The following is a 112525-nucleotide window of genomic DNA, read 5'->3' as shown; positions in this document are numbered from 1 at the left end:
AGAGCCTGGATGCGTTGCCGGATGAATGTCCGGTGAACGTCTCCGGGCTTCACCGTTTCAAGCACAGGAGGGCTGAGATGCCCGCAATCGTGCTCGTCGGCGCCCAGTGGGGCGATGAGGGCAAAGGCAAGGCGACCGATCTGCTCGGCAACACGGGCGAGGTCATCGACTACGTGGTGAAGTTCAACGGCGGTAACAACGCCGGCCACACGGTGGTGATCGGCTCCGAGAAGTACGCGCTGCACCTGCTCCCGAGCGGCATCCTCACACCGGGTGTGACGCCGGTGATCGGCAACGGGGTCGTGGTCGACCTCAGTGTGCTGTTCGAAGAGCTCGACGCGCTGCAGGCGCGCGGGGTGGACACGTCGCGCCTCGTGATCAGCGCGAGCGCGCACGTCATCCCGCCGTACAACCGGACGCTCGACAAGGTCACCGAGCGGTTCCTCGGCAGCCGGAAGATCGGGACCACGGGACGCGGCATCGGTCCGACGTACGCCGACAAGATGAACCGCGTCGGTATCCGGATTCAGGACCTGTACGACGAGAAGATCCTCGAGCAGAAGGTCACCGGCGCGCTGGAGCAGAAGAACCAGCTGCTGGTGAAGGTGTACAACCGGCGCGCGGTCGAGATCCGCGAAGTGCTGGACGAACTGCTGGCGTACGCCGACCGCCTGCGGCCGATGGTCGCGGACACCAGCCTCCTGCTGAACAAGGCACTCGACGAGGGCAAGACCGTGCTGATGGAGGCCGGCCAGGCCACGCTGCTCGACGTCGACCACGGCACGTACCCGTTCGTCACCTCGTCGAACGCGATCTCCGCGGGCGCCTGCACCGGCACCGGCATCCCGCCGACGCGCATCGACCGCGTGATGGCCGTCGTGAAGGCGTACACGACCCGTGTCGGCGAGGGCCCGTTCCCGACCGAGCTGCTGGACGCCGACGGTGAGTGGCTGCGCCAGCAGGGCGCCGAGTTCGGTACGACGACCGGCCGCCCGCGGCGCTGCGGCTGGTACGACTCGGTCATCGCCCGGTACGCCGCCCGCGTGAACGGCGTCTCGGACTTCGTGCTCACCAAGCTCGACACCCTGACCGGCCGCGAGAAGATCCCGGTCTGCGTCGCGTACGAGGTGAACGGCGTCCGGTACGACGAGATGCCGATGACCCAGACCGACTTCCACCACTCGGTCCCGGTCTACGAGGAGTTCGACGGCTGGTCCGACGACATCACCGGCTGCCGCACGTTCGAGGACCTGCCGAAGGAAGCGCAGTCCTACGTCCGCGCGGTCGAATCGCTCAGCGGCGCGCGGATCTCCGCCATCGGCGTCGGCCCCGAGCGCAGCCAGATCGTCCAGCTGTAAAGCCGAACGGCCTCCCCGTCGTCAGTTACCGATGATGGGGAGGTCCCGGATGAACGGCGCGTTGCGCAGGTCGCCGAGGGTCGGACGCTCGATGTTCGGCGTCTCGATAGGAGTCCGCGCCCAGTCCGCGCCGGCTCCCTGGGTGGCCTGGTAGAACGTGATGCCGCCGATCGCCAGCAGCACGACGGCCATCAGCGCGGAGAGCCAGTGCGCGCGGAACGTGTTGCGCGCCGCGATGTGGGCGCCTCGACGCAGCGAGCTGCCACCAGGGCCCCACCAGCTGGTGAAGAGCGCAGTCAGTGCGGCGCTGCCGAAACCGACCGCTGACAGCGGCTGCCAGTTCAGGTCGTACGTCGTGGCTGCTACGGCGGTGACGATGCCGCCGATGACGACCGCCATGATCAGCGGAAGGATCAGACAGGGCAGCGTGATCAGCGCGGCCATCGCCAGCTGCAGCGGGCTGGCAGCAGCTGCGATGACGCCGTCGGACTTGCCGGAGCGTCCGCGGACCTGGCGGCGACGCATCAACGCCGTACTCGATCGATCGACGGTACGTGCGAGCACCAGGAGCACCACGGCGACTGCTGAGCCGATCAGCGGAGTCAGCGCGATCAGTCCGGACAGCGCGACCATGAAGCCGACAATGACCGCGGTACGCCGACCGGTCGGTGGGGCCTTAGCGGGCTGAGCGGGCTGGGCGGGTTGCACCGGAGCCGGCCGCACCGAAGCTGGCGGCCCGGCCTGCTGGTACGGCTGCGGGTAGGGCTGCGCATACGGCTGCGAGTAGGGCGCCGGCGGACCGCTCTGGTACGGCAGGGGCATCCCAGCCGGAGCAGCTGCGTTGGGCGCCGGGCTGTAGGTCGCCGGATGCGGTGGCACCTCGGCAACCGGCTTCTTCGCCGCAGCGTCCCGGATCTTGTCCCGGATCGGCGTGAAGGCCGATAGCGGTGGGATCACCGGCGGCACGAGCAGTGCCACCTCGGTCGGAGTCGGGCCGGCCGGGGGCTCTTCTTCCGTCGGCATGAGCTTCGTCACGAGCCGGGTCGGCGGCACGGCGGCGACAGTAGGCGTCTCACGCGGCGGCAGGGCATCACGGCCCTCGGAGTACCGGGTGAGTCCGTCCATGATCTCGGCCTGCGTCGGGCGGTCGGCCTTGGTCGGTGAGAGCGCTGCGGCGAGCAGTGGCTTCAGCCGCGGGTCCAGCCCCTCCAAGTCAGCCTGGCCGGAGTGCACGCGTGCCAGCACCGCCTCGAACGGTCCCTTGCCGAACGGCCGACGTCCCGTCGCGGCGAACGCCACAGTGGCGGCCCAGCCCCACCAGTCCGCGGACTGCGACACCATCTCGCCCTCGATGAGTTCGGGCGCCAGATACCCCGGCGTACCGATCACGAGGCCGGTCTGCGTGAGCCGCAGGTCGTCGGCGGCCTGGGCGATGCCGAAGTCGATCATTACCGGCTTGCCATTGAACATCATCACGTTGCCGGGCTTCAGGTCGCGGTGGATCACGCCGACGGCGTGGATCGCCTGCAGCGACTCGGCCAGGCAACCGGCCAGCGGCAGCCACTTGCGCGGAGTCAGCGGACCGCGGTCGTCCACCTGCTCGTCCAGCGGCCGACCCGGGACGAAACGCGTCACCAGGTAGGGCCGCTCCGCCTCCAGGTCGTGGTCGAGGATGCCGGCCACGCCGGGGTGGTCCACCTTCTGCAGCGTGGTCGCCTCGCGCTGCAACCGGGCCCGTGCGATCGGGTCGTGCGCGACGTGCGGCCGCAGTACCTTGACCGCGACCTCCTGGCGCTCAGGGCCTTCGGCGAGGTAGACGACCCCCATGCCGCCCTGGCCGAGCCGCCGGATCAACCGGTACGGTCCGAGCCGCTCGTCCTCCACCTCCTCCGCATGGGTGGAAGGCGGTCCCCCTGTGACTGACATGGCATCTACGGTACGTCGGGAGCAGATCAAGCCGTCACGATGACGTCAGAGGTAATCGCCTGAATTCTCCCCGTGGTCAAGGCTGGAGCCATGACACAGAGAATGAAGGCTTACGCGATCGCCTATCTGCGCAACGTCCGGATGGGCGCGGACATCGTCGAGTACCTCGAGCGGATCGACGAGACGCTCGCGCCGTACGACGGTCACTTCCTCGTCCACGGCGCGACGCCCGAGCAGATCGAGGGAGAGTGGGACGGGGCGCCGATCGTGATCGAGTTCCCGGACTTCGACCACCTGCGGGACTGGTACGAGTCGCCCGACTACCGCGAGATCCTGCCGCTGCGGACCGAGAACTCCGACGGCGTGGTGATCTTCGTCGAGGGCGTCGACCGCAAGCACAAGGCCACCGACGTACTGGTCTGAGGGCGCTGGCCAGATCCTTGCGAACATGGGCGTCGTGGCCACTGGCTGCCTCCGAGCCGTCCCGGTTGGGTGGAGGTATGCGAATCGAGATCCTGGTGTTCGACGGTGTGGACGAGATGGACGTGATGGGGCCGTTCGAGGTCTGGAGTCACGCGGCCCGCCGGCCCCAGTTCGACCTGGCGCTCGTCGGGCTGGACGGGCCGGCCGAGGTGACCGGGCTGCACGGCCTGCAGTTCAAGGCGCCTGAGGGCCTCGGGCAGCCGGATGCGCTCTTCGTCCCGGGCGGCGGATGGATGAACCGCGCGGAGAAGGGTTCGTGGGCCGAGGCGCGGCGAGGCGTGATGACGGCGCGGATCGCCGAGCTCGCGCCCTCGCTGCAGTGGATCGGCTCGGTGTGCACCGGCTCGATGCTGCTCGCCGAGGCCGGGTTGGTGAAGGGGCGTCCGGCCACCACCAACCGCGGCGCGTGGGCCGAGCTGGAGGCATTCGGCGCCGACCTGAAGACCAACCGGATCGTCGACGACGGCACGCTGGTCACCGCCGGCGGCATCACCTGCGGGATCGATCTCGCGCTGCACGTCGTGGAGCGCGAGCTCGGCCCGGACGTCGCCGACGGGATCGCCGGAGCGATGGAGTACGCCCGGGACCGGGACGTGTGGACCTCCAGCACTCACCAACTGGTCTGAGGGCGGTCGCCGACGGGTCCCGGGAGCGTGCGACCCGTGGGCGACCGCCGGCTGGTCAGTGGCTCACGTCCGCCAGCTCGGGGTATACGGCGGTGAGGTCGCCGGACATGGCGGCCTTCGCGCCGCGGGCGGTGTCGTCGGCGAGGACCTCGTGAGCACCGGACTCGATACCGTCGAGGGCCTGCTTGGCGATGTCCTCCGGGCGGGACTTCGGGGCGGTGACCGCGGAGGTCATGTCGGTGTCGACGTACCCCATGTGCAGGCCGGTGACGCCGATGCCGCGGTCGAGCAGCTCGACGCGGATCGCGTTGCTCTGCAGCCAGAACGCCGCCTTGGTCGCGGAGTACGCGCCGTGCCGGGCGACCCAGGACAGGGCCGAGTGGGCGTTGAGGATGTGGCCGCCGCCGTTGCGCTCGATGATCGGTACGAACGCCTTGGTGAGCTGCAGCGGGCCGAAGAAGTTCGCGTCGAAGACCTCGCGGATGTCGTCGATCGAGCTGTCCAGGTAGGTGTCCGGCGAGCTCGCGCCGGCGTTGTTGACCAGGATCGTGACGTCCGGAGCGGCGGCGGCCAGCGCGTCGATCGAGGCCTGGTCGGTGATCTCGAGCGGCAGCGGTACGACGCGCGGGTCGGTGCTGGGCTTCGGTGCCCGGGCGGTCGCGTAGACCTTCGCCGCGCCACGGTTCAGCAGGTCGTCGACGATCGCCTTGCCGATGCCGCGCTGCCCGCCGGTGACGAGCACGACGGCGCCTTCGAGTGTGGTCATCTGAAACTCCCTAGGAGGAAACTGATCTGTTTCCAACACAGTAAACCGATCGGTTTCCGTTTTCAAATCCAACCGGTACCCTCGTTCCATGAGCACTTCGGCGACACCCCGTGAACGACTGCTGGACGCCGCGGGGGAACTCTTCTACCGCGACGGCGTGAACATCGGGGTGGACGCGCTCTGCAAGGCGGCCGGGGTGTCGAAGAAGTCGATGTACCAGCTGTTCCGGTCGAAGGACGAGCTGATCGCGGAGAGCCTCGCCAGCCGCGGACCGGCGTACCAGCTGTTGCTGCAGCCCGGGCCGGAGGACGAGCGGTCCCCGCGGGAGCGGATCCTGACCGTGTTCGAGCGCCAGGACGAGCTGGTTGCTTCAGGCAACTACCTGGGCTGTCCCTACGTGAGCACCGCGGTCGAGCTGAAGAATCCTGAGCACCCGGGGTCCGTGGTGGCCCGGCATTTCAAGCAGCAGCTCACCGACTTCTTCCACCGTGAGCTGGTCAAGGCCGGGGCCGATGACGCGTCGACGCTGGCGATCCAGCTCACGATGGTGTTCGACGGCGCGAGCGCGCGAGCCGTTGTCCGCGCCCAGCCGCTCGGCGGCATCGGCGCCGTCACGGCCGGTGCGCTGATGGACGCGGCCGGCGTGCCCGCCGGCGAGTTCGCGCTCCGCTGAGCCACCGTGCAGATTCCGAGCGAGTTTCATGACCTGCTGGCGTCGAAGGCGATCGCGATGGTCGGCACGATCGGCCGGCGCGGCGAGCCGCAGGTGACGCCGCTGTGGTTCCTCTGGGACGGCGAGCGGGTGCGGATCAGCCTGGTGGACGGGCGGCAGAAGCTGCGCAACCTGCAGCGCAATCCGGCGATCTCGCTGGTTGTCGTCGACCCGGCCCGGCCGACGTACTACGTCGAGCTGCGGGGCCGGATCGACGACCTGGTGCCGGATCCGGACTTGGCGCTGGAGCAGGCGGTCGCGCGGAAGTACACCGGCGACTGGACCGACGTCGAGCCGCCAGGTACCACGCGTTACGCGACGAGCGTTGTCGTCGAGCGGATCACCAGCCAGCTCGGTCACTGAGGGCCGCCAGCTCGGAGCCGGCGAGCAGGAAGGCGCCGACGCCGAAGTCGGCGGTGGTGTTGTAGGTGATGGGCTGGCTGGACTCGGGGCGATCGCCGACGCCCTGGACGTAGCCGAGGAAGCCGTCCGGGTGGACGGCGGTGGCGACCATGCCGTTCCAGGCGCGGGCGGCCAGCGGGAGGTAGGTTGCGCTGGGCAACAGTCCCGTGCTGACCGCGTACGCGGCGGCGTACGCGAAGAGCGCCGTACCGCTGGTCTCCGGGCCGGGGAGGTGCTGGGGGTCGGTGAGGTTGACGTTCCAGAAGCCGTCGGTGCGCTGGATCGGGCGGAGCGCGGTGACGAGCTGCTTGAGGGTGTCGGCGTACTCCTGGTTTGCAAGGGTTTTCAGGGTCTTGACGTGGGCGGCGGCGACCCAGCCGTTGCCGCGGGACCAGACGACGGGCTTGCCGTTCGGCGAGGTGATGCCGCCGGGCCGGAAGCGCTCGTCGCGGTACCAGAGTCCGCTCGACGGGATCCACAGCTGCCGGGTCCGCTTCGTGTGGTTGTAGAGCTGGTAGAGCTTCGTCGCGTACGCCGGATCGCCGCGGAGCTGCCCGAGCCGGGCGAACGACGGCATCGCCATGTGCAGCGCGTCGCACCACCACCAGTCGTCGATCTTCGTGCTGTTGACCATCCGCTGGATCGTGTCGGTCGCGGCGGTCAACTTGTTCGCGGACGGCTCGAGCTCGTACAGGTCGAGGTACGTCTGGATGCAGTTGTGGTTGTCGGCGTGCCGGGTGCTGACGCTGCCGGGGATGCCGTACGCGTGCTTCTCGGCCCACGCGCGGGTGTAGTTCAGGTACTGCGTTTCGCCGGTCAGCCGGTATGCGGCCATCAGACCGCTGAACAAGGTCGACCGGGCCCAGCCGTTGTCACCGGAGTCCGGGTGGGAGGCGATCCACTGGTCGGCGACGCGACGGACGGTGGCGACGATCGCGGCCCGGGACGGGAGCGTGGCAGGCGGTGGGGCGGCGGTAGCGGTGACGGAGGGTAATGCCGGGGCGGCCATGACTGCGGTTCCGAACGCTAGGAACTGGCGTCGTTTCATGGGACAGATCCTCACTTTGTTCCACTGAGCTGGGAAAGTCTCCTGTTTTGTTCCGATGTGAACTTTCTTCTGGCTGAGATGTTGACGCCCTTACGGTCCGTCGTCAAACTTTCGCAAAGACCCTGCGCTAGTGGGGGAAGCGCAAGTGTCCACCGCCCCGAAAGACAGGACACCGCCCATGAGAAAGAAACCTCTGGTCCTGGCCGCAGCCTGTGCTGCGCTGGTTGCCGGGACCCTCAGCAGCCCCGCGGTCGCGTCCTCGAACGCTCCCGCGACAGAGGACGCACCCGCCACGTTCACCCATCCCGGTGTGGGTGTGAGCGTGGCTCAACTCGACTTCGTCCGGGCCAAGGTGCAGGCCGGCGCGCAGCCGTGGACGAACGCGTTCAACCAGGCCAAGAGCAGCACGTACGCATCCCTGTCCCGGACGCCGAAACCGCGCGCGGTGGTCGAGTGCGGCCCGTACTCGAACCCGAACCTCGGCTGCACCGACGAGCGCGAGGACGCGATCGCGGCGTACACGGACGCACTGCTGTGGTACCTGACCCGTGACGACCGCTACGCGCAGAAGTCGATCCAGTTGATGGACGCGTGGTCGGCGACGATCCAGGACCACACCAACAGCAACGCACCGCTGCAGACGGCCTGGTCCGCCTCGTCGTGGCCGAAGGCTGCGGAGATCATCAAGCACGTCTACGGCAACTGGCCGAACTCGGGCCGGTTCGCGACCATGCTGCGCAACGTCTACGTGCCGGAGATGATCAACGGCTCGAACTCCAACGGGAACTGGGAGTTGAGCATGACCGAGGCCCTCCAGGGCATCGGCGTGTTCCTCGAGGACAAGACCATCTACGACAAGGCGATCTCGCTGTACCGGCTGCGGGTTCCGGCGTACGTCTACCTGGAGTCCGACGGCGTCCTGCCCAAGACGGTACCGAGCCAGAACCTCAACACCCGCGACAAGATCGTCAGCTACTGGCAGGGCCAAGGGACGTTCGTGACAGGCTTGACTCAGGAGACCTGCCGCGACTTCACCCACACCGGCTACGGCATCTCGTCGATCTCCCACGTGCTCGAGACCGCGCGGATCCAGGGCATCGACATGTACCCGGAGTTCGGTGAGCGGCTGCGTCAGGCGCTCGGGTTCCAGTCCCGCTGGGAGCGCAACCTCGAGCCGGTGCCGTCCTGGCTCTGCAAGGGCACGGTGAACCGCGGTCTCGGCCCGATCACCGAGGTCGGCTACAACGCTCTGCACACCCGGCTTGGGATCGCGATGGCGAACACCCAGGCGCTGACCGAGTCCCGCCGTCCGGCCGGTTCGAACAACCTGTTCGTCGCGTGGGAGACCCTGACCCACGCGGAGAACCCGTCCTAGGAGAAGACCTCCGGGAGGGCTGGACCTCTGCCCTCCAGCTCTCCCGGATTGCTCAGCAGTGGGCCTCGCCGCGCTTCCAGTAGCCCTGGAAGGAGATCGACGCCTTTGGCATCCCGACGACGTTGACCAGGTGCCGGCGTACCGACTTGATCATCGAGGACTCGCCGGCGACCCAGGCGTAGTCCGCTTCGAACGGCAGCTCCGCCGATTTGAGTGCCTCAAGCAACGACCCGTCCGTGACCCAGGTGACCTCACCAGGCAGCGGCCGCACGTCGGCAACATCCGGTACGGCGATGAACACGGTGGCATGTACGCCGGTCGGCAGCTCCTCGAGGATGCCGGCCACCGCCGGAAGCGCGGTCTCGTCCGCGACCAGGATCCGGCGCACGCTGCTTGCCGGGGGCACGTAGTCGACGCCGGAGTGCAGCAGGCCCTTGGTGCTCGTGGTGTCGACCGCGAACGGCAGCAGCAGGCCGACCTCGTCACCCGGCTGTGCCTCGCTGACCCACGCCGACGCCGGCCCGTTGACCCCGTGCAGGACGAACTCGACGTCGAGCTCGGCGACCTCCGGGCGGAGTGCGCGGATGGTGTACGTCCGCATGATGAAACGGTCGTCGACCGGCTGCGCGCACCATTCGGCGTACCACTCGGGTCCGGACGGCAGCTTGATCGCGGTGCCGTTCGGCGGGGCGAGCAGGACCTTGATCCGCTGGTCCGGGCCGGCCGTCACCGCCTCCGCGATCCGCGGTGCGACGAACGTCACGCGGCGCAGGTGCGGGCTCAGGTCCTCGACGGCCGCCACGGTGGCCAGGAGCGAGTCGAACTCGATCGGTCGCTCGAGCACAGTCGTCATACTGTGGTTTCTCCATAAACATCGCAGGGGGAGACGCAGGGTGCGTACCCGACGGCGGCCGGGTTATGGTGAAGCATCTAGAGGTTAGCCTTACCTAAGAGGATCCCGAAAGTCCAATGCCTCCGCCTACCGCTGTCACCTCCGTCGACCCCGATCTGGCAGCCGCTCCCGCGCGTCCCCGGCGCCGGGCCCGGCGGACCACGCTCGTCCTCGGACTGGTCGGCTGTGTCGTCCTGCTGCTCCTGGTGTGCCTGCTGAGCATCGCGATCGGGTCGAAGCAGATCCCGCTCTCCACGGTGATCGATGCCCTGCGCCACTACGACGAGTCGAACACCGACCACGTGATCGTCCACTCGTTGCGGATCCCGCGGACGCTGATCGGGTTGATGGTCGGCGCCGCGCTCGGGCTGTCCGGGGCGTTGATGCAGGGCGTGACCCGGAACCCGTTGGCCGATCCCGGCATCCTCGGGGTGAACGGCGGGGCGGCGTTGTTCGTTGTCGGGGGCATCTACTGGTTCGGGTTGTCGACGTTGACGGCGTACGTGTGGCTCGCGTTCGCCGGCGCGGCGGCGGCGTCCGTGGCGGTCTACTTCCTCGGGTCGCTGGGGCGGGAGGGCGCGACGCCGGTGAAGCTCGCGCTTGCCGGAGCGGCGCTGACGGCGATGCTCGGATCGTTGACGACGGCCCTGCTGATCGGTGACGTGGACACGTTCGACCAGTTCCGGTTCTGGTCGGTCGGGTCGTTCGCCGGTCGCGGCTCGGACGTGGCGGCGCAGGTGGCGCCGTTCATCCTCGCCGGGATCGTGCTGTCGCTGTTCTGCGGGCGGGTGCTGAACGCGATGTCGCTCGGTGACGATGTGGCGAAGTCGCTCGGTCAGCGGGTCGGACTGGCTCGGTTGTTCGTCGCGGTGGTGGTCGTACTGCTGTGTGGCGCGGCGACCGCGGCGGCGGGGCCGATCGGGTTCGTCGGGTTGACCATTCCGCACGTGGCGCGGCTGGTGACCGGTCCGGACTACCGATGGATCCTGCCGTACTCGATGCTGCTCGCGCCGATCCTGCTGCTCGGTTCGGACGTGATCGGCCGGGTCGTCGCGCTGCCCGGTGAGCTGCAGGTCGGGATCGTCACCGCGGTCCTCGGTGCGCCCTTCTTCATCATCCTGGTACGCCGACGGAAGCTGGCGGACCTGTGACGGCCGAGGCAGTTCAGGTCATCGCCCGGGCGCGCGCCGCCCGGCAGACCCGTTCGCTGGTCGTCATCGTCGCGTTGGCGGTCGTGGTGTTCGCGACGTTCTGCGTCTCGTTGTCGCTGGGTGATTTCAAGATTCCGGTGCTCGATGTCGTGAAGACGCTGTTCGGCGGCGGCGATCATGCGACCGAGTTCATCGTCAACACGCTCCGGTTGCCCAGGGCACTGACCGGCCTCCTCGTCGGTGCGGCGCTGGGCCTTTCCGGCGCGATATTCCAGAGCATCGCCCGCAACCCGCTGGCCAGCCCGGACATCATCGGTGTGACGTACGGCGCCAGCGCGTTCGCGGTGTTCGCGATCGTGACACTCGGCGTCACCGGGGTCGCGGTATCGGCGTTCGCGATCGCCGGCGCGGTGCTGACCGCGTTCCTCATGTACGTGCTCGCCTGGCGGCACGGGGTGTCGAGCTACCGGTTGATCCTGATCGGCATCGGGATCGGTGCGATCGCGACCAGCATCACGTCGTACCTGCTGACGAAGGCGCGGGTGGAGATCGCTCAGCAGGCGCTGATCTGGCTGACCGGGAGCCTGAACGGGCGGGACTGGTCGAACGTACGGTCGCTGGCGATCACGTTCGTCGTACTGCTGCCGTTCATGGTGTTTCTCGTCCAGCAGTTGCGGATCCTGCAGCTCGGCGACGAGACGGCGTACGGGCTGGGGTTGCGGGTGGAGGTGTCGCGGCTCGGGCTGATCGTGATCGCCGTACTGCTCGCCGCGGTGGCTACTGCGGCGGCGGGGCCGATCGGGTTCGTGGCGTTCGTCGCGCCGCCGATCGCGCGGCGGCTGACCCGGTCGCCGGGGCCGGCGATGATCGCGTCCGGGCTGCTCGGGGCGTTGGTGGTGGCGTTGTCGGACCTTGTTGCCCAGCACGCGTTCGGGGACACGCAGTTGCCGGTGGGTGTGGTGACCGGCGTGGTGGGTGCGCCGTACCTGATGTTCCTGCTGGCCCGGGCCAACCGTGTCGGAAGTGGTGGCTGAGGATGGAGAACGTTGTGGAACACAGCTTGGCTGCCGACGGTCTTGCGGTCGGGTACGACCAGCGCGAGATCATCCACGACCTGTCGGTGCGGATCCCGACCGGGAAGATCACGGTCATCGTCGGCGCCAACGCGTGCGGCAAGTCGACGCTGCTGAAGACGCTGGCGCGGTTGCTGAAGCCGTCGCGCGGGACCGCGCTGCTGGACGGCAAGAGCATCCAGCAGATCCCGACACGCGAGGTGGCAACCAAGCTCGGTCTGCTGCCGCAGTCGCCGACCGCGCCGGAGGGGATCACGGTCGCGGATCTGGTCGGCCGCGGGCGGTACCCGCGGACGCGGTGGATCCGGCAGTGGTCGAAGTCCGACGACGAAGCGGTCGCGGAGGCGATGACGTCGACCGACGTACTGTCGATCGCGGACCGGCCGATCGACGAGCTGTCCGGCGGTCAGCGGCAGCGGGTGTGGATCGCGATGGCGCTGGCGCAGGAGACCGACATCCTGCTGCTGGACGAGCCGACGACGTTCCTCGACCTGACCCACCAGTTCGAAGTCCTCGATCTGCTGGTCGACCTGAACAAGTCCGACGACCGGACGATCGTGCTCGTGCTGCACGACCTCAACCAGGCCTGCCGCTTCGGCGACCACCTGATCGCGATGAAGGACGGCGACATTGTTGCCGAGGGCAACCCGGCCGAGGTGATCACCGAGGACGTGGTGCAAGACGTGTTCGGCCTGGCCGTGAAGGTCGTCCCGGACCCGGTCGCCGGCACCCCGATGGTCGTGCCGATCGGCCGCCACACCACTCGGGACGACACTCCCGTTGCAAACGGCCAGTCCAACCCGGCAGCTGCGGCGTTGGCCGCGAGCGCTGCAGCCAACGGGATCTGCCGCCCGTCAGCCAGCTGATCGGGTCGTAAGGACAGGAAGTGGTGGGTCATCGCGCCTGCTGATCACGCGGCTCAGGCGTGCCGGCCGGCGGCTGGGAGGACTACCTCCTGTCGTTAGCGCGGCTTTTCGTCGGTCAGGGTGGTTATGGTTGCCGGCATGTTGTCCGTGCTTGGGTATCACCGGGCTGTCCTGGCGGTTGTTCGCCGGGCAGATGAGCGTGCCTGGACGGCGTTGCTCGGTGGGCCGGAGGGGGACCTCGGCGACGTACTGTTGCGGAACGCGTACCGTCTGGAAGAGGACGCACATCCCGTCGTCCACCGGGCGGGGCGGCGCGCAGCTGACGCGCTCGGGGTGACTGCGGACGTCGAGTACTTCCAGGTCAGTGGTGAGCCCAACGCGGCGTACATCCACCAGGTCAGGCCGGTCATTCTGTTCCAGGGGCCCTTGCTCGATCGGCTGGATGAGGACGAGCTGACGGCGGTGATCGGGCATGAGCTCGCGCACCGGCTGTTGTGGGAGGCCGAGGACGGCGGGTACCTCGCCGTCGACCGGCTGCTCGACGCGGCAGCTGCTGACGCGCGGACGCCGTCGCAGTACCTCGAGACCCATCGCCGGTGGTCGCTGGCGACCGAGCTGTTCGCGGACCGGGGTGCGCTGACTGCGTGTGGCGACCTGAGTACGACGGTCCGCGCGTTGCTGAAGCTGGAGACCGGCCTGAGTACTGCGGACCCCGCGGCGTACCTGCGCCAGGCGGAGTCGCTCGATCTGCGCTCGGGAAGTCGTGGGACGACGCATCCGGAGGCTGTCGGACGGGCCTGGGCGTTGAAGAACTGGGTCGACGGTGAGTACGTCGAGGAGCTGGTGACTGGGCCGCTCGACGTGGATGCGCCGGATCTGCTCGACGCGGTGGTGCTGCGCGAGCTCAGCCGTGACTTCGCAGCCGTGATCGCGCAGACCGAAGGCTTACGGACCGACGCGGTTGCGACGGCGGCTGCCGGATTCGCGGACGGTCCGGGCGAACCGGCGGGAACTGTGCGGTTCGATGAGCCGTTGACAGTGCGTCCGGTCGATGGGGCGCCGATGCCGCGACCGAGACCGCTGGCGGCGGCGACCAAGCGGTACCTGTGTTACCTGCTGCTCGATCTCGCGACCGCCGATCCGGACGCCGGCGACGCCGGACTCGTCGCGTCGCTGGCCCTCGCGCGGCGCTCGGGGCTGCCGGGGTACGTCGACGTCGCGGACGACGAGCTGGGATGGAGCGACAAGCAACGCGCAAGGTTCGTGCAGGCCTCGGAGGTGGTCGGATGAGCGCTGAGGATCTCGTCGCGCTGGCCGTCTCCCAAGGCGGGCTGGGTAACGATGCGTTGCTGGCTGCGGTGCTGCCGTTGTTCCACGAGACGGCCGCCGTGCATGAGCGTGGGCTGGTCGCCCCGTTGCGTGGTCTGGATCGGATCGTCGTCGACGAGCAGAACCGGCTCGGCTTCGCGCCTGCGGACGCGGGCCGGCCGACGCTCGCGGTGCGCGAGCTGGACGCCCGGCAGGGGTCGCGGCCGACGGCTGTCGAGGTCGTGACGCACCGGCAGTCCGACTTCGACCTGGGTGAGAGCGGCGGCGGGCAGGAGAAGACCGTCGTGCCCGAGCCGGTGCCGGATGCGATCACGGCGCCGACGCTGGTGGCGGGCTGGCAGAGTTGGGAACACGTGCTCGGTCACCACGATCAGCTCACCGACATCTTCAGCCTCGGGCAGTTGCTGCTCGGGCTCGGCTGCGGTCTCGACCTGTCCCGGACCGCGGACGTCGCCACTCTGATCGATGCCCGAGGCAACTTGTACCGGCTGGATCCGGATCTGCACCCGGTGATCGTCTCGGTCGCGGCGCAGATGGTCGAGCCGGACCGGCACCGGCGCGCGCAGGACCTGCCTTCGCTGATCGAGCAGCTGGAGAACTACCGCGATCAGCCGCTGGACTTCGACGTCGAGGCGATCGTGCGGGGCGCGGCGGACCGGCGTACGGCGGTGTTGGGCGCGTTGCGGGACCGGCTGTTCGACCTGTCGCGACGCAACCGGCTGATCAACTTCCGCCCGACCGCCCAGACGCTGAACCTCACCGAGGTGTCGGTGCCGTTGATGCTCGACGTCCGGACGATCCGCTCGGAGCAGCTCTTCACGTGGCGGGACGAGCTCGCGGGCGAGCTGCTGAAGAAGGCGCAGCCACTGGGGAAGTGGATCCGGTACGACGAGGCGCCGTACGCCGCGAACACCTTGGACAAGCTGATCTCGACGGCTCGTCGCGATCGGGCCGACTACGGGCAGGACCAGCTGAGGCTGGTGCCGGCGTTCCTGCGGTGGCATGACCTGAAGAACGACCGGGACACGCGGATCGCGTCGCCGCTGGTGCTGGCGAAGGTGGAGCTGACGCGGAAGCGCGGCGTACGGGATTCGTACACGTTGCGGGTCACCGATCCGATCGCCGAGGTCAATCCGACGCTGCGGCACAGTTTGCGGGTCTTGTACGGGATCACGTTGCCGGAGACCGTCGACCTGTCGTCGCCGGGTGCGCTGCGGCAGTTGCACGAGCGGTTGGCGAAGGAGATCCAGGCGACCGAGCCGGGGCTGCAGCTGCATCTGCGGGAGAAGCTGCGGATCGATCTGGTGCGGCAGCGGGCGATGACCCGGCTGCGCACGTACAACCGGCGGCGGCGCGGGAACGTGGCGACGGGGTTCGGCGGGAAGCAGTACCCGTACTCGTATCGACGTACGGACTATCAGCCGCTGGGTGTGCAGATCTATCGGACGCAGATCGCTGAGCAGACGCTGCCGCTGGGGATCGCGCTGGGTGAGGCGCCGCGGCCTGCGCGGGCTCTCGAGACTGATGTGTATTCGATGGACACCGAGGGCGGGCCGTACTCGTGGGACGTCGATCTGTGCGCGGTCTCGCTGGCGAACTTCAACTACCGGACGCTGGGGTTGGTCCGCGATTACGACGATCTGCTGACGAGCGGGGAGTCGGCGGCGTCGTTCGAGCAGCTGTTCTCGGACCGTCCGCGACCGATCGGGAGTACGCCGCCGGAGTTGGCGCCGGCTGATCGGCATCTCGTCGTACCGGCCGATGGTTCGCAGGTGGCGGCGATTGCTCGTGCGCGGCGGGGCGAGAGCTTCGTGATCCAGGGGCCGCCCGGAACGGGCAAGTCGCAGACGATCACGAACCTGATCGCCGACTTCGTTGCGCGGGGGAAGCGTGTGCTGTTCGTCTGTCAGAAGCGGGCGGCGCTCGATGTGGTGCATGCGCGGTTGGCGAGTCGGCGGTTGGACGGGTTGTGTGCGCTCATCCACGACTCCCAGGGCGACAAGAAAGCGTTCGTCCACGGGCTGCGCGAAACCTACGAGTCCTGGCTGTCTGCCGAGGACGACCTGGACACGCTCACCACCCGCCGAGCCGACCTAACTGCCCGCGTAGACCGCTTGCTGTCCACAGTCGCCGCCTTCGAACACCAGCTGTCTGCCGGAGACCCGCCCCTCCGCGACCTAGTCAACCGCCTCGCCGAACTCCACACCCACGCCTGGACTCCAGAGTCTGTGGTGCCTGAGGTTGGGGAGTGGTGGCAGGCGCGGGACGCCGTGCGCGAGGTGGCCCGGGAGCTGGCCTCGGCGGCTCCGGCGACTGGCGGCGTGCTCGCACGAAGCTCGCTCGCGTTCGTCGCGAGCAAGCACTGGGACGACACCGACGTCACTGTCGCCGCACGCGATCTCCGCGCACGATGGGACGCGGTAGCGACCGCGTTGGTGGCGCTCGACGCGCCGGGTGCCGTCGCCGCTGCGGCGCCACCTCCCCACCAGGCCGCGGCCGTGGGCGGCGGCGGTGTGCAGGAAGTGCGTGGGTTGGCTCGGTTGGGGCGGGTGGTGGAGCCGTTGGTGGGGGTGGATCGGGTGGGCGCGATTGTGCCTCGGTCTGATGTGGCTCGGGAGTTGGCGGCTGCTGGGGTTGAGCGGCAGCAGTTGGTGGTGGCTGCGGAGGCGGCCTGGAGGGAGGCCGCGGGGTGGAGCGAACCGCTGGCGCCGGCGGACGCGCGATCGGCGTTGAAGGTTGCTCAGGGCAAGGAAGGTGGGATCTTCTCGTTCTTGAGCGGTGATTGGCGACGGGTGAAGAGCCTCGTCCGCGCCCGCTTCGACGCGACCGGCCGCGCCGTGCAGCCATCGATCACCGACACCCTCACCGACCTGGTTGCCGCGCAGTCCGCCTCGGCAGCCGTCGAGCAGCACACCGAGCAGACCCGCCGCGACTGGGCGGTCGACGACCCGCGCGAACTGATCGACCAACTCGCAGCTGCCCGCAAGGCCGTCCCCGACTGGCAGCTCGTACTCCGCGACGGCGCGCCCGCCGAGCTCTCCCGCCTGGCCGACGCGCTCGACCAGGCCGAAGAACCAACCCAGGACCTCCTCGCCGACCACTGGGACACGCTGACGGTCGACGGCCTCCGCGACCTGGCCGACCGGCTCGTCGCCGAGGGTCCCGTCGTACGTGCGGTCGGCCCCAAACTGCGCGACCTCGCGACCGCCCCGCCCGCGGTCCTCACCGCCCTCCGGCGACTCGACGCCACACCCGACCAGCTCGAGTACGCCGTCTGTGCCGCCGAGTGGGAACGCGCCCGCGCGGCCGCACCCCTGCAACTCTCCTCGGCCCGAGTCGACGCGATCGTCGGCGAACTGAGCATGGTGTACGACGACCTGACCGAGCTCAACGCCCAGGTCGTCACCGCCCAGGTCCGCCGCCGCTTCCTCGCCGAGGTTGCGCACTCCGAGCAGAGCGTCACCGGGATGTCGCCTGCGGACCGCGAACGCAAGAAGACCTTCGCGACCGGCCGGCGCGAGCTGGAACACGAGTTCGGCAAGGTCATGCGGTACCGCTCGATCCGCGACCTCGCCTCCGGCGCGCCCGGCGAGGTGGTCTCGGTCCTCCGGCCGGTCTGGCTGATGAGCCCGTCCTCGGTCTCCGAAACGTTGCCCTTGACAACTTCGTTCGATGTTGTCGTCTACGACGAAGCCAGCCAGATCCCTGTGGAGGAGGCGATCCCGGCACTGCACCGCGCACCGCAGGTGATCGTCGTCGGCGACCAGATGCAGCTCCCGCCGACGCAGTACTTCCGCGTGCGGACCGCCGACGAGGAGCTGGACGTCGAGGACGAGGCGGCCGAGCAGGTCGGGATAGCGCTGACGGAGGACAGCTTCCTCTCGATCAGTGCGCTGCGGCTGGCGTCGACGATGCTGACCTGGCACTACCGGAGCCGGTCCGAGGCGCTGATCTCTTTCAGCAACTCCGCGTTCTACCAGGGCAAGCTCGCGACCGTGCCGGATCGGCTGCCACCGCATCCGGCGCCGCCGTGGACGGTGCGGTCGGATTCGCCGATGGTGTCCGAGGTCTGCGACAGCATGCTGGCCGGCAGCATCACCGCGGTCCGGCTCGTCGACGGCGTGTACGTCCGGCGTACCAATCCGGCCGAGGCGCGGTGGATCGCGGCGTTGGTGCGGGAGACGTTGCTCCGGCAGACCGGGAAGAGCCTGGGGATCGTCGCGTTCTCCGAGGCCCAGCAGGGCGAGATCGAGCGGGCGCTGGACGAGTTGGCAGAGGCGGACCCGGAGTTCGCCACGCTGTACGAGGCGGAGCAGGTGCGGACGCACGGCGAGCAGGACGCCGGCCTGTTCGTGAAGAACCTCGAGAACGTCCAGGGCGACGAGCGAGACATCATCCTGATGAGCGTCTGCTACGGCGCCGGTCCGGACGGCCGGATGCTGATGAACTTCGGCCCGATCAACACCTCCGGCGGCGAGAAGCGCCTGAACGTCATCTTCAGCCGCGCCCGTGAGCACATGGTGATCGTCAGCAGCATCGAGCCCGAGGCGATCACCAACACCTACAACGACGGCGCCAACACCCTGCGGCGGTTCCTCGCGTACGCCACCGCAGTCTCCCGAGGGGACAACCTGGCCGCGAAGGCCGCGCTGACGCCGTACGCCGTGAAGGCTCCGGCGTCAGCACGACCGAGTGCTGTGATCGAGCAGCTCGCGGCGGCGCTCGAAGCACGTGGCGTCGACGTGGACACGGCCGTTGGGGAGTCGGTGTTCCGTTGCGATCTCGCGCTCAAGTTGCCCGGCGAAGCCGGCCATCGCCTTGCGGTACTCGTGGATACGCCTGACCGCGTTGCCTCGGACACCCTGCTGGAACGGCTGACCACTCACCCCAGCGCCCTGACCACCACGGGCTGGCGAGTCCGCCACGTCCTGACCACCGACTGGACCCGCTCGCCGGAGACGGTCACCTCGCAGCTGATCGACGCCCTTCACCGTCCGGCAGACTGATGCGGACTTGGTAGACGATCAGTCCGGCCAGCAGTGCGCCCATCGTGCCGAGGGCGAGATCGCCGAGAGTGTCGGTGTACGCCGTCTGTAGCTCGGGGGAGTTGCGGACGAAGGCGACGTACTCGCCCAGCTCCCACACGACCGCCGCGGTGGCGCCGAAGCCGAGAGCCACGAACGCGGTGAGCCCCCGGGACAGTCCGCGGGGCGCGAAGGCGAGCAGGACACCCACGGTGAGGAAACCCCAGAGGATGAAGTGCATCGCGTCGTCCCACCAGTCGACGGTGTCGAACAGGTTGAGCCGGTTGCCGATCAGGTCGATCAGCCACGGCAGCGTCATCAACAGATCCGCAGGCCACGGGAACGTGCTGTGGAGTTTGCTGCGCGTCCGGCCGTAGGCCCACCACCACAGCGGAAGCACCATTGCGCCGATCGGGTACACGACCAGGCGGGCGGTCGAGGCCTTGCCCTTGATCCCGCTCAGGTCCGGCCAGATCAGGGCCGAGAGCAACAATGCGAACAGCAGCACCTTGGCGGCCAGGGCGGCGTACCGCAGCCAGCCGGCCCGGGCACTCCGAACCGTGGTCACAGTCATCGTCGTCATGCCTCCCAGTCAATCGGGCCGCTGGGCGAGGCGGATGAGTACAACTACGCGAGAACCCCCGCGACTCCGTCATTGTGACGGAGTCGCGGGGGTTCCGAACAGCGTTTGATTCAGCTGACGCTGATGAGGTCCACCACGAAGATCAGGGTCTCGCCCGGCTTGATCGCGTTGCCGGCGCCGCGGTCGCCGTACCCCAGGTGCGGCGGGATGACCAGCTTGCGGCGGCCGCCCACCTTCATGCCCTGGACGCCGGTGTCCCAGCCCTGGATGACCTGGCCGACGCCGAGCTGGAACGCCAGCGGGGCGCCCCGGTTGTACGACGCGTCGAACTCCTCGCCGGTCGAGTGGGCCACGCCCACGTAGTGCACGTTGACCCGCGAACCGGCCTTCGCCTCGTCGCCGTCGCCAACGGTGATGTCGGTGATCTCGAGATCCGCCGGCGGCGGCCCGTCCGGAAAGTCGATCTCTGGCTTCTCAGTCATACCTTCCAGCTAACCAGATGGTCAGCCGAGGACCTGGCGCAGGGTGGCGGCGAACTCCTCCGGCTTGCCCGGCTGGCCGTACTCGTTGCCGAGGAAGCCGCCGTGGCCGCTGGGGAACGTGACCGGATCCAGGCCGAGCCGTGCCGCCGCAGCCTTGCCGCCGCGCGCAGCCATCTGGTTCGCCGACTCCTCGCCGACACCGATGACGATCCGCTCCTTCGCCTTGCCCAGCGCGTCGAAGTCGGGCTGGTACGACGTGCAGCCGCGAAGGTTCTGGCCGAGGAGGGCGTCGTTGCGGGAACCGTCGTCCTGCGTCGGGAGGCCGAACATCGCCGGGTCCGGAGCGGGCTGCTGTGTGTAGTCGGCGGGAACCTCTCCGTCGTACCCGACGAAGGCGATGAACTTCGCCATCCCGGCGCCCATGCCGTCGCGCTGGTACGTCGCGTACATATCGGCGACCGCGGCCAGGGCTGCCTCGCTGTCGGGGAGGATCGCGGCCAGCGGCGGCTCGTGGGCGACCAGGGTGTTGATGAGGTCAGGACGCTTCGCGGTCAGGGCCAATGCGTTCACCGCACCGCCGCTGCTGGCGAAGATGTCGACCGGGCCGGCGTCGAGGTGCTCGATGAGCGCTGCGAGGTCCGCGGCGTGGTCGTCGGGGGACAGCTCGGTGATCTCACCGGTGCGGACGCTCCGCTCGACGCCGCGCGGGTCGTACGTCACGACGGTGCGGTCGGCGAAGTGCGAGGCCAGGGTCGGGAATCCGCTCGCGCCCATCGGTGAGCCGATCATCAGCAGCACCGGGCGGTTCGCGAGGTCGCCGCGAACGTCGTACGTCAGCGTGGCTCCGGGCACGTCGAGCGTCTGGGTCACAGGCTCTGGCATCACAGCTCCTCTGGTCGGTCTCGTGATCGTGAGCCTAGACCGCGGTGGGCGGACGGAACAGGAACTCAACCGGAACCCGATCGGCACTAAAGTTGCCCTCCGTGATGAAGACGCTCGCTCTGGTGATCGGCCTGTCCGCGGTCCTGACACCGGTCGTCGCTGTGGCGGATCCGCCGAGCTCCGGCGCGGAGACCTATGCGCAGTACTCGCTGATGTTCGAGAAGTCAGCCGGTCAGTACTTCGCCGGCGGGACCGCTGCCGGCCAATGGGCCTGGACCCCGCTGAGCGCCACCGAGTCCGACATCTCCTGGGGCGACCCCAAGGCCTGGCCCCCGAAGTCCGCCGAGCACTTCGTCCACGACGGCGACTGGGTCCTCCTCGACGGTTACAACGACGGCGCCGGCCGCCCGCTGACCCAGATCCAGCGCGTCACGACCGAAACCATGGGCGACGCGAACTGCAACAGCATGCAACCCGTCCCGTCGAACGGCGGCCGCCAGCACTACGTCAAATGGACCGTTCCCGCCACCGGCTACTGTCTCGACGCCACCGGCACGATCAAACCGCCGAACGGCACGACGACCGTCAACTTCCGCCACCTGCAGAAGTGGTCACCGCCGCACGCGTGCTCCAACCCGTACTTCACCGGCCAGATCTGCATCACCCAGTTCGAGCAATGGTGGGACGACAATCAGCACCCGTACTCCCTCCAGCTGAGCCGCACGGTCGAGCTGGCCCGCGGCCTGGGAATGGCCTTCACGAACCGAACCACCGTCCCCCTGACCTGGAACGCCGACGGCCGCTTCTACTGGCACTACTAGAGCAGTGCCGTCGGCACGCTAGGCTGAGCGCCCGTGAAGGTTTTGGTGGTCGGGTCCGGTGGTCGTGAGCACGCGCTGGCCTGGGCGTTGACCCAGGACCCCGAGGTCGAGCAGGTGGTAGCGGCGCCGGGTAACCCGGGGATCGCCGCGTTGCGCCCCGCGCACGACGGTCAAACGGTCGTTTGCCGGGCAGTGGATATCGAGGACCACGACGCGGTCGTCGCACTCGCACAGGAGCTCGAAGCGGACCTGGTGGTCGTCGGTCCGGAGGCCCCGCTGGTGGCCGGGCTGGCCGACCCGCTGCGGGATGCCGGTATCGCGGTGTTCGGCCCGTCGCGCGAGGCTGCGCAGATCGAGGGCTCGAAGGCGTTCGCGAAGGACGTGATGGCGACGGCGAGCGTGCCGACCGGGCGCGCGTACGTGTGCACGACGCCCGAGGAGGCCGCGACAGCGATCGACGCGTTCGGGCCGCCGTACGTCGTGAAGGACGACGGGCTCGCCGCGGGCAAGGGCGTTGTGGTCACGTCGGACCGCGAGGAGGCGCTCGCACACGCGGCCCAGTGTGAGCAGGTGCTGATCGAGGAGTTCCTGGACGGCCCTGAGGTGTCGCTCTTCGCGATCACCGATGGCACCACGGTGCTCCCGATGCAGCCGGCGCAGGACTTCAAGCGCCTCGCCGACAACGACGAGGGTCCCAACACCGGCGGCATGGGCGCGTACACGCCGTTGCCGTGGGCACCGGACGACTTGGTAGCCGAGATCACCGAGAAGGTCCTGCAGCCGACGATCGACGAGCTCCGCCACCGCGGTACGCCGTTCAGCGGCCTCCTGTACGCCGGTCTCGCGCTGACGTCACGCGGCGTCCGGGTGATCGAGTTCAACTGCCGCTTCGGCGACCCGGAGACGCAGGCCCTGCTGCCGATGCTGAAGACCCCGCTTGGCGGTCTGCTGCTCGCCGCCGCCACCGGGAAGCTGGCGGACCAGGGCGACCTGAGCTGGCGGGACGCGGCGTCGGTCGCGGTGGTCGTCGCCGCGAAGAAGTACCCGTCCAGCCCGCGCAAGGGCGACCCGATCGCCGGTGTCGAGCAGGCCGAGAGCGACGACGTACGAGTCTTCCACGCCGGTACGGCGCTCGAGGATGAGGAACTCGTCACCTCCGGAGGCCGTGTGCTGGCGGTGAGCGCCGTCGGAAAGGACCTCGCCGAGGCCCGCCAACGCGCGTACGCCGCGGTCGGTCAGATCCTGATCAAGGGCTCGCAGCACCGCACCGACATCGCGCTCAAGGCCGAGCGCGGCGAGATCACCGTCTGACCTACCCAGCGGTCCAGGTGCCCGGCGAGGGCCCGATGGAGCCGTCGACGGTGTTGTCGCGTACCGGCTTGATCGAGGCGACCTTGGGCATCTCCGGGAGCGGGTGCTCGACGACCTCGCGGAGCTGTGCGTCCTCGATCCCCGCTGCACCGAGGACGGCAACCCGCCGGAGCCCGCTGCCGGGACGCGCGGCCAGGTCGCGGTACGTCGAGCTGAACCAGCGCAGGAACCGGAGCTGGCCCTTCGCCCGGACCGCGGCGTCGAGGCCCGCGACCTCCTTCGTGGCTGCTAGCCGCACTAGGAACTCGGCGACGCCGAGCCCGCTATCCGGGACCAGGGCGAGCGCGGCGGCCTCGACCGGGTACGTCGACTCCGTGCGGGCCACCTTCACCCGTTGCCGCTTGTAAGCGATCTCCAGCCGACCGTCGGCGGCCAGCGCCACCAGGGTGACCAATGCGGCTCGCTCCGCACCACCGACCAGCCAGGCGACCTCGTATGCCGTCAGTGTCTCCATTCCGCCATGGTGCTGGCTGCGCAGGTCAGACTGTGCTCTGGTTTCATGTTGGTTGTGTTGCGGAGTTGGGGGACCGGCGTGGTCGTGCTGGCCGCTGGGGTTGTGCTCGCGGTGATTACGTGGGCGGGCGGTTCGCCGGGTGGTGCTGTGACACAGTTGGTGCTGTTCGCGGCGCTGGCGGCGGCGTTCTCGCCGCTGGCGTTTCCGCGCTCGATCAGCGCCGCTGGAGCCGCGAAGGCGGGAAAACCGATCATCTACTGGCGACCTGGCTGTCAGTACTGCCTCCGGATGCGGTTCGTGCTGCTCGGAGCAGCCCGCAGGGCGTCCTGGGTGAACATCTGGACCGATCCCGAGGCGGCCGCGGCGGTGCGGGCGGTGGCCGACGGGAACGAGACCGTTCCGACCGTGGTGCTGGATGGGGAGAGCCGGGTGAACCCCGGACCGGGCTGGGTACGGGAGCGATTGACCGGGCGCTCCGGCTAGCCCGAAACTCGATGGAACCGAATCGGAACCTCAGGGGTGTAGGTGGGTATGGAGACGGAGGGGCTGCGGGAGTTCTACCGCGCGCACCAGCCACGGCTGGTCGGGGTGATCTCGCTGCTGACCGGGTCGCGGGCCGAGGCGGAAGACATCGTCCAGGAGGCGTTCGTCCGGCTGGTGCCCCGGTGGCAGAAGGTCTCACGGTACGACTCTCCGGAGGCCTGGGTGCGCCTGGTCGCCGTACGGCTTGCCGCGAACCGGCACCGGGACGGCAACAGGTTCACGCAACTGTTCCACCGGCTGCCGGCGGAACACGTCCCGGACCCCGCCGACAGGTACGCCGGTGATCTCGAGCAGGCTCTCGCCGGCCTGCCGATGCCGACCCGGCAGGTCGTCGTCCTCCATTACGTCTGTGACCTGAGCGTGGCTCAGGTGGCGGACACGCTCGGGATCGCGGAAGGCACGGTCAAATCGCGCCTGTCCCGCGCCCGGGACGCCCTGTCCGATTCATTGCTGTTGAGGAGTGACGACCATGCCTGATCTGCAAGAGGACCTGCAGGCCCTGGCGGACCGCAAGGCTGCTGAGTCCGCCGGTGACTTCGACTCCGTCCTGACCGCGGCCCGTTCCCGCAAGCGCCGGATGACCGCCGGCCTGACCGTCCTCGGCGCGGCCGTCGTGGTCGGCGCCGTCGCGGTCGTCCCGACCCTGCGGCCCGCGCACAACACGCCGGTGGCCGACAGCCCGGTCCCGACGAACATGGTCGCCCCGCCCGAGGTCTCGGTCCAGCCGAACCCGGCCCCGGTCGAGAAGGCGGGTCCGCTGACGCTGACCTCGGCGAAGGCGCTCGTCGCCGGCGGCCAGGTCGTCGCCTCGTTCCCGGACAAGCAGGTCCGCAACGTGACCTTCACGCTCGCGTCGGCGGCCAAGCCGGACGTGCCGCTGTACACGCTGGTCGCCAAGGTCCCGGGCGACGCGACCACGCCGTACTCGATGCGGGTCGTCCCGGGTGAGTCCGGGATCGCGATCCCGCAGTACACCAGCGCCGGGCCGTACACGCTGGCCCTGCCCAAGGGTCTCGCCGCCGGGTCGTACCAGGTCTGCACGCTGTCCGGCACCAAGCTCTGTGGTCTGGTGACCGTCGGCTAGTCGCTGTCTGGGAGAATGGGGCTTGTGACCAAGCCCCTGATCCCCAATGTTCTCGCCGCGCGCTACGCCAGTCTGTCGATGGCGGAGCTGTGGTCACCGGAGCACAAGATCGTGCTCGAGCGGAAGCTCTGGGTGGCGGTGCTGAAGGCCCAGAAGCAGCTCGGGGTCGAGGTTCCGGACGGGGTCGTCGAGGACTACGAGCGGGTGATCGACCAGGTCGACCTGGCGTCGATCGCGGCCCGGGAGCGGGTCACGCGGCACGACGTGAAGGCGCGGATCGAGGAGTTCAGCGCGCTCGCCGGGCACGAACACATCCACAAGGGGATGACGAGTCGTGACCTGACCGAGAACGTCGAGCAGCTCCAGATCCGCGCCGGCCTCGAGCTGGTCCGGGACCGCGCGGTGGCGACCGCCGTTCAGCTCGGTCAGAAGGCCGCCGAGCACGCCTCGCTGGTAATGACCGGCCGCTCCCACAACGTCGCCGCGCAGGCGACCACGCTGGGCAAGCGGTTCGCATCGGCCGCGGACGAGCTGCTGGTCGCGATCGCGCGGATCGAGGAGCTGATCGAGCGGTATCCGCTGCGCGGCATCAAGGGCCCGGTGGGTACGTCGCAGGACATGCTCGACCTGTTCGGCGGCGACGCGACGAAGCTGGCCACGCTGGAGACCACGATCGCGCAGCACCTGGGCTTCAGCCACACGCTGACCAGCGTCGGCCAGGTGTACCCGCGGTCGCTCGACTACGAGGTCGTGTCGGCGCTGGTGCAGCTGGCCGCCGGGCCGTCGAGCCTGGCGACGACGATCCGGCTGATGGCAGGGCACGAGCTGGTCACCGAAGGCTTCAAGGAGGGCCAGGTCGGCTCGTCCGCGATGCCGCACAAGATGAACACCCGGTCCTGCGAGCGGGTCAACGGTCTCGCGGTGATCCTTCGCGGTTACGCGTCGATGACCGGTGAGCTGGCCGGCAACCAGTGGAACGAGGGTGACGTCTTCTGCTCCGTCGTACGGCGGATTGCGCTGCCGGACGCGTTCTTCGCGCTGGACGGGCTGTTCGAGACGTTCCTGACCGTCCTCGACGAGTTCGGGGTGTATCCGGCGGTCGTGTCGCGCGAGCTCGAGCGGTACCTGCCGTTCCTGACCACGACCAAGGTGCTGATGGCCGCCGTGAAGAACGGCGTCGGCCGGGAGACCGCGCACGAGGTGATCAAGGAGCACGCGGTCGCTACCGCGCTCGACCTGCGCAAGGGCCTGGCCGGGAACGACCTGTTCCACCGCCTCGGTGTGGACGGGCGGCTCGGGCTGACCGAGGAGCAGATCGTCGGCATCGTCGGCGAGCCGCTGACGTTCACCGGCGCGGCCGTCGCCCAGGTCGGAGTCGTCGTCGGGAAGATCGACGATCTCGCGAAGCGCTACCCGGAGGCGGCCGCCTACACGCCGGGTGACATCCTCTAACCCGTGTTCGCACCGCTCACCTGGTTCCTGGTCGCGCTGTCGCTGGCTGCGGCCGTGTTCGCCGTCGTCCTCGCGGCCCGCGACAAGCGGATCAACTGGACCTTGCTCGGCATGCTCGGGGTGATCGAGGTCGCGCTGCTGGCCCAGCTGGTCGTCGGCATCGTGCAGCTGAGCGGGACCACCCGGGATGTGTCCGGACCGTTCTTCGTCGGCTACCTGATCGGCTCGCTGATCATCCTGCCGATCGGCGCGTTCTGGGCGCTCGCGGAGAGCAGCCGCTGGGGTGCCGGCGCGCTGGCCATCGCCTGCGTCGTGATCCCGATCCTCGAGCTCCGGCTGTACGACGTGTGGACGGCCTGAGATGACCGATCCCGCAGCGACCAAGCACGGCCCGGGCCGGATCCTGATCGCGGTGTACGGCGTGTTCGCGCTGGCCGCCACCGCGCGGGCCGGCGTACAGATCGCGACCAAGTTCAGCGATGCGCCGATCGCGTACCTGCTGTCGGCCGTTGCCGCGATCATCTACTGCGCGGCGACGTTCGCGTTGGCGAAGGCAACGAACGTGTCCCGCAAGGTCGCCACGACCGCAATCGCGATCGAGCTGATCGGCGTGCTCGCGATCGGCGCGTTCAGCTACGCCGTACCGGACGACTTCCCGGACGCGACCGTATGGTCGCACTTCGGCCAGGGCTACGGCTTCGTCCCGGTCGTACTGCCAGTTCTCGGACTGCTCTGGCTGCGTCGCACGCGGTAACTGCCAGCGAACTGCCAGCCACGCGCAGGGGCTGGCACAGGTTGACCGGACAGCATCGGTGTCATGCAGATTCCAGGTCACCCTCGGGTCGAGATCGTCGTACCCGTCAAGAACGAGGAGAACGACCTCGGACCGAACATCAGACGGTTGCGGGAGTTCCTCGACACCGCTTTCCCGTTTCCGGCCGAGGTCTGCATCGCGGACAACGGAAGTACGGACGCGACCTATGAGATCGGCATGCTGCTCGCGAGCGAGCTGCCCGGGGTCCGGATCGTCCGGCTCGAGCAGTCCGGCCGCGGCCGCGCGCTGAAGCAGGTCTGGTCCGCGAGCAACGCTGAGGTGCTCGCGTACATGGACGTCGATCTGTCCACCAATCTGAACGCCCTGCTCCCGCTGGTGGCACCGCTGCTGGCCGGGCACAGTGATGTTGCCATCGGCACCCGGTTGGCGAAGAGCTCCCGGGTGGTCCGGCGGCCGAAGCGTGAGTTCATCTCGCGCTCGTACAACCTGTTGCTGCGGGCAACGCTGAGTGCGCACTTCTCGGACGCGCAGTGCGGCTTCAAGGCGATCCGCGCCGACGTGGCCCACCAGCTGCTGCCGCTGATCGAGGACACCAGCTGGTTCTTCGACACCGAGCTGCTGGTGCTGGCCGAGAAGGCCGGCCTGCGGATCCACGAAGTACCGGTGGACTGGGTCGACGACCTCGACTCCCGGGTGGCGATCGCGAAGACGGTCGGCGAGGATCTGCGGGGGATCGCTCGCCTGATGCGCAGCCGCGTCGACCTCGAGCCGGTCCGGCAGAAGTACGGCCGGCCACGGATCCTCGACCCCCGGACGGCGATGGCGGCCCGGGTACTGCGCTTCTGTGCGGTCGGCGTGCTGAGTACGGCGGCGTACGCGCTGCTCTATCTCGTGCTGCGTCAGGGGATGCCGGCCCAAGTGGCGAACCTCCTGTCGCTGCTGATCACAGCCGTCGGCAACACCACGCTGAACCGCCGGATCACGTTCGGCGTACGCGGTGTGGAGGGGCGTTGGCGGCACCAGCTGCGCGGCCTCGTTGCCTTCGGCATCGGCTGGAGCCTGACCGCGGCGTCGCTCTGGCTGTTGCACACGGCAATCGCCGTACCGCATCAAGCGGTGGAGATCACCGTGCTGACCATCGCGAACCTGGCCGCGACCGTGGTCCGGTTCAGCCTCTTCCAGACGTGGGTGTTCGACGACGACGCGCCTACCTTGCCCGCCTTCGAACCCCCAGCGGTTCTCGACCAGACCCGGAGCAACTGACATGACTACGCTGACTGATCCCGTCGAGGCCACCCGGTCTCGCTCGATCACAACGCAGTACACGCTGAGTCGGGACAAGGTCCTGTACGGCGGTCTGCTCGTACTGACCGCGATCGCGTATCTGTGGGGGCTTTCCAAGAACGGCTATGCCAACGAGTACTACGCGGCCGCCGTGCAGGCCGGGTCGACGAGCTGGAAGGCCTGGTTCTTCGGGTCGTTCGACGCGTCGAGCTTCATCACCGTGGACAAGACCCCGGGCTCGCTGTGGATCATGGGGCTGTCCGCGCGGATCTTCGGCTTCAACAGCTGGAGCATGCTGGTGCCGCAGGCGCTGATGGGCGTCGCGAGCGTCGGGTTCGTGTACGTGTCGGTGCGGCGGTGGTTTTCCGCGAACGCCGGGCTGCTGGCCGGGGCGATCCTCGCGGTGACGCCGGTCGCGGTGCTGATGTTCCGGTTCAACAACCCGGATGCGCTGCTGATCCTGCTGCTGTGCGCCGGTGCGTGGGCGGTGACGCGGGCGATCGACTCGGTGAAGCACTCGGCGCGGTGGATGATCCTGGCCGGGGCACTGGTCGGGTTCGGGTTCCTGACGAAGATGCTGCAGGCGTTCCTGATCCTGCCGGCGTTCGGGATCGCTTATCTGGTGGCCGGGAAGCCGGCGCTCGGGAAGCGGCTGCTGCACCTGCTGCTCGCGACGGTCTCGCTGATCGTGAGCGCTGGCTGGTGGGTTGCGATCGTGGAGCTGCTGCCGGCGTCGGCGCGGCCGTACGTCGGTGGGTCGTCGAACAACAGCATTCTCGAGTTGACGCTCGGTTACAACGGTCTTGGACGGCTGAGCGGGAATGAGTCAGGGTCGGTCGGGGGCGGTATCGGGAATCCTGGCTGGGGTGGCGCGACCGGGTTGCAGCGGTTGTTCGGTGGCGAGTTCGGGTCGCAGATCTCATGGCTGATGCCGGCTGCTTTGCTTGCGACCGTCGTACTGGTCGTTGCTGCGGGCAAGGCGCCGCGGACGGACAAGACGCGCGCGTTCGCGTTGCTGTGGGGCGGGTGGCTTGTCGCTACTGGCTTGGTGTTCAGCTACATGCAGGGGATCATCCATCCGTACTACATGATCGCGTTGGCGCCGGCGTTCGGTGCGGTGATCGGTGGGGCGATGTGGATCCTGTGGCGGCGGCGGGCCGAGTGGTTGCCGCGGGCAACTCTTGCCGGCGGGGCGTTGCTGACGGCCGGGTGGAGCTTCGCGTTGCTGAACGGTACGCCGTCGTGGCATCCGTGGTTGCGGTGGGTCGTGCTGATCACGGGCGTGCTTGCGGCTGGGTTGGTCATGTTGCTGCCGGAGCTCAAGCTGCATCGGACGGCGGCTCGGCGGGCTGGAGTCGCTGCTGCGGCGGTCCTTGCGTTCAGTGCGTTGGCCGGGCCTACGGCGTACTCGCTGTCGACGATCAGCTCGGCGCACACGGGCGCGATCCCGACTGCCGGTCCTGGCGGGATGGGCGGGATGGGTGGCGGGCGTGGTGGCGGTGGCTTCCCGGGTGGTGGCCGGATGGGTACGCCGCCTGGTCAGACCGGAACCGGCACGACCGGGCAGCCGGGGACCGGGACTACGACCGGAGGCGGGATGCCCGCGGGTGGCGGTATGGGCGGATTCCTCGGCGGTGGCGGGATCAGCGGCCTATCGAGTGAACTCGTGACGCTGCTGCAGAACGGCTCGAAGGGGTACACCTGGGCCGCCGCGGCAGTGACCGCGAACGGGGCCGCGCCGCTGCAGATCGCGTCCGGCGAGCCGATCATGGCGATCGGCGGGTTCAACGGGACCGACCCGGCGCCGTCGCTGGCCGAGTTCAAGGAACTGGTTGCCCAGGGCAAGATCCACTACTTCATCGGTGGTGGCGGGATGGGCGGCGGCTTCGGCGGCCGCGGCGGGACCTCGAGCGACATCTCCACCTGGGTCTCCGAGAACTTCACCGCCCAGACCGTTGGCAACACCACCGTGTACGACCTCAGCACCGGAACAGGAGCATGAATATGACGCAAGAAGCCCAATGGCAAGCAGCCCGAGCAGCCCAGCCGGGCGAACCGCAGCAAACTGCCCCGGCACCCCAGGCAGGCGTGCAGGCAGCCGGCGCCGCGCAGCACGCGGGAACCGCGAAGCAGCCCGCCGTGCAGGCCGGCTCCGCGCAGGCCGGTGCGACGCCGCAGGCGGGTACTGCGCCGCAGGCGGGCGCTCCGCAGTACGCGGGACCTGCGCCGCAGGTGGGTTCTGCGCAGTACGCGGGTTCTGCGCCGCAGGTGGGCTATGGGCAGGCCGGCGGATCGGCGACCCAGGCGCCGGGTGGTGCTTCGGTTGCCTCTTCCCCCTCATCCCAGTCCGCACCCGCGGGTGGGAAGCGGCCTAGCAATGTGGTTCTGGCTGGGGCGGGGTCTGTGTTGGCGGTGCTGGCATTCCTTGGCGGGATGGCGGTTGGGCATTCATGGGACGGGACCAGTAGTCAGCAGAACCAATTCGGTGGGCCTGGTGGTGGTGGCTTCGGACGCGGGTTCCAGGGCAACGGGCAAGGGACCGGGCAGGGCACGGGACAGGGGACCGGGCAGGGGCAAGGGACGCTGCCAGGTCAGGGAACTCAGCAAGGACAAGGGACGCAGCAAGGGCAGGGAACCCAGCAAGGGCAGGGGACTCAGCAGCCTGGGGTGACGCAGAACGGGTGAAGTTGGGTTGAACTAGGCAGCCCGGCGGGCCAATGAGCGGACACTCGGCCCGTCGGGCGCTGTTTCTGGACGGTCGTCAAGCGATGAGACGACACGCGGAATGGTTCACCGGCCCACAGGGTGGGGTAGGGATGGGGGCGTGGAATGGTCGAACGTCACCTGGTTCCTGACCGCGCTCGGTGCGGTCGTCGTACTGATCACGCGCGTCCGGCTCGGTGGCACGGTGGTGGACGGCACCGGTCACGGCGCGGGCCGGCACGGGTTTTCTGCTGCCCTGCTGCGATCGCACACCGTCGTCGGCGTGGTCACGCTGCTCGGCTGGGTCGTTGCCCTGGTCACCGGTCGGCGTGAGATCGCGCTGGTGATGCTGGCCGGCTGGTGGTTGCTCACCGTCATCGGATTGTTGCTTCTGGCCCGTTGGTTGCCGGGCGGAGGCAAGCACGCCCAGGACACGCAGAGTGATGCGTGGGGTTCCGGCGCGGGCCTGTCCGTGCTCGGCCACGTCGGCATGCTGGTCGGTGTCTGCTACTTCACGTTCGTCACGATCACCGAGCGCCTTTGAGGCCGGCGATCAGCGCCACGACAGAGCGTCGTACGGCGGTCTCGAACGCTTCTGGTGAGAGCGTTGCGCCCGCCCCCGCGACCCGGTCGTACATCAACCCGTCCATCATTGCGGCCACCGGCCACGAGGCCGCCTCCGGTTCCGGTACGCCGAGCCCGTCGAGCAGCTGTGCCAGCATCGCCCGCAGCTGCCGCCCGCCGGTGTTGATCGCGGTCCGCAGTTCCGGCTGACGACTCGCCTCCAGTGACAACTCGTACCGCGCGACCAGATCGTCCGGCCGGTCGCGCGCCATCCCGACCGTCATCGCCACCATCAGCTCGACCGGGTCCGCCCCGGCCGGCGGCATCGCGCTGACGTCCCGGGTGAGCATCCGGCTCACGCACGCCGTGAGCAGCGCGTTCCGCGTCCGCAGGTAGTACGACGTCGATCCCGGCGGCAGGCCCGCCTCGGTGTCGACCGCCCGGTGCGTCAGCCCGCGCAGACCGCGCGTCGCGACCAGATGGATCGCAGCATCGGCGATCGCGTCCTGTCGATCCGCACCCCGAGGAACCGGCTTCGTCACGCCGGTCAGTCTCGCACCTCCCAACCAAACTCTACAGATGTAGAGTCAAGGTCATGAGTACGGCGATCGTGGTGGGGGCGGGTATCGGCGGGGTCACGGCTGCTGTCGCGCTGCAACGGTGCGGCTGGCAGGTCACGGTGCTGGAGCGCGCTCCGGAGCTGGGCGAGGTGGGGGCGGGCATTTCGGTCTGGCCGTCGGCGGTGGCGGTGCTCGAGGAGCTCGGCGTGAAGGGCGTCGAGAAGGCGTCGGTGCAGTCCAAGCCGGCCGGCATGCGGAAGGCGGACGGCCGCTGGGTGGTTACTGCGGCCGAGCTGGGGGTCGAGCTGCCGGTGATGATCCACCGCGCGCAGCTGCACGACCTGATTACGGCCGAGTTCGGTCCGGCTGTCACGGTCCGGACCGGGTACGACGTACGGACGGTCACGCAGGACGCCGACGGCGTCACGGTCAACGGCGAGCTCCACGCGGACCTCGTCGTCGCCGCGGACGGGATCCGGAGCGTGGTCCGGGGCTCGCTGTACCCGCAGTACAAGGGCCCGAGGTACTCCGGTTTCTCGGCGTACCGCGGGATTTCGGACCTGGACATCGACGACGGCGGCGGAGAGACCTGGGGCCGGGGGCAACTGTTCGGCTTCGCGCGACTGATCGACGGACGCTTCTACTGGTACGGAACGGCGAACCAGCCGGCCGGCCGGACGAGTGAGCCGACCGTGTTCACGAGCTGGCACGACCCGATTCCGCAGCTGATCGCAAGCAGCGAGAAGGTGCTGCAGAACGACATCTACGACCTGACGCTGCCGCTGGTCCCGTTCGTGCAGGGCAGGATCGTTCTCCTCGGCGACGCCGCCCATGCGATGACGCCGAACCTGGGCCGCGGCGCCTGCTCCGCGATCGAGGACGCCGGCGCCCTGGCGCGCCACCTTCAGGCCGGCGAGCTCACGCAGGCGCTGACGGCGTACGACGCTGAACGGCGACCCGCGACGACCAAGCTGGTCAAGCGGTCCCGGAGTCTCGGCCGGCTCGGGCAGGTCGAGAATCCGGTGGTGTGCTCGGTCCGCGACGGGCTGTTCGGCCTAGGGGGCAAGCTGATGGCACTCCGCGCCCGCAAGTAGGCTCGCGGCGTGATCACAACGCCGCAGGCGCCAGAGATCCCCGGCGCGAAGCACATCCACTCCGGCAAGGTCCGGGACCTGTACGAGCTGGACTCCGGCGACCTGCTGATGGTGGCGAGCGACCGGATGAGCGCGTTCGACTGGATCTTGGAGACGCCGATCCCTGACAAGGGGAAGGTGCTCACCGCGATGAGCCTGTGGTGGTTCGAGCAGTTGGACATGCCGAACCACATCATCTCCACCGACGTGCCGGCCGAGGTCGCGGGCCGCGCCGTGGTGTGCGAGAAGCTGGCGATCTACCCGGTCGAGTGCGTCGCTCGCGGTTACCTGAGCGGCACCGGCCTGCTCGACTACAACGCCACCGGCGCGGTCTGCGGCATCCCGCTGCCGGACGGCCTGGTAGAGGGTTCGCGGCTGGACGACCCGATCTTCACCCCGGCGACCAAGGCCGAGCTCGGCGAGCACGACGAGAACGTCTCGTACGACGCGGTGGTGGCGACGGTCGGCGCGGATACGGCGTCGACACTGCGCGACACCACGCTGGCCATCTACACGTGGGCGCGGGCGATCGCCGAGGACCGCGGGATCATCCTGGCGGACACCAAGTTCGAGTTCGGCGCTCGCGCGGACGGGACGCTGGTGCTGGCCGACGAGGTGCTCACGCCGGACTCGAGCCGCTTCTGGCCGGCCGACCAGTGGTCGCCGGGCAAGCAGCAGCCGTCGTACGACAAGCAGATCGTCCGGGACTGGCTGCAGTTCGAGTCGGGCTGGGACCGGACGTCCGGGGAGGCCCCGCCGCCGTTGTCGGGCGAGGTGGTCGAGCGCACCAGGGCGGCGTACATCAACGCCTACGAGCAGCTGACCGGTCGCACCTTCAACGCCTAGAAAGAGCTCACGCCGAGAGCGAGCAGGATGAAGCGGGCGCCTCGGCCGGCGAGGACCGACAGCGCGAACACGGCGGTCTTCATCCGCGAGGCGCCGCCGATCAGTGCCACGCCGTACAGCGGCGGGACGCCCACGAAGGCGCTCAGCAGCGTGACCGGGATGCCCCAGCGGCTGTCGCTCATCGCGTCCAGCAGCCGCTTGGACAGGTCGCGGTTCCACTGGATGAACCGGCCCCGGCGGGTGTCCAGGTCGACCGGCTTCGGTTCCTTGGTCTTGCGGGCCGCGTAGCCGGGGCGGTACCGGACGGCCAGGAACATGGCGACCTTGCCGATGGTCTGCCCGACGGAGATACCGGCCGCGGCGACCACCGGGTTCAGGGCATGGGTAGCGGCGACGGCGAGGACGTATGCCTCCGCGTTCATCACCGGTACGACGGCGGAGCCGATACCGAAGCCCACCGCGAGTACCAGTTGCCAGACCCACATGACTCCGAGGCTATTCGCCAGAGCGGCTATTCCCACGGAACTCAGGTCCACCTTCCGGGGTAGACCAGGGTCCACCCCCTCATCGTGACTGTCCGGGAGAGGCGAGCTGGCGGCCGGACAGGATCATGATCAGACGGTACGACGACACCACCTTGACGGCCAGCGCCGCGATCGCGACGGCGTACGGCAGCCACTGCGCGCCGGTGTGATCGGCCACGACCAGTGAGACCACGACTGCGCCCGTGTTCAGCGCCTTGGCGGGCTTGGACCAGTTCCAGAGGTAGATCGGCCGGTCGACCTTGTAGAAGTAGTTCGGGCTGAGCATCCACGGCCAGAGCAGGAACGAGAACGTCAGCATCGTGTCCAGTACGCCGAACTGGGCCAGGTAGATCGCCAGCGGACCGATCGTCGCCGGGTACGTCGCCATGAACGCGGCGGCGAGCAGGAACGAGCAGGCCCGGTCGCAGACGATGTCGAACACGGCGCCGGACAGCGACTCCTCGTTCCGTTTGCGAGCCACCCAGCCGTCCAGGCTGTCGCCGAACCAGTACGAGAAGTACCCGAGCACCAGCCAGGCCAGATCGCCGGTCCGGAACGCGACCGTGGCGACCGCCATCGCGATCAGCGTCCGGACCAGCGTGATCCGGTTCGGCAGGCCCAGCAGCAGCGCAGGCCGGACCGCCAGGGGGGTCGTACTCATGCGGCCCTCAGATTCTCGGGATCGAGTGCGTCCCGGAGTTGGTTGCGGAGGAGATAGCCGGCGGCCGCGCCGCCGAGATGGCCGAGCAGCCAGCCCCCGGCCGTCAACGCCGCTGCGATCAGCAGCGTGCCTGGCTCGAATGGATCAACCGCACCGCCGACCACGCGGCCGAGGCCGATCAGGGTGCCCAGCAGCAGGCCGGTCGCGAGCGCCGGTGCGGCAACCGCCGTCAGTTGGCGACGGATCACCCGGCGTAGGAATGCCAGATCCACACCCAGTGCGGTCAGGCTGGCGAACTGGCGACGCTGGTCGACCAGTTGGTCGGCGACACCGACGATGAGCGCGGCCATGGCGGTCAGTGCGACCAGGACCAGCCCGGCGATCGTCAGCCCGAATCCTGTGTTGTAGAACGCCGGACTGCCACCCACCTGGTCGTCCGCCTGGACACTAGCGATCCCGTTGGCCATGGTGCCGACGAGGAAGCCGCAGCAGCCCAGCAGCATGCAGATGCGGGAGGCCGGCCGCGAGTCGGTGACCAGCCGGAGTCCGGTCAGCATGTACGCCGGATCGCTCGACCGCTGAAGCCGCCGGCCGACGGCGCGGATCCACACCGCCGAGGTGCTCAGGAAGAACAGTGCGATCCCGGCCAGCGCGATCGTCGACGCCACATAGCCCAGGTACGGCGAGGTCAGCAGGCCAAGCAGGATCAGCACCGGCCCGGCGATGATGCCCGTACGACGCTGGGCCATGGACTCCGCTGCGACCGGCACCGGACCGTCTCGGTGCAGCAGACTGCCGATCACTGCACCAGCGGCCGTCATGGCGATGACCACGGGGACCCACAGCGCCAGGTCCAGCACCTCCGCACCCGGCAGGATGCGAGCCATCCGGGGGAGTGCGCCGAAGAGCAGGCTGAGCAGCAGGTACGCCGGTCCGGCGAGCAGACCGCCCACCAGACCTGCGATCGACGCATCGGTCACTGTCAGCTGACGCAGCTGCTTCCTCGATGCGCCTGCCAGTCGCAGGGCGTGCATCCGTCGTTCGCGGGCCGCCGTACCCAAGCGCAACGCCTGGACCGCGAGGCCTCCGGTCAGCACGGCGAGAATGATGAGGATCGCGATCAGACCGGAGCGGAGGCCGCTCTCGGCGACGTAGTTGCTGTAGATGCCTTCACTCAGCTCGCCCTTGCCCAGGCGCACGATGCGCAGTGCCCCGAGCAGCAGGGCTCCGCTGAGTGCGAGGGCTGCGGTGGCCAGCTGGACCCGGCTGCGGTCCGCCGGGGTCCGTGAGCGGGACAGCTGCACCAGCGTCTCAAGCGTCATCCGAGCGACACCTCATGCTGGATCAGGCCGTCGCGCAGCCTGATCTCTCGGTCCGCCGAGGATGCGACGACGTTGTCGTGCGTCACCATCAGCAGTGCGGCGCCGCGGTACCGGGCAGCCTGCAGCAGCACGTCGAGCAGCTCCTGGCCGGCACGGCTGTCCAGACTGCCCGTCGGCTCATCAGCGAGTACGACGGACGGCCCGGTGACCAGTGCTCGGGCCAGTGCAGCCCGCTGTGTCTGGCCGCCGGACAGCTCCGACGGCACCGCATCGGCATCGTCAGCGATGCCCACCTGGTCCAGCCAGTGGCGTGCGGCCACGTGGGCTTCACCACGCTCGTGGCCGTCCAGGAGGAGTGGCAGCGCCACGTTGTCGATCAGCGGCAGGTCCGGCACCAGCTGCCCGAACTGCAGCACGATGCCGACCTTCGTACGCCGGAGTGCCGCGCGCTGCTCCTCGGGTAGCGCGGACAGGTCCTGGCCGTCGACGCGGACGACGCCCGCATCCGGACTGAGGATGCCGGCCGCACAGTGAAGCAGTGTGGACTTGCCGCATCCGCTGGCCCCGGTCACCGCCACCACCTCGCCTGGCTTCAGGTGGAGACTCACACCGCGAAGCGCAGGGTTCCGCCGGTACGAGTACTCGACGGCCTCCAGCTCCAGTACGGGTTGTCCGGTCATCTGTGAGCCCCCCTTTGCTCTGAGATGCGGTCCAGGGCGCTGTCCAGCCAGCGCAGGTCGGCGTCGAGATGGGCCACGATGTACTCGCGGACCAGTGGTGAGGTCGGGTCGTCGTCGGCGGGAGTCTCCCGCAGTTCGCGGATCCGCCGCAGGTGGCTGGCGCGCTGGCGAGCGAGGAACCCGGCCGCGTCCCCTCCGGTGCGGATGGCTGCGACGAGCTTCCGCAGTACCTCGTCGGCACTGCCCCAGGCGGGTGGGACCGGATCGTTGAGCCAGTCGGCCAGGTGGTCGCGGCCCTTGCTGGTGAGCGCGTAGACGGTCCGGTCCGGACCTCCGCCGGATGTCTTGTCGACCACCTCGACCAGTCCGTCGCGCTCCAGTCGCCCCAGTGTCGTGTACACCTGGCCGAAGGCCAGGGGGCGGCTGTCGGGGAACCATGCGTCGTGGCCGCGCTTCACGTCGTACCCGTGCGCCGGGCCGGCGGACAGTAGCCCGAGGACGAGCTCTGCGGTGGCCATACCGGTGACTATACACTGCGTGTATGTACTGAGTGAATAGTCCGCGATGCGGCATTCTGGGCCTCGCTCGGTAGGATTCAGCCGTCACCCCGCAACGAACCTGGAGTAGTCAGTGGCTCGCGTTGTCGTCGACGTCATGCTCAAGCCCGAGATCCTCGACCCGCAGGGCAAGGCGGTGCACGGCGCGTTCGGCCGGCTCGGCTTCGACGGCGTGGCCGACGTCCGGCAGGGAAAGCGCTTCGAGATCACCCTGGACGGTGAGGCGACCGAGGAGCGGGTCGCCGAGATCCGCAAGGCCGCGGACACCCTGCTGGCCAACCCGGTGATCGAGGACTACACGCTGCACGTGGAGAACGGCCAGTGAAGATCGGGGTCGTCACCTTCCCGGGCTCGCTGGACGACGCCGACGCCCGGCGTGCAGCCGCAGTGGCCGGTGCCGAGGCGGTCGCGCTCTGGCACGGTGACGCCGATCTGCACGGCGTGGACGCGGTCGTCCTGCCCGGCGGCTTCTCGTACGGCGACTACCTGCGCGCCGGTGCGATCTCCCGGTTCGCCCCGGTGATGGAGACGATCATCAAGAAGGCCGGCGAGGGTATGCCGGTGCTGGGGATCTGCAACGGCTTCCAGGTGCTGTGCGAGTCGCACCTGCTGCCCGGTGCACTGATCAAGAACCACCACCGCAAATTCATCTGCAAGGACCAGCCGCTGCGGATCGAGAACAACCGCACCGCCTGGACCAGCGACTACGACGCCAACCACGAGATCACCATCGTGCTGAAGAACCAGGACGGTTCGTTCGTCGCCGACGAGGCGACGCTGGACCGGCTGGAGGGTGAGGGCCGGGTGGTCGCCCGCTACCTGGACGAGAACCCGAACGGCTCGTACCGCGACATCGCCGGCATCAGCAACGAGCGTGGCAACGTGGTCGGCCTGATGCCGCACCCGGAGCACTGCGTCGAGACTCTCACCGGACCGACCACTGACGGCCTGGGCTTCTTCACCTCGGTGCTGAAGGCCGTCGTCGCCTCCTGATGAAGCAGCTGGTCGCGGGGAAGGGGTGGCCCAGCCGGGCCCTTCTCCGCACCGCCGCGCTGCTAGCGGCGACCGCCGCTGTCGTCGGACCCGCCGCGGCGAGTGCCGCATCGCAGGCGCAGGCGGCAAGCTCCGCGCAGCAGACGGGCGCGCAGGCGACGCCCGCGACGGGCGTTCCCACCGCGGGAGCCGCTCACGCGGTGAGCTCCGCGCCGCGCGCGACGAGCGCCGCGCCGGAGGCGCGAGTGCCGACTGGGGCGGCTGACCTGATGGCGAAGGTTGTGGTTATCGGGGTGCCGGGGCTCACCTGGAGTGATGTGAAGGCCTCGCCGGAGCTGACTGCGCTGGTGGATCAGTCGCACGTCGGGTCGATCTCGGTGAAGACGGCCGGACCGCACACCTGTCCGATCGACGGCTGGCTGACGATCAGCGCCGGTACTCGCGCCTGGGGCAACGTCCCGGACCAGCCGTGTGGCGACCTGCCCGCAGTGACCGACGGCAAGGTCAGCGACTGGCAGACGTACGTCGACCGCCAGGCCGAGCACCACACCGGCGCCCCGATCGGCCGCCTCGGCGTCAGCCGTGACCGCGTCTGCGGCTTCGGACCGGGCGCGGCAGTCGCAGTAGCGAAGACCGACGGCACGGTCGCCAACTGGAGCCCGGAGTTCGACGCCGCCAAGCTCGCCAGTACTGCCTGTGGCGACGCGATCGTCGACGCCGGAGCGATGCCACTCCGCGAAGGACGCGCCGAGGCACGCAAGCACGTGGCCGACCGGGTGGCCCAGGCCAGAGCAGCAGGTGGCTGGGTGCTGCTCGTCGGCGTCGGCCAGGAGACAGTCGACGCGCATCAGCAAACGCTGGTGGCGATGCAGCTGCCTCCGGACAACGGACCGCGCTGGCTGACCAGCGACTCGACCCGCCGCCCCGGCATGATCCAGCTGACCGACATCACGGCCACGGTCCTGCGTGGTGAAGCCAAGTCGGTCGACCCGGCCGGGTCCGAGAAGGCAGGACCGCTCGACGGCGCGGAGATCCACTTCACCGGTGACGTGCACACCGATGCGGCAGCGGTGATCGAGGACAGGCTGGACGCCAACCAGCGGTTCGAGCAGCCGCGGCCGGTGCTGTTTGCGGTTGCGTTGACGATCGTCGGCGCCGAGGTACTCGCGCTGGTGTGGTTCCTGATCAGGCGCAGCCCGGCGTCCCGTCGTACTGCTGTGTTCACGTTGCTGGTGCAGGGCGGGTTCTACATCGCGGTCTTCTTGGCACAAGCGACCGTCTGGTGGCGGTGGCCGTCGCCCGGGTTCTCCTTGTACGCCGTGACGATCGGCATCAGCGTCCTCTCTGCAGCAGTCGCACAGGTGCTCCTGAAGCGGTACGCGTACCTGGGGCTCGCGTTAGCGGCGTACGTGCTCCTGTTGGTCGACGGAGTGCTCGGTACGCCGATGCAGGTCGGCAGCATGTTCGCTGACGGACCTGTGATCGGCGGGCGGTTCTACGGCTTCGGCAACTCGACCTTCGCGACGCTGGCGGTCGGTGCGCTGGTCACTGCCGGGTGGGCCGCGCAGAAGCTGCTCGACAAGAGCAGAGTGCAGGCCGCACTCGCAGTACTGGCCATCGGCGGCGCTGCGATCGTCGTGGACGGCAAGCCGGGCTGGGGCACCGACTTCGGCGGCATCATCGCGCTGACCCCGGCGGTGCTGCTGATGGCCTGGCTGACCTGGAAGGGCACCATCTCGCTGCGCGCGCTGATCGGCGTGGGCGTGGCCGGCGTACTGGCGGTGTCCGTGGTCGCCTTCCTCGACTACCTGCGTCCGCCCGAGCAGCGTAGCCACTTCGGTACGTTCGTCGCGCGCCTCCTCGACGGTGACGTGAGCGACGTACTGATCCGCAAGTTGCAGATGGCGGTCCAGTTCTTCAGCGGACCGGCAGGCTGGCTGATGCTCGTCGCCGTCGTCCTGCTCATGCTGGCCACGGTCCTGCCGCACCGAGTGCCGTCGGAGTCTTACCGCGAGTTCTACACCAGTCGGCCGATGGTCCGGCCCACGCTGCTGGCCATGTCGACCTGTGGACTGGTCGGCATGCTCCTGAACGACGCCGGGGTCGCATTGCCCGCGATCATGGCCGGTTTCGCTGTCCCACTGCTGGTGGCTCATCTGATGGCTTCCCAGCAGCCCGCTACCGTTTCACCTGAGTCCCACCTAGTGCAGGAGTCCTGAAGTGTCCACCGACACAGTGAACAACGCCACGAGCACCCCTGAGGTCGAGCAGCCGTGGGCTGAGCTCGGACTGAAGCCGGACGAGTACCAGCGGATCCGGGACATCCTGGGACGCCGGCCCACCAGCTGTGAGCTGGCGATGTACTCCGTGATGTGGAGCGAGCACTGCTCGTACAAGTCGTCCAAGGTGCACCTCAAGCGGTTCGGCGAGATCCCGCAGGAGACGCCGACCGGGAAGATGCTGGCCGGTATCGGTGAGAACGCCGGCGTGATCGACATCGGCGAGGGATACGCGGTCACGTTCAAGGTCGAGTCGCACAACCACCCGTCGTACGTCGAGCCGTACCAGGGCGCCGCGACCGGCGTCGGCGGCATCGTCCGCGACATCATCGCGATGGGTGCCCGCCCGGTCGCGGTGATGGACCCGCTGCGCTTCGGTCCGCTGGACGCCCCGGACACCAAGCGGGTGCTGCCGGGCATCGTGTCCGGCGTCGGCGGGTACGGGAACAGCCTCGGCCTGCCGAACATCGGCGGCGAGGTCGTCTTCGACCCGACGTACCTGGGCAACCCGCTGGTGAACGCGCTCTGCATCGGCGTGATGCGGCACGAGGACCTGCACCTGGCCAACGCGACCGGCGTCGGCAACCAGATGATCCTGTACGGCGCCAAGACCGGCGGTGACGGTATCGGCGGCGTGTCCGTGCTGGCGTCGGAGACGTTCGCCGAGGGCGGTCCGACCAAGCGGCCGGCGGTCCAGGTCGGCGACCCGTTCATGGAGAAGCTGCTGATCGAGTGCACGCTCGAGCTGTTCGCCGCGAACGTGGTCGAGGGCATCCAGGACCTCGGCGGCGGTGGTCTGTCGTGTGCGACCTCGGAGCTCGCCAGCGCGGGTGACGGCGGCATGCGGGTTTCGCTGGACAAGGTGCCGCTGCGGGACGCGTCGCTGTCGCCCGAAGAGATCCTGATGAGCGAGTCGCAGGAACGCATGATGGCCTGCGTCACCCCGGAGAACGTCGAGGCGTTCCTGAAGATCTGTGCGAAGTGGGACGTCCAGGCCGATGTGATCGGTGAGGTCACCGACACCGGCCGGCTGGAGATCGACTGGCACGGCGAGCGCGTCGTCGACGTACTGCCGGAGACCGTCGCGCACGAGGGCCCGGTCTACAACCGCCCGTACACCCGGCCCGACTGGCAGGACGCGCTGCAGGCCGACGGCGCCGAGAAGTTGCCTCGGGCAAGCAGTGGCGCCGAGCTGCGGGACACCCTGCTGCGGCTGGTCGCCTCGCCGAACCTCTGCGACAAGTCGTGGGTGACGGACCAGTACGACCGGTACGTGCTCGGCAACTCGGTGCTCTCGCAGCCCGAGGACAGCGGGATGATCCGGGTCGACGAGACCAGCGGCCTGGGCGTCGCGGTCTCGACCGACTGCAACGGGCGGTTCGCCAAGCTCGATCCGTACACCGGCGCGAAGCTGGCGCTCGCCGAGTCCTACCGGAACGTCGCCACCACGGGCGCCCGGCCAGCAGCGGTGACAGACTGCCTGAACTTCGGCTCGCCGGAGGACGCGGGCGTGATGTGGCAGTTCACCGAGGCGATCCGCGGTCTGGTCGACGGCTGCATCGAGCTGGGTATCCCGGTCACCGGCGGCAACGTGTCGTTCTACAACCAGACCGGTGAGACCCCGATCCTGCCGACCCCGGTGGTCGGTGTGCTCGGTGTGATCGACGACGTCACCCGGCGTACGCCGATCGGGTTCACGGCCGAGATGGAGGGCCACCAGCTGTACCTGCTCGGTGAGACCGAGGAGGAGCTGTCCGGGTCCGAGTGGGCGAACGTGATCCACGGGCACCTCGGCGGACGGCCGCCGGCCGTCGACCTCGAGGCCGAGAAGCAGCTGGCCGACATCCTGATCAACGCGTCGCGGGACGGGCTGATCGACGCAGCGCACGACGTCAGCGACGGCGGTGTCGCCCAGACGCTGGTCGAGTCCGCGCTGCGTGGCGGCGTCGGCGCCCGGGTATGGGCGCCGGACGGGCTCGACCCGTTCCTGTTCCTGTTCGCGGAGTCGGCCGGTCGCGCGGTCGTCGCCGTACCGCGGACCGAGGAGGTCCGATTCACCGACATGTGCACCGCCCGCCGCTTCCCGCACGCAAAGATCGGCGTGATCACCGGCGACACCCTGGACGTCCAGGACCAGTTCGAGATCCCGCTGACCGAGCTCCGCACAGCATGGACGGCCACACTGCCGTCCGTCCTGAACTAGACACCCGTCTGGCACACTCGGTGGGGACGAGTGAGGTGACGGATGGCGGAGCGGCGGCCGGTCAAGCCGGGCGAGTTGATGGGGCTGGCAGCCGCGGCCGGGCAGGAGGCCCGCGCTGCGGCGGCCCGGCGGCGGATGGCCCAGATCCGGCTGACGGACGAGGAGCGGCGGGTCGCCACCGATGAGCTGGCGGAGCAGTTCGCGATCGGCCGGTTGGACGAGGGCGAGCTGCACCGGCGGGTCGATCTGCTGAACGACGCCGTGACGCATGGCGACCTGCAGCCGATCTTCGCGGGGCTGCCGGCTCCCTCGCTGTACACGCCACCGGCGCGGAAGCCCGGTAAGTGGCGGTGGGCGGGATTCGCTGCGGCCGCGTGGTTGGCCGTGCCGTTCGTGCTGACCGGACTGGTGTTCATGGTGTTCGGGCGCGAGATCGCTGCGGCGATCTTCGGACTACCCGCGCTGGCGTGGACGTTCTATGCGTACCGGTGGGCATCGCGCCCGGCCCGGGAGGAACGCCGGCGGTCAGGCTCCTAGCGTCGACTCCCGTGTGACCAGCTGGGCCGGGAGTTCCAGTACGCCGTGGTGTGGCGTGCCCGCGATCGCCTCCAAGAGCAGCGTGGCGGCCCGGCGACCCAGGTCTTCGAGGCGGAGGTCGACGGTGGTGAGCGGCGGCCTGCTGGCCAGAGCCATCACCGGCCAGTTGTCATAGCCGGTTACTGCGATCTCGTCGGGCACGGAGCGACCCAGCTCGCGGAGGCGGTCGCAGACACCGCGGGCGATCTGGTCGCTGCCGCAGGTGATTGCGTCCGGCTGCTGGCGCAGTACGAGGTCTGTGGCTTGGCGGCCCCAGCGCTCGCTCCACTCTCCGAACAGTGGCTCGGTGCAGAGCGCAGCGGCGACTGCTTCGGCGCGCTCTGCTGCAGAGCGGTGGTAGGCCGGGCCTGTGATGTGGGCGATCCGGGTGCGACCGAGACCTTGCAGGTGGCTGATCGTGGCGGCGGCGCCGGCCGCGTCGTCGACTATGACCGAGGCATCCGCCGGATTAGTCGAGGCAGCCAGTGCGTAGACGACTGGCAGCGGTACGTCGATCGGCGGGCGCGGCTCGGTCCGTCGCCCGGTCACGACGATGCCGTCGACACCACGGGCGACCAGTGCGCGCAGATAGCTCTGTTCCCGCAGCGGATCGTCGCGGGTGTCGCAGAGGACGGTCGCCAGCTCACCTGCGCTGAGCACGTCCTCCACACCGCGCATGATCGGGATGCTGAAGCGGCCGGAGCTGTCTGTGGTCAGCAGCGCGACGGTGTACGTCCGGCCGGACGAGAGCGCGCGTCCGCGGGCGTCCGGCGTGAACCCGAGTTGGGCGGCGGCCCGCCGTACCCGGGCGCGCGTCTCCTGGCTGAGCTGACCGGTGTTGTTCAGCGCCTTCGAGGCGGTCCCGGCGGACACGCCGGCCAGCGCGGCAACGTCAGTGATCCGCACACCTGGCCTCTTCATGGCGTTTCCTCCCATTCTGCTGCGGAAGCCTAGCAGGACTGTCTCAGGACCCTGCTGACCTGCGCTTTGATCTTGACCGAGGCGGCTTGCAGTCCTACGTTGTCAATGACGGAAAACGTGTGCGGTCTTTCCGTCGGTGTGATGTCCGCCCCCGTCACCCGAAAGGCATATCGCCATGCCCGAACCCACCCCAGAAGGAATGCCCAGACGTGACTTCCTTGGTGTCTCCCTCGCCGCGGCGGCTGTCATGACCGCCGTCGAACCGGCCGAGGCCTCCCGCCCTTCAGGTCCGCCCGCCGGCCGCGGCGGGCACTACGTCCCCCAGCGCGCCCCACTCCGGCCCGTCCCGTTCCAGAAGCTCCCACCCGGCGCGATCGAACCGCGCGGTTGGCTGGCGCAGCAGCTCGAGCTGCAGGTCGACGGACTCTGCGGCCGGTACGACGAGATCTCCGACTTCCTGGTCTACGAGACGAACGGCTGGGTCGACCCTGCGCAGGGAGCCTGGGAGGAGCTGCCGTACTGGCTCCGCGGGTTCGGCGACCTCGGGTACGTCACCGGCAACACCGGCGTACTGACCAGGACGCAGAAGTGGATGGAGGGCATCCTCGGGACCCAGGCCGCGGACGGATGGTTCGGTCCCGAGCGGCTGCGGACCTCACTGGAGAGCGGACCGGACTTCTGGCCGGGCATGCCGCTGCTGGCCGCCTTCCGGTCCTGGTACGAGTACTCCGGCGACGAGCGGGTCATTCCGTTCATGTCGAAGTACCTGCGGTTCCAGAACACGCAGCCGCCGCAGGTGTTCAACCGGTCGTGGGGTGCGTTCCGCTGGGGCGACAACATCGACAGTGCGTACTGGCTGTACAACCGCACGGGAGACGAGTGGCTGCTCGACCTGGTGACGAAGATGCACAGCGGGTCGGCGGACTACGTCAACGGCATTCCCACCTGGCACAACGTCAACCTGGCGCAGGGGTTCCGCGAGCCGCTGCAGTACTGGCTGCTGTCCGGCGACGAGCGGCACCGCGCGGCGACGTACCGGAACTATGCGACGGTGATGGGGCGCTACGGGCAGTTCCCCGGTGGCGGGTTCGCGGGGGACGAGAACTCGCGGCCCGGGTTCGGTGACCCGCGGCAGGGGTTCGAGACGTGCGGGATCGTCGAGCTGATGCACAGCTGCGAGTTGCTCACCCGCTTCACCGGAGACAGGGCCTGGACGGACCGTTGTGAGGAGCTGGCGTTCAACTCGCTGCCGGCGTCGTACGACCCGCAGCAACAGGTGATGCACTACATCACCTGTGCGAACAGTGTGCAGCTGGACGACCAGCCGAAGCACGGGCAGTTCCAGAACCCGTTCCCGATGCAGGCGTACAAGTACGGCGTACATCAGTACCGGTGCTGTCCGCACAACTACGGCATGGGCTGGCCGTACTACGCGCAGGAGCTCTGGCTGGCGACGACGGACAACGGCCTGGCTGCGTCGATGTACGCCGCCAGCAAGGTGACTGCTCGCGTCGGGGCTGCCGGCGAGACGGTGAGCATCGTGCAGGACACGGAGTACCCGTTCTCTGACACCATCTCGTTCACTGTGCAAGGGTCTGCGCGCTTCCCCTTGTATTTAAGGCGTCCTGGCTGGGCCGGCGAGGTCTCGGTGAAGGTCAACGGTCAGCCCGTGCGGGTGAGTGGCGACTGGCTCAAGGTGGACCGCGCCTGGCACTCCGGTGATCGCGTGGAGCTTGTGCTGCCGATGCGCACGAGCACCAGGGTCTGGGACGACAACCAGCGCTCGGTGTCTGTGGACCGTGGTCCGTTGACCTATTCGCTGCAGATCGACGAGCGGTACGAGCACATTGGCGGGACCGACGAGTGGCCTGAGCTTTCCGTCTATCCGGAGTCCCCCTGGAACTACGGCCTGGTCGCCGATGCACGCTTTGACGTCGTACGGCGAGACGCCGGCGCGAATCCCTTCACTGCCGAGGGAGTGCCGCTCGCACTGACCACACAGGCGCAACGGCTCCCGCAGTGGGACACGGACACCGAGGACGTGGTCGGACTACTGCAGCCCGGTCCGGCGCGGTCAGAAGAACCTGTGGAGACTGTGACACTGATTCCGATGGGTGCGGCCCGGCTGCGGGTCGCGTCGTTCCCGCAGATCTCTCCGCATGGGAAGGCGTGGAGCTACCGCACGCGGATCACGGCGTCGCATGTGAACGACGGTGACTCGCTAGAAGCTCCTGGCTCAGGGCGGATGCCGGAGTCCTCTGCTGACACGTCGATTCCGCGCTTCACCTGGTGGGACCGGCGTGGGACGACGGAGTGGATCTCCTACGACCTGCGTTCAATGCGCGAGCTCTCACAGGTCAAGGCGTACTGGTACGACGACACCGGCTCCGGCCAGTGCCGCGTGCCCGAGTCTTGGCGGGTGTTGTGGCTGGATGGGGACACCTGGCGGCCGGCGGACAACAGCACGCCGTACGACGTGGCAGTCGACCAGCTCAACACGACTCGCTTCGCACCGGTGCGGGCGCAGTACATCCGGGTGGAGGCGGTCCTGCAGCCGACGTACTCGGGAGGATTGCTGCTTTTGACATTCGACTGACCGCTTGAGCCTGCGAAAATGATCCGGTGGGGGATGAACCGGCGCTGGAACATGCGCTTCTCGAGCAGCTGCAGTTCGCACCGTTGAGCCGGGCGGAGCTGGTACGCCGTACGGGCGCCGGCGAGCGCCGGGTCCAGGTGGCGCTGGACGACCTGATCCAGGGGACGTTCGTCGTACGTCGCCCGCAGGACGCCGGACCGGCCGACTACGAGATCACCGCGGCCGGCTTCGGCCGGCTGCAGGTGGTCGACGAACTCCTCGGCTCCCCACTGAAGATGATGGGGAAGCTGTTCGTCGCGACCGTCGCGGACACCGTCCGGCCGCAGCAGACCACGCCCGAGGACCCGCGGGACCTGCTGCTGTCCAAGGAAGACCGGTCGGACTGCTTGCAGGCGCTGGAGATCGAGTGCGCCGTCGGCCAGATCGACGAGGCAGAGCTGGCGCGTCGCACGCAGCTCCTGCTCACCGCCAACACCCGCGGCGAGCTGGACCCGGTTTTCCGCGGCCTGCCGATGCCTGAGCTCGTCGATCCGGTGACCTTGCCGCCCGGGGTGAAGGGCCCGACCTGGGGAACGGTCGCGTTGATGCTGCTGCCGGTGCTCGTCATTGTCGGGTTCATCGCGGCCTCTCTCGGGTTCGGCCACGCGAGTCTGCCAACGGCGGTCCTGTTCATCATCGCCGTCGTCGGTGTGATGCTCTGGCCCTTCCGAAGCAGACGGAAGTGACCGACCCGCGGGTGGAGCGCCTAGTGCTCAGACATCTGGAGGGGCGGCCGCTGAACCGCGCTGAGCTGGTTAGTCGCACTGGCGCCACGGACCACCAGGTGCAGGCGGTACTGGACGAGCTGATCGGCACGTCGCACATCGTTCGTCGCCCACAGGACATCGGACCGGCTGACTACGAGCTCACGCCGCTCGGAGTGGAGCGCTTGGCCGACATCGGCCGGATTACGGCCGCGCCGATCGCCAAGCGGCCAGCCGTCGTCAAGAGACGTCCACCGCAGCGTCTGCGGCAGCGTGCTGGGCTGACCGAGCAGGAGCGAGAGTGGTGCTCGGAGGCTCTGACGCGGGAGTACCGTCTGGGGCGGATCGGCAAAGAAGAGATGGCTCGCCGCACGGACCTCCTGTACCGCGCCCGGAACCGGCACGACGTGGACGTGGTTTTCGAAGGCCTGGCAGGTCCTGGCCTCCCGAAGCCGGTTCGTCGCACTGCCCAGCCTCCGTCCGCGCCGGCTCCCCGCGCGCCACGCTTCGAGGCAGAGCCGAAGCCGGATGATCGTGAGTTGATCGCGAACCTCGCAAAGAGCCTCGTCATCGGGCTGGTGTTCGCAGGCGTCATCATCCTGTCGGGCGCCAGCGTGATCCTGCTGCTGGTGGCCCTCGTCGTGACAACAGGGAACATGTTCGCCAGCTACCGGTCCTGGACGGACAAGCGCCGTTCCAAGTGAACTAGCCTGTGCGCGTGGACCCTGTGTTGCGCTTGGCCGTGCCGGTGGACGGAGCTGCGATTGCGGAGCTGGCCCGGGCCTCCGTCCTGGACGTGTTCCCGGCGTACTACGACCCGCTGGAGACCGCGAGCGCCGCGGAGCACATCACCACGCTGGACACTGCGCTGATCGACGACGGCACGTACTACGTGCACGACGCCGGCGGCGAGATCGTCGCCTGTGGTGGGTGGAGCCGGCGGAACAAGCTGTTCAACGCCAGTACTGCGGGAGCCGACGACCGGCTGCTGGACCCGGCGACCGAGCCGGCGCGCATCCGGGCCATGTTCGTCCGCGCGGACTGGACCCGGCGTGGACTCGGCAGGGCGATCCTGACCGCGTGTACGGACGCAGCGCGGGCGGAGGGGTTCACCCGGTTGGCGCTGATGTCCACGCTGCCCGGAGTACCGCTCTACAAGGCGTTCGGCTTCACCGAGGTGGAGGCTGCCCAGCTACCGATGCCGGACGGCACTGTGCTCGCCGGTGTCGCGATGGAACGACCGATAGATCTCGAGGAGATGGCATGACCGCAGGTACCACTGTCAGCGCGCCCGACGGCAGCGAGGTCGTACTGGGTGAGATCGGGACCCGCGTGCTGCTGAAGAACTCGCGTGTGCGCGTGTGGGAGGTGTCGCTGCAGCCCGGTGAGGCCCAGGGCTGGCACCTGCACCACAACCCGTACGTCGTGCTGTGCCTGTCGACCTCCCCGTGCCACATGGACTGGCTGGACGGCAGTCCGGCGCGTCAGCTGAGTGAAACCGTCGGCGGGTCCGTGTACCGCCCGGTGTCCCCGGTGCACATGCTGACCAACGATGGCGACGCGCTGTACCTCAACCGCCTGATCGAGGTCCTGGACCTGGGCGAGGAGGCCAGCGGCGACCCATACTTCGCCGTAGCCGGGGTCCCAGCAGACTCCGGCTTCGATCAGGCCGGCGAGCTCCCGGTCAAGGTGGTCGTAGACGAGGACGACGTCCGCGTGCAGCACGTGACCCCCGAGCCCGGCACCTCCTACAACTGGCACACCGGCGCCTACCCGGCCTTAGTGGTCGATCTGGACCTCGACCACCCGGACGTCACCTACCTGGAGCCCGGCGAGTCCTATAGCCTCCCCGCCAAGCCCGCACGCACCTCCGGCTTCAACCTGGTCGAACTGCGCTACTACAGCAAGCCGCGTACCTGATCCGCGTCCCTTGCTTGGAGCACTGCGGCAGTGTCGACCTGGCTGAGGTCGGCCTGCCGCAGTCGTGCTTTGACGAGAGGTACCTGTGGGCCTACGGCGCTGAGCTCGGTGACGCCGAGGGCCGCGAGTAGTACTGCGGCCTGTGGATCGCTGGCGAGGTCGCCGCAGACTGCGACGCGGACGCCGGCGTTGCGTACGACGTGGTCGATGAGTTGAAGGACCGCCGGGTCCAGACCGTCGGCCAGGGAGGCGACCGCAGTGTTGGTGCGGTCAGCAGCGGTTGTGTACTGCGTGAGGTCGTTCGTGCCGATGCTGACGAAGTCGAGGTCCCGGGCGAGCGTGGCCACGCGCAACGCGGCGGCGGGGACCTCGACCATGATGCCGACCTCGAGACCGTCCCGTGCGCCGAGCTCGTCCAGTGCCCAGGCGACCTCGTCCGCGGTCGTGACCATCGGGAACATCACGTGCACCGGAGTCTCGGCCGCCACCCGACGGATGGCTTCGAGTTGGTCGCGCAGCAGCTCGGGGCGACGGCGGAAGACGCGGAGGCCGCGCTCGCCGAGAAACGGGTTCGCCTCCTTGGCCTGGGCGAGGAACGGGAGCGGCTTGTCGCCGCCGATGTCCCAGGTGCGGATCGTGATCGGCTTGTTCCCCAGCGCCTGCGCGATGGCCCGGAACGCGGCGACCTGCTCGTCGACGGTTGGCGGCGTACGGCGGTCGCCGAAGAGCACCTCGGTCCGCACCAGGCCCGACCCGTCCGCGCCCTGTGCGTCGACAGCATCTTGGACGACCCCGACGTTGACCAGCACGTCGATCGTCTTGCCGTCGAGGGTTTCGGCGGGTTCGCTGGCTCGGGCGACGGCTTGCTCGCGCTCGTTCTGCCGCTCGCGGATCGTCGCGTGGACCCGGTCCTCATCCGGAGCGACTTCGAACGAGCCGGTGCGTGCGTCGAAGGCGATCGTCGCGCCGGGATGTACGTCGATGTCGCCGATCCCGGTGATGAGCGGGATGCCGCGCGATCGCGCCACGATCACGCCATGTCCGGTCGTCCCGGCGGCACGTACGGCGATCCCCGCGATCCGGGTCGCATCGAGCGTGGCCGAGGTCGCCGCGTCCAGCTCGGGTACGACGAGGATGCCGGCCGCCGGTGTTTCCTCGGTCGCGCCGACGAGGATCCGCAGTACCCGATCTCGTACTGCGCGGACGTCCTGGGCGCGCTCGCGCTGGTAGGCGTCGTCGAGCTCTTCGAAGGTGGTCGCCAGGTCGTCGTACACGCCCAGCCAGGCGGCCGGGGCCGACGCACCGCCCGAGATCGCGTCCTCGACAGCGTCGAGAATGTTCCGATCCTTCAGCAGGGCAAGGTGCGCGACGAAGATGTCCCCGTGATCGGGCGTCGTGTCGCGCAGTTCGCCAAGCTGCTCGGCGGCAGTCGCGCAGGCCTGGTGGAGCCGCGCAAGTTCGTTGTCCCCGGCAACATAACCGCTCAGGTCGACACCTGCACCCACCACCACCGCGGGCCCGATAGCCACATCCAACCCGGACCCACCTGCCGCGGGCACGCTGGGGGACGCTTCCGCAGCTGTAGGGCTTGATGCATCGCCGAAGTCTTCGTCTGCGAGCTTCTCGATGGCGGCCAGTGCCTCGGATGCCTGCGGACCGCTCGCGGCCACGCGGATCCGATGACCCTGCTGGGCGTTCAGCGTCGCGACCATGCTCAGACTGCCCGCGTCGACCGGACCGCGACCGGTGTCCAGATCGGTGAGCGTGACGACAGCATCGAACCCGTTCACCAACCCGACCAGCCGAGCGGCCGGTCGCGCATGCAAGCCATGCTCGTTGCCCACCAGAACCTCAACGCGCTGGTCGGCCTCCACGACAGGGGCCGCCTCCACGGCCGGAGCGTCCCCGAGGTGGTCCTGCTTGCCGACCAGCCCGCGCTCCGCCTCGGCCACCACAGCGTCAAGAGGCGCGCCGGTCGACGCCGTCACGACCGCGGCGACCAGCCCCTCCACCAGCGGAGCGCTACTCAGCCGGACGTGGTCCGCAACGGACGGATCCACGAACTCGAGCGCCATTTCCGCGCTCAGCACTGCACTGCCCAGGTCGAGCAGCACCAGCACCCCGTCCGGGCTGTCCGCGGCAGCCACTGCCTCCGAGACCGCCATCGCGTCGGTCCCGAACGTCGTCGCATCCAACCCGGCAGCGACTGCGATCACCGGACGCTTGTCCTCGGCAACCATCTCCGACGCAAGCCCGACCGCCGCCTCAGCCAAGGCGCGGCTGTGCGACACCACCACGATGCCGATCATGCAGGTGGCCGGACCGTTGCCGCAGTACGCGTCATGCCAGCGTCCGGGCCGCGGACTGGAGGATCAGCGTCGTGCTGGTAGCCCCCGGATCCTGGTGCCCCGCGCTCCGCTCGCCCAGGTAGCTCGCTCGGCCCTTCCGCGCGACCAGCGGCACCGTCGCGTCCCGCCCCTTGGCAGCGGCCTCCGCCGCCGCGGTCAGCGCCGGACCGACCTCCGATCCGCCCGCCACCGCGGCGTCGTACGCCTCCAGCGCGGGCGCCCACGCGTCGTACATCGTCTTGTCGCCGAGCTCGGGCTTGCCGCGGGCGAGCACACCCTCGACCCCGGCATGCAGCGCGCGTCCGATTGCGTCCGCGGTGAGATCGGCGCCGGCCAGCGCGGTCCCGAAGCGCAGGAAGAACGTGCCGTACAACGGCCCGCTCGCCCCGCCGACCTTGCTGACCAGCGTCATCCCGGCCTTCTTCAGCAGCTCGTCGGCACTGTCGAACGACGTCTCGTCCAGCACCGCCACGATCGCCTGGAACCCGCGATCCATGTTCGCGCCGTGATCCGCGTCCCCGATCGACGAGTCCAACTCGGTCAGGTACGCCGCATTCTCATGCAACACACCCGCAGCATCCCGCAGCCAGTTGACGAAGGAATCGACTCCCATGCTCACATGCCCCAGCGTAGGCCGGGGGTGTTTACCGGGGCGTCCCAGAGGCGTACCAGTTCGTCGTCCACTTTGAGGAGGGTGACCGAGCAGCCGGCCATCTCCAGGGAGGTGATGTAGTTGCCGACGAGCGAGCGGGCCACGGTGATGCCGGCGCGGTCGAGCAGTTGGGCCACCTCGTTGTACATCAGGTAGAGCTCGATCAACGGCGTACCGCCCATGCCGTTGACGAAGGCAATGACCGAATCGCCTTGCTGGTAAGGCAGATCGCTGACGACCGGATCGACCAGCATCGCGGCGATCTCGCGTGCCGGTGCCAACGGCAACCGTTGGCGGCCGGGCTCGCCGTGGATGCCGATGCCGACCTCCATCTCGTTGTCGGCCAGGTCGAACGTCGGCTTGCCCGCGGCCGGGACCGTGCACGACGTGAGCGCCATCCCCATACTGCGGCCGTTGTCGTTCACCCGGCGGGCGAGATCCGCGACCTGGGCCAGCGGCTGGCCCTCCTCGGCGGCCGCGCCGACGATCTTCTCCAGCAGCACGGTGACGCCGACGCCGCGGCGACCGGCCGTGTAGAGGCTGTCCTGGACGGCGACGTCGTCGTTGGTCACGACCGACAGCACCTCGGTGCCGGCGTCGGCCGCGGCCAGCTCGGCGGCCATCTCGAAGTTCATCACGTCGCCGGTGTAGTTCTTCACGATGTGCAGTACGCCGGCACCCGCGTCGACGGCTTTCGTCGCCGCCATCATCTGGTCCGGCACCGGGGAGGTGAACACCTCGCCCGCACATGCGGCGTCCAGCATCCCGAGCCCGACGAATCCGCCGTGCATCGGCTCGTGCCCCGACCCGCCGCCGGAAATGAGCCCCACCTTGCCCGGCCTCGGCGCGTCCTTGCGGTAGACGATCCGGTTCTCCAGATCCACCCGCAACCGATCCGGATGCGCTGCCGCCATCCCCCGCAGCGCCTCACTCACAACATCACTTGGGTCGTTGATGAGCTTCTTCATATCCCCATCTGAGCACACGCCCGCCCAGAACGGGAGCCCCCGATCAGACGGCCTCCACCTCGGCCAGCAACGGGATCGACCGGATCGATCGACTGACAGTGAGCAGCAGGGAGCCGACCACGAGCAGGCCGCCGAAGATCAGCAGCGCCGTCCGTGCGCCGAGTGTCTCCAGGAACAGGCCACCGAGGAACGGAGCCAACGGCATCGAGATGTTCGACAGGAACATCACCGCGCTCTGGGTGCGGCCCTGGAGGTTGTCGGGCGTGATCAGCATCTGGTAGCCGAACAGGCCCGAGTTCAGCGCCGGCAGCAGGAAGATCGCGAATGCCGGCAGCACGATCAGTACGGCGGGATGTGTGGTGGCGGCGGTCGCGGTGAAGGTGACGGTGATGATCCAGCAGGCGACGACCGTGATCCGGCCGGTGGTGAACCTGGACAGCAGTTTCGGTGAGGCGACCGCCCCGGCCAGGCCGCCGATCCCCATCGCGGTCTCCAGCAGCCCGATCACCGACGGTCGCACGCCGCGCTGCTGCATGCTGAGGATGAGGACCAGGATGGTCCCGTTCGCGGCGAAGTTGAGGATCGTGCCGACCACCGCGATCGTCCGCAGCGACGCCTGCCGGAACAGCCACGTCAGGCCGGAGCGGATCGCCTTGAGCATCGGCTCGTGCGCGTCGCCGTCCGGCTTCGCTGCCGGCAGCGGATGGCGGATCGTGACGAGCAGGATCGCCATCACCAGGTACGAGATCGCGTCGACGGCGACCGGGATGACTCGGCCGATCGAGAACAGCAGGCCGCCGAGCGGTGCACCGGTCAGGCCGGCGATGTTCTGCCGGCCGTGCGCGGCGGCGAGGGCGGTGCTGATGTCCTCCGGGGCGACGATCTGCCGGAGCGCGGCGGACTCTGCGGGCATGAACATCGCGAACCCTGCGCCGTTCAGGAGGCTGACTGCGATCAGGTGCGGGAGAGTCAGGTGCCCGAGCCAGCCGGCGACCGCCACCGAGCCGAACAGGACAGCGCCCAGGAAGCTGTAGCCGATCAGGATCCGGCGCCGGCTCCACCGGTCCGCCAGCGCGCCCGCGGGCAGAGCGGCCAGAGTTGCTCCGAGGGCGTACGCCGTACCGACAAGGCCGGCCTGGACCGCGGAGCCCGTGATGGCGAAGCCGAGCAGCGTGAAGACGAACGAGCTCATCGCGGAGCCGATGGAGCTGATCGTCTGGCCGGTCAGCAGCTTGAGGTAGTCACCGTTGTGCAATAACCCCCGGGCGGACATAACTCGGAGGGTATGCCTGAACTAGGCCAACCAGCGGGGCAGACGTATTGCACGTTGATGCAATTCAGTCCTTGGGGCGGAGCAGTGGGCGGACGACCTCGCGGGCGTCGTGGATGCGGGACTTGACCGTGCCGAGCGGTGCGCCGACCTCGGCGGCGATCTCCTCGTACGACAGGCCGTAGACGTCTCGCAGTACGAGCGGGGTGACCATCTGCGGACGGTCGCGCTCGAGGGTCTCCAGCGCTTCCAGGAGGTCCAGGCGGGTGCCGGCGATCACGCTGGTGGTGCGGGGGTCCGGCTTCTCCATCTGCTCCGGGTTGTGCGCGGCCTGGGCGCTGCGCTTCAGCTTGCGGTACGTCGAGCGGGCCGAGTTGGCCGCGACCGAGTGGACCCAGGTGGAGAAGCTGCTGCGGCCGGAGTACGTGTTGATCTTGGTGGCGATGTTCAGCAGCGCTTCCTGGGCCGCGTCCTCCGCGTCGGCGGAGTACGGCAGGACGCTGCGGCAGATCCGCAGGACGCGCGGATAGACCTGTCGCAGCAGGTCGTCCATCGCGTTCTTGTCGCCCGCCTGCGCCTGCTCCGCGAGGGTTGCGAGGTCGTCGGTCGGGCTGGTGCTCTCGCTCATCTGCGCCTTTGCTCTCGATCGGCCCCGGCACGGGACACTCCAGTACTCCATAATGCCCTGTATGGGGGTCCCAACCAGACTCGGGCGTTACGTCGTGCGCCGACGCCTGGGCTCAGGCGGTTTCGCTACGGTATGGCTTGCTCACGATGAGCAACTGGATGCCGAAGTGGCGATCAAGGTGCTCGCGGACAACTGGGGGCACGACGACTCCGTCCGGCACCGGTTCCTCGAGGAAGGCCGGTTCCTGCGCCGGGTCGAGTCCGAGCACGTCGTCCAGGTGCACGACGTGGGCGAACTGGAGGACGGCCGCCCTTTTCTGGTCCTCACGTACGCCGATCGCGGCACGCTCGCCGACCGGTTGAAGAAGAAGCCGCTCCCGCTGGCCGAGGCCGTCGACGTGGTCGTCCAGGTCGGCCGCGGACTGCAGGCGCTCCATCGACGCGGGCTGCTGCACCGTGACGTGAAACCCGCGAACGTCCTGTTCCGCAGTACGGACGACGGCGAGCGGGCAGTCCTGTCCGACCTCGGCCTCGGCAAGTCGCTCGACGAGGTGTCCAGGATCACGATGCCGGGCGGCACCCCGTCGTACGTCGCCCCCGAGCAGGCGCTGGGGGAGCGGCTGGACCAGCGCGCCGACCAGTACTCGCTGGGAGCCGTCGCGTACGCCGCTCTGACCGGGCGCTCCCCGCACCAGGTCGACGGCCTCGGCGCGGCCAGCCGGGTCGAGGTGGCGCCGCCGCCGAGCTCGCTCGGGTTCGAGCTGCCCGAGCAGGTCGACGCCGCGATCGTGCGCGCGCTGGATCCGGACCGGGAGAAGCGCTGGCCGGACGTGCAGTCGTTCACGCGGGAGCTGGTCGGCGGGCTCGACGAGACCACGCACGACTTCCCGCTGTCGATCCGCGAAGTGGTTGCCGTCGACACGGACCACCTGGGTGCGAAGACCGCGCTGAGCGACGAGAACCAGCCGACGATCGTGAAAGACGAGCCGTCGGAGTCCGCCGACGCCTCCGCCGAGACGATCGCCGTAGGACAGGCAACGGAAGCAGCAGCCGCGGAAGCACCCGCCGTACCGGCCGAGCCCCTGGCCACGTCCGAGCCGCAGACTGCACCGAAACGGAAGCGCAAGCGCGGCCGGTGGGTCGTCGCAGCCCTGCTCGCGCTGGTGGTCGGGGGCGGCGCCGGGTACGCCGGCCAGTGGTACCTGTCCAGCCGCGAGGCGATCGTGGTCTCGGAGGGACAGTTCCAGGTGACGGTGCCGCGGGCGTGGGCCAAGTCGATGGCCCAGTCGGACTGGCTGGCGCCGGGTGGCAAGGACCGGACGCCTGCCTTGCGGGTCAGCCGGGACTCCGACTGGTCCGCGACGACGCCGGGTGTGTTCATCGGCGTGGCTGGATCGAAGCTCGCACTCCCGGACAACAAGGCGCTCGGGTGCAAGCCCGGCCCGTCCTATCCGGGCACGTTCAATGACCGGCCGACCACGGACCGGATTTCCAGTGGATGCGCCGGGGCGGATATGGTCCTGTTCGAACGGGTCGTCGATCGCGGGGACGGCGGCTCGCTGCTCGTCCAGGTGATCACGCCAGACGCCGCCCGTGCTGCCGAGATCGCGAATTCGGTGAAGTACTAGCGCTGAGGAAGTCCCCCATGCGTTTTCCGACCGAACGGCTGCGGCCGTCGCCGGCGCTGATGCAGTCTGCTCGTCGCACGTTCTACCGGCTGCGCTCCACGATCTTCCGCACCATCTGGCCGGTCGACTAGGCGACTGTCAGCCAGGTGATGCCGAGTGCGACCAGCCACAGCACGCCGCCTGTCCAGGCAAGGATGTGGAGACCTGCGGTGAAGTTCGCGGCGTGGCTCAGGACCGCACTGTAGAGCGCCACACCTGCCGCACCGACGGCCTGTCGGGCGGTGTTGTTGACGCCGCTGGCCAGGCCCGCACGGTCCGGGGGCAGCGCTGCGATCGCCGCGTGCACGACAGCCGCGGTCAGTAGACCCATGCCCAGGCCCAGACCGACCTCCACCGGAATGACAGCGCCATAGCCGCTGCCAGGGCGAACGATCAGCAGACAGAACGACCCGATGGCGCCGAGAGCAAGGCCGCACGACATCGGGAGCCGCGAGCCGTACCGGGCGGTGATGCGCCCTGAGACCGGACCGAGAACGGCGAGCGGCGTCAGCACCGGCAGAAGCTCGAGACCCGCACGGAGCGCGGATTGGGCCAGATGCTCTTGCAGGTAAAGGGTTAGAGCAAGCAGCGTGCCTAGACCAACCAGATTCATCAGGCCGGACACGACATTGGCTCCGACGAAGGCCGCGCCGATGCGCAGCCGGACACGGGCCTGAGCGCGAGCGGTCCGGCGGCGTGGCACCATCCGCCAGGCCATTGGCAGCACCAACGCGATGATCGGCAGGTTCAGCAGGAAGACCGAGCGCCAGCCGAGCCCGCTGACGAGTACGCCGCCGAGGATCGGCCCGGCGACCAGCGCAAGCGCACCCGCGCCCGCCCAGATCCCAACGGCACGGGCTCTTGCGGCGCTGTCGACGTACTGATCGGTGATGACGGCCAGCGTGCTGGGCAGGAGCAGGGCGGCGCCGACACCCTGGAGCGCGCGTGCTGCGACCAGGAGCTCGATGTTCGGCGCGATGCCGCAGATCAAGGACGCAAAGCCGAACACCGTCAGGCCGGCGAGCACAGTACGGCGGTGGCCGATGCGGTCGCCCAGTGCGCCACAGACGAGCAGGAGCCCGGCCAGCGCGATCATGTAGCCGCTCACGACCCACTGTTGTCCGGATGCACTGGTGTCCAGGCCGGTCCGGATCGTCGGCAGCGCGACGTTGACCACGGTCACGTCGAGCTGGACGAGGAAGATTCCGACACACAGCAACGCGAGCAGCATGCTTCCCACCGTGCCACCGGAACACTTCGGGTTGCGCCGAAATATGACGGTGTGAGCATGGAGTACATGAGCGGAGATGCCGATGTGGCTCGCGCGGCCGGCCTGATGGCGGAGCCCGCGCGGGCGAAGGTTCTGATGGCGTTGGCGGACGGCCGCGCGCTGCCTGCCTCCTTGCTGGCCTCAGAGGCCGGTGTGTCACCGCAGACCGTCAGCGGACACCTGCGTAAGCTGCTGGACGGCGGTCTGGTCGCAGTCGAGCGCTCTGGCAGGCACAGGTACTACAAGCTCTCCGGGGCGGACGTGGCCGCAGCCGTAGAAGCCCTGGCCCGGATAGCGAAACCCCAACCGATCAAGTCACTCCGCCAGAGCACCCGCGCTGCAGCACTCCGCGAAGCCCGCACCTGCTACGACCACTTGGCCGGCCGCCTCGGCGTGGCCCTGCTGGACGGTCTGGTACGCCGGGGAGCCCTGACCCGCACCGACGGCGGCGTCGGCGCGGACCGCCGTCCGGACGACCCGCTGGCCGCACAACTCCCGGACGGCCCGTATGCCCTAGGCCCCAACGCCGCCGAGGTATTCGGCGAACTGGGTGTCGACCTGTCCGACGAACCGCCCCGCCGCCGACTCCTGAGGTTCTGCGTCGACTGGAGCGAACAACGCCATCACCTGTCGGGCCAACTAGGAGCATCCGTCGTCAACAGCCTCCTGGCCAACAACTGGCTCCGCCGCCGCCCCAACCAAAGAGCCGTCGATCTCACCACCACCGGCCAAGAATCGCTCGCCGGAGTGATCGGAGGCTAGGACGCGCGGATCGGCGAGTCGTCGCGAGTGGCCGAGTTGGCCGCGTGGTCGAGGATGTCTTCCATCGCCTCGCGGTCCTGCGGCAGGCCGGTGACGGCGATCTCGAACGTGCACAGACCCTCGCTGTTGGCGACCCATCGGATGATCACGTAGCGGAGCGAGTTCTCCGGCACGTAGGTGTAGACCAGCGTTGCTTCCTTGGTGTCCGGATCCACGGTCTGCGACTTGATCGACAGCATCTGGGCAGCCGGCACCGTGGCAAGATCCGTCAGCCTCTGGGCCATCGATTCGGCCGGTGGCCGGCGGATGGTGAACCCGGCTTCGATCCGGATCCAGCGCTTGGAGGTCGGGTCGGTGTACCGGCCGATCTTCGGGGGATCGGGGTGCGTGAAGCCCCAGTCCCTGGGCACCTTGAGGCGGACGTCCGACCGCACCACGCTGGTCGCTGTGAATTCACGGACCCGGTACTCCAGATCGTCCTTGTCCAGCGCCTTGGTGTCGTCGGGGACGATCTTCTTCGGCGGCGGGGCCGGGGTGGACGGCGTCGCCGGCGGCCCCGACGTGACAGCCATCGGCAGCGGTGCCGCAGTACCGGCCAGGCTGGGCTCGTCGGTGAGGAACAGGCCGACGCCGTACCCGCCCGCGCCGCCGACTCCGGCCAGCGTGAGCAGGCCGGCGCCGAGCAGCGCGCGCCGCGACATCGTCCTCTTCACGCCCCCACCTTCCCCAGTCACCTACTCAACAGAAGACACCTGAGTCCAGTCTCAGGTTGCATGCCCGGACGTAACAATTCCGTGAAAGCGCTCAGCCGACCTCATGGACCGACGTCGAGGTCCGCTGCAGAACCTCATCCAGGGCGGCCGCGTCCTCGGGGATGCCGGTGATGCTCATCTCGACGTTCGTCAGCTGACCGTCGATCGCGATCCAGCGCACGATCACATAGCGGAGCGTCTCGCCCGGGATGTAGGTGTAGATCAGTGTCGCGACCGGCCGGGGATCGCCGTCCTCGCCCTTGATGGTGTCGGTGGTGTGGCTGACGATCTGTACGTCGTTCTCCGGGGGCTGGCTCTTCTTCAGATCGACGATGAGCTGGGCCATCGCTGCCTCGGGGGTCGTGTCCACCGGCTCGACCGCCTCGACGCGGACCCCGCGCTGCTGCTGGTCGTCCAGGTACTTCACCTCTTGCGGCCGCTTCGGGTCGCGCGTCTGCTTCCAGCCCTGGGGGATCTCGATCGAGAGCTGCACCGAGGGCTCGTCCTGCGGGGTGACCGTGAAGGTGCGCCGGGTGTACTCGAGGCCCGGTTCCAGCGGTTCGAGGTTGCTCGGGACCGGGGTCTTCACCGGTAGGGACGGTTCCGTCGGGGTTGGGGACGGGGACTCCGACACTGTGCCCAGGGGGCCGGCGGTGCCTGCGGCGGTGGGTTCGGGGGTGTCGAAGCGGTCGCCGGTGTAGTAGCCGCCGCCGACGCCAAGCGCCAGGGCCAGCAGCAGAAGGCCGGCCAGGAGGACTCGTCTCACGCCTGCACCGGTCCGTGCGTGGACGTGGTGGAACCGCCGGGCAGCGATACGGGGTACGGCGTACCGGCCGGAGCTGGGGAGGCGGTCACGGGCACAGCGCCATCTTCTCAGGAGAGGCGGGCAGGAGCCCAAAACCGCGGCGGAGACCTTTTCACACCGGTCCGGACTGAATCCTTTCAATGAGGTCTTGACAGGCGCCTCGGGCCATCCGTAGCGTCCCGGTGACGAAAGTAACACGATCCTGCGGTTACTTCACAGACTTCGCCGGTATCTCGGCGCACAGGAGGACCCATGGCATTCGATCAGTCCGTCAGCCGCAGGCGGCTCCTCCAGTTGCTGGGCGGCGCCGCGGCGGCCGGGACGCTCGCCGCGTGCGGCGGTGGCGGCGGCTCGTCGTCGTCCGGCGGCACGCTCAAGGTGATCGGCGTCGGCGACCAGGAGGCCGGTCTGCGGAAGGTGCTCGACGCGTACAAGTCGTCGCACTCCGGCTTCGACTTCAACCTCTCATTCGCGCCGGCCGACCAGGTGCAGACCGCGCTGCGGACCCAGCTCGGCGGCGGCAACGCACCCGACGTACACGTCGTGTACCCCGGCAACGGCAGCGCGATGTCGATGGCCCAGCTGGCCAAGGCCGGACTGCTCGCCGACCTCAGCAGCCAGTCCTGGACGCAGAAGATCCCGGACGGCTTCAAGGGCGCGTTCCAGAGCGACGGCAAGACGTACATCTTCTCGCCGGGCTCGAGCATGCTCGGCGCGATCTACAACAAGAAGGCGTTCGCGACCGCCGGCGTCGAGGTGCCGACCACCTGGTCGGAGCTGCTGTCGGTCTGCGAGAAGCTCAAGGCGAAGGGCATCGTCCCGATCGCGCTCGGCGCGCAGACGCCGTGGATCACCCAGCTGATCCCGTACGCGCTGGTCCCGGGCACGGTCTACGCCAAGACGCCGGACTTCGACGACAAGATGCTCGCCGGGCAGGCCTCGTTCGCGGACTCCGGCTGGGTCGACGCGATGAACAAGTACCTCGAGCTGCAGAAGAAGGGTTTCTTCAACGACAACCCGAACGGTACGACGTACGAGCAGGCGACCTCGATGGTTGCCACCGGCAAGGCTGCTATGGCGGTCCAGGTGTCCGCCGTACTGTCGGCGTTCCGGGCCGCCTCGCAGACCCCGGACGACCTGTCGATGTTCCCGTTCCCGGCCACGGATGTTGCCGCTGACAACTGGATCCCCGCCGGCGTGGTGGTCGGTATCGCGGTCAGCGCGAAGAGCAAGAAGTCCGACCAGGCAAAGTCGTTCCTCGACTACTGCGGCCAGCAGGAGAACCTGAACACCTGGGCCGAAGCCGTCTCCTGCGTCCCGCTGTACGGCGACGCGAAGGTCGACCAGGCCCTGAACCTGTTCCTCCCCGCCCTGAAGGCGAACAAGGCAGTCCCCTTCATGGACCAACGCTGGCCGAACGCCGAAGTACAACCAACCCACTTCGCCGTCGTCCAGGAACTACTCGGCGGCAAAACGACTGTCGACGCCGCGCTCAAGAAGATGGACGACGCCTACCGGAAGAAGGCATGAGGGTACGCATCGCCCCGCCCTGGTGGTTCGCGGTCCCCGCGGTGGTGGTGTACGCCGTTGTGGTGCTGTATCCGAGCATCGCCGGGGCGGGGTCGGCGTTTACGGACTGGTCCGGGGTTGGGAATGCCAAGACGTTTGTGGGGATCGACAACTTCAAACAGCTCGTGCATGACAGTCAGGCGCTCGGGGCGTTGCGGAACACGTTGTTGCTGACGGTCGCGATCGTCGTTGTGCAGAACGGGATCGGGCTGTTGCTGGCGCTCGGCGTGCATACCGGGATCAAGAGCCGGATGGCGTTGCGGCTGGTGTTCTTCGCGCCGGTTGTGGTGAGTCCGGTGATGGTGTCGTTCCTGTGGAAGTTCGTGTACAACCCGGCGCCGGACGCGGGGCTGAACGCGGCCCTCGGCGCGGTCGGTCTCGGGGGGCTGCGCCAGGACTGGCTGGGCAATCCGTCGCTGGCGTTGTGGTCGGTCGCGTTCACCGTGATCTGGCAGTGCGCGGGGTACTCGATGGTGATCTTCCTGGCCGGGCTCGAAGGTGTGCCCGCCGAGCTGCACGAGTCGGCGATGGTCGACGGCGCCGGTACGGTCGCTCGCTTCCGGCACATCACCTGGCCGTTGCTCGCGCCGGCGGTGACGATCAACGTGATGCTGTCGACGGTGGGCGGGCTCACGTTGTTCACGCAGATCATCGCGATGACGAACGGCGGGCCCGGGTACGCGACGGACACGCTGTCGACGGTGTTGTACAAGCAGGCGTTCGTGTTCGGGAAGTTCGGCTACAGCACTGCAGTCGCGCTGGTACTGGCGATCTTCGTCGCGGCCGTGTCGTTCCTGCAGATCGGGTACCTGAGGTCGAGGGAGACGGCGGCATGAAGTATCGCCCGCGCACGTTCCTGCTGGAGCTGGTGATGATCGCGGTCGCGATCGGGTTCCTGTTCCCGGTGTACGTGCTGGTGACGCTCGCGTTCAAGGACCCCCAGCAGATCGCGAACCGGCCGTTGTCGCTGCCGTCCCCGCCGAGCGTGGGCAGCTTCGGCGAGGCGTGGCGATCGGCCGGGCTGAGCTCGGCCCTGCTGAACAGCACGTTGATCACCGTCGTCAGCGTGCTGCTGCTGATCGCCTTGGGCTCGCTCGCGGCGTACTTCCTGGCCCGTACGGCGACCCGCCTGAGCTACAGCCTCTACATCCTCTTCCTGGTCGGCATCATCCTGCCGTTCCAGCTGGGGATGATCCCGCTGTACCAACTCGTCGACAACCTCGGCCTGCTTGGGACCTACCAGGGGATGATCCTTTTCTACACAGGGATCCAGCTGCCGTTCACGGTCTTCCTGTACACGGGCTTCATCCGGTCTCTCCCCGCGGACTACACCAACGCCGCGCTGATCGACGGCGCCTCACATCTCCAGGCGTTCGCGCACGTGATCTTCCCGCTGCTACGGCCGATCACCGGCACAGTCCTGATCCTGAACGCCGTACAGATCTGGAACGACTTCTTCACCCCGCTCCTGTACCTCGGCGGCTCCGGCCACGAGACGGTCCCCGTCCGGGTCTTCGCATTCGTCAACCAGTACACGTCGAACTACGGCCTGGTCGCCGCCGGCCTGATCCTCGCCGCCCTACCGATCCTGCTCCTGTTCCTGGTCCTACAGCGCTACGTCATCCGCGGCTTCGCCTCCGGCCTGAAGGGATGACCTCCTTCGTACCGGACACTGTCCTTTCACGAAGGGGGAGCGAGATGGTACGTCGGTTGCTCGCCGGACTGTTGGCCGTCGGGGCGATGCTGGGTGGGGTTGTGGTTGCGGCGCCGGCCGAGGCGGCGGTGAAGGACACGCTGTTGCCGGGGCAGAAGCTGCTGGCGCTCCAATCCATCAAGTCGGCCAGCGGTGTGTACACGCTGACCATGCAGCGCAACGGCAACGTGACGCTGCTGCAGCGCGGTACGAGAGAGCCGCTGTGGATCACCAACACGTACCGGCCCGGGGCCGTGCTCGTGATGGGCACCGACGGCGTGATGCGGGTCATCTACGGCCGGACCACGATCTGGTCGATGGGCGCCGCCAGCCCGCAGGCGAAGCTGGTCCTGCCGAACACGGGCCTGCTCGGGATCTACAACACCCGGAACAAAGCAGTCTGGAACCGGCACATGGTGATCGGCACCCTCATGCCGAACGCGCTGCTGCGCGCCCAGGACAGCGCCGGCCGCGACGTGACGATGTACTCCGTCAACCACGTCTACACGCTCCAGTTGCTGACGAACGGCAACCTGGTCTTCCTGAAGAACGGCAAGACCATCCTGTGGAGCACCGGCAAGACCGGATGGCCGGAGTCCAGGGCCTACATCGACAGCAGCGGCCGGTTCGGCACCCTGAACCGTGACGGCGACGAGACCTGGGGCTACGACAGCCGCCGGGCCGGAACCGTCGTCCAGATCCGCGACGATGGGCACTTTCTGCTGATCAACGGCCGGACGGTCGTCAAGACGTTCGTTTGATGTAACGCGGGAGCGGCTGGGCCGATACAACAGCGGGTGCGCATCGGTTCGCCCATTCTGGCTCTGGGGGTTCCGTTGCGTAACGTTCTTGTGCGTTTGGCCGCGCCGCTGGCGGTGTCGGCTCTGATGCTGACCGTGGCCGCGCCGGCCATGGCATCGGTCGAGCAGTCTGCGGCCGTTCCCTCGGTACCGGCCGGTGTGCGGGTGAAGGGCACGTTCACCGGTATCGACCTGGCCTGGAGCCTGCCGGCCGACCAGGGGAGTGGCCTCACCGGCTTCGTCGTCCACCGCAGTGTGAACGGGACCGAGACCACCTATCCGATGCCGCCGACCAAACTGAACTGGCAGGACACCGAGCGGATCCAGGGTGCGCTGTACTCCGTGGCCGCGGTCAACGCCGACGGTGAAGGACCGGCCAGCACGCCCGGCCCGGCCGACACCGTGCCGAACGCGCCGGTCGCCGCGCCGACCGATGCCATCACCGTCGCGAACACCGTGACGACCGACGGCGTCAGCCGGACGTTCCTCGGCCAGATCGCCGTCCAGGGCGCGACCCAGGTGATTCCGCTCGCCACCTCCGGTCCGACGCAGCAGGTCGACAAGGCCATCGCGGCCTCGGCCGACGGACGGCAGGTCGTCTTCTCGCAGGGGCAGACGAGCCTGTGGACGGTCTCGGCGGTCGTCCCGCACGCGCAGCCGGTGAAGATCCTCGACGGCTCGAGCGGGATCACGACGAAGTCCTGGTCACCGGACGGCACCAAGATCGCCTTCGAACGCGAGCAGAGCGGCTCCTCCTGTATCGAGGTCATCGGCGCTACCGGCGGTACGCCGACCCGAGTCGGCTGCAACCTGTCCGCACCGTCGTGGCTGCCCGACAACCAGACCCTGATCGTCAAGGACCAGGTGACGGGCAAGCTGCGGCGCGTCCGGGCGAACGGCACGGTCCTGACGACGTACGCCGGCACCGAGCTGGCCCAGCACCCGGTCGCGTCCCCGAACGGTCTGTGGATCGCCTACTTCAAGAACACCTCGGTCAACGTGATCCCGGTCGCCGGCGGCACTCCCGTACCGGCGTATCCGTACGGCACGGGTGGGGACTCGATCAGCTGGGCGAGGTCCGACCTCTTGCTCGTCGCCCGCCGGACCGATACCGGGAGCAGCACGCTCCAGCAGATCCCGGTCAACGACGGACGGCCGTACGCGAACGTGGAGCTGTTCGTGCCGCCGGCGGGAGAGACGGTCGAGTCGGCCGTCTGGCAGGGTCCGCGGCTCACGATCAAGCCGACCCCGGCCGTGGTCGGGTCGAACCTGTCGCTCCCCTTCGACACGACCGGACTGGTCAATCCCTACATCAGTTGCGAATTCGACGGCGTGAAAACCGCGCCCTGCCCGGCGACGCCCTTCCAGAGGACCGGCGTCACAGCCGGCCAGCACGTACTGCGGATCTGGGGCGTCGAGGACGGCGGCCGCGGCACCGAGGCCGTTCGCTGGCTGACGGTCGACACCACCACCCCGACCGTCAAGGTGACCGGCCCGACGTTCGACGTCACCAAGGCCGCGACGGCGAACGTGACCTACGCCGGCGCGGATGACAACGGCGTCGCGTCGTACGACGTCAGGTGGCGGATCGCGCCGACCGCCGGGAACTTCGGCGCCTACGCCACGGTCAAGTCCGGTACGACGGCAACCTCGGTGGCCATCGGTCTTGCGGCGGGCTACGAGTACTGCGTCTCCGTCCGGGCTCGCGACATCGCCGGCAACGTCTCGGGCTGGACCGTCGACAAGTGCTTCTCCCGGCCCTCGGACGACCGGCTGATGGGCGCCGCCAAGGGATGGGTCCGGGCGTCCAACCGCGCGTACTACCTGGGCACCGCGACCGCTACCACCACCAAGGGCATCTCGGTCTCGCGCAGCGTCCAGGCCAAGCGGCTGTTCCTCATCGCGACCAAGTGCGTGACCTGCGGCGGACTGAACGTCTACTACAACGGCAAGTACGTCGGTGCCGTGAACCTGTACAAGGCCACGACCGAGTACCAGGCGATCATCCCGCTGCCGGTGCCGGCGGCCTTCCTCACCGGATCCGTCCTGCTGACCACGCGGACGTCCGGCCAGATCTACCAGGTCGACGGGCTCGCCGTACGCCGTACCTGATCGTCTAGTACACCTCGATGCGGTCGAGGCTGATGACCGTGCTGGCCGATGCCGGGTTCTTGTCGCCGGTGACTCGCACCTTCAAGGTGTGGGCACCGGCGGCGAGTGTCGGGGTGATGTACATCAGCTGCTCGCCGACTCGGATCGAGCTGTAGTAGTCGATGCGCTGCTCGGGGCCGCCGTCGACGGAGATCGCGGCGATCCCGTTGCCGGTGTCGGCGACGCTGAGCAGGGCGGCGCGGGTGCCGGTGAAGTGGATCGTGGCGGTCGCGTTGGTCTCACCGCTCCAGTGGTCGTTGCCCCAGAAGCACTGGTTGCCACAGCCGGATCCCGAGCTCCAGTTCCCGGCGTACTCGACCGTGCTGTCGGTGTCGTTGATCCAGTAGTTCGACGAACCGGGGTCGCCGGACGGCAGGTTCTGGGTGGCGCCGGCGGCGAGCGGCCGACCGAGGTTCGGCGTCCCGTCGGCGTTCCAGGTGATCTTCTGGACGCGGGTCGTACGGAATGAATACGTATACGTACTGGTGTTCTTGCCGTGGTACGCGATCCAGTCCTCGGTGCCGTCGGGCGACTTGAAGAACGAGTGGTGGCCCGGACCCCAGACGCCGGTCTCGTCGTTACGGGAGAAGATCGGGCCGGCGTGCTGGACCCAGTTCGACGCGACCATCGGGTCGGCGCCGTTCGCGATGCTCTTCATCCACAGCTGGTAGTCCGGTTTGCCGGTGTCGCACGTCGAGTAGGTGAGGAACGTACGGGTCGCGCCGTACAGCGGGGTCGGTCCTTCGCGGACCTCCGAGCAGCCGCCGTCCGCCGCGATGGCGACGCGATCGCCGGTTGCCGTCCACGGGTTGCTCATCCGGACGATGTACAGCTGGGCCGGTCCGCCCTGACCGCGGCCGGGACCGGTCCAGACGAAGTACTGCCGGCCGTTGACCGTGATCGGCTCGCCGTCGATCGCGTACTCGCCGAAGTCCGCGATCTTCGCCTTGAAGGAGTACGGACCGAGCGGGTCGTCGCCGGCGGACTCGAGGACGTACATCCGGTGGTTGGCGTCGACGCCGTCCGAGGCCGTGTAGTAGATGTACCAACGGCCGCCGACGTGGCGGAACGCCGGCGCCCACATCTGCGTGTTGCGGCTGGTGTCCGAGTCCCGCCACACCACCTGCTCGGGTTGCACGAGCAGCGTGGCGAGACTGGACGACGACCAGATCCCGATCCGATCGCCGCGGGTCGTCGCGACGTAGTACCTGCCGTTGTAGAACATCAGCGACGGATCCGCGGCCGGATTCACCGGATTCCGGAAGGTCTGCGAGGCCACTGCGGTCTCCTGCGTCTCGACTGCTGGTGCGGGCGGCGCCAGTACGCCGGTGAGCAGTACGGCGGCTGTTGCGGTCACTGCGGCACGGAACGACCTCATGACACACCTCTCGAAACCTGGGGGGCGGACCAGTCTCTCTCAAGGTTCTACTGGCTCTTTACCAACGTTGTAAACCCTTCGAACAAAGATCGAATGGGTCCGCCGCCCGGACCCCTCGATCAGCCGCGCTCGTGCTTGTCGAGCTTCTTCTGCGCCCGCTTCGCGTCCCGCTGGGCGGAATGGATCTGGCTCGCCGCGGTCTTGATCGCCTGTTTCGAGCCAGGCATGCCGCGCAGGCGTTGCGCGTCCCGCTGGCCTTCCTTGGCCATCTCGACGCGCGAGTTCGCGGAGTCGACCGCCTGCTCCAGACGACGCTGCTTGCGGTTCTGTCCCCAGCTACCCATAACTGTCTGCCTTTCGTGAGCGTTCGTTGCTGACGGGGGTTCTGACGCCGACCGTAGAACCTGCAGTTCCTTGTCCAGCACCCTTTCGATCTGGGTCGAAAGGAACCCGGGGGTGAGGTATGGCGTCTCACCGCACATGAAGCTCAAGGTGCGGGTCGTGCACTACCGGCCGGACGGCTGGTACGCCGACATCGACGACGCCGACGATCGTCAGCCGGACGATCCCTACTGGTACGCCGACGGCTGCCGGACCCAGGCCGAGGCGATCGCGCTCGGCTGCTCCCAGCTCGCCGCGCTCGACCAGGCAGTTGCCGCCGGCACGCTTCCGTCCCGGATCAGCGAGACCGTCGCCGCCTGATCCCCCGGACCGTCAGACTAGGGCGATGCTCGGTGAATCTGACGGCACCAGAGGCGACGCGACGATCGAGCAGGTCGGCCGCCGCCGGACCTTTACCAGCACACTCCAGCTCGCGATCATCCTCGCGATCGTGCAGGCCCCGATGCGTTCGGCGGTCGGCCAGGCGGCCGGTGCGCCGCTCGGTTGCGCGGCGCCGGCGCGGCTGTCGCTCCTTCTCGACGCGACGTTCATCATGGCGTACATCTACGCGGCGTACCGGGCGTACAAATACGTCAAGTTCCTCGATCGCCAGTCCTGGACGCAGATCGCGGCCGTCGGTTCCTGGCTCGTCCTGCTCGCCGCCGCACTCGACGTCGCCGAGGACATCCGGCTCTGGAGCGACTTCGGATCCGGCCCGTGCGCGGATCTCTCGGCCGGCTGGCTGACCTGGTTGATGCGAGCAACCTTCCTGGTCGGCGCAGTGATCCTCGCGGTCTGCCTCCTCGCGACGAGCCGCTTCGGCCAGCGGAAGTGGTACGGCGTGGAGCCCGCCTCGCCCGCGACGTTCCGGCGCGCCAAGCGCGACAACAAGGACGCCGGCCGGCTCGTCATCACCTGTTCCGGCGGTGGGATCCGCTCCGCCTCGTTCTGTCTCGGCGCGCTGCAACTGCTGCGCGAGTGCGAGCTGTACGACAAGGCGTCGACGGTCATCGGCGTGAGCGGCGGCGGTTACATGGCGGCCGCGTTTCACGTACTCCGTCGTACCTGCGCGGATCCGTTCTCGCCGGGATCGCCCGAGCTGGCCCGCCTGCGCCGGCAGACGCGGTATCTGCTGTCGGGCGGCCGGGCGATGTTCCGCGCGGCGCTGTCGGTGCTCTTCGGCCTGGTCGTGAACCTGCTGCTGATCGGCATCATGCTGCGAGCGATCGCGTGGGTGCTCGGCTGGTTCCTCGCGGACCAGAAGGTGATTACGTCAGGGCTGCACGTGGACTGGCGGCCGGACGACTCCTGGTACTTCGTCGGTCTGTCCGTCTTCCTACTCGCGGTCAGCGCGCTGATGTTCCTGATCGAGAAGGTCTGGGACCGCTGGGCGCGGATGCCCGACAGCGTCCGCATGATCCTCAACTGGATCGGCAACCTCACCTTGCGGTACGGCGTACCCGTCGCGGTTCTCCTGCTCGGAGTGCCGGGAGGCCTTTATCTGCTGGGAAAGATCCCGGACGGATCGAGTGATCTGCCGTCACTGCTCCTGGCGTTGGTCGATCCAACGAAGCAGGGTGTCGCCTCGTTCGGCGCGCTGGTCGTCGTACTGATCGGGCTCGGAAAGTCGGTGTGGAACGGGCTGACGGTCGAGGCCGCGACCGGGTTCCGCCAGCGGCTGCTGGTGTTCGCGCGGACCAAGCTGGCGCCGTGGGCGGGGAGCGCGATCATCGTGGTTGCCGCGATCATCGTTCTGCTCCGCTGGACGGGCGGGTACGCGACCGACCCGTCGTACCAGGAGGACTGGAACGTTGCGTTGGTGCTGGCCGCGATCGCGCTCGCGATCAAGCTGCTCACCGACGCGAACCGGACCTCGCTGCACTCGTTCTACCGGGAGCGGTTGTCGCGCGCGTTCCTGGTGACGCGGAAGGAGAACGGCGCCGCGGTCGCGCTCGACTACCACCTGCGGCTGCGGTACTCGGACTGGGCCAAGCCGGTCGCCGGCGGGCCGCAGCTGGTCATCGCCGGGGTCGCGAACGTCGACGATCCGGACTTCGTACCGACGGAGCGGGACTGCGTGCCGTTCGTGTTCGACCCCGAGCAGATCGGGATCGTGGGGGATCGGTCGCTGCCGGACGGCGGCCGTCGGGTGACCGACGACTACGAGCGCGAGGCCGACGTACTCAAGCGTGAGGTGACGGTGCCGGCCGCGATGGCGATCAGCGGGGCCGCGTTCAGCCCGCTCACCGGCCGGGCGAACGCGCGGACCAGGCCGGTGCGGCTGCTGCTCGCCGTACTCAACGCGCGGTTGGGCGTCTGGCTGCCGAACCCGTACTGGAACAACCGCGCCGAGGCCGCGTTCCCGGACCGCCACGGCTTCGTCCCGAAGGTACGGCGGTACGTCGGCAGCGTGATCGACAAGCCCGGACCGTACCGGCTGCTGCACGAGGCGGTCGGGTCGCCGTCGATGTACGAACGCCGGATCTACGTGACCGACGGCGGCCATTACGACAACCTCGGCCTGGTCGAGGCGCTCCGCCGCAAGCCCGCGCAGGTGATCGTGATCGACGCGTCCAACGACGTCGAGGATCGTTTCACCGCCCTCGCCGAGGCGATCGCGACCGCCCGGATGGACCACGGCATCGAGGTCGACCTCGACCCGTCCCCGATGATCCGCGGCACCAAGCCCCGCGCCGACCGCGCCTGGGCCTACGGCGTCGCCACCCACCCGCGGGAGGACGGCGAGGAGAAGCCCTGCACAACCGAGGTGTTCTTCGTCAAAGCCGTCCTCGCCGGCCACCTCGAGTGGGACCTGGAGCAGTACGCGGTCGAGCACGACGACTTCCCCCGCCGCACCACCGGCGACCAGTCCTACGACGAATGGGACTTCGAGGCCTACCGCTCCCTCGGCTACTCGATCGCCCGCTCCCTCACCGACCACACCAAGGCGCACGCCCGTCTCTTCGAGATGTAACACAACGTCACGGTGACTGGATGTAACCCCCGAGGGGGGAACTCACCATGGCAACTTTCAATTCACCACCAGGCTGGCCGGCGCCGCCGCAGCCGAACTGGGAACCGCCGCCCGGCTGGCAACCGGACCCGTCCTGGCCGCCGGCGCCACCCGGGTGGGCGTTCTGGCTGAACGCGCGAGGGCTGCGCGCCCGCGGACCGAACGGACGGTACGGCGCCGAGCCGCCGGTCAAGCTGATCGCCGGCTGGGCCGCGGGTGCGGTCGCGTTCATCGTCATCCTGGCGGCGATCGGTGGCAGCAACAGCCCGGCGGCGGTGTCGTCGACACCTGGGACGACAGTCACCGTCCCCGGCCCGACCACGACGGTGACAGCGGCCGGAGCACCAGTCACCGTGCAGCAGACGGTTCCCGGGCCGACGGCAACCGTCACGCTGCCGCCGCTGCCCGCGCTGACTGTCACAGTCGCGCCGCCGCCGACGCGGCGGACGACGAAGACCACCGCGCCGGTGCCGCTGGTGCAGAGCACCCGGAGCACCGAACCCACGAAGACAAAGCCACCGGAGACCAGCGTGTACTACGCCAACTGCGCGGCCGTCCGGGCAGCCGGCAAAGCACCGTTGTACCGGGGCGACCCCGGGTACGCCGCACATCTCGACCGCGACAACGACGGGGTCGCGTGCGAGTAGTCCACCAACACGCTGTGTGTCCACAGAAAAGGCTGTGGATAAAGGGGTCTAGTTGTGGATATGTGGACGGTTGCTGTGGACAACCTGGGCGTCGGCTGTGGAGGGGGCAACTAATGCCGGTGAGGATGCACGTGCAGTCCGGCCAGTGAGAGAGCGGTTGCCGGGGTGGGGTTCTGGTGGTGAGATAGGTGGCCGTGTGCCGGATGAAACTTTACGAAGATTTATCCGTGACATTCGGCGTGCCAGCTCGTTGATCTGTCAGGCAGTTCGCGAATCAGCGGATCGCTGGGGAATCCGGAGGGACCGCTCGTGCACAAGTTCAACGCTCCACCCGACTGGCCTGAACCACCGAGTGACACCTGGCGCCCGCCGGTGGGCTGGGAGCCCGACCCGGCCTGGCCCGACGCTCCGGCCGGTTGGGGTTTCTGGACCAACCGCAACGGCCGCCGCAGCAGCGGCCCGATCGGTGCGTACGGCGCGGTCGACGCCGGCCGCCTCGAGCTGGCGACGGTCGACCCGGCCCTGGTGCTGATGCACTCCTGATCGTCCATCCCGGCTCCCGCATGCCGACCGGCTGCGGGAGCCGTGCTGTGTCCGCGTTCGGTCAGGGGGCTGGCGCGTTCTTATCGCCTTCTGGTGTTATGTTATCAACCTAGATAACACTCACCTGGGAGGGCTTCGTGGGCTGGATCGGTCTCGACCTCGGCACGCAAAGTGTGCGTGCCGTGCTGGCCGATGCCAAGGGCCAGGTGCTGGCCCGGGCAACCCGTCCGCTCACCAGCCACCGTGACGGCGTCCGCCACGAGCAGGACCCTCAGGCGTGGCTCGATGCCGTCGACGCGGTCCTGGCTGAGGTCGGAGCGGCCGGGCTCGACGGCATCGCGATCTGCTCGACCTCCGGCACCTTCCTCCTGACCGACCGCGCTGGCCGCTCGGTCACCCCGGCTCTGATGTACGACGACGCCCGCGCGGCCGCCCGTCGCGACCACATCGTGGACGCCGACCCGGACCGCTGGTCCACGAGCATGCAGCCGACCTGGGCCCTCCCGAAGATCCTCGACCTGGTCGCGGACGGTCACGAGCTCGCCGATCGCCGGGTCGTCCACAGCGCCGACTTCGTCGCAGCCCACCTCGTCGGCCATCCGGTCGCCACCGATACCAGCCATGCGCTCAAGACCGGGTACGACCTGGTCGCCGAGGCCTGGCCGACCGCTGCTTTCGACAAGCTCGGTCTGCCGCTGTCGGCGTTCCCCGAGGTCGTCCGCCCCGGGACGGAGCTCGGCCGCACCCCGGCCGGCGTACCTGTCCACGCCGGCATGACGGACGGCTGCGCCGCCCAGATCGCCGCCGGCGCGCTCAGCCCGGGCGCCTGGAACTCCGTCCTGGGTACGACGCTTGTCCTCAAGGGCGTCAGCAAGGACCTCCTGACCGACCCCACCGGAGCCGTCTACAGCCATCGTCATCCCGACGGCGGGTGGCTCCCCGGTGGCGCGTCGAGCAGCGGCGCCGGCGTACTCAGCGAGCTCCTCCCAGGAGCCGACCTCGACGCCCTCGGCAACGCCGCCCGCTCCGCAGCTCCGATCAACGCCGTGACGTACCCGCTGACCAAGACCGGCGAGCGGTTCCCCTTCGTCGCGCCGCAAGCCGAGCGCTTCACCCTCGGCAGCACTCCCGACGACGTGCACACGTACGTCGCCGTACTGCACGGCGTTGCGTTCATCGAGCGGCTCGCGTTCGAGCACCTCGAGACGCTCGGCGCCGACCCGGTCCGTTCGGTCTCGCTCACCGGGGGAGCCACGCGGAGCGACTACTGGAACCAGCTCCGCGCCGACGTACTCGGCGTACCGGTGGAGCTTCCGGCTGTACCAGATCCGGCGTACGGCATGGCAATCCTGGCTGCGTCCGGCGGGACCGACCTCACCGGCACCGCGCGCCGCATGGTCCGCGTGGATCGCGTGCTCGAACCAGCCGGCCAACGGCTCGACGATTTGTACGGCGCATTTGTCGCAGAGCTCGATCGCCGGGGGTACCGCGGATGAGAACGACGATCGTCCTGGCCCGCCACGGCCGGACCGAATGGCATCACGGCAACCGGTACACCGGTTCGACGGACCTCCCGATCGACGAGGTCGGCGTACAACAGGCGCAGCAACTCAAGGACTGGGCGCTGGACTACGCGCCGGACGCATTGTGGTGTTCGCCGATGCTGCGAGCGCGGCAGACGATCGGACCGGTCGCCCAGACCCTGGGCTTGGAGCCGACCCTGGACGCGCGGCTGCGGGAGGTCGACTTCGGTTCGGCCGAGGGGAAGATGCTCAGCGAACTGCCCCCGGCGGTGGCGAAGGCGTTCGCGCTGGACCCGGTGCTCGACCACTTCCCGGGTGGTGAGCATCCCGCCGACGCGGCCGACCGGGTGCACGAGGTCGTCGCGGAGATCGCCGAGCGGCACGAGGGCCAGCGGGTCCTCGTCGTCGCACACAACACACTCATCCGGCTGCTCGTGTGCAGGGTGCTCGGACTGCGATTGAACGACTACCGCAGACTGCTACCTGCACTCGGTCCCGCGGCGCTGGTGCGTTTCCGGTGGCAGGACGGCACAGTGGGTCTCGAGGCGTACAACGTTCCAGCACTACGTTTGGAGACCTGGCAATGACATCGGAAGTCGATGGTGACACCACCGAACTGAGCCGGCCCGCGCGCCGGCAGGCCGAGATCGCGGCGTACGTCGTGAAGCACGGCTCGGTCTCGGCCAACGACCTGGTCGAGGCGTTCGGGGTGAGCGTGATGACGGTGCACCGCGACCTGGACGAGCTCGAGCGGCAGGGCGTGGTCCGCAAGTACCGCGGCGGCGTCAGCGCGCAGCCGACCAGCGTGTTCGAGAGCAACGTCGCGTACCGGCTGAACACCGCGCATGCGGAGAAGGCCGCGATCGCCCGGCACGCGCGGGCGATGATCGAGCCCGGGATGTCGGTGATGCTCGACGACTCGACCAGCGCGCTGGCCCTGATCGACCTGATCGAGGACATCACACCGTTGACCGTGGCAACGAACTTCCTGCCCGCGATCACCCGGCTGTCCCAGCTCCGCGACATCACGCTGCTCGCCCTCGGCGGGATCTACTCCGCGACCCACGACTCGTTCGGCGGGATGCCGTGTGCCGAGGCCGTCGAGGCGCTGCACACCGACCTGCTGTTCTGCTCGGTGTCGGCGGTGTCGTCGACGCACGCGTTCCACCAGGAGGAGGAGATCGTCCTGGTGAAGCGGGCGATGTTGCGCTCGGCAAGGACCAAGGTGCTGCTGGTCGACCACGCCAAGCTGCAGCGCACCGCCCTGCACCGGCTCGCGCCGCTCACCGATTTCGACGTCGTCATCGTCGACGAGAAGACCCCGCAGGACCTGATCAAACCGCTGCGCGACCACGGCGCCACCGTGGAGGTAGCCAAACTATGAACGCTGCAGCTCAGCTGCAGCGTTGAGGAGGGGGCTCATGGACGTCGGAGTAGACGTCGGCACCACCGTGACCAAGGCGGTCGCCTTCGACGCCGGCGGCCGCCCGTTGGCCGAGGCCTCCCGGCCGACACGCCTGGTGCATCGCAGTACCGGGCGCTTCGAGCACGAGACCGAGGAGATAGTTGCCTCGGTCAACGAGGTTGTCCGCGAGTTGGCCGGTACGGTCGGGAATCGGCCCGGCGTGCTGGCGATCACCGCACAGGGCGACGGCCTCTGGCTGGTCGACGACGCGGGTACGCCGGTCCGCCCGGCGATCTCGTGGCTGGACGCGCGGTCGAGCCCGATCCTCGAACAGTGGACGACGGACGGTGTCGCCGAGCGGGTGTTCCGGCGATCCGGCAACCGGATGTTCCCCGGTGCGTCGGGGCCGCTGCTGGCCGCCGTACGCGCGGAGGAGCCTGAGGTGATCGATCGGGCCGGTACGGCGGCGTACTGCAAGGACGTCGTGATGCAGGCGCTGACCGGAGTGCGCGCGACGGATGTGTCGGACGCGTCCGCACCGTTCCTCGATCCCAGGACCGGGGAGTACGACGAGGATGCGCTGGCGGCGACAGGGCTGTCGGAGGTACGTCGATTGCTGGCGCCGGTTGCTGCCGGCGGGCCGGTTGGCGAGCTACGTGACGACTCGACCGGGATGGCCGCCGGGACAAGGGTGTCTGCCGGACCGTACGACCTCCCGGCTGCTGCCGCCGGTGCTGGCGTGACCGAGCCCGGTGATGCGCTCCTGACCGTCGGTACAACGTTGGCGTGCCAAGTAGTCACTCGTGAACTGCCGGTCGACGGCGAGCCGGCCGGTCTGTTCCTCGGCACCTGGACGCCCGGCGTCTGGCTGCGTGCCATGCCTGCCATGGTCGGTACGGCCGCTCTCGATCGCGTGCTCGCACTTGTCGGCGTCGGCACCGATGACCTCCCGTCGCTGCTCGCCGACAGCCGACCGGGCGCATCCGGCGTCACGGTCCTGCCGTACCTGTCCGAGGCCGGCGAACGCGCGCCGTTCGTCGACACCCGCGCCCGCGGCACGATCGACGGCATCTCACTGGCCACGACGACGGCCGACCTCGTCCGCGCCACCTGCGAAGGGATCGCGTACGCCGCTCGCCACTGCCTCGACGCAGCCGGCTGGACCGGGCGCGTGACGGTCTGCGGCGGTGGTGCGCGGAGCAGCGAGTGGACCCAGATCCTCGCCGACGTACTGAACGCGCCGCTGCACACCGCCGAGGCCGAACAGGTCGCCGCGCGCGGTGCGGTCATGTGTGCCCGACGCGCCGTCGACCCGGACAGCGCCGGAGCGGAGTGGATCGCCGAGACCCGCCAGGTCGACCCGGATCCGGCCCGAGCTGAGTTCTACGCCGAGGGATACGCCCACTACCTGCGCCGCATCGAGGCGGCCCGCCCACGCTGGTCCGACCCAGCACCCACATTCACAGGAGATCGATGAGAACCGTCAAGACGCTGCTCGCCGGCGATCACTTCGTCCGCAACGACCTGCTCGCGGCGGCGCTCGGCGCGATCCCGGACGTCGCGTTCGAGTTTCGTGAGGTCACGTTGCCCTGGCCGCTGACGCCGTACGGGCGGGTCGCCGAGGTGGACGAGGCCAGCGACGTGGAGGACGAGCTGATCGAGGCGCTGGCGGGGGTCGAGCTCGCGGTCACGCAGATGGGGCCGTTCACGGAGCGCGTGCTGGAGGCCGCACCCGACCTGCGGTACTTGGTCGTCTGCCGCGGCGGCCCCGTGAACGTGAACGTCGCCGCTGCGGCGAAGCGCGGGGTCGCGGTGGCGTCCACTCCCGGGCGCAACGCGGTGGCGGCCGCGGAGCACGCGGTCGCGTTGATGATGGGTGCCCTGCGCAACCTTCCGCGGCTGCAACGGACGCTGGAGCAGGGCGAGTGGCGCTCCGATCTCTACGCGTACGACGAATGCGGTGTCGAGCTCGACGGATCCACGGTCGGGCTGGTCGGGTACGGCGCGATCGGGCAACGGGTTGCGCGGGTGATGCTTGCCTTCGGCGCCCATGTCCTGGTCGCCGATCCGTACGTCGAGCAGGCGCCGGACGGCATCGAGTTGGTGGAACTCGACGAGCTGCTCAGGCGGTCCGACGTGGTGAGTCTGCATGCCCGGTTGACCGATCAGACCCGCGGCATGATCGGTGCGGAACAGCTGGCGTCGATGCCGCGGGGCGCCGTACTCGTGAACACAGCGCGCGGTGGTCTGCTCGACTACGACGCAACGGTGGACGCGCTGGAGTCGGGGCAGCTGGGGGCAGCGGCGTTCGACGTGTTCCCGGCCGAGCCGTTGCCCGCCGGGTCGCGGTTGCTGACCGCGCCGAATATCGTGATGACACCCCACCTCGCAGGCGCAACTCGGCAAACCGCCCATCGTGCGGGCTCGATCGCGGCCGAGGCGGTGGCAGCCTTCCTGTCCGGAAAGGATCCCGTGGGACTGGTCTCCGCCTAGGCGGGGCACAGGGTACAAACCATGAAACTGGCAACATCTAGTACCTGGACCGAGTTGCTGCTGTTGCTGATCGCGTTCGTGCTGTCGATGATCATCGGCATCGAGCGGCAGATGCGGCAGAAGAGCGCCGGAATGCGGACACACACGCTGGTCGGCACCGGCGCCGCGCTGTTCACCTTGGTCTCAGGCTTCGGCTTCAGCGCCGTCCTCGGGACCGACGTCAACCTGGACCCGTCCCGGATCGCGGCCCAGATCGTCTCCGGCGTCGGCTTCCTCGGCGCCGGGGTGATCTTCATGCGCCGCGACGTGGTCCGCGGGCTCACAACCGCGGCCACGATCTGGATGACGGCCGCGATCGGGATGGCCTGCGGCGCCGGGATGCCGGTGCTCGCGGTCGCCGCGACGCTGCTGCACCTGGTCGCGGTCGGCCCGTTCGCCCGGCTCGGCCGGTTCCTGCCCTCGCCGGACCGGCGGCGCATCGTCACGGTGCGGTACGACGACGGCAACGGCGTACTGCGGACGATCCTGTCGACCGCTACGTCGATGGGGTTCGAGGCCTCGGTGCTCGGGACCGAGGTGCACCGGGACGGGGCGCGGCCGCAGGTACGGGCGTCGATGCGGTTCACCGGGCGGCCGCCGTTGCAGCACCTGGTGCTCGCGCTGGACGACCTCGACGGGGTCACCGGGGTGCGACTGCGGGAGGACGACGACGATTGAAACCATCAGCTATGCTGATGGTATGAGTACATCGGATGTTGCTGCCCACGAGATCCGGACCAGCCTGTTCCGGCTGGTCCGCCGGCTGCGGCAGGAGCGTCCCGAGGGCGAGCTCAGCTACTCCCAGTTCAACGTGCTGGGCTGGCTGGAACGCGAAGGTGCGATGACGAACGCGGACCTGGCCGCCGCCGAGCGCGTCACCCCGCAGACGATGATGCGCGCGACGACCGACCTGGTCTCGAGCGGTTTCATCAGCCGTGCTGATAATCCTGCCGACCGTCGCCAGATCCTCCTCGAGATCACCCCAGCCGGCGCCACCCTCGTCCGCGAAGACCGCCGCCGCCGCGACACCTTCCTCGCCAAAGCCATGGAAGCCACCCTCACCCCCACCGAACAACAACTCCTCCACCTCGCCGCCCACCTGATGGACCAGCTGTCGGAGGTTGTCGAGTGACCAAGGCGGTCGAGGAACGCGAGGCGGTTCGGACCGACGAGCCGGGCGGCCTGCCGGCGCGGTACGCCGCTTCGGTGGGGCTTGGCACGTTGTTGCAGCCGTTGAACTCCTCGATGATCGCGGTCGCGTTGGTGGCGATCGGCGCGGACTTCCACGCGGGGACCGAGACGCAGTGGCTGGTCTCGGGGCTGTATCTCGCAACGGCGGTCTCGGCGCCGACGGCCGGGCGGCTGGCTGATCTCGTCGGTGCCCGTCGCGTGTTCCTCGCCGGACTTGCGCTCGTGGCCGTCGTGTCGGCGCTGGCTCCACTTTCGCCGAGCCTCGGGTGGTTGATCGTCGCCCGGGTCCTGCTCGGAATCGGGACCGGCGCGCAGTTCCCCTCGGGTGTTGCGATGATCCGGCGGATCGCCGATCGGCGGAAGGCCTCGGCTGTCGGCGCGCTGGGGCTGCTCTCCGTCTTCGCGCAAACCTCAGCCGCGTTGGGCCCGAGCGTCGGTGGCTTCCTGGTCGGCTCGTTCGACTGGCAGGCGATCTTCCTCGTCAACCTCCCGGTCGCCGCGGTCGCGGGCATCGCCGTACTCCGCCTGGTGCCCAAGGATCCACCTCGGCCTGCGGATGACGGCCGCAAGCTCTGGCGGGAGATCGACCTCGCCGGCCTGCTTCTGTTCACACTCGCGATGACCGCGCTGATGCTGGTCCTGCTCTCGCTCACCACCAATCCGAACTGGTGGTTGCTCGCCGCAGCGGTCCCGCTCGCCGCGCTCTTCATCCTGTGGGAGCGGCGCTCCACGACCCCGTTCGTCGACGTACGCCTGCTGGCCCGCAGCGCGCCGCTGTCCATCGGCTACCTCCGCACGATGCTCACGTATGTCGCCTTCTACGCGATCTTCTACGGCCTCCCGGGCTGGCTTGAGCAGGCCCGCGGCCTCGACCCGACACGGGTCGGCCTGGTCGTCCTCCCGATCGCCACGCTCGGCGCAATTACGGTCGCGATCGCGACCCGCCTCGCCCGCAAGCACGGAGACCGGCTGCTGCTGATGATCGGTTCGGCCGGGCTGCTGGTCGGCGGCGCGGCGCTCGCGTTCGGAGTACACGCCGGTACGTCGATCGCCGTGCTCGTCGTGATCAGCGCGATCCTCGGCGTACCGAACGGCTTCAACGGACTGGGCAACCAGCTCGCGGTCTACCGGGCCGCCCCGCCGGAGGTCGCGGGCGCCGCGGCGGGCCTGTTCCGGACCTCGCAGTACGTCGGGGCGAACCTCGCGGCGGCCGCGATCGCACTGGTGTTCGCGGGGCCGGCGACCGACGCCGGGCTGCACCGGCTCGGGTTGCTGGTCGGGGGGATCGCAACGATTCTGCTTCTTGATGTGATTTTCGTGAGAAAATCACAGTGATTCTCTATACGTAACCATCAAGCGGTGATAATTTCACCGGCATGCCCGCCTCAACGACACCCGCTGACCTGCGCGAACTGGCCGTCCGGCTGGCGATCGCGGCGGGCGAGGAGCTCCTGGCCCGTCAGCAGAGTCTCTCGATCGACGCCGTCGATGTCGAAACCAAAACCTCGGTCAGCGACCCGGTCAGCGCGGCCGACCGCGCCTCCGAGAAGCTCATCACCGACGGCCTCACCGCCGCCCGCCCCGGCGACGGACTGCTGGGCGAGGAAGGCGCTTCCCGCCCGTCCACCACTGGTCTGACCTGGGTGATCGATCCGCTCGACGGCACGGTCAACTACCTGTACGGGCGCGCCGACTGGTGCGTCTCCATCGCCGTCGAGGACTCCGACGGCGCCGTCGCGGGCGCGGTCCACCAGCCCCGCACCGGCACCACCTGGTCCGCCACCCGCCACGGCGGCGCCCATCGCACCATCGCGCCGCCGCCATACCAAACCGTATGGAATGGCGCGGTCGACTCGGCATGCCAAACGGTTTGGTATGGAGGCACGGACTCGCCATACCAAACGGTTTGGTATGGCGAGGGTCGGCTCGGGCCGCTGCGGGAGGTCGGGCTGGAGACGGCGTTGGTGGGCACGGGATTCTCGTATCTGCCCGAGCGGCGCGCCGAACAGGCGGCGCTGTTGCAGCACCTGCTGCCCGCCGTACGCGACATCCGGCGTGGTGGATCGGCCGCCCTCGACCTGTGCTCGGTCGCGGACGGTACGGCGGACGCGTACTACGAGCACCTCATCCAGCCCTGGGATGTCGCGGCCGGTGCACTGATCGCCCGCGAAGCCGGAGCCACCGTGGTCCGCGGACCCGGAACGGCTTTCCCACAAGGCATCCTGGCGGCCGCTCCCTCCCTGGCCGCGCCCCTGCTCGACCTGGTCACAACCCCTAGGAGGTCGGTGTGACGGTAGTAGACCTGCCGGCCCGGACGCATCCGGACGCACGAACAATTGCTGATGGCAACGATCAGCTGAAACGCCGGCGCCGCCGCGAGTACGGGCTGTTCGCCCTGCTGGTCGCGCCGAACCTGCTGGTGATCGCGGTCTTCGCGTACTGGCCGATCATCTACAACGCGTTCCTCAGCCTGACCGACTGGAACATGATCGCCGCCCGGCCGAAGTTCATCGGGCTCGCGAACTACGGCCGCACGCTGACCGACCCGGCGTTCCACAAGACGCTGTGGATCACGGTCGTGTTCACCGGTCTGATCGTGGTCGGCAGCCTGGTCATCGGGCTGGCGCTGGCGTTCCTGTTCAACCTGCCGCTGAAGGGCCGGGGCGCGGTCCGGACGATCGCGTTCGCGCCGCACATCCTGTCCGGCGCTGCGGTGGCCACGATCTGGGCGTTCATCTTCGACCCGGGGTACGGCCTGATGCGTGCGTTGATCGAGCCGTTCGGCGCGGAGCCGCCGGACTGGATGAACAACTCCGACTGGGCGCTGCCCGGGCTCGTCATCGTCTACCTGTGGAAGAACATCGGCTTCGCTGCGCTGATCTACCTGGCCGGTCTGCAAGGCCTGCCGAAGGATCTCGACGAGGCGGCCGCGATCGACGGCGCTTCGACCTGGACCCGGTTCCGGGCGATCAAGCTGCCGTTGCTTGCCCCGATCACCTTCTTCCTGCTGATCACCACGGTGATCGGCACGTTCCAGGCCTTCGACGTGATCGCGGTGATGACCGGTGGCGGCCCTGGTGATGCCACCACCACGCTGAGCTGGTCGATCTACAACGAAGGTTTCCAGGCGTTCAACGCGGGCCGCGCGGCGACGCTGTCGATCATCATGTTCGTCATCCTGCTGGTCGTCACCACGGTGCAGGCCAAGGTGATGGAGAGGCGGGTGCATTACCGATGAAGGTCCGCGCGATCCAGTACGTCGTACTGATCGGTGTGGCGGCCGTGTTCCTCGGACCGCTGTACTGGTTGCTGTCCACGGCGTTCAAGCAGCCGAGTGAGATCTACCAGTGGCCACCGGCCTGGTGGCCGCATCTGACCTGGGAGAACTTCAGCCTGGCCTGGAAGGCCGCGCCGTTCGACCGGTTCTTCCTGAACTCCACGATCATCACAGTGGTCGGTACGGCGTTGAAGGTGATCAACGCGGTGCTGACGGCCTACGCCTTCGCCTACCTGCGCTTCCCGTTCAAGAAGATCCTCTTCTTCGCGGTGCTCGGCGCGATGATGGTGCCCGGCCACGTGACGCTGCTGCCGAACTACCTGACGGTCGCGTCGCTCGGCTGGATCAATACCTACGCCGGGCTGATCATCCCCGGCATCGGGTCCGCGTTCGCGACGTTCCTGATGCGCCAGCACTTCCTCACGCTGCCCACCGAGGTGACCGATGCGGCCGCCGTGGACGGTGCCGGACACCTGCGCACGTTGTGGCGCGTCGTCCTGCCGATGTCGCAGCCGATGCTGATCACGGTCGTGGTCATCACCGCGGTCGAGGAGTGGAACAACTTCGTCTGGCCGCTGATCGTCACCAACACCGCCTCGATGCGCACACTGCCGGTCGGGCTGCTGATCCTCAAGGACGAGGAGGGTCTCGCGGCCTGGGGCACGATCATGGCCGGCACGCTGCTGGTGCTCGCGCCGATGCTGGTGATCTTCCTGATTGCCCAGCGCTACATCGTCGGCGGTATCACCCAGGGAGCTCTGAAGGGATGAGGATGCTCAAGCGCAGGATGTTCCTCGGGCTCGCGGCCGGCGCGACGCTGGCGGGTTGCGGGTACCGGTCGGTGGACGCGGTCTACTCGCAGCCGGCCGGCGCGGTGCCCAAGCAGTACGCGAACCGCACGCGAGTTGTGTTCTGGTCGCCGTACGGCGGTGTCAACGGCAAGGCGGTCGACAAGCTCGTTGCCAAGTTCAACGACTCGCAGGACGGCGTGTACGTCGAGGTGCAGTTCCAGGGCAGCTACGACGACGTGGCGCAGAAGGTCGCGGCCGCGCTGGTCGCGAAGCAGGCGCCGGATCTCGCCGTACTGTCCGACGTCACCTGGGAGCGGTTCTTCCTGAACGATGCGCTCGAGCCGCTGAACGGCTACTTCAACGACGGTTTCGGGCCCGGTGTCTACCAGGAGAAGCTGTTCGGCGAGTACGTCGTGAAGGGGCAGAGCTGGGCCGTGCCGTTCGCCCGCAGTACGCCGATCATGTACTACAACCGCGACGCGTTCGAGAAGGCCGGACTGCCGGATCGTGCGCCGCGGACGTGGAGCGAGCTGCGGTCGTGGGTGCCGTCGCTGGCGAAGGTGCAGTCCGGCGGGCGGTCGCTGCGGACGATCGCGTTCGCGAAGATCGACGGGGACTGGCAGTTCCAGGGGAACGTGTGGCAGTTCGGCGGCGCGTACTCGAAGGGCCTCGATGTCACGATCGACGAGGCCGGTGCGGTCGCGGCCGGTGAGTGGCAGCGGTCGATGGTGCACGACCTCGGGGCGGCGTACATGGCGAGCAGCCCGAGTACGGACTTCGCCAACGGGCTGGTCGCGGTGATCCAGGAATCGACCGGTGGCATGAAGACGATCAGCAGCAAGGCGAAGTTCAAGGTCGGGGCGGGGTTCATCCCTTCCGAGGTGGCGTCGGGGCTCGCGACCGGCGGTGGCGGGATCGGGATGCTGCGGAACATCTCGGACGAGCGCAAGCAGGCCGCGGCGACGTTCCTGCAGTTCCTCGCGCATCCGGAGAACTCGGCGTGGTGGACAACGCAGACCGGCTACCTTCCGGTGGTGAACAAGGCCCGCGAGGACGCCGACCTGAAGAAGCTCATCGCCGAGCAGCCGAACTACGGGGTGGCGATCGCGCAGTTGCAGAATGCGCGGCAGCAGGACGCGATCCGGCTGTACGGGCGGAACGCGAACGTGCAGATCTACACCGGGCTGCAGCAGATCTACGCGGACAACGCCAAGCCGCAGAAGGTGTTCGGGTCGGTCGCCAAGCGGCTCGAGGCGATCGGTACCGAGGTCAAGCGGCAATACGAGGAGAAGGTGCTGTGATCATCACCGGACATCGCGGTGCGCTGGGGACCGAGCCGGAGAACACGCTGCGGTCGTTCCGGCGGGCGGTCGCGGACGGCTGCGACGAGATCGAGCTCGACCTGCGGGTGAGTGCCGACGGGGAGCTCGTGATCATGCACGACGCCGCCGTCGACCGGACCACCTCCGGGTCGGGCGAGGTCGCGTCGTTGACGCTCGCGGAGCTCCGGGCGCTGGACGCCGGCCTCGGCGAGCAGATCCCGACCTGGTCGGAGACGGTCGCTGCCGTCGACGTCCGGATCCAGGCGGAGATCAAGGCCGAGGGCGCCGTACCGCTGCTCGCTCAGTCGCTGAAGTCCTCGCCGGCGCTCGCGGCCCGGACGCTCGTCACGTCGTTCCATCCGGAGATCCTGCTGGCGATCCGCGAACTCTTCCCGGACGTGACCACGGGCCACATCTTCGGCCGTACGCCGGAGATCCCCGAAGTCATCGCCCGCACCCGCGAGGCCGGCGCCACCTGGTCCCTGTGCGGCATCACCGGCCTCACCCCGTCCGGCGTCACCGAACTCCACACCGCCGGCCTCTCCGTCACCGCCTGGCCCGTCCCCGACCGCGACACCCTGGCCCAAGCCGTGGCCCTAGGCGTCGACGGCATCACCACCGACAATCCGCACCTGCTCGCCGCCGGCTGACCCGGATCTCCGGTCAGACGAGTGCCGCGGACCGCCACCACTCACCAACCGCTCGCTCGCTGTCGCCCAGGTCTCATACGTCGCATGCCCCGCCCTCGCCGACCGCCCTTGGTGAGTGCCGCACGTCCGCCGTGTTCCGTAGATCACATAAATCAACGTGCGAATTTGTTCTTCCGTGGAACATAAATGTGTGATTGCCTTGTCGGCATGGGAATCAGCATCGGCGTGGTTGGCGCCGGACAGTTTGCTCCTTCGTTCCTGCGGCTGTGGTCCGCGCACCCGGACGTGTCCGAGGTGCGGCTGACCGACGTGATCCCGGAGCGGACCGCGGAGATGGCCGCCAAGCAGGGCATCGCGGTCACGCACGCGTCGTTCGAGGAGATGCTCGAGTCCGACCTGGACGCGGTCGCGATCTTCACCCAGCGCTGGCTGCACGGTGAGATGGCGATCAAGGCGCTCGAGGCCGGCAAGCACGTGTACTCGACGGTCCCGATGGCGATCGAGGCGGACCAGATCGCGCGCATCATCGAGCTGGTCAAGGAGACCGGCCTGACCTACATGATGGGCGAGACCAGCTTCTACTACCCGTCGTCGGTGTACTGCCGGCAGAAGCTCGCCGAGGGCGCCTTCGGTCGGGTGTTCTACTCCGAGGGCGACTACGTCCACGACATGGATCTCGGGTTCTACGCGGCGTACCAGTACTCCGGTGGCGACGACTGGAAGAAGACCGCGTCGTTCCCGCCGCTGCTCTACCCGACGCATGCCGTCGGCAACGTTCTCTCGGTGACCGGTCAGCACGCCACGCACGTGTCGGCGATCGGGGTGAAGGACGACCGCGGCGACGGCGTCTTCGACAAGGACGTCAGCCAGTTCAACAACGACTTCTCGAACGCGACCGCGCTGTTCAAGCTCGCCGACGGCGGCATCATGCGGACCAACGAGATGCGCCGCGTCGGGTACCCGTCGCACATCCGCGAGTCGCGGCTGCGCGTGTTCGGCACCGAGGGCAGCTTCGAGCAGCTCGCCACCACGACCCTGTGGCAGAACAAGGAAGGCGTCGAGGACGTCTCCCACCTGATGGAGACCAAGCCGAGCAGCTCACTCGACGACGCCGACCTGGCGAACGTCGACCCGGCGCTGCGCGACGCGTTCCGCTCCGGCCTGTCCCCGGTGCACGACCGCAGCCGGCTGCCGAAGGAGTTCGACGGCATGCACAACGGCCACGAGGGCTCCCACCACTTCCTCGCCGACGACTTCGTCCGCGCGGTGGCCGACAAGACCCTCCCGCCGATCAACGCCTGGGTCTCGGCCCGCTACACCCTGCCCGGCATCTTCGCCCACCAGTCCGCCCTGCAAGGCGGCGTACAGCTCGAGATCCCCGACCACGGCGACGCCCCGGTCTAGAGATAGTTGCTGAGCTCGATCAGGTTTTGGTCGGGGTCGCGTAGGTACACGCTGAGGATTGGTCCGGTCGCGCCAGTGCGCTCGACCGGACCTTCTTCGATCTGGGCGCCGTGCTGGACGAGCTCGGCCTGCACCTGCTCGATCGGGTCGTCGACGATGAAGCACAGGTCGGCGGTCCCAGGTCCGGGGCGTGCGGCCTTGGGCTCGAACTCGTGGCCGGCCTGGTGGAGGTTGATCTTGCTGGTGCCGAAGGTCAGTGCTCGCCGACCGCCCTTGAAGGTGACCGGCTCCATCCCGAGCACCCGCTGGTAGAAGTCGACGGTCGCGTCCACGTCCGCAACCGTCAGGACAAGGTGATCCAACCGATCGATCCGCATCTCACCGAGGTTAGCTTTGCAGCGCCGGAGTGACGTTTGTTGTTCAAGAACGCGACGCTCCGCTCAGGTTGCAGCAGGCGAGGGTGGAACGTAGGAACGTCCTATGACCCTGCGACGTCTGGGCCTGTCCGCCCTCTGCCTTTCCCTGACCCTCGGTGGCACGACTGCTGTCGCCACCCCGCCGACGCAGCATCTGCCGCTCGGCCCGGACAATCTCACCGAGACCCGCGACACCCGCGCGCTCCAGCCGGGTGTCACGCTGACGACGATCGTCCGCGGCCAGACCGACACCAACGCCGGCTGGACCGTTGAGATCGCGATCCCTTCATCCTCGCCCGATCCCGATGCGCCCGCGGCTGCGATCTCCGACCAGGCCGGCGCGAACAAGGCTGCCGACAAACTCCGCGCCGCGGGCCTCGAGCCCCGTGTCGAGGATGTGCCGACGCCTCGACTCGCCGATGCGGGCGGGGGCAGTCTCGGGTACCGCGTTCGCCTCGGGCTGTTCGCGAACAAGGCGGACGCCGACGCCCTGCGTACCAAGGTGATTGCGGCCGGGCTCAGCGGATCGAGCCTCTACACGGGCTGGGACGGTGAGCCCGACGACATCGCCGGCTCGACCGGTCCGTGGCACGTGCAGGTCCTGACGGTCGATCCGAAGAAGTTCCGCGGCACGCTCGATGCGACGTACGGCTCGGATATTGAGCAGCGCGAAACGACCAGCACGCTCGCGACCCTGACCGGCGCGACCGCGGCGATCAACGCCGGCTTCTTCGTCCTCGATCCGAAGTCCGGAGCGCCCGGGGATCCGGCCGGCGTCGGGGTGTACGACGGGCGCCTGGTCAGCGAACCGACCAACGGCCGCCCGGCCCTCGTGCTCGGCCCGCGAGGTACCTCCGTCGACCGGTTCACCTGGCGCGGCTCCGTCCAGGGCGTCGGTAAGGCGCTGCCGCTCGACGGGCTGAACCGGGTTCCCGGGCTGATCCGCAACTGCGGCGGTACGGCGGACGACCTGCCGACCGCGAAGCCGATGCACGACACGACCTGCACCGACGCGGATGAACTGGTCGCGTTCGACGACTCGTACGGCGTCGCCACGCCGAGCGGACCGGGCGCCGAGGTGGTGCTCGACCGGCGCGGGATCGTGATCGCGGTCCGTACGACGACCCGCGGCGGGGCGATCCCCGAGGGTGGGCGCACCGTGCAGGCGATCGGCAACCTCGTGGCCCCGTTGCTGGCTGCTGCGCGAGTCGGCAAGCCACTGACGGTCCGCTCGACATTGCTCGACGAGCGCGGTCGACCGGTCCCGCTGTCCCGCCGTACGACGATCGTGAACGGCGGACCGGAGTTGGTCCGTGACGGGCGGATCCACGCGACCGCGGCGGCCGACGGGATGGTGCAGGACACGGCGAGCTTCTACTACGGCTGGGTCCACAAGCGGAACCCGCGCACGATCGCCGGCGTCGACGACCACGGGCGCACCGTCCTGATCACCGCCGACGGCCGCAACGTCAACAGCCTCGGCCTCTCAATCTCCGAAGCTGCTGCCGTCGCCAAGTCCTTCCACCTCACCGAGGCGATCAACCTGGACGGCGGCGGTTCCACGACAATGGTTGCTGATGGCAAGGTGTTGAGCACGCCATCGGATGCGGCCGGCGAACGTCCGGTCGGCGACGCCCTGGTGATCACGAAGTAGCGATCTGGTCCAGGTCCGCCCACGGCAGGATGCGTACTGCGACAACAGTGCGGCCCTCGAGTTCGGCGCGGAGCAGGCGGTGGACGCCGTCGAGGATGGTGATGCGGCCGTCGGGTCGGCGTACGGCGTCTATCGGGTGACGGAGGTCGGCGGTGAAGGTGCGTTCGTACTGCTCGCGGTACGTCACCGGATCCGCTGCAACCTCCCGCGGCGTGACCTGGAACGGCCGCCCGCCGTACGCCCAGAACGGCAGCTCGAGGTGGTCGGCGAAGTCGGCCACAGGGAGATCGACCGTGGGCAGGTCGAGGGCGTGGAGGCGCTCAAGGTCCCAGTGCAGATCGAGGATGTGCGCTGCCAGCACTGGAGGGATTTCCAGCGGGAAGCGTTTCACTCGTAGATGCGGCGTAGGCGGAGGGTCATTGAGTTTTCGATGTGTTGGGTCATGGCGGCCTCCGCGGCGGCCGGGTCGCCTGACGTGATGGCCTCGACCAGCATGCGGTGTTCGGTCAGGACCTCTGGGCCGATGTCGCGGTTGTAGTGGAGGCGGAAGATGTGCAGGTGGCAGTGGGTGCGTTCGAAGGCCAACCGCACCTGCTCGCTCCCCGACAGCGACGCGATCAGTGAGTGGAAGCGGTTGTCGTGCGCGGTGAGCGACTTGTAGCCGGCATAATCGATCGACGTCGGCTCGACCGCGTTCGCCAGCTCGGAGCGCAACTGTTCGCGGCCCGCCACAGAGATCAGCTCGGCCGCCCGCCGAGCCGCCCACGGTTCGAGCAGCAGGCGGAACCGGTACAGGTCGTCGAACTCCTCCAGCGTCAACAGCGGCGTCGCGCGGTAGCCCTTCAGCGGCTCCTTGACCGCGAGACCCTCCGACTCCAGCCGCGCCAGCGCCTCCCGGACCGGCGTCGACGACACCTGGAACTCGCGCGCCAGACCGTCGATCGAGATCCGGGCGCCGGGCCGGATGACGTGGTCCATCAGCATCGTCTTGATGGCTTCGTACACGTCGTCGGCGAGCATCTGCCGCCGCAGCACCCGCCGGTCCACCGGCGGTGCCGGTGATGGTGCCGGTGATACCGGCTGCATCGGCCCCAACGCGTCAGCCATCAGCTGTCTCCGGAATCTGGTCGCGCCCTTGACCCCACCGGTCAGGTTTCGGCAGGGTAACACTGGTAATCATGCATCATGCACGATTCCGCCCGGAGCAAGCTATGGGAAGGCGCGAACGAATGGTGAGGTTCGAAGAGATCGGCGTGCTGCCCGAGCCGGGCGACAACGTCGCGATCGCCTCCCGCCGGCTCGAGGCCGGCACCGAGGTCGACCTGGGCGGTACGACGGTGACGCTGCCACACACCGTGCTCGAAGGACACCGCTTCGTGGTCACTCCGACGAGCACCGGCGCCGCGCTGACCTCGTGGAACACCCCGTTCGCCCGCGCCTCGCGCGACCTCGTCCCCGGTGACTATGTGTGTACGCCGACCAGCCTCGCCGCCGTCACCGCCCGTGGCGTCGACGGTCTGCCCGAGGTGCCGAGCGCGACCAACGAGCCGCTCGACCCGTACGAGCTGGACGAGTCCGCGCTGAACTTCGGCGCCCAGGTGACCAGCGTCGAGCAACCGGGCACGTTCCTCGGCTACCCGCGTGAACAGGGCCCGGCCGGCACGCGCAACCACGTCGTACTGATGGCGACCAGTTCACGCAGCAGCGGGTTCGTCACCGAGCTCGCGCGGCGCTTCGACGGCGCGGCGGCGGGCGACGGCGTCGTACCGGTGGCGCACACCGAGGGCGGCGAGGACGAAGTACCGAACAACCTGCACTTCCTGCTCGCCACGCTGGCCGGCTTCACGCTCAACCCGAACGTCGGCGCGGTCCTGATCGTCGACACCGAGGGCGACGTCGTCTCCGGTGCGGCGATCAAGAACTTCATGGCCGAGAACGGCTACCCGTCGATCAAGGTGCCGCACGCGTACTTCACCCGGAAGGCCGGCTTCGAGCACGACCTGACGATTGCCGGCGCGCTGATCGAGCCGTGGCTGCCGGTCGTCGATGCGCAGCAGCGGGAGGAGGTCCCGCTGGCGGATCTCAAGATCGCGCTGCAGTGCGGCGGTTCCGACGCGTTCTCCGGTATCTCGGCGAACCCGCTGGCCGGTCAGGTCAGCGCCGAACTGATCCGGCATGGCGGTACGGCGGTCCTCGCGGAGACCGACGAGCTGATTGGTGCCGAGCCGTACGTGCTCAAGAACGTCCGCGACCTCGCGACGGCGAAGAACTTCCTCGCGATCATCAAGTCGTTCAAGGAACGCGTCGGCTGGCACGGCCACACGGCCGAGGGCAACCCGTCCGGCGGCAACGTGTACCGCGGTCTGTACAACATCGTGCTGAAGTCGATCGGTGCCGCACGCAAGCTTCCGCGCGAGGTCCGGCTCGACCACGTCATCGAGTACGGCGAACCGCTGCCGGGCAACGGCTACATCTTCATGGACAGCCCGGGCAACGACCTGGAATCGGTCGCCGGCCAGATCGGCAGCGGCTGCAACCTGATCTTCTTCACCACCGGCAACGGCTCGATCACCAACTTCCCGTTCGTGCCCACGCTCAAGTTCGTCACGACGAGCGCGCGGTACGAGCGGCTGCACGCCGAGATGGACGTTGACGCAGGCAAGTACCTGACCGGCACGCCGATGGCGGACCTGACCGCCGAGACGTTCGATCTCACGATCCGAGTGGCCTCGGGAGAGAAGAGCGCGGGCGAGCGAGCCGGCCATAGCCAGGTGTCGATCTGGCGGAACTGGAAGCAGGTGGGCCCGGTCGAGGGCATCTCGATCACCACCGACGGCCGGATGAGCCGCAAGCTCACCGACCTCCCGGCCGAGGACCGCGACGCTCCGCTCGACGGCCTGCCGCTCCACGGCCGCACCTCCGACAGCCGGACGCCGACGGAGCTTCTGCGAGTCGACGACCGGTTGGTGCCCGAGGCAGCCGGCCTGATCCTGCCGACCAGTCTCTGCTCCGGCCAGATCGCGCTGCGCATCGCGGCCCAGGCGGAGTTGGAGAAGTGGGCCGGCGACGCGGTCACGCGGATGGTCGCGCTGCCGCACACCGAGGGCTGCGGCAGCAGCGGCGGCGCGTCCGAGGAGACATTCGCGCGGATCATGCTCGGGTATCTGCTGCACCCGAACACCCGGATGGCGCTGCTGCTCGAGCACGGCTGCGAGAAGACACACAACGACTACTTCCGCTCGCGGCTGGTCGAGGCCGGCGCCGATCCGTCCCGCTTCGGCTGGGCGAGCATCCAGGCCGACGGCGGCCTCGATGCCGTCGGCAACAAGGTCAAGGACTGGTTCAGCAGCTTCCAGCTGGCCGCACCGGTCGACGAGCGCGGGGACCTCGGCGCGCTCACCGTCGGGCTGGAAGCGCGCGGGCCGTTCTCGGAGGCGACGGCCGAGGCGTTCGCGCTGATCGGTCGGGAGATCGTTGGCTCGGGCGGTTCCGTCGTACTGTCGTCGCGTGGCGCACTGCTGGCACATGACGGTTTCCGTACGGCGGCGTTCGGGTCGGCGGATCCGGTCGGGCCGACGGTCGCGCACGGGCAGCGGCTCGCGCAGCCGGGCTGGCACGTGATGCGGATGCCGGGGACGGACTGGATGGAGACCGCGACCGGGTTCGGCGCGACCGGTGTCCAGCAGATCCTCGCGCATGTTGCCGGCGGCACCTTGTCGGCGCAGCGGTTCGTACCGGTCGTTGAGTTCAGCAACGACCCGGAGACGGTCGCGACGTACGGCGACGACCTGGACGCGGTTGCTACCGGTGACGCGGCCGAGCAGGCGCGGATCGGGCTCGACACCATCGCCGCCGTCGCCAGTCGGCGGCTCGTTCCCAAGGCTGTTGCCTCCGGCAATGTCGGTTTCCAGATCACCCGCGGTCTGCTCGGCACATCAATGTGAAAGGCCTGTCCATGCACCTCGTCCGTTATCTGTCCCCGGTGGACGGTCGCCCGATCCCCGGTGTGCGCACCGGCGACACGGTGGCGTCACTGACCGGTATCAACACCTTCGCGGAGCTGCTGCAACTCCCGCTCGAGGACTTGCAAGCAGCGGTCGCCAAGGTCGGGGAGGGCGAGCCGGTCGAGGGGCTGAAGTTCCTGCCGCCGCTCGACGGGCGCGGCGAGGTGTGGTGCGCGGGCGTGACGTACGAGCGGTCGCGCGGCGCCCGGATGGAGGAGAGCACCGAGCAGTCGGTGTACGACAAGGTCTACAGCGCCGACCGTCCCGAGCTGTTCCAGAAGGCGCCGGCCTGGCGGGTCGTCGTGGACGGCGAGCCGGTCGGGATCCGGCCGGACTCCGGGCACGACGTACCCGAGCCGGAGCTCGCGGTGGTTGCCAACAGCCACGGTCAGATCGTCGGGTTCACGGTCTGCAACGACATGAGCTCGCGCTCGATCGAGGGCGTCAACCCGCTGTACGTACCGCAGGCGAAGCTGTTCGCGGGCGGTTGCGCGCTGGCTTCGGGGATCCGCCCGGTGTGGGAGGTCTCCGATCCGAAGAACCTCGCCATCAGCCTGGTGATCGAGCGGGACGGCGCGGAGGTGTTCTCGGACACCACGTCGACGGCGAAGCTGGTGCGGGAGCTACAGGACCTGATCGACGTGCTGTTCCTGCCGAACGACTTCCCCGACGGCGTCATCCTCGCGACCGGCACCGGCATCGTCCCGGAGCTCGACTTCGCGTTGGCGCCGGGCGACATCATCACGATCACGGTCGACGAGGTCGGCACGCTCACGAATACCGTGGCCGTAGGCCGGGAACCGTTCGCGTTCCTCGCAACCGACAACCAGGAGGGAACCCGATGACCCCCGACACCGGCCCGGTCGAGACGACTAGCGCCGCCGCTCCCGCCGACACCACGCCGGCCGAGCTGGAGCAGGCACTCGCTGCGGCTGCTGCTGCGGCTCCCGTCTTCGCCCGCTCTGAGCCCGCCGTGCGGGCCGGGTGGATCCGCGCCGTCGCCGACGCATTGGATGCAGCGTCCGACGAGCTGGTGCCGATTGCGATGCGCGAGAGCTCGTTGCCTCAGGCCCGGTTGACCGGTGAGGTTGCCCGCAGCACCGGCCAGCTGCGGATGTTCGCGGACGTGCTCGAAGAGGGCTCGTTGCTGGAAGTCATCATCGACACCGCCGACGCGCAGGCCAAGCCGGTGCCGCGGCCGGATCTGCGGCGCGTACTCGTCCCGCTCGGACCTGTCCTGGTATTTGCGGCCAGCAACTTCCCGTTCGCGTTCAGCGTCTGCGGTGGCGACACCGCCTCCGCGCTCGCGGCCGGTTGCCCGGTGATCGTCAAGGCACACCCCGGACACCCGGAGCTGTCCGCGCGGACCGCCGAGGTGATGATCGAGGCGCTGAAGACCGCCGGAGCACCGGACGGTACGTTCGGCCTGATCGCGGGCTTCGACGTCGGCGTCACCGCGCTGAAGGACCCGCGCATCACCGCGGCCGGCTTCACCGGCTCGGTTCCGGCCGGCAAGGCGTTGCACGAGATCGCCGTCACCCGTCCGGAGCCGATCCCGTTCTACGGCGAGCTCGGCAGCCTGAACCCGGTCTTCGTCACGCCGGCCGCGATCGATGCCCGCGGCAAGGACATCGCCACCGGGTACGTCGGTTCGTTCACGCTCGGTGTCGGCCAGTTCTGCACCAAGCCCGGACTGCTGTTCCTGCCGACTGGCCACGGTCTGCAGGAGCAGCTCGTCGAGGCCGTCGGGGGAGTGGCCGAGGCCCCAATGCTCAACGACCGGATCAAGGACGGCTTCAGCTCCGGCCTCGACCGCCTCGAGAAGGTCGACGGCCTGCGCGTCTGGTCCAGCGGCGCCGCAACCCTTCTGCAGACCACGGTCACCGAACTGCTCGCCCGCCGCGACGAGATCCTCGAAGAGTGCTTCGGCCCGGTCTCGATCGTCGTCGAGTACGACGGCGTCGACGAGCTGAAGGCCGCTGTCGAGGCCTTCGAAGGCAACCTGACGGCGACGCTGCACGCCGAGAACGAAGACGCCGACCTTGCCCGTGAGCTTCTGCCGCTGCTGACAGCCCGAGCAGGACGCGTGTTGTGGAACGGCTGGCCGACCGGTGTCGCGGTGAGCTGGGCGCAGCACCACGGCGGCCCCTTCCCGTCGACCGTCGGCTCGATCCACACCAGCGTCGGCGTGACGGCGGCCCGCCGGTTCCAGCGCCCGGTGGCGTACCAGGACGCGCCCGACGCCGTGCTCCCCGACGTACTCAAGGACTCGAACCCGGCCGGCATCAGCCGCCGGGTGAACGGAACCGTGACCACAGACGAGGTGACGCGATGACCGACGAACCGACAGTTGACGAACCGGACCAGCCGATCGGCCGGCGGAGTTTCGACCACTGGTTCGGCGAGAAGGGCCGCAACGGGTTCATCCACCGGTCGTGGATGAAGTCGCAGGGCTTCTCCGAGGAGGCCTTCGACGGCCGCCCGGTGATCGGGATCTGCAACACCTGGTCCGAGCTCACCCCGTGCAACGCGCACCTGCGCCGGCTCGCCGAGTCGGTCAAGCGCGGCGTCTGGCAGGCCGGCGGGTTCCCGCTGGAGTTCCCGGTCATGTCGCTCGGCGAGACGTTGCTGCGGCCGACCGCGATGCTGTTCCGCAACCTGCTCAGCATGGACGTCGAGGAGTCGCTGCGCGGCAACCCGCTCGACGGCGTCGTACTGCTGACCGGCTGCGACAAGACGACCCCCGGCTCGATCATGGGCGCGGCCAGCGTCGACCTGCCGACGATCGTGGTCACCGGTGGCCCGATGTTGAACGGCAAATTCCGCGGCTGCGACATCGGCTCCGGTACGGCGGTCTGGCGCTTCACGCAGGACCTCAACGCCGGCCGGATGTCGGCCGAGGACTTCGCGGCGGCCGAGGGCGGCCAGTCCCGCAGCAACGGTCACTGCATGACCATGGGTACGGCGTCGACGATGGCCTGCATGGCCGAGGCGCTCGGGCTGCAGCTCACCGGCGCCGCGGCCATCCCCGCCGTCGACTCCCGCCGGTACGTGGTCGCCCAGAAGTCCGGGCAGCGGATCGTCGAGATGGTCAAGGAAGACCTCAAGATCAGCGACATCCTGACCCGGGACGCGTTCGCGAATGCCGTCCGGTCGAACGCCGCGATCGGCGGCTCGACGAACTTCGTCATCCACCTGCTCGCGATCGCCGGCCGGGTCGGCGTCGACGTGACGCTGGACGACATCGACGAGTGGGCCCGCGGCGTGCCGTGGCTGGTCGACCTGCAGCCGTCGGGGAAGTACCTGATGGAGGACTTCTACTACGCCGGCGGCCTGCCCGCGGTGCTGAAGGAGATCCTGCCGCTGCTCAAGACCGACGCGATCACGGTCACCGGCAAGACCCTCGGCGAGAACGTCGCCAACGCCGAACGGATCGAGGCGATGTACCCGGGTGCGCCTGCTGGCAGCGAGACGTACGCCGTGATCCGGCCGGTCGGCGACCCGCTCGGCAGCGGCGCGGGAACCGCCGTACTGAAGGGGAACCTGGCGCCGGACGGTGCGGTCATCAAGCAGTCGGCCGCGTCCGAGCGGCTGTCCCGGCATCGCGGCAAGGCGCTGGTGTTCAGCAGCATCGAGGAGTACGACAAGGCGGTGGAGGACCCGGATCTGGACGTCGACGAGGACACCGTGCTGGTGCTGCAGAATGCCGGCCCGCGCGGGTACCCGGGGATGCCCGAGGTGGGCAACATGACGATCCCGCGCAAGCTGGCAGAGATCGGCGTCGACGACATGGTGCGGATCTCGGACGCGCGGATGAGCGGTACGGCGTACGGGACCGTCGTACTGCATGTCACGCCGGAAGCGGCCGTGGGCGGGCCGCTGGCCTTGGTACGGACCGGTGACTGGATCGAGCTCGACGTACCGGCGCGACGGTTGCATCTGGACGTGCCGGACGAGGAGCTGGAAAAGCGACGGGCCGACTGGCAACCGCCGACGCCACCGACCGACCGCGGCTGGGCCCGCCTCTACGTGGACCACGTGACCCAAGCCAACCAGGGCTGCGACCTCGACTTCCTGGTCGGCCGCACCGGTTCGGCCGTCGGACGACAGAGTCACTGATGAGCTGGGGACCATTCGAAGCGGTCCGCGGGCTGCGGCCGTCCGGCACCCTCCCGCAGGTGACGCCGATCCGGCGGATCCTGTCGGAGGTGCCGACCTCGGCCGATCCGTACGCCGACGCACGGGCCGCGCTCGAGCCGCTGCGCTCGCGGATCATGCCGGGCGCGCGGATCGCCGTGACCGCGGGTAGCCGGGGCATCCGCGATCTCGTGCCGGTGGTGAAGGCCGCCGTCGACTGGCTGCGTGACGCCGGCGCGGCGCCGTTCGTGATCCCGGCGATGGGGTCGCACGGCGGCGCGACAGCGGACGGGCAGCGCGAGATGCTCGAAGGGCTGGGCATCACGCCGGAGTCCGTCGGCTGCCCGATCGAGGCGACGATGGAGACCGTGGTCGTCGGCACGCTCGACGACGGCACCGAGATCCACCACGACGCGATCGCCGCCAAGGCCGACGGCGTACTGCTGGTGAACCGGGTCAAACCGCACACGGACTTCCACGGCCAGATCGAGAGCGGGATCGCGAAGATCCTCGCGATCGGCCTCGGCAACCACCGCGGCGCCGCCTCACTGCACGCCGGCGGCATCCCGTCGCTCGGCGGCAACATCGAGGCGGCGGCCCGGATGGTCGTTGCACAGGGCAAGATTCTCGGCGGTCTCGCGATCCTGGAGAACTCGCTCGATCAGACTGCATCGGTCGAGTTCGTCGAGGCCGACGGAATCGCCGGAGCTGCCGAGAATGCCTTGCTGCAAAGGGCTTCCAGCATGCTGGGCCGGTTGCCGTTCGACGAGCTCGACGTCCTGGTGATCGATGAGCTGGGCAAGGACAAGTCCGGCGCCGGCATGGACACCAACGTCATCGGTCGTTGCTGGGTGCATGGAATCCCCGAGTTCGAGTCGCCGTCGATCGCGGCGATCAGCGTGCACTCGTTGACCCCGGCGTCGCACGGCAACGCGTCCGGCCTCGGGCTCGCTGACGTCATCCCGGCGCGGTTGCTGGAGCAGATCGATCTGCGGGCGAGCTACGTGAACGCGCTCACCTCCGGCGCCGGCGGTGCGCGGCGCTCCCGGTTGCCGATGGTGATGGAGGACGACGAGGCCGCCGTACTCGCGGCGGCGACGATGTGCGGGCGACGGCACTGGTCCGAGCTGCGACTGGCCCGGATCAGGGACACGTTGTCACCCCACGAACTGATGGTGACGCCCGCCCTGCTCGGCGAGGCGGCCGAGCGTTTCGACCTGGAGATCACCGGTACGGCGCGCGACCTGACGTCGGCCGGGAGCCTCGGACCTTGGAGCGAGTGATGAACCTTCGCGAAGCACGTGCCCTGCTCGCCGATCGCGGTTTCGCGCCGGGGAACACCTCGACCCGGACGTTCCCGGACGGGTCGCCGCACAAGGTCGAGATCCCTTCGTGTGAAGGGCCGCGGGTGATGACCGCGGTGCTGGAGGAAGCGAAGTCGCGCGGGATCACGATCGACCGGGTGTCGCAGGGCAGCGGCGTGATGATGCTGACCGACGGCGAGATCGAGGAGATGCTGTCCCTCGGCGCTTCCGCCGGCGTCGAGGTCTGCCTGTTCCTCGGGCCGCGTGGTGCATGGGACATCGGTGGTCAGGCCAAGGTCTCGGCCGCTGTCGGCGGTGTTGCGCGGGGCAACGATCAGGTCGCGGCGTCGTTGTGCGACGCGTTCCGCGCCGTGGAGCTCGGCGTCCGGAGTCTGCTGGTCGGAGACATCGGTGTGCTGGAGATCATGGGCCGGCTGAAGGTCGAGGGCGAGCTGCCCGCGGATCTGGTGCTGAAGACCTCGGTGCTGATGCCGTTGCCGAACGCACCGACCGCCCAGCTGTACGAGCGTCTCGGGGCGACCAGCCTGAACGTGTCGACCGACCTGCCGGTGCCGGTGCTCGCGGAGATCCGCTCGGTGACGACGGTACCGATCGACATGTACATCGAGGTCCCCGACGACCAGGGCGGCCACGTCCGCTTCTACGACGTACCGGAGATCGTCCGCGTCGCGGCGCCGGTCTACCTGAAGATGGGCCTGCGGAACGCGCCGAACATCTACCCGGTCGGCGCACACCTGGCCGGTACGGCGGAAGCTCTCGGGCGGGAGCGGGTCCGGCGGGCGGAGTTGATCCTGCGGCTGCTCGCCGAACAGGATGAGGCATGAGTGATGCGCTCGTAGCCCGGCTCCGGTCCGCGTTGGGCGACGCGGCGGTCGTCGACGATCCCGATGTGCTGGACAGCCATCGGCACGATCACGCGACGTTCTCACCGGCCGGTGTGCCACGGGTGCTGGTGCGGCCGACCTCGACCTCCGAGGTCGCCGAGGTACTGCGAGCGGCCGGGAGTTTCGGCGTACCGGTCGTCACGCAGGGCGCACGGACCGGCCTGTCGGGCGCGGCCAACGCGATCGATGGCTGCTTGCTGCTGTCGACGGCGCGTATGAACCGCATCTTGGAGGTTTCGGTCGAGGACCAGGTGGCTGTCGTCCAGCCGGGTGTCGTGAACGCCGACCTGTCGCGGGCCGTGCTGGAGGAGGACCTGTTCTATCCGCCGGACCCGTCGTCGTGGGAGATGTCGACGATCGGCGGCAACATCGCGACCAACGCCGGTGGGTTGTGTTGCGTGAAGTACGGCGTGACGTCGGACTTCGTCCGCGCGGTCGAGGTGGTGCTGGCGTCGGGTGAGATCGTCCGCACCGGGCGGCGGGCGGCGAAGGGTGTCGCCGGGTACGACCTGACCCGGCTGATCGTGGGCTCCGAAGGCACGTTGGGCGTGGTCACCGAGGCGACGCTCGCGTTGCGTCCGGCGCCGGAGGCCGCGTTGACCGCGGCGGCGACGTTCCGGTCGATCGAGGACGGGATCGCAGCTGCGGCAGCGGTCATGGCGTCGGGGCTGCGGCCGTCGTTGCTGGAGTTCCTCGACCAGCCGACGCTGCGGGCGATCCAGGACTACCGCGACATGGGTCTTCCGGGCGATGTCGGCTCGATGCTGCTCGCCCAGTCCGATCGCGGGCCTCGCGCGGCCGAGGACGTCGCGCGCGTCGCGGCGATCTGCGCGGAGCACGGCGCGATCGAGGTCGCGGAGGCCTCGGACGTCGAGGAATCGCGGATGCTGCTCGAGGCGCGCCGCCTGGTGAACTCCGCGCTGGAGCCGCTCGGCACGACGCTGATCGACGACGTGTCGGTACCGCGTTCGCAGCTGGTCGCGTTGCTCCGCGGGATTGCCGAGATCGGCACCAAGTACCAGGTGCTGATCTGTTGCCCAGGGCACGTAGGCGACGGCAACATGCACCCGACCGTGGTCTTCGACCGCAACGACCCGGCGGCCGAAGAGCGTGCGCTGGAAGCGTTCGGTGCGGTGATGGAGCTCGGCCTTCGCCTCGGCGGGACGATCACCGGCGAACACGGTATCGGCACCCTCAAGGCCAGCTGGCTCGAGACCGAACTCGGTCCGGTCGGTCTGGAGCTCCACCGCCGCATCAAACAAGCCTTCGACCCGGAGAACCTCCTCAACCCCGGGAAGGTCCTCCGAGCCTTCTGACCCGGCGTCAGGTCAGGCGGACCAGCGAGCCGCCTGCGGTGATACCGATCGACGTGCGTACGCCGGCCACGCTCAGGTCGACGACGTACGTCGTACCGGACCAGCGGGTCGCGTACGTGACGGCGCCGGTCGCCTTGACGGGAGCGATGAACGACAGGATCGACGACGTCGTGCCGGAGCGTGCGAACATCAGCGTCGGCGCCGAGAGGCGGGTGTTGATGTTCGGGTAGGTCCAGCCCTGGATCGGATTCGTCTGCGCCTGCTTCAGGAGGATCGCGCCGGGCGGCAACGCCTGCCGGTACGGCACCTGGAACAGGATCGTCCGGGTGTCCTCGCCCGCCTTCGACGCGAGGGCGGTGGTCCGTGAGTACACGGTCGCCTTCTGGTCTGCGGGCAGGTGCCACAGCGTCTGGAACTGCTGCGCGGTCTTCGACGAGGCGCGGTCGAGCGTGACGACCAGGTCCGGGTTGCTCAGCACGAGTACGGCGCGGACGCGGCTGATGCCGGCCCCGGGTACGTCGGAGAACTCGAAGAAGTCGGCCCCCGGCTTGACCTGGGACCGGGTCAGCTTGGTCGCGGGCAACGTGTCGGCCGACAGCGGCGTCGTCATCGCGCTGCTCGCGAATGGGCTCTTCGCCCACGCCCGCCAGACATCGTTCTGGTAGCCGGCGTGACCGCCGTCGATCAGGATGTCCCGGCCGCGCGCGGTGTAGGTGAGCGACGTGTGGTCACTGTGACCGTGCAGCTGTCGCGTCGGCCCGTACCTGATGCTGTACGACGACTGGCCCGCGAAGTTGCCCCATCCGGAGCGGCCGAAGACGTAGCCCGCGGAGAACATCCCGACGCGGTCAGTCGGTGCGACCCCGGTCGCGCCCTGCGTTCCGGCGTACTCGAGCGGGGTGCCGGCGACGGGCGCCGTACGGACGACCTCGGAGTCGCCGATCTGGTGCAGGTTGCCGAGCGAGTTCGTTGCCAGCGCGAGCCAGTTCGCCAGGAGCGCGCGGCGGGCGGTGATCGTCGTACCGGGATCGGCACCGCAGGCCCGCAGTACGTCGACGGCACGGCCCCAGAGGGAGTAGTTGAACTGCGCGTACGCGGTCGACTGTTCGTTGGTCGAACCCTCGGCATCGATCGAGGTGGTGATACCGGCGTTGAGGCGCTGCTGCGCGAGCGTCATGTAGTCGGTGCGGTCGAGCGTGCAGCCGACGCCGAACAGCGCGATGCTCTCGTCGGTGCCGTGGTTCCAGGCACCGCTCCAGTTGTTGACCAGGAACGTGGCATGGTCCAGCAGCGCCGCGTCGAGCCAGGCGTACTGCGTCGGCAGGGTGGTGACGTTCAGTCCGGCGAGAACTGCTTGCCGGGTGCAAATGATCACGTTGGTGCGGTGCATCGTCGACTCCCAGGCGCCGACGTCACCCTTCCAGGAGTAGGGATTGTCGCGGACCCAGTCGTGGACGATCGTCGTCACGTGGTCGATCGCGGCGGTGTCGCCGAGGCTTGCCGCGGTGATCCCTTGGCCGAGCCAACGAAGCGAGTGGAACCACATGTACCAGCTGGGGTTGCTGTACGGGTTCAGCTTCCAGTTGATGTTTCCGTTGCCGTCACCAACCTTGTAGGGCTTGAACCCGCCCCACGTGTAGGTGTCCTGCATCACGGACGAGAGCGACGTCGCGTCGTCGACCGTGCTGAAGCCCGGGCAGGTGTAGGTGCCGCCCGTCGGTGTGGTGATCGCTTGGGCACTCTTCGCAGCCACTGCGGTCGCCGGCACGACGTTCGTTGCCCCGGGCACGAACTGCGCCGCCTCGGGCTCCGGCAGATCCGCGGCGATCGCGATCCCCGGCCCGGTCCGAGCCGTCGCGACACCGGTGGTACCCGCGAGACTCGCCGTCACGAGCCCGAGCACCAGTAACCATCTCGTCATGCATTTCCCCACCCACTCGCCCGCGGCCCCCCGGCCGGCGGTGACAGACCTGTACAACCGCCACGATGGTGAGTTGGTGGAGAAAGTTGCGATGAGTTCTGGTGAGATCGTTGGTGCCGCCCGCCGTCTCCCCTGACGACGGCGGGCGGCGTAACCGAGTGACTACTCTTCGACAGCGACCACGCGGATCCAGTCGGAGCAGTCGGCCTCGCACCAGACGTGATCACCCGCGTGGGCGATCCGATCCCGCTGCACATGCCCACAGGCGAGCCGCACCCGCCGCAACGCATGCCCCTGCTTCACCGGAGCACCGGTCCTACCGCCGGGCACCCGCTTCTTCCTGAGGTCGGCCATAGCCGGTCCTCCTCTCATTTCTTGGTTGTTGGCAGGGCGGCCGGTCCTTCCCGGCCGCCCAGCGGTGAGAGTGAGATTCGAACTCACGAGCCGACATGCCAGCCGACCAACGGTTCAGCAAACCGCTGCCCCTACCCACAGGCGGATCTCACCTTGTTGCGTACGCAAGAACGGGTAGTGGTCCTCGATCCCCGCGCGACGAGACGCCCGCCACGCCTGGCGACCGCCTCGCCGACCGACCACTACCCGTTCGTCGGTACGCCGCCGCCCGCCGTCTTCCGTGCCGACGGCGGGCGGCCTGCTGCTCAGCCCTTGACGCAGATGACCTGCTTGAGGTGGGCAACAACCTCGACCAGGTCGGACTGGGCGGCGATGACGGAGTCGATGTCCTTGTAGGCGGCAGGGATCTCGTCAATCACACCGGCGTCCTTGCGGGACTCGACACCCGTCGTCTGCGCGACCAGGTCGTCGACCGTGTAGCGGCGCTTCGCCTCGTTGCGGCTCATCCGTCGGCCTGCCCCGTGTGAGGCCGAGTAGAACGAACGCTGCGAGCCGAGACCGCGAACGACGTACGAACCCGTTCCCATCGACCCCGGGATCAGCCCGAGGTCCCCGAGGCCGGCCCGGATCGCGCCCTTGCGGGTGACGAGCAGGTCGAGCCCGTCGAACTGCTCCTCGGCCACGTAGTTGTGGTGGCAAGAGATCGGCTGCTCGAACCGTACGTCGACCTCGAACGACTCCCGCACCGCCTGCATCACCAGCGCGAGCATCACTGCGCGGTTCCGGGCGGCGTACTCCTGGGCCCACGTGAGGTCCCGGCGGTAGGCGTCCATCTCCGGCGTACCGGACAGGAACACCGCCAGGTCGCGGTCCGGAAGGTCCGCGTTGTGCGGGAGCTCCCGGGCGATGCGCATGTGCCGCTCCGCCAGTTCCTTGCCGATGTTGCGGCTGCCGGAGTGCAGCATCAGCCACACGCGGTCCTCGTCGTCGAGGCACACCTCGATGAAGTGGTTGCCTGAGCCCAGCGACCCCATCTGCTGCTTGGCCTTGCGCTCGCGGTCCTGCACGCCGTCGTGCAGGCTCGTGAACCCACTCCACAGCCGATCCCACGGCCGCGGGTCGAGCCCGAGCCGACGTACGCCGACTGGGTCGCCGTGCGAGCGGAACCCGACCGGTACGGCGGCCTCGATCCGCGAACGAATCCGCGACAGGTCGTCCGGCAGATCCGCGGCCGTCAGCGAGGTCAGGACACCTTCCATCCCGCACCCGATGTCGACGCCGACGGCAGCCGGCGACACGGCCTGGTACATCGCGATCACGGACCCGACGGTCGCGCCCTTGCCGAGGTGCACGTCCGGCATCACGCGGACCCCGTGAACCCACGGCAGCGCCGCGATGTTCCGCAGCTGCTGCAGGGCCTTCGCGTCGACGTCCTGTTCCTGGGCCCACATCAGGGTGGAGCTCTTGGCCCCACTCAGCTCGATCGGAAGCTCCACAGTTCCCTCCTTGGTCGATGGCATACAGCTGCCAGGGCAGGAGTCGAACCTGCGGGGCCTCGGGTCAGAACCGAGGGTAGGTCGCCATCGCCCACCTGGCATCGCGCTCAGCCGCGACACCGGGTGGGTGTCGCGTCAGAGCGCTAACTCGGCACGGGAAGGGATCCAGGGCTGCCACAGCAGTGGCATGCCGGCCTCTTCCGGTGTTCGCGAGCCCTTCTTCTCGTTGCACTCGGAGTGTGCGGCGACGGCGTTCAGCCACTCGCCGCGGCCGCCGCGTGATCGTGGGACCACGTGATCCATCGTGCTCGCGCCGGGCTTGCCGCAGTACGCGCAGAGGTACTTGTCGCGCTTGAGTACGCCGGCGCGGGTGTACTGCAGTCGGCCGGACGCGTACCGCCACTTCATCACGACGTACCGGACGAGACGCAGTACGCGGGGGAGGGGGAACGGTCCGATGCTGGCGCCGTCGTGGGCCTCCTCGACGACGGCGACCTCGCGGACGAGCATCCGGATGGCGTGCGGGATCGACACGACATGCAGCTGCTCGTACGAGGCGTTCAGGACGATCACACCGCTCATGTGGTTCCTCCTCCCATCCAGTGTGCCCGACCCGGCGTCCCCAGGTCGGCGATCTCAGGTGTTCTCGGTGTCGGTGCGTGCGGCCCCAGGGATTCGAACCCTGAACCTCCTGGTCCTAAGCCAGGCGCCTCTCCCAGTTGGGCCAGAGCCGCGCGGGTATTGCGTTGTGTCGCGTCCGACGACTGTGCGTGAGCGCGTCGTACGGCGAGGGTGTCCGGCGGGGCTCGAACCCGCTTCCTCCGGGGCCACGTCCCGGTGCATCGCCCGCTTCTGCCTCGGACACAGCACGCCCGGCAGGACTCGAACCTGCACCCCCCGGCTTCGTAGGCCGGTGCTCTGTCCGGTTGAGCCACGGGCGTTCAGTGCCCTGCGCCGGATGTACTGCGGATTTCCGTCACAGGGCACGCTTGCGGCGCCCGCTCGGCCGGTAGCAAGCATCCTGCGGGCGCCTGGTCCAGCTGGGAGGACTCGAACCTCCGATCTCCTCAACCCAAATGAGGCGGCCTAGCCACTGGCCTACAGCTGGAAAATTGCATGACTGTGTAATTGTCAATTGTGCGGACCGGTATTCGTGAATACCGTGAGAATTGCACTGTGCAGGCAAAACAAAAGAGCCGCCTGGTCGCCGGCGTGTGCCCGGCTCAGACGGCTCCTGGAGGTCTCTCCACTCGGAGATCACCCAGGCGGGCCGCCTGCACACGGGGGCAGCTCGATGCTGAGCTGGTGGTCGAAGGAGTTTTCATCGACGGTTCGCAGACACGCCGACAAAGCCACGCGGCCGCGCCGCCAGGCTTTCGTCATGATGCTTGCGCCGTACACGATGTCTCCTCGAGGTCTTTGGTCCTTGCGGGCAATAGTTTCACCCACACCAGCAGGTGAAGTCAACGCATTTCCCGCAGCATTTATTCCACCCGTTAATTCCGCACCCCTCCGACGCCCACTGTCCGCGCCCGGTTCCCACCCGCTTCGGCTGGTCCCGCTCGGAGCCGACCGGCAGCCGTGATCCGGACCACAGCCCCACCCCCTCCCCCCGGAACCGATTCGGAATCACCCCCCGACTCCCGCTACACTCTTCCCCGGCACCCGCCGCCTTAGCTCAGTCGGCAGAGCGTCTCACTCGTAATGAGAAGGTCGTCGGTTCGATTCCGACAGGCGGCTCCACTCCGGTAGACGGAGAAACCCCAGGTCACGGCGTACATGACCTGGGGTTCTGCATGTTCCGGCTGCCTCGTGGTGCCGCTCATGGTGCGGGTTTGCTAACGCGCTTGCTAACTGGGCACCAGCGCGGACGCCTCCGGACCCTCATCCTCGTCAGTCTCGTCGTCCTCGTCCTGCTCGGCGTTAGCAGACTCCGACTTGGCCGCCGCAGCGGCGAAGATGCCGGCGACCCCGGCCGCGTGGGTCCGGATCACGTGCGCATAGATCCGGAGCGTGATCGCCGGGTCGGCGTGCCCGAGGCGCTCAGCAACGACATGCACCGGCACCCCGGCGATGAGTAGCAAGGTCGCGTGCACATGCCGGAGGTCGTGCAGGCGGGCATGGGGGAGCGGCGTGGCCGGCACCTTCTCGGGTCCGCCGGATCAGGCGTGTTGTACGCACGGATGACCTTGCCCATGAGTTGCGTGACCGTATCGGGGTAGATCGGCTCTCCGAGCCCGGTTGTGAAGACATGTCCGGTGTCAGGCCATGCCTCCCCGACCTTGGCATGGTCGGCCATCTGGCGTCGTCTGTGCGCCTTTAGTTCCCGGACAGTGTCGGGATCGATGCCAACGGTTCGTTCCCTACCGCCCTTTGTCGTGCCCTCGATCCGCTCGCCGTCCACGATGCCGACCGAACCGCGGATGCGAACCGCCGGCGCTTTCCAGTCGACATCAGCCCAGCGGAGGTTCAGCAGCTCCCCGCGCCGAGCGCCCGTGTACGCCGCCAGCCGGTAGAACGCGCGAAGTCTGTGGTCCGCCATCAGGCCGAGAAACAGACGAAGCTCATCGGCTGTCCAGACCTCGACGGACTGTCGAGCAGTACGACGGGGAGGCTTGGCGCGATCAGCCGGGTTGCTCGATAGGCCACCGTCGAAGTTCACGGCGTCGTTGAATGCCCACCGCAGTACGGCGTGCACCTTGTCGACGGTCGCCCGGCGGAGCGGCTTGCCATGGAGATTCGAGGTATGGCGATGCGGGAAAGGTGGGGGAGCGGATCGCCCTGCTTCGCAAGCATCGGCAGTTGACGCAGCAGGGGTTGGCGTCGACAGCGAGTGTCTCGTACAGCCTCCTGACGAAGGTCGAGAGCGGTAGTCGACCAGCATCGCCGGGATTCCTCGCAGCTTGCGCCCGAGTGCTCGGTGTCGAAGTCCCTGTACTGCTCGGCGATTCGGCACCTGAAGCCACGCAAGACGAGCGGCTGGGCCTCATGCTGGGGCGCGTTCGGACCCAGCTTGACCTGTACGACCTGGACCCTGACGAGACCAACACGCCCTGCCCGCTTCACGTTCTTCGCGAAGCCGTGCGAGGAGCCACATCGTCGGTCAGGCGGCACGGTACGAGTCGATGGCCCCGGTTCTTCCGGGGCTGTACGCCGAACTCCATGCGGCGGCGAACGCCTGGACCGGCACCGATCGTGCTGACGCGTGGCGGCTGCTCGCCGAGGCCTACCGCTGTGCTCACACCGTAGGGATTGCCGCCGGCTACCCGGATCTGTGGCTGACCGCGTTGAACCGGATGGACTGGGCCGCGTCGCAGTCGGGCGATCGAGCGCCGGCCTTGCGTGCAGCTCGTGAGTACCTGCGCGTCACGGCGTACCTGCGTCGCCACGACTACGAGACCGGCTGGAACCTCAACAACGCGGGACGAGCCCACCTCGAGGGGACCGACCCGCAGACGCCAGGAGCGTTGGTCGCCCTGGGACAGCTGAGCCTCGGCGCTGCCGTCCTCGCCGCGCGGACCGGGGACGCGTCCGCCGTACGTGAGCACCTCGACGAGGCTGACCACTACGCCGACCTGACCGGCGAGGATCTGGAAACGTTCTGGTTCGGGTTCGGGCCGACGAACGTGACAGTTCACCGAGTCATCACGATGATCGAGCTCGGCGACTACTCGCACGCGATCCACCTCGGCGAGTTCGTCCAGTTTCCCCGCGGCTGGCTGCCGACGCGCATCGGTCATCATCACTTCGATCTCGCCCGTGCCTATCAACGGCTCAACGTACCCGAGCAGGCATTGCGGCATCTCCAGATCGCCCGGCGGGCCGCGCCAGGGCAAGCACGCCGGCATCCACTGGTTCGAGGCGTCGTGATGGACCTGCTCCACACATCGCGTCACACATCCGAGGCGCTTACCCGGTACGCCGCCTGGACCGGCATCTGACCGGCAGCCGAGACTTTCACAAGCTGTGAAAGTTGCCGCTTTCACTCATAGCCACGATTGATCACGTAGTGCACTGAAGCCGCTACCGGAGCCCTCGCTTCGCCCACACATGGGTGCAGATCATGGTTACGACACGTTCTCTTTCCTCGTATTCGCTGGTGCCGTCCTGGACGGAATCCTTCTCGGGCTGATTCTCCGCGGCGGAGGTCGGGCGCAATGAGCACGCTAGCCGTCGAGGGACCGTTTCGGCAGGTGCGCGTGTGGCTCGGTGAGCACCTGGTCATCGACCACATCTCCGAAACTGACACAGCGGCGAGCTTCGAGGAGGCAATGCGCCGCCGGTTCCCAAGCCTCCGCGTGACCAACGAAGCCGCATCCGCGGTCGACCAATGACCGCCAAGCCGCAGGCCGTCGGCTACGTCAATGCAAGCCTCCTGATCACCGACTCCGAGCTAGAGAGCCTCAGGATCGACGTCGCCCGCTTCGCCGGCGAATGGGGCTATGCCCTCACCTACGTTCACGTCGAGGACCGGACGACCGCCCCGGATGCCTTCAACGCCCTTGTGCAGCACGTGACCGCGCTGGACATCACAACGGTTCTCGTCCCGGGCATCCATCACTTCGCCGGCCTCGGGAATCCTGTCGAGGTGAAGGACCGCCTGGAACACCTCATCGGCGGCCGGGTAATCCCGACCGGCTCCCATGATCGGTGGGGTTGGCGTGCAGATCCCTGCATCCGCGCCAGCCCTGCCCACCACCCCGCGCCCTTGCCCTGGCCTCGTCCTCACACCTCTGGGCAAGGGCGCGGCCATGTCCAGACCCCTGACGAACGGACATGCCATGCCCAAAAACAAGCCGCCATCGCGCCCGCTCTGCCCGACCTGCAAGGGCAAGTCGTTCACCGTCGTCCAGAAAACCCGCATCAAGAACAGCAAGGTCGTCACCGAGTCCGAACACGAGCCGTGCCCCATCTGTGCCGGAAGCGGTTGGATCAGCCGGTGAGTTCCTCAGCACCCCGTGAAGCTGGACTCCGCTGGCGCGCAGAGTGACCGCATGGGCGTACAGGGGATCGCCGTGCACTATCCCAATGCAGGCTACATAAATACACTCAGGGAATGGCGAGCGACGACGCAAGCAAACACGTATTCATCTCGTACGTGCACGAGGATTCTGACGCAGTCGACAAGTTATGCAGCATCCTCGAAGTGTCGCAGATTCCCTACTGGCGAGACCGGACCTCTCTCGCGCCCGGCGACGCCTGGAAGTCGGAGATCCGGAAGGCAATCCGCGATGGGTCACTCGTCTTTCTCGCTTGCTTCTCCGACAGCTCCCGTGCTCGGACGAAGTCGCACATGAATGAGGAACTGACGCTGGCCGTGGAGGAGTTCCGGAAGATGCCGCCAGGGCGCACCTGGCTCATCCCTGTCCGCCTCGACGCTGGCGGTCTGCCAGACTGGGACCTCGGCGCTGGCCGGTCCTTGGGCGATCTGAACTACGTGGATCTGTTCGGTGACGGATACGCCGCTCAGGCGGCGTCGCTGGCCACAACCATTCAGCGGCTCATGGGTGAGTCACGTCTCAGTCCAGCCACTGCCTTAGCCTCCGTAGAGCAGGTGGTCGATGCGGACAGGGCCGCGCTACTGAAACGACTTACCAAAGACATGCTCCCCGATCCGTCACGGCGGATTGAGCTGGATGACTTGGTCTCACAGGAAGTGCAGAGGGTTCTGACCGCAATGAAAGATCCAGCCGTTTTCCCAATCAACGGGCTGGCGGGAACCGGGGACGAGCAGGTCATCTCTCTCGTCGGTGTTGCTCAGAGGTACTGGACGCTGGTTGAGGCCTTCTGTCACTCTCTTCAGGTCGCATCGCGTTGGGCCTCACCAGACCTGCTCGCTCCGTGGGCTAGCGGTCTGCGAGCGTTCGTCAACGCTGCTACCAAAGTCGAGGGCGGCAACACTGCACTCCTCGACCTGCGGCATATTCCGGCCGTCGCGTCGATTGCAACGGCTGGCCTCGCTTGCTCGGCCGCAAACACGTGGGCCAATCTCAAGGCGCTGATCATCGATCCGAGTATCCGGGAACGACACTCGGAGCAGCAGGTTCCGCTCATCGAAGCTACAGATCCGTATAGCCCGTTCAGCAATGCAGAGTGGGTTCCGCAGGTCCTCGCGCGGGCAGCCAGGGCGGATGAAGATGCGCCTACGGCTCTCGCTCATTTCAGAGAGAGGCGAGGGGGCAAGTACTACACGCCAGTTGCTGACTGGCTACATATCCTGCTGCGGCCCGTCTTCGCTGACCAGCTTCCCGATCAAGACACCTACGACAGTGAGTTCGATCGCGCCGAGGTCATGCTCGGACTCATTTCACAGGACTGCGCAACGCAACGCTACGTTGCCAATGCCAACTCGGCCTGGCGTGCACGTTCTCGATGGTATGGACGCTCTACGTGGCGAGCAGCGAACTCGCACGGGAATCCGATCACGCAGTTTGAGCAAGAACTGCAATCGCAGGGGGCGAGATGGCGACCGCTGCAAGGGGAGCTCTTCGGGGCCGATCCAGTCCGCGCACGAGAAGCCCTGGACGCGTATTCCACTACCTTCAACGAGCTAGCTAGGAACAGATTCTGAGCACTCGCCGGAAGCACCGCGGCGAGCTCCAAGGCATCCTCCGCTCTCTGATCCAGGGCCTCTCGATCCATGACCTCCTCCGCCCGCCGCACGTTCGAGGATCGCGCCACGACGGCAGGCGACCTTTCTGCCGGATTGACCTTTTGAGAATCAAGGCGCGCCGCAAGCGGCGCGCAGCGCGGCCCGGGCTTACGGCCTCCGGCCGACACCCTCCGCCGCGCCTGCCCTATGCGAGCGACCGATCCTCAACTGCTCACCCGACCCGACCGACCGGCACGGTTGGTGGGCGCCGGAAAGGCCGGCGGTTGGCCCCCGTCCCCCTGGTCGCTCGATTGTCCGGTCACCACAGCGCGCGTCAAGAGCGCTGCGCGTCCCTTCGGGATCGGCGAGCCGACTCTTGACCCGCGCCGCGCTGACCTGGGCCTGCCCCGTTTTGACGGACATCCGAGATCAGGAGCTTGTGCTCCGGGAGGATGTTCATCATGGAGTCCATGGGCAAGAAGAAGCCGCGGC

General features: G+C 68.5%; 104 protein-coding genes, 6 tRNA genes and 3 pseudogenes. 73 read left to right on the top strand and 40 right to left on the bottom strand.

Annotated elements, in window-relative coordinates; all coding sequences use genetic code 11:
- Window positions 1–77: 77 nt before the first annotated feature.
- Window positions 78–1358 (top strand): adenylosuccinate synthase, encoded by a 1281-nt coding sequence (locus tag ABT313_RS39740; protein ID WP_350865267.1) that lies wholly within the window; start codon window positions 78–80, stop codon window positions 1356–1358.
- 21 nt (window positions 1359–1379) lie between these two features.
- Here ABT313_RS39740 and ABT313_RS39735 read toward each other — a convergent pair whose 3' ends face one another.
- A complete protein-coding gene (locus tag ABT313_RS39735) occupies window positions 1380–3284 on the bottom strand; it encodes a serine/threonine protein kinase (RefSeq protein WP_350865265.1) in 1905 nt (634 codons plus the stop codon).
- 90 nt (window positions 3285–3374) lie between these two features.
- On the opposite strand from ABT313_RS39735, the gene ABT313_RS39730 reads away from it, so the two are divergent.
- Together ABT313_RS39730 and ABT313_RS39725 are read left to right on the top strand one after the other, a co-directional pair.
- On the top strand, window positions 3375–3707 hold the full coding sequence (locus tag ABT313_RS39730) for a DUF1330 domain-containing protein (protein WP_350865262.1): 333 nt from the start codon (window positions 3375–3377) through the stop codon (window positions 3705–3707).
- A 77-nt stretch (window positions 3708–3784) separates the two neighbouring features.
- Window positions 3785–4393, top strand: a complete 609-nt coding sequence (locus tag ABT313_RS39725) for a DJ-1/PfpI family protein (protein ID WP_350865259.1) — start codon at window positions 3785–3787, stop codon at window positions 4391–4393.
- 55 nt (window positions 4394–4448) lie between these two features.
- Here ABT313_RS39725 and ABT313_RS39720 read toward each other — a convergent pair whose 3' ends face one another.
- Window positions 4449–5159 carry an SDR family oxidoreductase gene (locus ABT313_RS39720; RefSeq protein ID WP_350865256.1) on the bottom strand — a complete coding sequence of 237 codons (711 nt, stop codon included), beginning with the start codon at window positions 5157–5159 and terminating at the stop codon, window positions 4449–4451.
- 88 nt (window positions 5160–5247) lie between these two features.
- Here ABT313_RS39720 and ABT313_RS39715 point away from each other — a divergent pair, with 88 nt between their 5' ends.
- On the top strand, window positions 5248–5832 hold the full coding sequence (locus ABT313_RS39715) for a TetR/AcrR family transcriptional regulator (RefSeq protein WP_350865253.1): 585 nt from the start codon (window positions 5248–5250) through the stop codon (window positions 5830–5832).
- Between the two features lie 6 nt (window positions 5833–5838).
- Window positions 5839–6234, top strand: coding sequence for a PPOX class F420-dependent oxidoreductase (locus ABT313_RS39710; RefSeq protein ID WP_350865250.1), 396 nt, complete (start codon window positions 5839–5841; stop codon window positions 6232–6234).
- Here ABT313_RS39710 and ABT313_RS39705 read toward each other — a convergent pair.
- Window positions 6212–7321 carry a glycoside hydrolase family 88 protein gene (locus ABT313_RS39705; protein ID WP_350865247.1) on the bottom strand — a complete coding sequence of 370 codons (1110 nt, stop codon included), beginning with the start codon at window positions 7319–7321 and terminating at the stop codon, window positions 6212–6214. The two genes, ABT313_RS39710 and ABT313_RS39705, sit on opposite strands and share 23 nt — an antisense overlap.
- 178 nt (window positions 7322–7499) lie before the next feature.
- Here ABT313_RS39705 and ABT313_RS39700 point away from each other — a divergent pair, with 178 nt between their 5' ends.
- Window positions 7500–8696, top strand: a complete 1197-nt coding sequence (locus ABT313_RS39700; RefSeq protein ID WP_350865244.1) for an alginate lyase family protein — start codon at window positions 7500–7502, stop codon at window positions 8694–8696.
- 52 nt (window positions 8697–8748) lie between these two features.
- Here the strand turns inward: ABT313_RS39700 and ABT313_RS39695 are convergent, their stop codons facing one another.
- Complete coding sequence (locus ABT313_RS39695; RefSeq protein ID WP_350865241.1) at window positions 8749–9549, bottom strand: siderophore-interacting protein; 801 nt, start codon at window positions 9547–9549, stop codon at window positions 8749–8751.
- Window positions 9550–9665: 116 nt separating this feature from the next.
- On the opposite strand from ABT313_RS39695, the gene ABT313_RS39690 reads away from it, so the two are divergent.
- From ABT313_RS39690 to ABT313_RS39670, 5 genes are all read left to right on the top strand, one after another.
- On the top strand, window positions 9666–10739 hold the full coding sequence (locus ABT313_RS39690) for a FecCD family ABC transporter permease (protein WP_350865239.1): 1074 nt from the start codon (window positions 9666–9668) through the stop codon (window positions 10737–10739).
- Window positions 10736–11773: a FecCD family ABC transporter permease gene (locus ABT313_RS39685; protein WP_350865236.1), complete on the top strand. Its 1038-nt coding sequence runs from the start codon at window positions 10736–10738 to the stop codon at window positions 11771–11773. The genes ABT313_RS39690 and ABT313_RS39685 overlap by 4 nt, the downstream gene beginning before the upstream one ends.
- Window positions 11774–11775: 2 nt before the next feature.
- Entirely contained in the window at window positions 11776–12678 is a 903-nt protein-coding gene (locus tag ABT313_RS39680; protein ID WP_350865233.1) for an ABC transporter ATP-binding protein, read from the top strand.
- Between the two features lie 138 nt (window positions 12679–12816).
- The gene (locus ABT313_RS39675) at window positions 12817–13968 is read left to right on the top strand and encodes a M48 family metalloprotease (RefSeq protein WP_350865231.1); all 1152 of its coding nucleotides are present in this window, start codon (window positions 12817–12819) and stop codon (window positions 13966–13968) included.
- Complete coding sequence (locus tag ABT313_RS39670) at window positions 13965–19013, top strand: AAA domain-containing protein (RefSeq protein WP_350865228.1); 5049 nt, start codon at window positions 13965–13967, stop codon at window positions 19011–19013. Before ABT313_RS39675 ends, ABT313_RS39670 begins: the two co-directional genes overlap by 4 nt.
- Here the strand turns inward: ABT313_RS39670 and ABT313_RS39665 are convergent.
- The 3 genes from ABT313_RS39665 to ABT313_RS39655 all read right to left on the bottom strand — a co-directional run bounded on the left by ABT313_RS39665 (window position 18970) and on the right by ABT313_RS39655 (window position 20978).
- Window positions 18970–19614, bottom strand: a complete 645-nt coding sequence (locus ABT313_RS39665) for a DUF2238 domain-containing protein (protein WP_350865225.1) — start codon at window positions 19612–19614, stop codon at window positions 18970–18972. The genes ABT313_RS39670 and ABT313_RS39665 overlap by 44 nt on opposite strands.
- Window positions 19615–19724: 110 nt before the next feature.
- Window positions 19725–20096: an FKBP-type peptidyl-prolyl cis-trans isomerase gene (locus tag ABT313_RS39660; protein ID WP_350865222.1), complete on the bottom strand. Its 372-nt coding sequence runs from the start codon at window positions 20094–20096 to the stop codon at window positions 19725–19727.
- 21 nt (window positions 20097–20117) lie between these two features.
- Window positions 20118–20978: an alpha/beta fold hydrolase gene (locus ABT313_RS39655; protein ID WP_350865219.1), complete on the bottom strand. Its 861-nt coding sequence runs from the start codon at window positions 20976–20978 to the stop codon at window positions 20118–20120.
- A gap of 104 nt (window positions 20979–21082) precedes the next feature.
- Here ABT313_RS39655 and ABT313_RS39650 point away from each other — a divergent pair, with 104 nt between their 5' ends.
- Entirely contained in the window at window positions 21083–21799 is a 717-nt protein-coding gene (locus ABT313_RS39650; protein ID WP_350865852.1) for a hypothetical protein, read from the top strand.
- Between the two features lie 33 nt (window positions 21800–21832).
- Window positions 21833–23110: a phosphoribosylamine--glycine ligase gene (gene purD / locus ABT313_RS39645; RefSeq protein ID WP_350865216.1), complete on the top strand. Its 1278-nt coding sequence runs from the start codon at window positions 21833–21835 to the stop codon at window positions 23108–23110.
- A gap of 1 nt (window position 23111) precedes the next feature.
- Here the strand turns inward: purD and ABT313_RS39640 are convergent, their stop codons facing one another.
- Window positions 23112–23624, bottom strand: a complete 513-nt coding sequence (locus ABT313_RS39640) for a TIGR04222 domain-containing membrane protein (protein ID WP_350865213.1) — start codon at window positions 23622–23624, stop codon at window positions 23112–23114.
- Window positions 23625–23669: 45 nt separating this feature from the next.
- Here ABT313_RS39640 and ABT313_RS39635 point away from each other — a divergent pair, with 45 nt between their 5' ends.
- The 9 genes from ABT313_RS39635 to ABT313_RS39595 all read left to right on the top strand — a co-directional run bounded on the left by ABT313_RS39635 (window position 23670) and on the right by ABT313_RS39595 (window position 32009).
- The gene (locus tag ABT313_RS39635; protein WP_350865210.1) at window positions 23670–24107 is read left to right on the top strand and encodes a glutaredoxin domain-containing protein; all 438 of its coding nucleotides are present in this window, start codon (window positions 23670–23672) and stop codon (window positions 24105–24107) included.
- Between the two features lie 48 nt (window positions 24108–24155).
- The gene (locus tag ABT313_RS39630; protein ID WP_130442519.1) at window positions 24156–24644 is read left to right on the top strand and encodes a SigE family RNA polymerase sigma factor; all 489 of its coding nucleotides are present in this window, start codon (window positions 24156–24158) and stop codon (window positions 24642–24644) included.
- Entirely contained in the window at window positions 24637–25251 is a 615-nt protein-coding gene (locus ABT313_RS39625; protein ID WP_350865206.1) for a hypothetical protein, read from the top strand. The genes ABT313_RS39630 and ABT313_RS39625 overlap by 8 nt, the downstream gene beginning before the upstream one ends.
- 24 nt (window positions 25252–25275) lie before the next feature.
- Window positions 25276–26703: an adenylosuccinate lyase gene (gene purB, locus ABT313_RS39620; protein WP_502884058.1), complete on the top strand. Its 1428-nt coding sequence runs from the start codon at window positions 25276–25278 to the stop codon at window positions 26701–26703.
- A gap of 3 nt (window positions 26704–26706) precedes the next feature.
- Window positions 26707–27063 carry a hypothetical protein gene (locus ABT313_RS39615; RefSeq protein ID WP_350865201.1) on the top strand — a complete coding sequence of 119 codons (357 nt, stop codon included), beginning with the start codon at window positions 26707–26709 and terminating at the stop codon, window positions 27061–27063.
- A 1-nt stretch (window position 27064) separates the two neighbouring features.
- Window positions 27065–27457: a hypothetical protein gene (locus ABT313_RS39610; protein WP_350865198.1), complete on the top strand. Its 393-nt coding sequence runs from the start codon at window positions 27065–27067 to the stop codon at window positions 27455–27457.
- Between the two features lie 63 nt (window positions 27458–27520).
- Window positions 27521–28741, top strand: coding sequence for a bifunctional glycosyltransferase family 2/GtrA family protein (locus ABT313_RS39605; protein WP_350865195.1), 1221 nt, complete (start codon window positions 27521–27523; stop codon window positions 28739–28741).
- A 1-nt stretch (window position 28742) separates the two neighbouring features.
- The gene (locus ABT313_RS39600) at window positions 28743–30764 is read left to right on the top strand and encodes a glycosyltransferase family 39 protein (RefSeq protein ID WP_350865192.1); all 2022 of its coding nucleotides are present in this window, start codon (window positions 28743–28745) and stop codon (window positions 30762–30764) included.
- An 822-nt stretch (window positions 30765–31586) separates the two neighbouring features.
- Window positions 31587–32009: a hypothetical protein gene (locus tag ABT313_RS39595; RefSeq protein ID WP_350865190.1), complete on the top strand. Its 423-nt coding sequence runs from the start codon at window positions 31587–31589 to the stop codon at window positions 32007–32009.
- On the opposite strand, the gene ABT313_RS39590 is transcribed toward ABT313_RS39595, so the two are convergent.
- Window positions 31993–32571, bottom strand: coding sequence for a TetR/AcrR family transcriptional regulator (locus ABT313_RS39590; protein WP_350865187.1), 579 nt, complete (start codon window positions 32569–32571; stop codon window positions 31993–31995). The two genes, ABT313_RS39595 and ABT313_RS39590, sit on opposite strands and share 17 nt — an antisense overlap.
- 53 nt (window positions 32572–32624) lie before the next feature.
- On the opposite strand from ABT313_RS39590, the gene ABT313_RS39585 reads away from it, so the two are divergent.
- Window positions 32625–33683: an FAD-dependent monooxygenase gene (locus ABT313_RS39585; protein WP_350865185.1), complete on the top strand. Its 1059-nt coding sequence runs from the start codon at window positions 32625–32627 to the stop codon at window positions 33681–33683.
- Window positions 33684–33692: 9 nt separating this feature from the next.
- Window positions 33693–34568 carry a phosphoribosylaminoimidazolesuccinocarboxamide synthase gene (locus ABT313_RS39580; RefSeq protein WP_350865183.1) on the top strand — a complete coding sequence of 292 codons (876 nt, stop codon included), beginning with the start codon at window positions 33693–33695 and terminating at the stop codon, window positions 34566–34568.
- Here ABT313_RS39580 and ABT313_RS39575 read toward each other — a convergent pair.
- From ABT313_RS39575 to ABT313_RS39555, 5 genes are all read right to left on the bottom strand, one after another.
- On the bottom strand, window positions 34565–35053 hold the full coding sequence (locus ABT313_RS39575; RefSeq protein WP_350865180.1) for a hypothetical protein: 489 nt from the start codon (window positions 35051–35053) through the stop codon (window positions 34565–34567). The two genes, ABT313_RS39580 and ABT313_RS39575, sit on opposite strands and share 4 nt — an antisense overlap.
- A 79-nt stretch (window positions 35054–35132) precedes the next feature.
- Entirely contained in the window at window positions 35133–35753 is a 621-nt protein-coding gene (locus ABT313_RS39570) for a CDP-alcohol phosphatidyltransferase family protein (protein WP_350865177.1), read from the bottom strand.
- Window positions 35750–37075, bottom strand: a complete 1326-nt coding sequence (locus tag ABT313_RS39565) for an FtsX-like permease family protein (RefSeq protein WP_350865174.1) — start codon at window positions 37073–37075, stop codon at window positions 35750–35752. The genes ABT313_RS39570 and ABT313_RS39565 overlap by 4 nt, the downstream gene beginning before the upstream one ends.
- The gene (locus ABT313_RS39560) at window positions 37072–37755 is read right to left on the bottom strand and encodes an ABC transporter ATP-binding protein (protein ID WP_350865171.1); all 684 of its coding nucleotides are present in this window, start codon (window positions 37753–37755) and stop codon (window positions 37072–37074) included. Before ABT313_RS39560 ends, ABT313_RS39565 begins: the two co-directional genes overlap by 4 nt.
- Window positions 37752–38273, bottom strand: a complete 522-nt coding sequence (locus tag ABT313_RS39555) for a PadR family transcriptional regulator (RefSeq protein ID WP_130442487.1) — start codon at window positions 38271–38273, stop codon at window positions 37752–37754. Before ABT313_RS39555 ends, ABT313_RS39560 begins: the two co-directional genes overlap by 4 nt.
- A gap of 112 nt (window positions 38274–38385) precedes the next feature.
- Between ABT313_RS39555 and purS the strand changes: the two genes are divergently transcribed.
- The 5 genes from purS to ABT313_RS39530 are packed head-to-tail and all read left to right on the top strand — an operon-like array spanning window position 38386 to window position 44324.
- Window positions 38386–38637 carry a phosphoribosylformylglycinamidine synthase subunit PurS gene (gene purS, locus ABT313_RS39550; RefSeq protein ID WP_130387955.1) on the top strand — a complete coding sequence of 84 codons (252 nt, stop codon included), beginning with the start codon at window positions 38386–38388 and terminating at the stop codon, window positions 38635–38637.
- Window positions 38634–39305, top strand: coding sequence for a phosphoribosylformylglycinamidine synthase subunit PurQ (gene purQ, locus ABT313_RS39545; RefSeq protein WP_350865167.1), 672 nt, complete (start codon window positions 38634–38636; stop codon window positions 39303–39305). The genes purS and purQ overlap by 4 nt, the downstream gene beginning before the upstream one ends.
- Window positions 39305–41524, top strand: coding sequence for a hypothetical protein (locus ABT313_RS39540; protein ID WP_350865164.1), 2220 nt, complete (start codon window positions 39305–39307; stop codon window positions 41522–41524). The genes purQ and ABT313_RS39540 overlap by 1 nt, the downstream gene beginning before the upstream one ends.
- Before the next feature lies 1 nt (window position 41525).
- Window positions 41526–43787, top strand: a complete 2262-nt coding sequence (gene purL / locus ABT313_RS39535) for a phosphoribosylformylglycinamidine synthase subunit PurL (RefSeq protein ID WP_350865162.1) — start codon at window positions 41526–41528, stop codon at window positions 43785–43787.
- 42 nt (window positions 43788–43829) lie between these two features.
- Window positions 43830–44324, top strand: coding sequence for a DUF1707 SHOCT-like domain-containing protein (locus ABT313_RS39530; protein WP_350865159.1), 495 nt, complete (start codon window positions 43830–43832; stop codon window positions 44322–44324).
- Here the strand turns inward: ABT313_RS39530 and ABT313_RS39525 are convergent.
- A complete protein-coding gene (locus ABT313_RS39525; protein WP_350865156.1) occupies window positions 44313–45284 on the bottom strand; it encodes a LacI family DNA-binding transcriptional regulator in 972 nt (323 codons plus the stop codon). The two genes, ABT313_RS39530 and ABT313_RS39525, sit on opposite strands and share 12 nt — an antisense overlap.
- 247 nt (window positions 45285–45531) lie before the next feature.
- Between ABT313_RS39525 and ABT313_RS39520 the strand changes: the two genes are divergently transcribed.
- Genes ABT313_RS39520 through ABT313_RS39500 form a run of 5 tightly spaced genes read left to right on the top strand, consistent with a single transcriptional unit; the run spans window position 45532 to window position 50543 of the window.
- Window positions 45532–47880: a beta-L-arabinofuranosidase domain-containing protein gene (locus tag ABT313_RS39520; RefSeq protein ID WP_350865153.1), complete on the top strand. Its 2349-nt coding sequence runs from the start codon at window positions 45532–45534 to the stop codon at window positions 47878–47880.
- A gap of 26 nt (window positions 47881–47906) precedes the next feature.
- Window positions 47907–48605 carry a DUF1707 SHOCT-like domain-containing protein gene (locus ABT313_RS39515; RefSeq protein WP_350865150.1) on the top strand — a complete coding sequence of 233 codons (699 nt, stop codon included), beginning with the start codon at window positions 47907–47909 and terminating at the stop codon, window positions 48603–48605.
- Window positions 48602–49327 carry a DUF1707 domain-containing protein gene (locus tag ABT313_RS39510; protein ID WP_350865147.1) on the top strand — a complete coding sequence of 242 codons (726 nt, stop codon included), beginning with the start codon at window positions 48602–48604 and terminating at the stop codon, window positions 49325–49327. Before ABT313_RS39515 ends, ABT313_RS39510 begins: the two co-directional genes overlap by 4 nt.
- 14 nt (window positions 49328–49341) lie before the next feature.
- Complete coding sequence (locus tag ABT313_RS39505) at window positions 49342–49890, top strand: GNAT family N-acetyltransferase (protein ID WP_350865145.1); 549 nt, start codon at window positions 49342–49344, stop codon at window positions 49888–49890.
- A complete protein-coding gene (locus ABT313_RS39500) occupies window positions 49887–50543 on the top strand; it encodes a cupin domain-containing protein (RefSeq protein WP_350865142.1) in 657 nt (218 codons plus the stop codon). The genes ABT313_RS39505 and ABT313_RS39500 overlap by 4 nt, the downstream gene beginning before the upstream one ends.
- On the opposite strand, the gene ptsP is transcribed toward ABT313_RS39500, so the two are convergent.
- From ptsP to ABT313_RS39470, 6 genes and pseudogenes are all read right to left on the bottom strand, one after another.
- Window positions 50522–52387 (bottom strand): phosphoenolpyruvate--protein phosphotransferase, encoded by a 1866-nt coding sequence (gene ptsP / locus ABT313_RS39495; RefSeq protein ID WP_350865850.1) that lies wholly within the window; start codon window positions 52385–52387, stop codon window positions 50522–50524. The two genes, ABT313_RS39500 and ptsP, sit on opposite strands and share 22 nt — an antisense overlap.
- A 54-nt stretch (window positions 52388–52441) precedes the next feature.
- Window positions 52442–52852: pseudogene (gene dhaM / locus ABT313_RS39490) on the bottom strand (dihydroxyacetone kinase phosphoryl donor subunit DhaM); the annotation flags it as partial.
- Between the two features lie 31 nt (window positions 52853–52883).
- Window positions 52884–53504: a dihydroxyacetone kinase subunit DhaL gene (dhaL, locus tag ABT313_RS39485; RefSeq protein WP_350865848.1), complete on the bottom strand. Its 621-nt coding sequence runs from the start codon at window positions 53502–53504 to the stop codon at window positions 52884–52886.
- 2 nt (window positions 53505–53506) lie between these two features.
- Window positions 53507–54511 (bottom strand): dihydroxyacetone kinase subunit DhaK, encoded by a 1005-nt coding sequence (gene dhaK / locus ABT313_RS39480; RefSeq protein WP_350865139.1) that lies wholly within the window; start codon window positions 54509–54511, stop codon window positions 53507–53509.
- Window positions 54512–54554: 43 nt separating this feature from the next.
- Window positions 54555–55784, bottom strand: coding sequence for an MFS transporter (locus tag ABT313_RS39475; RefSeq protein ID WP_350865137.1), 1230 nt, complete (start codon window positions 55782–55784; stop codon window positions 54555–54557).
- A 64-nt stretch (window positions 55785–55848) separates the two neighbouring features.
- Window positions 55849–56409, bottom strand: a complete 561-nt coding sequence (locus tag ABT313_RS39470) for an RNA polymerase sigma factor (protein WP_134110310.1) — start codon at window positions 56407–56409, stop codon at window positions 55849–55851.
- A gap of 52 nt (window positions 56410–56461) precedes the next feature.
- Here ABT313_RS39470 and ABT313_RS39465 point away from each other — a divergent pair, with 52 nt between their 5' ends.
- Entirely contained in the window at window positions 56462–58036 is a 1575-nt protein-coding gene (locus tag ABT313_RS39465) for a serine/threonine-protein kinase (protein ID WP_350865133.1), read from the top strand.
- 127 nt (window positions 58037–58163) lie between these two features.
- Here ABT313_RS39465 and ABT313_RS39460 read toward each other — a convergent pair whose 3' ends face one another.
- Window positions 58164–59306, bottom strand: coding sequence for an MFS transporter (locus tag ABT313_RS39460; RefSeq protein WP_350865130.1), 1143 nt, complete (start codon window positions 59304–59306; stop codon window positions 58164–58166).
- Between the two features lie 57 nt (window positions 59307–59363).
- Here ABT313_RS39460 and ABT313_RS39455 point away from each other — a divergent pair, with 57 nt between their 5' ends.
- Entirely contained in the window at window positions 59364–60107 is a 744-nt protein-coding gene (locus ABT313_RS39455; protein ID WP_350865127.1) for an ArsR/SmtB family transcription factor, read from the top strand.
- Here ABT313_RS39455 and ABT313_RS39450 read toward each other — a convergent pair.
- Both ABT313_RS39450 and ABT313_RS39445 read right to left on the bottom strand, forming a co-directional pair.
- Window positions 60104–60820, bottom strand: coding sequence for a hypothetical protein (locus tag ABT313_RS39450; protein WP_350865124.1), 717 nt, complete (start codon window positions 60818–60820; stop codon window positions 60104–60106). The genes ABT313_RS39455 and ABT313_RS39450 overlap by 4 nt on opposite strands.
- Before the next feature lie 91 nt (window positions 60821–60911).
- A complete protein-coding gene (locus ABT313_RS39445) occupies window positions 60912–61625 on the bottom strand; it encodes a hypothetical protein (RefSeq protein WP_350865121.1) in 714 nt (237 codons plus the stop codon).
- Window positions 61626–61916: 291 nt separating this feature from the next.
- Between ABT313_RS39445 and ABT313_RS39440 the strand changes: the two genes are divergently transcribed.
- The 5 genes from ABT313_RS39440 (at window position 61917) to ABT313_RS39420 (ending at window position 67838) form a co-directional block, all read left to right on the top strand.
- A complete protein-coding gene (locus tag ABT313_RS39440; RefSeq protein WP_350865119.1) occupies window positions 61917–63194 on the top strand; it encodes an ABC transporter substrate-binding protein in 1278 nt (425 codons plus the stop codon).
- Window positions 63191–64069, top strand: coding sequence for a carbohydrate ABC transporter permease (locus tag ABT313_RS39435; protein WP_350865116.1), 879 nt, complete (start codon window positions 63191–63193; stop codon window positions 64067–64069). The genes ABT313_RS39440 and ABT313_RS39435 overlap by 4 nt, the downstream gene beginning before the upstream one ends.
- Window positions 64066–64887, top strand: coding sequence for a carbohydrate ABC transporter permease (locus tag ABT313_RS39430; RefSeq protein WP_134110289.1), 822 nt, complete (start codon window positions 64066–64068; stop codon window positions 64885–64887). The genes ABT313_RS39435 and ABT313_RS39430 overlap by 4 nt, the downstream gene beginning before the upstream one ends.
- Before the next feature lie 44 nt (window positions 64888–64931).
- Entirely contained in the window at window positions 64932–65687 is a 756-nt protein-coding gene (locus tag ABT313_RS39425; protein WP_350865112.1) for a hypothetical protein, read from the top strand.
- Window positions 65688–65777: 90 nt separating this feature from the next.
- Entirely contained in the window at window positions 65778–67838 is a 2061-nt protein-coding gene (locus ABT313_RS39420) for a hypothetical protein (RefSeq protein ID WP_350865109.1), read from the top strand.
- A gap of 4 nt (window positions 67839–67842) precedes the next feature.
- On the opposite strand, the gene ABT313_RS39415 is transcribed toward ABT313_RS39420, so the two are convergent.
- Entirely contained in the window at window positions 67843–69255 is a 1413-nt protein-coding gene (locus tag ABT313_RS39415; protein WP_350865106.1) for a glycoside hydrolase family 43 protein, read from the bottom strand.
- A gap of 119 nt (window positions 69256–69374) precedes the next feature.
- Window positions 69375–69599, bottom strand: a complete 225-nt coding sequence (locus ABT313_RS39410; RefSeq protein WP_350865103.1) for a hypothetical protein — start codon at window positions 69597–69599, stop codon at window positions 69375–69377.
- A 112-nt stretch (window positions 69600–69711) separates the two neighbouring features.
- Between ABT313_RS39410 and ABT313_RS39405 the strand changes: the two genes are divergently transcribed.
- From ABT313_RS39405 to ABT313_RS39320, 18 genes are all read left to right on the top strand, one after another.
- Window positions 69712–69957, top strand: a complete 246-nt coding sequence (locus ABT313_RS39405; RefSeq protein ID WP_350865100.1) for a hypothetical protein — start codon at window positions 69712–69714, stop codon at window positions 69955–69957.
- 25 nt (window positions 69958–69982) lie between these two features.
- Window positions 69983–72610: a patatin-like phospholipase domain-containing protein gene (locus tag ABT313_RS39400; protein ID WP_350865097.1), complete on the top strand. Its 2628-nt coding sequence runs from the start codon at window positions 69983–69985 to the stop codon at window positions 72608–72610.
- A gap of 47 nt (window positions 72611–72657) precedes the next feature.
- Window positions 72658–73296 (top strand): excalibur calcium-binding domain-containing protein, encoded by a 639-nt coding sequence (locus tag ABT313_RS39395; protein ID WP_350865094.1) that lies wholly within the window; start codon window positions 72658–72660, stop codon window positions 73294–73296.
- Between the two features lie 309 nt (window positions 73297–73605).
- Window positions 73606–73839 (top strand): hypothetical protein, encoded by a 234-nt coding sequence (locus tag ABT313_RS39390; protein ID WP_350865091.1) that lies wholly within the window; start codon window positions 73606–73608, stop codon window positions 73837–73839.
- Window positions 73840–73976: 137 nt separating this feature from the next.
- A complete protein-coding gene (locus ABT313_RS39385) occupies window positions 73977–75335 on the top strand; it encodes an FGGY-family carbohydrate kinase (protein WP_350865088.1) in 1359 nt (452 codons plus the stop codon).
- Window positions 75332–75949: a histidine phosphatase family protein gene (locus ABT313_RS39380; RefSeq protein WP_350865085.1), complete on the top strand. Its 618-nt coding sequence runs from the start codon at window positions 75332–75334 to the stop codon at window positions 75947–75949. The genes ABT313_RS39385 and ABT313_RS39380 overlap by 4 nt, the downstream gene beginning before the upstream one ends.
- Window positions 75946–76746, top strand: coding sequence for a DeoR/GlpR family DNA-binding transcription regulator (locus tag ABT313_RS39375; protein WP_350865082.1), 801 nt, complete (start codon window positions 75946–75948; stop codon window positions 76744–76746). Before ABT313_RS39380 ends, ABT313_RS39375 begins: the two co-directional genes overlap by 4 nt.
- A 37-nt stretch (window positions 76747–76783) precedes the next feature.
- Window positions 76784–78244 carry an FGGY family carbohydrate kinase gene (locus ABT313_RS39370; protein ID WP_350865079.1) on the top strand — a complete coding sequence of 487 codons (1461 nt, stop codon included), beginning with the start codon at window positions 76784–76786 and terminating at the stop codon, window positions 78242–78244.
- A complete protein-coding gene (locus ABT313_RS39365) occupies window positions 78241–79260 on the top strand; it encodes a 2-hydroxyacid dehydrogenase (protein ID WP_350865076.1) in 1020 nt (339 codons plus the stop codon). The genes ABT313_RS39370 and ABT313_RS39365 overlap by 4 nt, the downstream gene beginning before the upstream one ends.
- A gap of 21 nt (window positions 79261–79281) precedes the next feature.
- Window positions 79282–79977 (top strand): MgtC/SapB family protein, encoded by a 696-nt coding sequence (locus ABT313_RS39360; RefSeq protein ID WP_350865073.1) that lies wholly within the window; start codon window positions 79282–79284, stop codon window positions 79975–79977.
- Window positions 79978–79999: 22 nt separating this feature from the next.
- Window positions 80000–80431 carry a MarR family winged helix-turn-helix transcriptional regulator gene (locus tag ABT313_RS39355; RefSeq protein WP_350865070.1) on the top strand — a complete coding sequence of 144 codons (432 nt, stop codon included), beginning with the start codon at window positions 80000–80002 and terminating at the stop codon, window positions 80429–80431.
- Window positions 80428–81825, top strand: a complete 1398-nt coding sequence (locus ABT313_RS39350) for an MFS transporter (RefSeq protein WP_350865067.1) — start codon at window positions 80428–80430, stop codon at window positions 81823–81825. Before ABT313_RS39355 ends, ABT313_RS39350 begins: the two co-directional genes overlap by 4 nt.
- A gap of 41 nt (window positions 81826–81866) precedes the next feature.
- Window positions 81867–82781, top strand: a complete 915-nt coding sequence (locus ABT313_RS39345; RefSeq protein ID WP_350865064.1) for an inositol monophosphatase family protein — start codon at window positions 81867–81869, stop codon at window positions 82779–82781.
- On the top strand, window positions 82778–83728 hold the full coding sequence (locus ABT313_RS39340) for a carbohydrate ABC transporter permease (RefSeq protein ID WP_350865061.1): 951 nt from the start codon (window positions 82778–82780) through the stop codon (window positions 83726–83728). Before ABT313_RS39345 ends, ABT313_RS39340 begins: the two co-directional genes overlap by 4 nt.
- Window positions 83725–84537 carry a carbohydrate ABC transporter permease gene (locus ABT313_RS39335; RefSeq protein ID WP_350865058.1) on the top strand — a complete coding sequence of 271 codons (813 nt, stop codon included), beginning with the start codon at window positions 83725–83727 and terminating at the stop codon, window positions 84535–84537. The genes ABT313_RS39340 and ABT313_RS39335 overlap by 4 nt, the downstream gene beginning before the upstream one ends.
- 2 nt (window positions 84538–84539) lie before the next feature.
- Complete coding sequence (locus ABT313_RS39330; RefSeq protein ID WP_350865054.1) at window positions 84540–85859, top strand: ABC transporter substrate-binding protein; 1320 nt, start codon at window positions 84540–84542, stop codon at window positions 85857–85859.
- Complete coding sequence (locus ABT313_RS39325; RefSeq protein ID WP_350865051.1) at window positions 85856–86530, top strand: glycerophosphodiester phosphodiesterase; 675 nt, start codon at window positions 85856–85858, stop codon at window positions 86528–86530. The genes ABT313_RS39330 and ABT313_RS39325 overlap by 4 nt, the downstream gene beginning before the upstream one ends.
- A gap of 207 nt (window positions 86531–86737) precedes the next feature.
- Window positions 86738–87934 carry a Gfo/Idh/MocA family protein gene (locus ABT313_RS39320; protein WP_350865048.1) on the top strand — a complete coding sequence of 399 codons (1197 nt, stop codon included), beginning with the start codon at window positions 86738–86740 and terminating at the stop codon, window positions 87932–87934.
- Here the strand turns inward: ABT313_RS39320 and ABT313_RS39315 are convergent.
- A complete protein-coding gene (locus tag ABT313_RS39315; protein WP_350865046.1) occupies window positions 87931–88311 on the bottom strand; it encodes a VOC family protein in 381 nt (126 codons plus the stop codon). The two genes, ABT313_RS39320 and ABT313_RS39315, sit on opposite strands and share 4 nt — an antisense overlap.
- A gap of 103 nt (window positions 88312–88414) precedes the next feature.
- On the opposite strand from ABT313_RS39315, the gene ABT313_RS39310 reads away from it, so the two are divergent.
- Window positions 88415–90004 (top strand): phosphodiester glycosidase family protein, encoded by a 1590-nt coding sequence (locus ABT313_RS39310; protein WP_350865043.1) that lies wholly within the window; start codon window positions 88415–88417, stop codon window positions 90002–90004.
- Here ABT313_RS39310 and ABT313_RS39305 read toward each other — a convergent pair.
- On the bottom strand, window positions 89994–90365 hold the full coding sequence (locus tag ABT313_RS39305) for a ParB/Srx family N-terminal domain-containing protein (RefSeq protein WP_350865040.1): 372 nt from the start codon (window positions 90363–90365) through the stop codon (window positions 89994–89996). The two genes, ABT313_RS39310 and ABT313_RS39305, sit on opposite strands and share 11 nt — an antisense overlap.
- 26 nt (window positions 90366–90391) lie before the next feature.
- Window positions 90392–91111 (bottom strand): GntR family transcriptional regulator, encoded by a 720-nt coding sequence (locus tag ABT313_RS39300; RefSeq protein ID WP_350865037.1) that lies wholly within the window; start codon window positions 91109–91111, stop codon window positions 90392–90394.
- 122 nt (window positions 91112–91233) lie between these two features.
- On the opposite strand from ABT313_RS39300, the gene ABT313_RS39295 reads away from it, so the two are divergent.
- From ABT313_RS39295 to ABT313_RS39265, 7 genes are read left to right on the top strand one after another with little or no spacing between them, the layout of a single operon-like run.
- Entirely contained in the window at window positions 91234–93948 is a 2715-nt protein-coding gene (locus tag ABT313_RS39295; protein ID WP_350865034.1) for a UxaA family hydrolase, read from the top strand.
- A gap of 11 nt (window positions 93949–93959) precedes the next feature.
- Entirely contained in the window at window positions 93960–94853 is an 894-nt protein-coding gene (locus tag ABT313_RS39290) for a fumarylacetoacetate hydrolase family protein (RefSeq protein ID WP_350865031.1), read from the top strand.
- The gene (locus ABT313_RS39285; protein ID WP_350865028.1) at window positions 94850–96343 is read left to right on the top strand and encodes an aldehyde dehydrogenase (NADP(+)); all 1494 of its coding nucleotides are present in this window, start codon (window positions 94850–94852) and stop codon (window positions 96341–96343) included. The genes ABT313_RS39290 and ABT313_RS39285 overlap by 4 nt, the downstream gene beginning before the upstream one ends.
- On the top strand, window positions 96340–98127 hold the full coding sequence (locus tag ABT313_RS39280) for an IlvD/Edd family dehydratase (RefSeq protein WP_350865025.1): 1788 nt from the start codon (window positions 96340–96342) through the stop codon (window positions 98125–98127). Before ABT313_RS39285 ends, ABT313_RS39280 begins: the two co-directional genes overlap by 4 nt.
- Window positions 98127–99428 (top strand): nickel pincer cofactor-dependent isomerase, group 22, encoded by a 1302-nt coding sequence (locus ABT313_RS39275; RefSeq protein WP_350865023.1) that lies wholly within the window; start codon window positions 98127–98129, stop codon window positions 99426–99428. Before ABT313_RS39280 ends, ABT313_RS39275 begins: the two co-directional genes overlap by 1 nt.
- Window positions 99428–100294, top strand: a complete 867-nt coding sequence (locus ABT313_RS39270) for a U32 family peptidase (protein WP_350865021.1) — start codon at window positions 99428–99430, stop codon at window positions 100292–100294. Before ABT313_RS39275 ends, ABT313_RS39270 begins: the two co-directional genes overlap by 1 nt.
- Window positions 100291–101670 (top strand): FAD-binding oxidoreductase, encoded by a 1380-nt coding sequence (locus ABT313_RS39265; RefSeq protein ID WP_350865018.1) that lies wholly within the window; start codon window positions 100291–100293, stop codon window positions 101668–101670. The genes ABT313_RS39270 and ABT313_RS39265 overlap by 4 nt, the downstream gene beginning before the upstream one ends.
- A gap of 7 nt (window positions 101671–101677) precedes the next feature.
- Here ABT313_RS39265 and ABT313_RS39260 read toward each other — a convergent pair whose 3' ends face one another.
- The 9 genes from ABT313_RS39260 to ABT313_RS39220 all read right to left on the bottom strand — a co-directional run bounded on the left by ABT313_RS39260 (window position 101678) and on the right by ABT313_RS39220 (window position 106549).
- Entirely contained in the window at window positions 101678–103591 is a 1914-nt protein-coding gene (locus tag ABT313_RS39260; protein ID WP_350865015.1) for a heparinase II/III domain-containing protein, read from the bottom strand.
- A 162-nt stretch (window positions 103592–103753) separates the two neighbouring features.
- Window positions 103754–103945, bottom strand: coding sequence for a hypothetical protein (locus ABT313_RS39255; RefSeq protein ID WP_350865012.1), 192 nt, complete (start codon window positions 103943–103945; stop codon window positions 103754–103756).
- A 62-nt stretch (window positions 103946–104007) separates the two neighbouring features.
- Window positions 104008–104098, bottom strand: a tRNA-Ser gene (locus ABT313_RS39250).
- A 152-nt stretch (window positions 104099–104250) separates the two neighbouring features.
- Window positions 104251–105441 (bottom strand): RtcB family protein, encoded by a 1191-nt coding sequence (locus ABT313_RS39245; RefSeq protein ID WP_502884057.1) that lies wholly within the window; start codon window positions 105439–105441, stop codon window positions 104251–104253.
- A gap of 28 nt (window positions 105442–105469) precedes the next feature.
- Window positions 105470–105542, bottom strand: a tRNA-Gln gene (locus tag ABT313_RS39240).
- Between the two features lie 34 nt (window positions 105543–105576).
- The gene (locus tag ABT313_RS39235) at window positions 105577–106023 is read right to left on the bottom strand and encodes an HNH endonuclease (protein ID WP_137256356.1); all 447 of its coding nucleotides are present in this window, start codon (window positions 106021–106023) and stop codon (window positions 105577–105579) included.
- A gap of 78 nt (window positions 106024–106101) precedes the next feature.
- Window positions 106102–106175: transfer RNA gene (locus ABT313_RS39230), tRNA-Leu, on the bottom strand.
- Between the two features lie 133 nt (window positions 106176–106308).
- Window positions 106309–106382: transfer RNA gene (locus ABT313_RS39225), tRNA-Arg, on the bottom strand.
- Between the two features lie 91 nt (window positions 106383–106473).
- A tRNA-Pro gene (locus ABT313_RS39220) sits at window positions 106474–106549 on the bottom strand.
- Between the two features lie 559 nt (window positions 106550–107108).
- On the opposite strand from ABT313_RS39220, the gene ABT313_RS39215 reads away from it, so the two are divergent.
- A tRNA-Thr gene (locus ABT313_RS39215) sits at window positions 107109–107184 on the top strand.
- 107 nt (window positions 107185–107291) lie between these two features.
- On the opposite strand, the gene ABT313_RS39210 is transcribed toward ABT313_RS39215, so the two are convergent.
- Window positions 107292–107585 (bottom strand): tyrosine-type recombinase/integrase, encoded by a 294-nt coding sequence (locus tag ABT313_RS39210; RefSeq protein ID WP_350865008.1) that lies wholly within the window; start codon window positions 107583–107585, stop codon window positions 107292–107294.
- A gap of 29 nt (window positions 107586–107614) precedes the next feature.
- Window positions 107615–108103 (bottom strand): annotated as a pseudogene (locus ABT313_RS39205) (tyrosine-type recombinase/integrase); the annotation flags it as partial.
- Window positions 108104–108114: 11 nt separating this feature from the next.
- Between ABT313_RS39205 and ABT313_RS39200 the strand changes: the two are divergent.
- From ABT313_RS39200 to ABT313_RS39180, 5 genes and pseudogenes are all read left to right on the top strand, one after another.
- Window positions 108115–108363 (top strand): annotated as a pseudogene (locus ABT313_RS39200) (helix-turn-helix domain-containing protein); the annotation flags it as partial.
- A 203-nt stretch (window positions 108364–108566) separates the two neighbouring features.
- Window positions 108567–109382, top strand: coding sequence for a hypothetical protein (locus ABT313_RS39195; RefSeq protein WP_350865007.1), 816 nt, complete (start codon window positions 108567–108569; stop codon window positions 109380–109382).
- Window positions 109383–109598: 216 nt separating this feature from the next.
- Window positions 109599–109775, top strand: a complete 177-nt coding sequence (locus tag ABT313_RS39190; RefSeq protein WP_350865004.1) for a hypothetical protein — start codon at window positions 109599–109601, stop codon at window positions 109773–109775.
- Entirely contained in the window at window positions 109772–110431 is a 660-nt protein-coding gene (locus tag ABT313_RS39185) for a hypothetical protein (protein WP_350865001.1), read from the top strand. The genes ABT313_RS39190 and ABT313_RS39185 overlap by 4 nt, the downstream gene beginning before the upstream one ends.
- Window positions 110432–110497: 66 nt before the next feature.
- Window positions 110498–112012 (top strand): toll/interleukin-1 receptor domain-containing protein, encoded by a 1515-nt coding sequence (locus tag ABT313_RS39180; protein ID WP_350864998.1) that lies wholly within the window; start codon window positions 110498–110500, stop codon window positions 112010–112012.
- The last annotated feature ends 513 nt before the right edge of the window (window positions 112013–112525 follow it).

This window comes from Kribbella sp. NPDC000426 (genome assembly GCF_040300265.1).
In the GTDB taxonomy this organism is placed as follows: domain Bacteria; phylum Actinomycetota; class Actinomycetes; order Propionibacteriales; family Kribbellaceae; genus Kribbella.
The sequence above is the reverse complement of the archived record's forward strand: the minus strand, read 5'-3'. Positions and strand labels throughout refer to the sequence as shown.

Bases quoted from the DNA above. Each gene is read 5' to 3' on its own strand.
- ABT313_RS39740 (WP_350865267.1), top strand. From the start codon at position 78: ATGCCCGCAATCGTGCTCGTCGGCGCCCAGTGGGGCGATGAGGGCAAA.
- ABT313_RS39735 (WP_350865265.1), bottom strand. From the start codon at position 3,284: ATGTCAGTCACAGGGGGACCGCCTTCCACCCATGCGGAGGAGGTGGAG.
- ABT313_RS39730 (WP_350865262.1), top strand. From the start codon at position 3,375: ATGACACAGAGAATGAAGGCTTACGCGATCGCCTATCTGCGCAACGTC.
- ABT313_RS39725 (WP_350865259.1), top strand. From the start codon at position 3,785: ATGCGAATCGAGATCCTGGTGTTCGACGGTGTGGACGAGATGGACGTG.
- ABT313_RS39720 (WP_350865256.1), bottom strand. From the start codon at position 5,159: ATGACCACACTCGAAGGCGCCGTCGTGCTCGTCACCGGCGGGCAGCGC.
- ABT313_RS39715 (WP_350865253.1), top strand. From the start codon at position 5,248: ATGAGCACTTCGGCGACACCCCGTGAACGACTGCTGGACGCCGCGGGG.
- ABT313_RS39705 (WP_350865247.1), bottom strand. From the start codon at position 7,321: ATGAAACGACGCCAGTTCCTAGCGTTCGGAACCGCAGTCATGGCCGCC.
- ABT313_RS39700 (WP_350865244.1), top strand. From the start codon at position 7,500: ATGAGAAAGAAACCTCTGGTCCTGGCCGCAGCCTGTGCTGCGCTGGTT.
- ABT313_RS39695 (WP_350865241.1), bottom strand. From the start codon at position 9,549: ATGACGACTGTGCTCGAGCGACCGATCGAGTTCGACTCGCTCCTGGCC.
- ABT313_RS39690 (WP_350865239.1), top strand. From the start codon at position 9,666: ATGCCTCCGCCTACCGCTGTCACCTCCGTCGACCCCGATCTGGCAGCC.
- ABT313_RS39680 (WP_350865233.1), top strand. From the start codon at position 11,776: ATGGAGAACGTTGTGGAACACAGCTTGGCTGCCGACGGTCTTGCGGTC.
- ABT313_RS39675 (WP_350865231.1), top strand. From the start codon at position 12,817: ATGTTGTCCGTGCTTGGGTATCACCGGGCTGTCCTGGCGGTTGTTCGC.
- ABT313_RS39670 (WP_350865228.1), top strand. From the start codon at position 13,965: ATGAGCGCTGAGGATCTCGTCGCGCTGGCCGTCTCCCAAGGCGGGCTG.
- ABT313_RS39665 (WP_350865225.1), bottom strand. From the start codon at position 19,614: ATGACGACGATGACTGTGACCACGGTTCGGAGTGCCCGGGCCGGCTGG.
- ABT313_RS39660 (WP_350865222.1), bottom strand. From the start codon at position 20,096: ATGACTGAGAAGCCAGAGATCGACTTTCCGGACGGGCCGCCGCCGGCG.
- ABT313_RS39655 (WP_350865219.1), bottom strand. From the start codon at position 20,978: ATGCCAGAGCCTGTGACCCAGACGCTCGACGTGCCCGGAGCCACGCTG.
- ABT313_RS39650 (WP_350865852.1), top strand. From the start codon at position 21,083: ATGAAGACGCTCGCTCTGGTGATCGGCCTGTCCGCGGTCCTGACACCG.
- ABT313_RS39640 (WP_350865213.1), bottom strand. From the start codon at position 23,624: ATGGAGACACTGACGGCATACGAGGTCGCCTGGCTGGTCGGTGGTGCG.
- ABT313_RS39635 (WP_350865210.1), top strand. From the start codon at position 23,670: ATGTTGGTTGTGTTGCGGAGTTGGGGGACCGGCGTGGTCGTGCTGGCC.
- ABT313_RS39630 (WP_130442519.1), top strand. From the start codon at position 24,156: ATGGAGACGGAGGGGCTGCGGGAGTTCTACCGCGCGCACCAGCCACGG.
- ABT313_RS39625 (WP_350865206.1), top strand. From the start codon at position 24,637: ATGCCTGATCTGCAAGAGGACCTGCAGGCCCTGGCGGACCGCAAGGCT.
- ABT313_RS39610 (WP_350865198.1), top strand. From the start codon at position 27,065: ATGACCGATCCCGCAGCGACCAAGCACGGCCCGGGCCGGATCCTGATC.
- ABT313_RS39605 (WP_350865195.1), top strand. From the start codon at position 27,521: ATGCAGATTCCAGGTCACCCTCGGGTCGAGATCGTCGTACCCGTCAAG.
- ABT313_RS39600 (WP_350865192.1), top strand. From the start codon at position 28,743: ATGACTACGCTGACTGATCCCGTCGAGGCCACCCGGTCTCGCTCGATC.
- ABT313_RS39585 (WP_350865185.1), top strand. From the start codon at position 32,625: ATGAGTACGGCGATCGTGGTGGGGGCGGGTATCGGCGGGGTCACGGCT.
- ABT313_RS39575 (WP_350865180.1), bottom strand. From the start codon at position 35,053: ATGTGGGTCTGGCAACTGGTACTCGCGGTGGGCTTCGGTATCGGCTCC.
- ABT313_RS39570 (WP_350865177.1), bottom strand. From the start codon at position 35,753: ATGAGTACGACCCCCCTGGCGGTCCGGCCTGCGCTGCTGCTGGGCCTG.
- ABT313_RS39565 (WP_350865174.1), bottom strand. From the start codon at position 37,075: ATGACGCTTGAGACGCTGGTGCAGCTGTCCCGCTCACGGACCCCGGCG.
- ABT313_RS39560 (WP_350865171.1), bottom strand. From the start codon at position 37,755: ATGACCGGACAACCCGTACTGGAGCTGGAGGCCGTCGAGTACTCGTAC.
- ABT313_RS39555 (WP_130442487.1), bottom strand. From the start codon at position 38,273: ATGGCCACCGCAGAGCTCGTCCTCGGGCTACTGTCCGCCGGCCCGGCG.
- ABT313_RS39540 (WP_350865164.1), top strand. From the start codon at position 39,305: ATGAAGCAGCTGGTCGCGGGGAAGGGGTGGCCCAGCCGGGCCCTTCTC.
- ABT313_RS39530 (WP_350865159.1), top strand. From the start codon at position 43,830: ATGGCGGAGCGGCGGCCGGTCAAGCCGGGCGAGTTGATGGGGCTGGCA.
- ABT313_RS39525 (WP_350865156.1), bottom strand. From the start codon at position 45,284: ATGAAGAGGCCAGGTGTGCGGATCACTGACGTTGCCGCGCTGGCCGGC.
- ABT313_RS39520 (WP_350865153.1), top strand. From the start codon at position 45,532: ATGACCGCCGTCGAACCGGCCGAGGCCTCCCGCCCTTCAGGTCCGCCC.
- ABT313_RS39500 (WP_350865142.1), top strand. From the start codon at position 49,887: ATGACCGCAGGTACCACTGTCAGCGCGCCCGACGGCAGCGAGGTCGTA.
- dhaL (WP_350865848.1), bottom strand. From the start codon at position 53,504: ATGGGAGTCGATTCCTTCGTCAACTGGCTGCGGGATGCTGCGGGTGTG.
- dhaK (WP_350865139.1), bottom strand. From the start codon at position 54,511: ATGAAGAAGCTCATCAACGACCCAAGTGATGTTGTGAGTGAGGCGCTG.
- ABT313_RS39475 (WP_350865137.1), bottom strand. From the start codon at position 55,784: ATGTCCGCCCGGGGGTTATTGCACAACGGTGACTACCTCAAGCTGCTG.
- ABT313_RS39470 (WP_134110310.1), bottom strand. From the start codon at position 56,409: ATGAGCGAGAGCACCAGCCCGACCGACGACCTCGCAACCCTCGCGGAG.
- ABT313_RS39465 (WP_350865133.1), top strand. From the start codon at position 56,462: ATGCCCTGTATGGGGGTCCCAACCAGACTCGGGCGTTACGTCGTGCGC.
- ABT313_RS39460 (WP_350865130.1), bottom strand. From the start codon at position 59,306: ATGCTGCTCGCGTTGCTGTGTGTCGGAATCTTCCTCGTCCAGCTCGAC.
- ABT313_RS39455 (WP_350865127.1), top strand. From the start codon at position 59,364: ATGGAGTACATGAGCGGAGATGCCGATGTGGCTCGCGCGGCCGGCCTG.
- ABT313_RS39440 (WP_350865119.1), top strand. From the start codon at position 61,917: ATGGCATTCGATCAGTCCGTCAGCCGCAGGCGGCTCCTCCAGTTGCTG.
- ABT313_RS39435 (WP_350865116.1), top strand. From the start codon at position 63,191: ATGAGGGTACGCATCGCCCCGCCCTGGTGGTTCGCGGTCCCCGCGGTG.
- ABT313_RS39430 (WP_134110289.1), top strand. From the start codon at position 64,066: ATGAAGTATCGCCCGCGCACGTTCCTGCTGGAGCTGGTGATGATCGCG.
- ABT313_RS39425 (WP_350865112.1), top strand. From the start codon at position 64,932: ATGGTACGTCGGTTGCTCGCCGGACTGTTGGCCGTCGGGGCGATGCTG.
- ABT313_RS39415 (WP_350865106.1), bottom strand. From the start codon at position 69,255: ATGAGGTCGTTCCGTGCCGCAGTGACCGCAACAGCCGCCGTACTGCTC.
- ABT313_RS39410 (WP_350865103.1), bottom strand. From the start codon at position 69,599: ATGGGTAGCTGGGGACAGAACCGCAAGCAGCGTCGTCTGGAGCAGGCG.
- ABT313_RS39400 (WP_350865097.1), top strand. From the start codon at position 69,983: ATGCTCGGTGAATCTGACGGCACCAGAGGCGACGCGACGATCGAGCAG.
- ABT313_RS39395 (WP_350865094.1), top strand. From the start codon at position 72,658: ATGGCAACTTTCAATTCACCACCAGGCTGGCCGGCGCCGCCGCAGCCG.
- ABT313_RS39380 (WP_350865085.1), top strand. From the start codon at position 75,332: ATGAGAACGACGATCGTCCTGGCCCGCCACGGCCGGACCGAATGGCAT.
- ABT313_RS39375 (WP_350865082.1), top strand. From the start codon at position 75,946: ATGACATCGGAAGTCGATGGTGACACCACCGAACTGAGCCGGCCCGCG.
- ABT313_RS39370 (WP_350865079.1), top strand. From the start codon at position 76,784: ATGGACGTCGGAGTAGACGTCGGCACCACCGTGACCAAGGCGGTCGCC.
- ABT313_RS39365 (WP_350865076.1), top strand. From the start codon at position 78,241: ATGAGAACCGTCAAGACGCTGCTCGCCGGCGATCACTTCGTCCGCAAC.
- ABT313_RS39360 (WP_350865073.1), top strand. From the start codon at position 79,282: ATGAAACTGGCAACATCTAGTACCTGGACCGAGTTGCTGCTGTTGCTG.
- ABT313_RS39355 (WP_350865070.1), top strand. From the start codon at position 80,000: ATGAGTACATCGGATGTTGCTGCCCACGAGATCCGGACCAGCCTGTTC.
- ABT313_RS39345 (WP_350865064.1), top strand. From the start codon at position 81,867: ATGCCCGCCTCAACGACACCCGCTGACCTGCGCGAACTGGCCGTCCGG.
- ABT313_RS39335 (WP_350865058.1), top strand. From the start codon at position 83,725: ATGAAGGTCCGCGCGATCCAGTACGTCGTACTGATCGGTGTGGCGGCC.
- ABT313_RS39330 (WP_350865054.1), top strand. From the start codon at position 84,540: ATGCTCAAGCGCAGGATGTTCCTCGGGCTCGCGGCCGGCGCGACGCTG.
- ABT313_RS39320 (WP_350865048.1), top strand. From the start codon at position 86,738: ATGGGAATCAGCATCGGCGTGGTTGGCGCCGGACAGTTTGCTCCTTCG.
- ABT313_RS39315 (WP_350865046.1), bottom strand. From the start codon at position 88,311: ATGCGGATCGATCGGTTGGATCACCTTGTCCTGACGGTTGCGGACGTG.
- ABT313_RS39310 (WP_350865043.1), top strand. From the start codon at position 88,415: ATGACCCTGCGACGTCTGGGCCTGTCCGCCCTCTGCCTTTCCCTGACC.
- ABT313_RS39300 (WP_350865037.1), bottom strand. From the start codon at position 91,111: ATGGCTGACGCGTTGGGGCCGATGCAGCCGGTATCACCGGCACCATCA.
- ABT313_RS39295 (WP_350865034.1), top strand. From the start codon at position 91,234: ATGGTGAGGTTCGAAGAGATCGGCGTGCTGCCCGAGCCGGGCGACAAC.
- ABT313_RS39290 (WP_350865031.1), top strand. From the start codon at position 93,960: ATGCACCTCGTCCGTTATCTGTCCCCGGTGGACGGTCGCCCGATCCCC.
- ABT313_RS39285 (WP_350865028.1), top strand. From the start codon at position 94,850: ATGACCCCCGACACCGGCCCGGTCGAGACGACTAGCGCCGCCGCTCCC.
- ABT313_RS39280 (WP_350865025.1), top strand. From the start codon at position 96,340: ATGACCGACGAACCGACAGTTGACGAACCGGACCAGCCGATCGGCCGG.
- ABT313_RS39275 (WP_350865023.1), top strand. From the start codon at position 98,127: ATGAGCTGGGGACCATTCGAAGCGGTCCGCGGGCTGCGGCCGTCCGGC.
- ABT313_RS39270 (WP_350865021.1), top strand. From the start codon at position 99,428: ATGAACCTTCGCGAAGCACGTGCCCTGCTCGCCGATCGCGGTTTCGCG.
- ABT313_RS39265 (WP_350865018.1), top strand. From the start codon at position 100,291: ATGAGTGATGCGCTCGTAGCCCGGCTCCGGTCCGCGTTGGGCGACGCG.
- ABT313_RS39260 (WP_350865015.1), bottom strand. From the start codon at position 103,591: ATGACGAGATGGTTACTGGTGCTCGGGCTCGTGACGGCGAGTCTCGCG.
- ABT313_RS39255 (WP_350865012.1), bottom strand. From the start codon at position 103,945: ATGGCCGACCTCAGGAAGAAGCGGGTGCCCGGCGGTAGGACCGGTGCT.
- ABT313_RS39235 (WP_137256356.1), bottom strand. From the start codon at position 106,023: ATGAGCGGTGTGATCGTCCTGAACGCCTCGTACGAGCAGCTGCATGTC.
- ABT313_RS39195 (WP_350865007.1), top strand. From the start codon at position 108,567: ATGGCCCCGGTTCTTCCGGGGCTGTACGCCGAACTCCATGCGGCGGCG.
- ABT313_RS39190 (WP_350865004.1), top strand. From the start codon at position 109,599: ATGAGCACGCTAGCCGTCGAGGGACCGTTTCGGCAGGTGCGCGTGTGG.
- ABT313_RS39185 (WP_350865001.1), top strand. From the start codon at position 109,772: ATGACCGCCAAGCCGCAGGCCGTCGGCTACGTCAATGCAAGCCTCCTG.
- ABT313_RS39180 (WP_350864998.1), top strand. From the start codon at position 110,498: ATGGCGAGCGACGACGCAAGCAAACACGTATTCATCTCGTACGTGCAC.